The 115,343-nt window shown below is 30.0% G+C and carries 95 protein-coding genes, 1 pseudogene and 1 riboswitch (1 of these 97 running past the window's edge); of the genes and pseudogenes, 71 read left to right on the top strand and 25 right to left on the bottom strand.

What is annotated here, in order from left to right; genetic code table 11:
• The 8 genes from H9661_RS05390 to H9661_RS19540 form a co-directional block, all read left to right on the top strand.
• Positions 1 to 1,000, top strand: partial view of an aminopeptidase gene (locus H9661_RS05390; RefSeq protein ID WP_191767890.1) — the 3' portion only. The gene continues 122 nt to the left of window position 1, outside the view; 1,000 of the gene's 1,122 nt are visible here — the last part of the coding sequence; its start codon lies beyond the left edge, outside the window; its stop codon occupies positions 998 to 1,000.
• A gap of 18 nt (positions 1,001 to 1,018) precedes the next feature.
• Positions 1,019 to 1,870 (top strand): DegV family protein, encoded by an 852-nt coding sequence (locus H9661_RS05385; RefSeq protein ID WP_191767889.1) that lies wholly within the window; start codon positions 1,019 to 1,021, stop codon positions 1,868 to 1,870.
• Positions 1,871 to 2,102: 232 nt separating this feature from the next.
• Positions 2,103 to 2,528, top strand: coding sequence for a MarR family transcriptional regulator (locus H9661_RS05380; RefSeq protein ID WP_143316731.1), 426 nt, complete (start codon positions 2,103 to 2,105; stop codon positions 2,526 to 2,528).
• A gap of 33 nt (positions 2,529 to 2,561) precedes the next feature.
• Positions 2,562 to 3,374: a RelA/SpoT domain-containing protein gene (locus H9661_RS05375; RefSeq protein ID WP_143316732.1), complete on the top strand. Its 813-nt coding sequence runs from the start codon at positions 2,562 to 2,564 to the stop codon at positions 3,372 to 3,374.
• A 14-nt stretch (positions 3,375 to 3,388) separates the two neighbouring features.
• Positions 3,389 to 4,066, top strand: coding sequence for a tetratricopeptide repeat protein (locus H9661_RS05370; protein ID WP_185966799.1), 678 nt, complete (start codon positions 3,389 to 3,391; stop codon positions 4,064 to 4,066).
• Positions 4,067 to 4,076: 10 nt separating this feature from the next.
• On the top strand, positions 4,077 to 4,496 hold the full coding sequence (locus tag H9661_RS05365) for a PPC domain-containing DNA-binding protein (protein WP_143316734.1): 420 nt from the start codon (positions 4,077 to 4,079) through the stop codon (positions 4,494 to 4,496).
• A gap of 114 nt (positions 4,497 to 4,610) precedes the next feature.
• Complete coding sequence (gene hisS, locus H9661_RS05360) at positions 4,611 to 5,906, top strand: histidine--tRNA ligase (RefSeq protein ID WP_143316735.1); 1,296 nt, start codon at positions 4,611 to 4,613, stop codon at positions 5,904 to 5,906.
• 297 nt (positions 5,907 to 6,203) lie between these two features.
• The gene (locus H9661_RS19540) at positions 6,204 to 7,229 is read left to right on the top strand and encodes a CAP domain-containing protein (protein WP_243129601.1); all 1,026 of its coding nucleotides are present in this window, start codon (positions 6,204 to 6,206) and stop codon (positions 7,227 to 7,229) included.
• 66 nt (positions 7,230 to 7,295) lie between these two features.
• Here H9661_RS19540 and H9661_RS05350 read toward each other — a convergent pair whose 3' ends face one another.
• The gene (locus tag H9661_RS05350) at positions 7,296 to 8,531 is read right to left on the bottom strand and encodes an NAD(P)-dependent oxidoreductase (RefSeq protein ID WP_143316736.1); all 1,236 of its coding nucleotides are present in this window, start codon (positions 8,529 to 8,531) and stop codon (positions 7,296 to 7,298) included.
• Positions 8,532 to 8,652: 121 nt separating this feature from the next.
• Between H9661_RS05350 and H9661_RS05345 the strand changes: the two genes are divergently transcribed.
• The 4 genes from H9661_RS05345 (at position 8,653) to H9661_RS05330 (ending at position 11,158) form a co-directional block, all read left to right on the top strand.
• Positions 8,653 to 9,405, top strand: coding sequence for an alpha/beta hydrolase (locus tag H9661_RS05345; RefSeq protein WP_243240342.1), 753 nt, complete (start codon positions 8,653 to 8,655; stop codon positions 9,403 to 9,405).
• Between the two features lie 39 nt (positions 9,406 to 9,444).
• Complete coding sequence (gene gloA2, locus H9661_RS05340; RefSeq protein WP_143316737.1) at positions 9,445 to 9,825, top strand: SMU1112c/YaeR family gloxylase I-like metalloprotein; 381 nt, start codon at positions 9,445 to 9,447, stop codon at positions 9,823 to 9,825.
• Between the two features lie 131 nt (positions 9,826 to 9,956).
• On the top strand, positions 9,957 to 10,457 hold the full coding sequence (locus tag H9661_RS05335) for a GAF domain-containing protein (RefSeq protein ID WP_143316738.1): 501 nt from the start codon (positions 9,957 to 9,959) through the stop codon (positions 10,455 to 10,457).
• 83 nt (positions 10,458 to 10,540) lie between these two features.
• Entirely contained in the window at positions 10,541 to 11,158 is a 618-nt protein-coding gene (locus H9661_RS05330) for a superoxide dismutase (protein WP_143316739.1), read from the top strand.
• 112 nt (positions 11,159 to 11,270) lie between these two features.
• Here the strand turns inward: H9661_RS05330 and H9661_RS05325 are convergent, their stop codons facing one another.
• Positions 11,271 to 12,317: a hypothetical protein gene (locus tag H9661_RS05325; RefSeq protein WP_191767888.1), complete on the bottom strand. Its 1,047-nt coding sequence runs from the start codon at positions 12,315 to 12,317 to the stop codon at positions 11,271 to 11,273.
• Positions 12,318 to 12,564: 247 nt separating this feature from the next.
• Here H9661_RS05325 and brnQ point away from each other — a divergent pair, with 247 nt between their 5' ends.
• Entirely contained in the window at positions 12,565 to 13,926 is a 1,362-nt protein-coding gene (brnQ, locus tag H9661_RS05320) for a branched-chain amino acid transport system II carrier protein (protein ID WP_191767887.1), read from the top strand.
• A gap of 103 nt (positions 13,927 to 14,029) precedes the next feature.
• Here the strand turns inward: brnQ and H9661_RS05315 are convergent, their stop codons facing one another.
• Positions 14,030 to 15,151: a glycoside hydrolase family 88/105 protein gene (locus tag H9661_RS05315; RefSeq protein WP_191767886.1), complete on the bottom strand. Its 1,122-nt coding sequence runs from the start codon at positions 15,149 to 15,151 to the stop codon at positions 14,030 to 14,032.
• Between the two features lie 18 nt (positions 15,152 to 15,169).
• Positions 15,170 to 16,279: an ABC transporter ATP-binding protein gene (locus tag H9661_RS05310; RefSeq protein WP_143316743.1), complete on the bottom strand. Its 1,110-nt coding sequence runs from the start codon at positions 16,277 to 16,279 to the stop codon at positions 15,170 to 15,172.
• A 343-nt stretch (positions 16,280 to 16,622) separates the two neighbouring features.
• On the opposite strand from H9661_RS05310, the gene H9661_RS05305 reads away from it, so the two are divergent.
• The 23 genes from H9661_RS05305 to rhaD all read left to right on the top strand — a co-directional run bounded on the left by H9661_RS05305 (position 16,623) and on the right by rhaD (position 47,884).
• A complete protein-coding gene (locus tag H9661_RS05305) occupies positions 16,623 to 17,459 on the top strand; it encodes a sugar phosphate isomerase/epimerase family protein (RefSeq protein ID WP_191767885.1) in 837 nt (278 codons plus the stop codon).
• Between the two features lie 43 nt (positions 17,460 to 17,502).
• A complete protein-coding gene (locus H9661_RS05300; protein ID WP_191767884.1) occupies positions 17,503 to 18,192 on the top strand; it encodes a DUF1961 family protein in 690 nt (229 codons plus the stop codon).
• Between the two features lie 12 nt (positions 18,193 to 18,204).
• A complete protein-coding gene (locus H9661_RS05295) occupies positions 18,205 to 18,846 on the top strand; it encodes a YesL family protein (protein ID WP_191767883.1) in 642 nt (213 codons plus the stop codon).
• Between the two features lie 53 nt (positions 18,847 to 18,899).
• On the top strand, positions 18,900 to 21,446 hold the full coding sequence (locus tag H9661_RS05290; RefSeq protein WP_191767882.1) for an exo-rhamnogalacturonan lyase family protein: 2,547 nt from the start codon (positions 18,900 to 18,902) through the stop codon (positions 21,444 to 21,446).
• Between the two features lie 508 nt (positions 21,447 to 21,954).
• A complete protein-coding gene (locus H9661_RS05285) occupies positions 21,955 to 23,043 on the top strand; it encodes a glycoside hydrolase family 88/105 protein (protein WP_191767881.1) in 1,089 nt (362 codons plus the stop codon).
• A gap of 93 nt (positions 23,044 to 23,136) precedes the next feature.
• Positions 23,137 to 24,654: an MFS transporter gene (locus H9661_RS05280; protein WP_143316749.1), complete on the top strand. Its 1,518-nt coding sequence runs from the start codon at positions 23,137 to 23,139 to the stop codon at positions 24,652 to 24,654.
• A 204-nt stretch (positions 24,655 to 24,858) separates the two neighbouring features.
• On the top strand, positions 24,859 to 26,391 hold the full coding sequence (locus tag H9661_RS19990; RefSeq protein WP_191767880.1) for a glycosyl hydrolase family 28 protein: 1,533 nt from the start codon (positions 24,859 to 24,861) through the stop codon (positions 26,389 to 26,391).
• A gap of 121 nt (positions 26,392 to 26,512) precedes the next feature.
• Entirely contained in the window at positions 26,513 to 27,208 is a 696-nt protein-coding gene (locus tag H9661_RS05270; protein ID WP_143316751.1) for a GntR family transcriptional regulator, read from the top strand.
• 298 nt (positions 27,209 to 27,506) lie between these two features.
• Positions 27,507 to 28,118, top strand: coding sequence for a bifunctional 4-hydroxy-2-oxoglutarate aldolase/2-dehydro-3-deoxy-phosphogluconate aldolase (locus H9661_RS05265; protein ID WP_191767879.1), 612 nt, complete (start codon positions 27,507 to 27,509; stop codon positions 28,116 to 28,118).
• Entirely contained in the window at positions 28,099 to 29,130 is a 1,032-nt protein-coding gene (locus tag H9661_RS05260) for a sugar kinase (protein ID WP_143316753.1), read from the top strand. Before H9661_RS05265 ends, H9661_RS05260 begins: the two co-directional genes overlap by 20 nt.
• A gap of 29 nt (positions 29,131 to 29,159) precedes the next feature.
• Complete coding sequence (locus H9661_RS05255) at positions 29,160 to 29,987, top strand: polysaccharide deacetylase family protein (RefSeq protein WP_191767878.1); 828 nt, start codon at positions 29,160 to 29,162, stop codon at positions 29,985 to 29,987.
• Positions 29,988 to 30,044: 57 nt separating this feature from the next.
• Positions 30,045 to 31,514, top strand: a complete 1,470-nt coding sequence (locus H9661_RS05250) for a tagaturonate reductase (RefSeq protein ID WP_191767877.1) — start codon at positions 30,045 to 30,047, stop codon at positions 31,512 to 31,514.
• Positions 31,507 to 32,988 (top strand): UxaA family hydrolase, encoded by a 1,482-nt coding sequence (locus H9661_RS05245; protein ID WP_143316756.1) that lies wholly within the window; start codon positions 31,507 to 31,509, stop codon positions 32,986 to 32,988. The genes H9661_RS05250 and H9661_RS05245 overlap by 8 nt, the downstream gene beginning before the upstream one ends.
• A 12-nt stretch (positions 32,989 to 33,000) precedes the next feature.
• Positions 33,001 to 34,401, top strand: coding sequence for a glucuronate isomerase (gene uxaC, locus H9661_RS05240; protein ID WP_191767876.1), 1,401 nt, complete (start codon positions 33,001 to 33,003; stop codon positions 34,399 to 34,401).
• A gap of 427 nt (positions 34,402 to 34,828) precedes the next feature.
• Positions 34,829 to 36,346: an extracellular solute-binding protein gene (locus H9661_RS05235; RefSeq protein ID WP_191767875.1), complete on the top strand. Its 1,518-nt coding sequence runs from the start codon at positions 34,829 to 34,831 to the stop codon at positions 36,344 to 36,346.
• A 74-nt stretch (positions 36,347 to 36,420) separates the two neighbouring features.
• Positions 36,421 to 37,386, top strand: coding sequence for an ABC transporter permease (locus H9661_RS05230; protein WP_143316759.1), 966 nt, complete (start codon positions 36,421 to 36,423; stop codon positions 37,384 to 37,386).
• Positions 37,387 to 37,401: 15 nt separating this feature from the next.
• A complete protein-coding gene (locus H9661_RS05225; protein WP_243240341.1) occupies positions 37,402 to 38,298 on the top strand; it encodes a carbohydrate ABC transporter permease in 897 nt (298 codons plus the stop codon).
• Between the two features lie 120 nt (positions 38,299 to 38,418).
• Positions 38,419 to 39,921 (top strand): extracellular solute-binding protein, encoded by a 1,503-nt coding sequence (locus H9661_RS05220; protein WP_191767874.1) that lies wholly within the window; start codon positions 38,419 to 38,421, stop codon positions 39,919 to 39,921.
• A 22-nt stretch (positions 39,922 to 39,943) separates the two neighbouring features.
• The gene (locus tag H9661_RS05215; RefSeq protein ID WP_191767873.1) at positions 39,944 to 42,208 is read left to right on the top strand and encodes a GDSL-type esterase/lipase family protein; all 2,265 of its coding nucleotides are present in this window, start codon (positions 39,944 to 39,946) and stop codon (positions 42,206 to 42,208) included.
• A gap of 11 nt (positions 42,209 to 42,219) precedes the next feature.
• The gene (locus H9661_RS05210; RefSeq protein ID WP_191767872.1) at positions 42,220 to 44,103 is read left to right on the top strand and encodes a polysaccharide lyase family protein; all 1,884 of its coding nucleotides are present in this window, start codon (positions 42,220 to 42,222) and stop codon (positions 44,101 to 44,103) included.
• Positions 44,104 to 44,122: 19 nt separating this feature from the next.
• On the top strand, positions 44,123 to 44,950 hold the full coding sequence (locus H9661_RS05205) for a polysaccharide deacetylase family protein (RefSeq protein ID WP_143316762.1): 828 nt from the start codon (positions 44,123 to 44,125) through the stop codon (positions 44,948 to 44,950).
• Positions 44,951 to 44,968: 18 nt separating this feature from the next.
• Positions 44,969 to 46,978, top strand: coding sequence for a beta-galactosidase (locus H9661_RS05200; RefSeq protein ID WP_191767871.1), 2,010 nt, complete (start codon positions 44,969 to 44,971; stop codon positions 46,976 to 46,978).
• Positions 46,979 to 47,065: 87 nt separating this feature from the next.
• Positions 47,066 to 47,884: a rhamnulose-1-phosphate aldolase gene (gene rhaD / locus H9661_RS05195; protein WP_191767870.1), complete on the top strand. Its 819-nt coding sequence runs from the start codon at positions 47,066 to 47,068 to the stop codon at positions 47,882 to 47,884.
• 22 nt (positions 47,885 to 47,906) lie between these two features.
• On the opposite strand, the gene rhaM is transcribed toward rhaD, so the two are convergent.
• Entirely contained in the window at positions 47,907 to 48,221 is a 315-nt protein-coding gene (rhaM, locus tag H9661_RS05190) for an L-rhamnose mutarotase (protein WP_143316765.1), read from the bottom strand.
• Positions 48,222 to 48,391: 170 nt separating this feature from the next.
• Here rhaM and H9661_RS05185 point away from each other — a divergent pair, with 170 nt between their 5' ends.
• The 8 genes from H9661_RS05185 (at position 48,392) to H9661_RS05150 (ending at position 56,609) form a co-directional block, all read left to right on the top strand.
• Entirely contained in the window at positions 48,392 to 49,153 is a 762-nt protein-coding gene (locus H9661_RS05185) for a DeoR/GlpR family DNA-binding transcription regulator (protein ID WP_143316766.1), read from the top strand.
• 36 nt (positions 49,154 to 49,189) lie between these two features.
• Positions 49,190 to 50,191 carry an L-glyceraldehyde 3-phosphate reductase gene (gene mgrA, locus H9661_RS05180; RefSeq protein ID WP_191767869.1) on the top strand — a complete coding sequence of 334 codons (1,002 nt, stop codon included), beginning with the start codon at positions 49,190 to 49,192 and terminating at the stop codon, positions 50,189 to 50,191.
• A 17-nt stretch (positions 50,192 to 50,208) separates the two neighbouring features.
• The gene (locus H9661_RS05175) at positions 50,209 to 51,597 is read left to right on the top strand and encodes a family 4 glycosyl hydrolase (protein WP_279290140.1); all 1,389 of its coding nucleotides are present in this window, start codon (positions 50,209 to 50,211) and stop codon (positions 51,595 to 51,597) included.
• An 82-nt stretch (positions 51,598 to 51,679) separates the two neighbouring features.
• Positions 51,680 to 52,669 carry a LacI family DNA-binding transcriptional regulator gene (locus H9661_RS05170; RefSeq protein WP_143316768.1) on the top strand — a complete coding sequence of 330 codons (990 nt, stop codon included), beginning with the start codon at positions 51,680 to 51,682 and terminating at the stop codon, positions 52,667 to 52,669.
• 114 nt (positions 52,670 to 52,783) lie between these two features.
• Positions 52,784 to 53,620, top strand: coding sequence for a 5-dehydro-4-deoxy-D-glucuronate isomerase (gene kduI, locus H9661_RS05165; RefSeq protein ID WP_143316769.1), 837 nt, complete (start codon positions 52,784 to 52,786; stop codon positions 53,618 to 53,620).
• Between the two features lie 31 nt (positions 53,621 to 53,651).
• The gene (gene kduD, locus H9661_RS05160) at positions 53,652 to 54,434 is read left to right on the top strand and encodes a 2-dehydro-3-deoxy-D-gluconate 5-dehydrogenase KduD (protein ID WP_143316770.1); all 783 of its coding nucleotides are present in this window, start codon (positions 53,652 to 53,654) and stop codon (positions 54,432 to 54,434) included.
• Positions 54,435 to 54,588: 154 nt separating this feature from the next.
• Positions 54,589 to 55,692, top strand: coding sequence for an SGNH/GDSL hydrolase family protein (locus H9661_RS05155; protein WP_191767867.1), 1,104 nt, complete (start codon positions 54,589 to 54,591; stop codon positions 55,690 to 55,692).
• Between the two features lie 158 nt (positions 55,693 to 55,850).
• Positions 55,851 to 56,609, top strand: coding sequence for a DeoR/GlpR family DNA-binding transcription regulator (locus tag H9661_RS05150; RefSeq protein ID WP_143316772.1), 759 nt, complete (start codon positions 55,851 to 55,853; stop codon positions 56,607 to 56,609).
• A gap of 42 nt (positions 56,610 to 56,651) precedes the next feature.
• Here the strand turns inward: H9661_RS05150 and H9661_RS05145 are convergent, their stop codons facing one another.
• Together H9661_RS05145 and H9661_RS05140 are read right to left on the bottom strand one after the other, a co-directional pair.
• A complete protein-coding gene (locus H9661_RS05145) occupies positions 56,652 to 58,391 on the bottom strand; it encodes an ABC transporter ATP-binding protein (RefSeq protein ID WP_191767866.1) in 1,740 nt (579 codons plus the stop codon).
• Entirely contained in the window at positions 58,391 to 60,124 is a 1,734-nt protein-coding gene (locus H9661_RS05140) for an ABC transporter ATP-binding protein (protein ID WP_191767865.1), read from the bottom strand. Before H9661_RS05140 ends, H9661_RS05145 begins: the two co-directional genes overlap by 1 nt.
• 140 nt (positions 60,125 to 60,264) lie before the next feature.
• Between H9661_RS05140 and H9661_RS05135 the strand changes: the two genes are divergently transcribed.
• Positions 60,265 to 61,146, top strand: coding sequence for a LysR substrate-binding domain-containing protein (locus tag H9661_RS05135; RefSeq protein ID WP_191767910.1), 882 nt, complete (start codon positions 60,265 to 60,267; stop codon positions 61,144 to 61,146).
• Between the two features lies 1 nt (position 61,147).
• Positions 61,148 to 61,816, top strand: coding sequence for a pseudouridine synthase (locus tag H9661_RS05130; protein ID WP_143316775.1), 669 nt, complete (start codon positions 61,148 to 61,150; stop codon positions 61,814 to 61,816).
• A 59-nt stretch (positions 61,817 to 61,875) separates the two neighbouring features.
• Here the strand turns inward: H9661_RS05130 and H9661_RS05125 are convergent, their stop codons facing one another.
• Positions 61,876 to 64,011 carry a sodium-translocating pyrophosphatase gene (locus tag H9661_RS05125; protein ID WP_191767864.1) on the bottom strand — a complete coding sequence of 712 codons (2,136 nt, stop codon included), beginning with the start codon at positions 64,009 to 64,011 and terminating at the stop codon, positions 61,876 to 61,878.
• 196 nt (positions 64,012 to 64,207) lie between these two features.
• Here H9661_RS05125 and H9661_RS05120 point away from each other — a divergent pair, with 196 nt between their 5' ends.
• The 8 genes from H9661_RS05120 (at position 64,208) to H9661_RS05085 (ending at position 71,547) form a co-directional block, all read left to right on the top strand.
• Positions 64,208 to 64,912 (top strand): ferric reductase-like transmembrane domain-containing protein, encoded by a 705-nt coding sequence (locus tag H9661_RS05120; protein WP_143316777.1) that lies wholly within the window; start codon positions 64,208 to 64,210, stop codon positions 64,910 to 64,912.
• 419 nt (positions 64,913 to 65,331) lie between these two features.
• A complete protein-coding gene (locus H9661_RS05115; RefSeq protein ID WP_143316778.1) occupies positions 65,332 to 67,017 on the top strand; it encodes an acetolactate synthase large subunit in 1,686 nt (561 codons plus the stop codon).
• Positions 67,018 to 67,054: 37 nt separating this feature from the next.
• On the top strand, positions 67,055 to 67,777 hold the full coding sequence (locus H9661_RS05110; RefSeq protein ID WP_143316779.1) for an amino acid ABC transporter ATP-binding protein: 723 nt from the start codon (positions 67,055 to 67,057) through the stop codon (positions 67,775 to 67,777).
• Between the two features lie 25 nt (positions 67,778 to 67,802).
• Positions 67,803 to 68,609 (top strand): transporter substrate-binding domain-containing protein, encoded by an 807-nt coding sequence (locus H9661_RS05105; protein ID WP_191767863.1) that lies wholly within the window; start codon positions 67,803 to 67,805, stop codon positions 68,607 to 68,609.
• Positions 68,609 to 69,334 carry an amino acid ABC transporter permease gene (locus H9661_RS05100; protein WP_143316781.1) on the top strand — a complete coding sequence of 242 codons (726 nt, stop codon included), beginning with the start codon at positions 68,609 to 68,611 and terminating at the stop codon, positions 69,332 to 69,334. The genes H9661_RS05105 and H9661_RS05100 overlap by 1 nt, the downstream gene beginning before the upstream one ends.
• Positions 69,334 to 69,963 (top strand): amino acid ABC transporter permease, encoded by a 630-nt coding sequence (locus tag H9661_RS05095; RefSeq protein WP_207729634.1) that lies wholly within the window; start codon positions 69,334 to 69,336, stop codon positions 69,961 to 69,963. The genes H9661_RS05100 and H9661_RS05095 overlap by 1 nt, the downstream gene beginning before the upstream one ends.
• 145 nt (positions 69,964 to 70,108) lie before the next feature.
• Positions 70,109 to 70,468, top strand: coding sequence for a zinc-ribbon domain-containing protein (locus tag H9661_RS05090; RefSeq protein WP_143316782.1), 360 nt, complete (start codon positions 70,109 to 70,111; stop codon positions 70,466 to 70,468).
• A 224-nt stretch (positions 70,469 to 70,692) separates the two neighbouring features.
• Positions 70,693 to 71,547, top strand: a complete 855-nt coding sequence (locus tag H9661_RS05085; protein WP_143316783.1) for a YitT family protein — start codon at positions 70,693 to 70,695, stop codon at positions 71,545 to 71,547.
• A 55-nt stretch (positions 71,548 to 71,602) separates the two neighbouring features.
• On the opposite strand, the gene H9661_RS05080 is transcribed toward H9661_RS05085, so the two are convergent.
• The 6 genes from H9661_RS05080 to H9661_RS05055 all read right to left on the bottom strand — a co-directional run bounded on the left by H9661_RS05080 (position 71,603) and on the right by H9661_RS05055 (position 79,398).
• The gene (locus tag H9661_RS05080; protein ID WP_143316784.1) at positions 71,603 to 71,914 is read right to left on the bottom strand and encodes an ArsR/SmtB family transcription factor; all 312 of its coding nucleotides are present in this window, start codon (positions 71,912 to 71,914) and stop codon (positions 71,603 to 71,605) included.
• A gap of 176 nt (positions 71,915 to 72,090) precedes the next feature.
• Positions 72,091 to 73,674 (bottom strand): FMN-binding protein, encoded by a 1,584-nt coding sequence (locus tag H9661_RS05075; protein ID WP_191767862.1) that lies wholly within the window; start codon positions 73,672 to 73,674, stop codon positions 72,091 to 72,093.
• Between the two features lie 20 nt (positions 73,675 to 73,694).
• The gene (locus H9661_RS05070; protein WP_423738977.1) at positions 73,695 to 74,726 is read right to left on the bottom strand and encodes an FAD:protein FMN transferase; all 1,032 of its coding nucleotides are present in this window, start codon (positions 74,724 to 74,726) and stop codon (positions 73,695 to 73,697) included.
• Positions 74,727 to 74,943: 217 nt separating this feature from the next.
• Positions 74,944 to 76,473, bottom strand: a complete 1,530-nt coding sequence (locus H9661_RS05065) for a sensor histidine kinase (protein ID WP_191767861.1) — start codon at positions 76,471 to 76,473, stop codon at positions 74,944 to 74,946.
• A complete protein-coding gene (locus H9661_RS05060; RefSeq protein ID WP_143316787.1) occupies positions 76,473 to 77,159 on the bottom strand; it encodes a response regulator transcription factor in 687 nt (228 codons plus the stop codon). Before H9661_RS05060 ends, H9661_RS05065 begins: the two co-directional genes overlap by 1 nt.
• 187 nt (positions 77,160 to 77,346) lie before the next feature.
• Positions 77,347 to 79,398, bottom strand: a complete 2,052-nt coding sequence (locus H9661_RS05055) for a methyl-accepting chemotaxis protein (RefSeq protein ID WP_143316788.1) — start codon at positions 79,396 to 79,398, stop codon at positions 77,347 to 77,349.
• A gap of 232 nt (positions 79,399 to 79,630) precedes the next feature.
• On the opposite strand from H9661_RS05055, the gene H9661_RS05050 reads away from it, so the two are divergent.
• Both H9661_RS05050 and H9661_RS05045 read left to right on the top strand, forming a co-directional pair.
• Positions 79,631 to 80,704 carry a hypothetical protein gene (locus H9661_RS05050; protein WP_191767860.1) on the top strand — a complete coding sequence of 358 codons (1,074 nt, stop codon included), beginning with the start codon at positions 79,631 to 79,633 and terminating at the stop codon, positions 80,702 to 80,704.
• A gap of 225 nt (positions 80,705 to 80,929) precedes the next feature.
• Positions 80,930 to 82,303, top strand: a complete 1,374-nt coding sequence (locus H9661_RS05045; RefSeq protein WP_143316790.1) for a citrate/2-methylcitrate synthase — start codon at positions 80,930 to 80,932, stop codon at positions 82,301 to 82,303.
• A 66-nt stretch (positions 82,304 to 82,369) separates the two neighbouring features.
• Here H9661_RS05045 and H9661_RS05040 read toward each other — a convergent pair.
• The 6 genes and pseudogenes from H9661_RS05040 to H9661_RS05015 form a co-directional block, all read right to left on the bottom strand.
• Positions 82,370 to 82,639 (bottom strand): annotated as a pseudogene (locus tag H9661_RS05040) (transposase); the annotation flags it as partial.
• A 253-nt stretch (positions 82,640 to 82,892) separates the two neighbouring features.
• Positions 82,893 to 84,215, bottom strand: a complete 1,323-nt coding sequence (gene ltrA / locus H9661_RS05035; protein WP_243240340.1) for a group II intron reverse transcriptase/maturase — start codon at positions 84,213 to 84,215, stop codon at positions 82,893 to 82,895.
• Between the two features lie 540 nt (positions 84,216 to 84,755).
• Positions 84,756 to 85,367 (bottom strand): IS3 family transposase, encoded by a 612-nt coding sequence (locus H9661_RS05030; RefSeq protein WP_341480410.1) that lies wholly within the window; start codon positions 85,365 to 85,367, stop codon positions 84,756 to 84,758.
• Between the two features lie 11 nt (positions 85,368 to 85,378).
• On the bottom strand, positions 85,379 to 85,693 hold the full coding sequence (locus tag H9661_RS05025; RefSeq protein WP_191767858.1) for a helix-turn-helix domain-containing protein: 315 nt from the start codon (positions 85,691 to 85,693) through the stop codon (positions 85,379 to 85,381).
• A 143-nt stretch (positions 85,694 to 85,836) separates the two neighbouring features.
• Positions 85,837 to 86,055, bottom strand: a complete 219-nt coding sequence (locus H9661_RS05020; protein WP_191767857.1) for a helix-turn-helix domain-containing protein — start codon at positions 86,053 to 86,055, stop codon at positions 85,837 to 85,839.
• A gap of 90 nt (positions 86,056 to 86,145) precedes the next feature.
• A complete protein-coding gene (locus H9661_RS05015) occupies positions 86,146 to 87,750 on the bottom strand; it encodes an oleate hydratase (protein WP_191767856.1) in 1,605 nt (534 codons plus the stop codon).
• Positions 87,751 to 88,103: 353 nt separating this feature from the next.
• Here H9661_RS05015 and H9661_RS05010 point away from each other — a divergent pair, with 353 nt between their 5' ends.
• Complete coding sequence (locus H9661_RS05010) at positions 88,104 to 88,838, top strand: TIM44-like domain-containing protein (protein ID WP_191767855.1); 735 nt, start codon at positions 88,104 to 88,106, stop codon at positions 88,836 to 88,838.
• Between the two features lie 42 nt (positions 88,839 to 88,880).
• Here the strand turns inward: H9661_RS05010 and H9661_RS05005 are convergent, their stop codons facing one another.
• Positions 88,881 to 89,435: a hypothetical protein gene (locus H9661_RS05005; protein WP_143318425.1), complete on the bottom strand. Its 555-nt coding sequence runs from the start codon at positions 89,433 to 89,435 to the stop codon at positions 88,881 to 88,883.
• 213 nt (positions 89,436 to 89,648) lie between these two features.
• On the opposite strand from H9661_RS05005, the gene H9661_RS05000 reads away from it, so the two are divergent.
• The 4 genes from H9661_RS05000 to hisJ all read left to right on the top strand — a co-directional run bounded on the left by H9661_RS05000 (position 89,649) and on the right by hisJ (position 93,963).
• Positions 89,649 to 90,542: an SPL family radical SAM protein gene (locus H9661_RS05000; protein WP_143318424.1), complete on the top strand. Its 894-nt coding sequence runs from the start codon at positions 89,649 to 89,651 to the stop codon at positions 90,540 to 90,542.
• A 27-nt stretch (positions 90,543 to 90,569) separates the two neighbouring features.
• Positions 90,570 to 91,919, top strand: coding sequence for an alpha-amylase family glycosyl hydrolase (locus H9661_RS04995; protein WP_143318423.1), 1,350 nt, complete (start codon positions 90,570 to 90,572; stop codon positions 91,917 to 91,919).
• 68 nt (positions 91,920 to 91,987) lie between these two features.
• Complete coding sequence (locus H9661_RS04990) at positions 91,988 to 93,178, top strand: hypothetical protein (RefSeq protein ID WP_143318422.1); 1,191 nt, start codon at positions 91,988 to 91,990, stop codon at positions 93,176 to 93,178.
• A complete protein-coding gene (gene hisJ, locus H9661_RS04985) occupies positions 93,169 to 93,963 on the top strand; it encodes a histidinol-phosphatase HisJ (protein WP_143318421.1) in 795 nt (264 codons plus the stop codon). The genes H9661_RS04990 and hisJ overlap by 10 nt, the downstream gene beginning before the upstream one ends.
• Positions 93,964 to 94,030: 67 nt before the next feature.
• Here the strand turns inward: hisJ and H9661_RS04980 are convergent, their stop codons facing one another.
• On the bottom strand, positions 94,031 to 95,041 hold the full coding sequence (locus H9661_RS04980) for a PLP-dependent cysteine synthase family protein (protein ID WP_143318420.1): 1,011 nt from the start codon (positions 95,039 to 95,041) through the stop codon (positions 94,031 to 94,033).
• Between the two features lie 161 nt (positions 95,042 to 95,202).
• Between H9661_RS04980 and H9661_RS04975 the strand changes: the two genes are divergently transcribed.
• From H9661_RS04975 to H9661_RS04945, 7 genes are all read left to right on the top strand, one after another.
• Complete coding sequence (locus tag H9661_RS04975) at positions 95,203 to 95,913, top strand: GntR family transcriptional regulator (RefSeq protein ID WP_143318419.1); 711 nt, start codon at positions 95,203 to 95,205, stop codon at positions 95,911 to 95,913.
• Positions 95,914 to 96,152: 239 nt separating this feature from the next.
• On the top strand, positions 96,153 to 96,719 hold the full coding sequence (locus H9661_RS04970) for a GNAT family N-acetyltransferase (protein WP_191767854.1): 567 nt from the start codon (positions 96,153 to 96,155) through the stop codon (positions 96,717 to 96,719).
• Positions 96,706 to 97,857 carry an AI-2E family transporter gene (locus tag H9661_RS04965; protein ID WP_191767853.1) on the top strand — a complete coding sequence of 384 codons (1,152 nt, stop codon included), beginning with the start codon at positions 96,706 to 96,708 and terminating at the stop codon, positions 97,855 to 97,857. Before H9661_RS04970 ends, H9661_RS04965 begins: the two co-directional genes overlap by 14 nt.
• Before the next feature lie 268 nt (positions 97,858 to 98,125).
• Positions 98,126 to 98,887 carry a transporter substrate-binding domain-containing protein gene (locus H9661_RS04960; RefSeq protein WP_191767852.1) on the top strand — a complete coding sequence of 254 codons (762 nt, stop codon included), beginning with the start codon at positions 98,126 to 98,128 and terminating at the stop codon, positions 98,885 to 98,887.
• A 13-nt stretch (positions 98,888 to 98,900) separates the two neighbouring features.
• Positions 98,901 to 99,563, top strand: coding sequence for an amino acid ABC transporter permease (locus H9661_RS04955; RefSeq protein ID WP_143318415.1), 663 nt, complete (start codon positions 98,901 to 98,903; stop codon positions 99,561 to 99,563).
• Positions 99,547 to 100,275 carry an amino acid ABC transporter ATP-binding protein gene (locus H9661_RS04950; protein ID WP_143318414.1) on the top strand — a complete coding sequence of 243 codons (729 nt, stop codon included), beginning with the start codon at positions 99,547 to 99,549 and terminating at the stop codon, positions 100,273 to 100,275. Before H9661_RS04955 ends, H9661_RS04950 begins: the two co-directional genes overlap by 17 nt.
• Before the next feature lie 76 nt (positions 100,276 to 100,351).
• Positions 100,352 to 101,113, top strand: a complete 762-nt coding sequence (locus tag H9661_RS04945) for a transporter substrate-binding domain-containing protein (protein ID WP_143318413.1) — start codon at positions 100,352 to 100,354, stop codon at positions 101,111 to 101,113.
• A 45-nt stretch (positions 101,114 to 101,158) separates the two neighbouring features.
• On the opposite strand, the gene H9661_RS04940 is transcribed toward H9661_RS04945, so the two are convergent.
• A complete protein-coding gene (locus H9661_RS04940) occupies positions 101,159 to 101,998 on the bottom strand; it encodes a patatin-like phospholipase family protein (protein ID WP_143318412.1) in 840 nt (279 codons plus the stop codon).
• A gap of 279 nt (positions 101,999 to 102,277) precedes the next feature.
• Here H9661_RS04940 and adhE point away from each other — a divergent pair, with 279 nt between their 5' ends.
• Positions 102,278 to 104,872: a bifunctional acetaldehyde-CoA/alcohol dehydrogenase gene (gene adhE / locus H9661_RS04935; protein WP_191767851.1), complete on the top strand. Its 2,595-nt coding sequence runs from the start codon at positions 102,278 to 102,280 to the stop codon at positions 104,870 to 104,872.
• Positions 104,873 to 104,988: 116 nt separating this feature from the next.
• Here the strand turns inward: adhE and H9661_RS04930 are convergent, their stop codons facing one another.
• Positions 104,989 to 106,329 (bottom strand): aminotransferase-like domain-containing protein, encoded by a 1,341-nt coding sequence (locus tag H9661_RS04930; protein ID WP_191767850.1) that lies wholly within the window; start codon positions 106,327 to 106,329, stop codon positions 104,989 to 104,991.
• A gap of 298 nt (positions 106,330 to 106,627) precedes the next feature.
• Positions 106,628 to 106,729: riboswitch (TPP riboswitch) on the top strand.
• A 78-nt stretch (positions 106,730 to 106,807) separates the two neighbouring features.
• On the opposite strand from H9661_RS04930, the gene thiC reads away from it, so the two are divergent.
• Positions 106,808 to 108,115: a phosphomethylpyrimidine synthase ThiC gene (gene thiC, locus H9661_RS04925; protein ID WP_143318409.1), complete on the top strand. Its 1,308-nt coding sequence runs from the start codon at positions 106,808 to 106,810 to the stop codon at positions 108,113 to 108,115.
• A 276-nt stretch (positions 108,116 to 108,391) separates the two neighbouring features.
• Positions 108,392 to 113,887 carry a S8 family serine peptidase gene (locus H9661_RS04920; protein WP_191767849.1) on the top strand — a complete coding sequence of 1,832 codons (5,496 nt, stop codon included), beginning with the start codon at positions 108,392 to 108,394 and terminating at the stop codon, positions 113,885 to 113,887.
• 65 nt (positions 113,888 to 113,952) lie between these two features.
• On the opposite strand, the gene H9661_RS04915 is transcribed toward H9661_RS04920, so the two are convergent.
• Entirely contained in the window at positions 113,953 to 114,837 is an 885-nt protein-coding gene (locus H9661_RS04915; protein ID WP_143318407.1) for a DUF1002 domain-containing protein, read from the bottom strand.
• Positions 114,838 to 115,343: the final 506 nt, after the last annotated feature.

The following is a 115,343-nucleotide window of genomic DNA, read 5'->3' as shown; positions in this document are numbered from 1 at the left end:
TATTAAAGAAGTTATTAAAGCTGGAGCAAATGTAGAGTACAAGTTAGAATCAGAAGAAGCAAGAAGAATGAAATTAAAATATTCTACAGATGAGCAACTTAAAGAGGAAGGCATTATATTTGAAACTGTATTAGAACAAGTAGATGTTTGGTTAAGTGCTTGGGGATCTAAGAATACTAGAAATAATACTAATATTCCAGCAGAAAAGTTAAAGGCATTTACAATAGGGTCTACAAAGTGGAGAAAAAGTTATTCAGAGAGAATGGGAAACGGTTCACTAAGATGGTGTGGAACTCAATATCCTACAAATGCAGATGCTCAGGAAGCATCTATGAGTCTGGAGGAATATGAGGATTTTGTATATGGAGCAGGGCTATTAGATAAGGATGATCCTGTAGCAGAATGGAAAAAAATCAGTGCTAAGCAAGAGTTATGGGTAAAATATTTAAATACAAAAAGTGAGTTACATATAATTTCCGAAGGAACAGATATAACAGTAGGAATAAAGGGAAGAAAGTGGATTAATTGTGATGGGAAGGTAAACTTTCCTGATGGAGAGATATTTACATCACCTATTGAAGATAGTATAAATGGGCATATTAAGTTTTCTTTTCCAGGAATATATGTAGGGAAAGAGATTGAAGGAATAGAGCTTGAAGTAAAGGATGGTAAAGTAATATCTGCTAAGGCAGAGAAGGGCCAGGATCTTTTACAAACTTTATTAGAAACTGATGAAGGGTCAAGTTTTTTTGGTGAGGTTGCAATAGGAACTAATTATGGAATTAAAAAGTTTACAAGAAATATGCTTTTTGATGAGAAGATAGGCGGAACTATTCATATGGCAATAGGAGATTCCATGCCAGAAGCAGGTGGAAAAAATAGGTCTCCATTACATTGGGATATGCTTTGTGATATGAGAAATGGTGGAGAAATATATGCAGATGGCGAATTATTCTATAAGAATGGTCATTTAATTGAAGAAGTATTAAAGAATAGATAAAAAGTTTGGGGTGGAGAGATGGCAGTAAAGTTAGTGACAGATAGCACAAGTTATATTCCAAAGGAATTAGTTGAAAAATATGATATTTCCGTGGTATCACTTAATGTGATTTTAAATGGGAAAAGCTATAAAGAAGTAGAATTGAATAATGAAGAATTTTATAAGGAAATGGATGTATCGGAAGATATACCAACATCATCTCAACCAGGAATAGATGATTTAGTAAAGGCTTTTAAAGAAAAGGTAAGTAAAGGGCATGATGTTGTTGGAATATTTTTATCTTCAAGGATGAGTGGAACATTTTCAAGTTCACATCTTGTAAAAGAGATGGTCCTTGAAGATTATCCAAATGCAAAAATAGAGATTATAGATTCTATGACCAATTGCATGCAAATGGGTTTTGAAGTTTTACAAGCAGCTAGGATTGCAAGTGAGGGAAGAGAAATAGGTGAAGTAGTATCAGCAGCCTTAAAAGTAAGAGAAAATAGCAGATTTTTATTTGTACCTGAAACACTAAAATATTTAAAAAAAGGTGGCAGAATAGGAGGGGCATCTGCATTGCTTGGAACAATACTTCAAATAAGGCCGATATTAACTGTAGAAAATGGGGAAACTACAGTTTTTGATAAGGTAAGAACTAAGAAAAAAGCTGTTGAGGTTATAGTTAATAAAGTTCTTTCGGATATTCAGAATAGAGAGCTTGGAGGAATTATTATTCACCATATTAACTGTGAAGATGAAGGTAAAGAACTCGCTAAAAGAATTAGTGAAAAATTAGATGTACCAGTTAGAGTTCAATATATTGGTCCTATTATTGGATTGCATGTTGGGCCAGGAAGCATTGGAGTTGCATATTATACTAAAAAATAGAGAAATATATTGGTCAGGATGAGTTAAAGAGGCAGGTAATCGAATTATATTTTTGATTACGTGCTTTTTTAATAAATAGTAGCTTTCATAGATAAGTAAATATAAGAAATTATAGGCTTAGTGAAGGTCAAGAAAATTGACAAAATAAATGTTAGTTTTATATTATAATAAGAGAAATATTATAGAATTATTTAAGGTACATTAGATGTTATGTTATAAAAGGAGTTAACTAATGAAAGATTATTTAAGTAACGTGAGTTTAATAGATTTAGTGAGTGAAAAACAACAAGAACTTCGTGTAAAGATTGTAAACATTGGGGAAGAAAGATGGGGGGAAAGCGTGACTCAGAGTGAATCTAATATGTTAGCTGTAATAGAAAAAGAGAATATGACAATAGCAGAAGCTGCTAGAAAGATTAATGTGTCGCGTCAGGCCGCTCATAAGTGTGTTCAAGGGTTAATAACTAGAGGGTATATTAATACTACTTCTATAGAAGGAAATCAAAGAAATAAGTTAATTGTCCTAACAGATAAGGGAAAAAAATATTGTAATGAGATGATTGTAATAAAAAGGGAAGTAGAAGAGGAAATTGAAGAAAGCATAGGGAAAGCTAATATAGAGCTTTTAAGACAATGTCTCAATTCAAAATGGTTTTAGTGTTGAACATAACATTTTTAGTGAGGTAAAAATATGAAGAAAGATTTAGATATAGAAGAGTTCATAAAAAAATATCCGTATATTGAACCGATAATTACCAAAAACAGCATAAATGTTGAGAGATTAAAGAAAATTTATAGTGATTACATAGGATATAAAATCTCTTATGAAAATCAAGCTGATTTTATAGCTAATATTTTACGTTCTCAAAGTATGGTACATTCAGTAAAGTCTAGAATTAAAGATCCAGATAGGTTAATAGAAAAAATTGTTAGAAAGACAGAGGATAGAAAAGAAAAGTATGATAATAACTTCCAATTTGATGTTAATAATTATAAAGAAGAAATAAATGATTTAATAGGAATAAGAGTTATCCACATATTTAAAGATCAATGGCAAGATATTCATGAGTTTATAATTAAAACATGGAAAGTTATTGAAGTAACAGCAAATGTAAGAGAAGGAGATAATACTGAAATATTTAAAGAACTAGGTATTGAAGTTAGATCAAGGGTATCTGGATATCGATCAGTTCATTATTTAGTAGAATTTTATCCTACTAGTAAAAAGGTAATTGCAGAAATTCAAGTGAGAACAATATTTGAAGAAGGTTATGGAGAAATAGATCATAGTTTACGATATTCTCATAATGAGATTCCAGAATTACTGCAAGCAAATTTGCTATTATTCAATAGAATTGTTGGAAGTGCAGATGAAATGGCTTCATTAATTAATGGACTCAGTAAAGAATGGTGTAATAAAGAAAAGTATTATAAAAATTTGGTTGAAGAACAAAGTTTAGAAATAGAAAGATTAAATAAGTTAATAAGTAAAGGGAGTAAATAACTGGGGGGAAGATATTGAATTTTAAAAATATTAATGAGTATAAAACAAGTTTAAAGAAAATCACAATAGAAAATAAAGTTATTAGAGAAATAAGAGAATATACAAAAATAATTGAATTAAATCCTGAAGATGAAGAGGCATATAACAGTAGAGGAATATGTTATGATGAAATAGGAGAGCATCATAAAGCTATTGAGGATTTTAATAAAGCAATTGAAATTCATTCAAGTTATTATGAGGCATATAATAACAGAGGTTTATGCTATGAAAATATGGGGGAATATCATAGAGCTATAGCTGATTATAGTAAGTCTTTGGAGATATCAGCAGAAGACGAAGAATCATACTATAATAGAGCTGTTTCGTATGAGAATATAGGCGAATATACGAAAGCAATAGAAGATTATTCTATAGTTTTAGAGTTAGATCCGGGAGATGAAGAATCTTACAACAATAGAGGGATATGCTATATTAATTTAAATGAGTATGAAAAAGCAATTGAAGATTTTACAAGTTTAATTAAGTTAAATCCTGATAATAAAGAGGCATATTATAACAGAGGCATAGCTTATGAAACTATAAATAAATATGAAGAAGCGGTAAATGATTATTCAAAAGTTTTAGAGTTTGATCCTTATGATAGAGATGCTAATGTTAATATAGAAGTATGCTATAAAAATATAAAAAGATAGTTGGTGTATTATGATTTATAAAATATTTGGTGATAAAATAGTTGTGCGTTTAGAAAAAGGAGAAGAGGTTGTTGCTTCTATTAAGGAATTATGTAAAAAAGAAAATATAAAAGCAGGATCGATTTCAGCTTTAGGAGCAACAAATCATGTTGTTATAGGTATTTATAAGGTTGATGAGCAAAAGTATTACTCAAATACGTTTGATGAAGATCTAGAAATTACTAGTTTAACAGGGAATATATCTGTAATGGATGATGAACCATATTTACATATACATGCTACATTGGGAAATATAAAAGGTCAATGTATAGGAGGGCACTTGAACGAAGCTAGAATTAGTGCTACTTGCGAAATAATTATACAAAAAATAGATGGACAGGTAGAAAGAAAGTTTGATGAAAGTATTGGACTTAATGTTATAGAATTTTAAGTATATTATGTTGTATAATATTTTTTATGAAAACCAATTTTCATAGATATGTGGTGGATATATAGATTAAATAATAATTTAATTTATTATTTTGAATCAAAAGGAGAGAATAAAATGAACAATAATAAAGTGAAACCCAGTATATTACCAGGATTCATGGAATTACTACCAAAAGAGCAACAAAAATTTAATGATATAGTCAATAAGATTACAAAGGTGTATGAGGAAAATGGATGTCTTCCAATGGATACACCAATAATAGAAAAATCAGAAGTTTTACTTGCAAAGTCAGCAGGTGAAACAGAAAAGCAAGTATATAGATTTAATAAAGGAAGCAATGATTTATCTTTAAGATTTGATTTAACTGTACCTTTAGCTAGATATGTAGCTCAATATTTTAATGATTTAAATTTCCCATTTAAGAGATATCAAGTTGGAAAGGTATATAGAGGAGAGAGAAATCAAAGAGGTAGGTATAGAGAATTCTATCAATGCGATTTGGATATTATAGGAAATGAAAAACTTAGCATTAGTAATGATGCATTAGTAATAAGTATGGTTTCAAAGGGATTTAAAGCTATCGGATTAAAGGATTATAAGTTTCAAATAAGTAATAGAAAAATTTTATCATCAATATTAACGGAGATAGGCGTTAATGAAATAACTGAGGTTATGATCTTGATAGATAAGTATGATAAAATTGGCAAAGAAGAATTTGAAAAAAATCTTAATGATTTAATTGGTGAAGAGAAGAGTAGTTATATAACAAATGTTATGAATATAGCTGGTAGTAATGAGAAGATTTTAGAAGAGCTTAAAAGCTTAAATTTAGAAAGCGAAAAATTTAGATCTGGGATAGAAGAGCTAGAAAACGTAATTAATATGTTAAGTATTCTAGGAGTAGAAGAAGATGAATATTTAATAAATTTAAAAATAATTAGAGGATTAGATTATTATACAGGAACAGTTTTTGAAACTTTCTTGATAGGAAATGAAGGATATGGTTCAATATGTTCAGGAGGAAGATATGATAATTTAGCTCAAAACTATACTGATAGATTATTACCTGGAGTAGGAATATCTATAGGACTAACTAGGTTATTTTTTGTTCTTGGAGAAATTGGATTCTTAGATAATTATGTGGTGAAAAATCCAGTTGAATATTTGATTCTTCCAATAGGAGATACTTTGAATTATTGTGGAGAAATTTTTAGAAAATTAGAAGCTGAAGGAAAAACTTCTCAAATATATTTAGAAGATGGAAAGTTAAAGAAAAAGATGAATTATGCTGATAAATTAGGTATTAACAAAGTTATACTAGTAGGTGAGGATGAGGCTGCTAGCAAGCTAGTTAAGATTAAAGATATGGTTAGTGGAGAAGAAAGTATTAAGGGATTTAGTGAAATATAATTAAAGAAAAAGAGCCTATTAAAATTTCATTTTATGGATTTTAGTAGGTTCTTTTTTTTAGAATGTGAACTTACATAAAATATTATACTGGAATTATAAAGAATAGTTTACGCTTATGATTAGTTTCCATAAGAGTTATATATGTTACCACTAGGATTATTTATCAATATATAGAAAGTATCTACTAAAAGGAAATCGAAAAAATTGCATATAATTATAATGATAGAACTATAGAAAAAAAATTGTTTAATGAAATAAATAGAATTAATTTTCTAGATATAAAAAGGAGTGGTACATATGAAAAAAAAGTTAATTGCTATAGCAATAGCAACTTTATTATTAGAGCAAATAGGAATTACTACTTATGCAACAGTCCGTAATGATAACACAGGTTACTCTTATTCGAATTATGATAATGCTAATACTTCAACTAGCAGGAGAAATATATTAAGAAAAAAGGGATTGATAAGATTTCTTTTTGAAGGTAATTATGACAATATTGTTGGTGGTATTAGAGAATTTTTTACTCAGGCATATGCAAATAATAATGTACAAGGCAACAATACTGCAGAAGGAAATCAAAACAATAATGTTTTACAAGATGATTTTAATCAAGATATAGGTAATAGTATAAAAGAAAATCAAAATACAACAGATAATACAGAAAATGCACCAACTGTTCCACAAGTAACAGAGACAGATGAAAATAAGCAAAACACACAATTGGTACCACAAACACCAACTGAGCAACCAGCTCCAACACAGCCAGCAGAACCTAAACAGCCAGCAGCACAAACACCAATACCTAAGCAGGTGACACCAAATCAACCTTCACAGAAGGCAGTAACACCAAGTACACCTACACCAGCACCTAGTCAGACACAACCTAAGGCGCCTGCAAATCAAAATACTAGCGATAAGTTTATGGCTCAAGTTGAGCAAATGATATTTACTAGAGTAAATCAGGAAAGAGCAAAGGCTGGAGTAGCAACGCTATCATATAGTACAACAATGGAAAAGTATGCTAGAATTAAGTCACAGGATATGGGGGATAGAGCATATTTTAGACATGAGGATCCAGAAGGAAATCTTATGACAACTAGAATGCAAAAAGATGGTGTTAGATATAGTGCTTGGGGAGAAAATATTGCCTATATTGGAGGGGTATCTGATGCTAATGCTTTAGCAAACCAATTTATGAACAACTGGATGAATTCTCCAGGACATAGAGCTAACATTTTGTCTGATAAGTTTACAGGTATAGGAGTAGGTATTTATAAAGTTGGAAATAAAGTTTATGCAACACAAGAATTTGTTAGATAAATAGTAAGACACGGTATTATCTTTTATATAGAAAATGCCGTGTCAATATATTTTTAATCTAATTTATTAAATTAATTTTTGTAAAAAATTATCCATAGATTCAGAAATTTTCTTTGCAGCTACTACAGCCTCAATAACAGTACTAGCACCATGAGCTACATCACCACAAGCAAATACTCCATCACGAGTTGTTTGTCCATATTCATCAGTAAGAAGTAATCCACCCTTCTTGATTTCTAGACCTTCATTATTTTTGATTATAGTATTTCTTGGAACTTGGCCAACTGCAATTAAAACAGTATCACACTTGTATAGTTTTTCAGTTCCTTTAACAGATACAATGGAAGTACTTCCATCATCATTTTGAATTTTTTCAGTATCAATTAGAATAATGCCTTCATCAACTATTTTTACAGGAGCTTTAAAGGTGTTAAAGATTACATCTTCATCTTTTGCTTCCTGAATTTCATGCTTTGTGGCAGGCATATCTTCAAAATCACGTCTATAAGCTATGCTTACATTTTTTGCCCCATAATATTTAGCTGTTCTTGCAGCATCCATAGCAACATTACCAGCTCCTAATACGATAATATTATCACCAATATCGTATAATTTTGGACTTCTTAAATAATCGATAGCATAGTGTACGTGTCCAAGACTTTCACCACTAATTCCTAAAGTTTTTGGATTCCAAACTCCTGTACCTATAAATATAGATTTATAGCCATCTTCAAATAATTTATCTAATGTTGTTATTGGGCCTACTACAGAATTAATCTTAATTTTTACGCCTAATTGTTTTAAGTGTTTTTCAAGAAGTGTTATATAAGTTTTTGGTAACCTAAAGGCAGGAATACCATAAGTTAAAATACCACCAATTTTTTCATTTTTTTCAAAGATAGTAACTTCATACCCTTTAAGAGCTAATTCAAAAGCTGCTGTTATACCAGCAGGACCTGATCCGACTACGGCAACTTTTATTCCATTACTTTTAGGTTTTTCAAAATTAACATTTTCTAAGTAACTAGTAGAAATATCTTTTTCAATATCATGAAAACGTACAGGTTCTCCTTTTATCCCTTTAATACAATTACCTCTACATTGATCTTCATGAGGACATACTATTGCACATAGAGCAGATAATGGATTGTTCTCGAAAAGTATCTTTCCAGCTTCTTTGATTTTATCTTCTTTGTAAAGAGTTATGATTTCAGGGATTGGAGTATTAATTGGACAATTTTTTTGACATCTAGGGTTCTTACATATAAGGCATTTATTTGCCTCATTTAAAATATTATTCATTTGCTCACCTACCTATCTGTTATGATATCATTTGTTTTGAATAAATATCACCTTTTGTATATAATAAAATATACAAGAAATTAAATCAACCAATAAAAAATATTTGTTAGGAGGATATTAGTTGAAAAGGGCACAAATTAAGGGAATAAAGTCTAAAAGGTTAAGAAAACTATTATTTCTAATAACTTGTATACTAGTTGTGGCTGTTGGAGGAATTATATTTTGGATGAGTAGATCCTATGATTATAAAAGTATTGCAGCTATGGCACTAAAAAGTAATGATTCTATAAAAGTTACAGATGATAATTTTATAGTTTTTACTCCAGAGAATAAAACTCCTACAAAAGGATTTGTTTTTTATCCAGGAGCAAAGGTAGAAGCAGAGGCATATTCCCCGCTATGTAAAAAGATAGCAGAGGCTGGCTATAAAGTGGTAATAGTTAAAATGCCGTTAAATTTTGCTATATTTTCACCAGATAAAGCGGATGAAGTTATCAATTTATATTCAGATATAGATGAATGGGCTATTGGTGGACATTCTCTTGGTGGAGTAATGGCAAGCAAATATGCATCAAATCAAGAAAAGATAAAGGGAATAGTGTTATATGCTTCTTATCCAGAAGGTGATGAACTAGAAGGAGTAGATAAAAAAGTATTAAGTATATGGGGAAATAATGATGGTGTTGCAGATTTAAATAAAGTAAAAGGAGCAAAACTTCCAAAAGATGCTGAATTTGTTGAAATAGAAGGAGGAAACCATGCACAATTTGGTGATTATGGAGTTCAATCTGGTGATAGTAAAGCAACAATAGGTAATGAAGAGCAAATGGATATAGCAGCTAAAAAAACAATAGAAATGTTAAATAGACTTTAAAGAATATTAAAATTTTCAAGTTAGATGAAGGAGGAACTTATGATACTAAAGAAAATACATCATGTGGCAATAATTTGTTCGGATTATAAGAAATCAAAGGAATTTTATACAAAAATATTAGGATTAGAAGTGATTAGAGAAGTATATAGGAAAGAAAGAGATTCTTATAAGTTGGATTTAAAACTTGGAGATAACCAAATTGAACTATTTTCTTTTCCTGATAGCCCTAGTAGACCAAGTTATCCTGAGGCATGTGGATTAAGGCACTTAGCTTTTCAAGTTGATAATGTGGAAGAAGTAGCTAAGGAATTGGAGAGTAATGGAATCGAGGTAGAACCAATAAGGATTGATGAATTTACTGAAAAGAAATTTACATTTTTTAGCGATCCAGATGGATTACCTTTGGAATTATATGAATAATTTTTTGAAGATTATATATAAGTTATATAACTGAAATGGAGTATTTTAAATAAAGATATGATCATAAAAAGAAAAGAGGTGAATTTTTAGTAAGAGTTTTATAATTACTTATAGCTCTTATTAAATATAAAATGTTTGATATAAAAATGTTTGAAAATATGACATTAGAAAGTAAACTCGAAACTATGCTTGTTATGTTAGAAGGATTAGTAGAAGGTGAAGATTTAGATATAACAAAGGCTTGTAACGCTACAGCTCTTATTAGCGCCTTAATAGGTAGGATAAACTGGTGTGGTTTCTATTTTGTTAAGGGGGAGAATTTGTTACTTGGACCTTTTCAAGGTATGCCAGCTTGCACAAAAATAGAAATAGGAAAAGGGGTTTGTGGTACAGCTGCTTTAGATAGAGAGACATTATTAATAAAAAATGTTCATGACTTTGAAGGGCATATAGCTTGTGATGCAGCATCTAATTCAGAAATTGTTGTACCAATAGTAAAGGATAATACCTTGTATGGAGTGTTAGATTTAGATAGTGATGAATTTGAAAGATTTACAGAAGCAGAACAAATATACTTAGAAAGAGCTGTAGCTGTAATGAATAAACATATAAAATGGGAGAAAATATTCTAGCATCAAGCTTAATTTGAATAAGAATATTTATATTAGGATAAAACAATTATTGAATAAATATTTTTTTCAATAGGAGTGATATTATGTTTGACAAAATTAAGTTACCTTATGAGTATAATGATTTAGAACCATATATAGACGCAGAAACAGTAGAGACGCACTATAGTAAACATCTTCAAAAATATTTAGATACATTAAATACTACTTTAATAGGACATGAAGAGTTTGCAAAAGGAAAAACATTAAGCCATATACTGTCTAATGTAAATGAGATACCAGAAGATATTAGGCAAGTTGTAGTGAATAATGGTGGAGGAGTAGCAAATCATAATTTGTATTTCTCAAATCTTTCGCCAAATCCAAAGAAAACCCCTGAAGGGAAGTTCTTGGAAGAGATAAATAAAACATTTGGTGATTTAGAAACATTAAAAACAAAAATAGGTGAGGCCGCTATGGGACAATTTGGATCAGGTTATGGTTTTTTAGTTAAAGATAGGTCGGGTAATTTATCAGTAAGAAATACATTGAATCAAAATTCTCCACTTAGCGATGGATTTATTCCTTTATTGACTATAGATGTTTGGGAGCATGCATATTATTTAAAATATAAAAATTTAAGAATGAATTATGTGGAAAATATATGGAATGTAATTGATTGGGAAAAAGTTCAAGGCCTTTATGAAAATTGTGATGGAAATTAGAATTTTTTAAGTCGTGTGAGAAATCTGTTCTGACTTTTAATTTGTAAAAGATAAACTCTTAATAATATTTTCGAATATTATTAAGAGTTTACTGTTTTATGGGAAATTTACTTTAGTAATAATAAATATTATTATAATAAGGCTTCCAGTCACTTTGAATTATTTCTTTTCTTATAGAACAAGTTATATCATAATTACTTCTAGATGAGTTTAGAATATTGAATTTAGAATTAAATGAAGTTGTAAATGTATTAAGTAAATTAGGAATTAGGGAAACTGAAGAATTAAATGTTTCTAAAGGGGTAGATGAATCGGCAGTATTTCTAGTTGATGAAATAATTTTATGAAGTTCTGTACTTGCTTCTTCACATAAATTATTTATTTCCTTTTTTAAACTAGAATCGTAATTGCTTGGATAAGTTACTTCCAGGTTGATTCTATATCCAATGTTACGTATTTTGGTACATGGAACTTCAGTTTGGATATTATTATTATCAATGTAACCAATAGTTTGAGTAATTAAGTCTTCTGTAACTTCAGGAATATCTATGGAAGCTAAAGTTTCAGTGAAAACATTTCTGCTTCCGTTTAAATAGTAATCTTTTTTATAAATTGATGGAGTATTATTTTCTTCGGAGTTAATACAATTTTCGCAAGCGTTGCTAGTATCTGATCTATAACATACGAAAGAATCAATTCTTCTTAGTGATAATCCAAAATAAACCCAATTACGTCCTCTCCATTTGAAGCCAGATATGGAAACTCTGCTGACATTGATTAAAAAAGCCCAGTAGCTTCTACCATTAGTCTCCCAAATATATGTGTATTTGAAAAGACAAAATCTTATTGACATTGGGTCAACAGCCTTTGTTTGTATATTATCGCTAGCACCATAAAAACTTTGAACTCCCTTATCTTTTTTACTAGGAATGTAGTTTGGTGGTGGTGAATGAGGTGCTACAGGTGCTTCAAAATCAGTACCTGGTGGGTAAAAGTTTCCTTTAGGATAATTGTCATAATTGTCTATTGGTGGAAACATATCATTAGGCATTGGAATAAATGGTGGTTCCCTTTGTAGAGGTTCATAAGGCATAGGAGATATTTCAAAATCTACAAACTCCATATCATCTTCGTAAGTATTATCTTTGTCTCTCATCATTTTTATTTACTCCTAAATAATTTAGTCGTTAATATTATATTCATGAATAATAAATATGCTACTTTGAAGTTGTTTTAATTTTAAGACTCTCCAGTTCTAGAAAAAAGAATAAGTTTTACTAATGTGTATAAGTGTATTATAATAGAAAAAATGATTCACTACATTATTAAATTGTTGGGGAAAAAGAAACTTGACAAAAAAACAAAATAACTTTTAATAATTAACAGGCATTTTAGGAGGGCTATTTATGAAAGAAAAACTAAGTTTTAAACAGAACTTATTGATAGGATCATTATTATTTGGATTATTTTTTGGTGCTGGTAATTTGATTTTTCCAGTGCATATGGGACAAGAAGCTGGAAGTAATACTTTTATTGCTACTATTGGTTTCCTAATTACAGGTGTAGGATTACCTATGATTGGAATAGTTGCATCAGCACTATCCAAAAGTGAAAGTTTAATAGATATGGCTAAGCCTATTAGTTCAAGGTATGCTAAGATATTCACATTCGTATTATACCTAACAATTGGACCTCTTTTTGCAATTCCACGTACTGCTACAGTTGCTTTTGAAGTTGGAATTCATCCTTTTATTTCAGACGAATATTTGAAATTAGGATTAATTATTTTTACATTTATATTTTTTGCTTTTACTCTTTATTTTTCATTACGACCAGGAAGAATTTTAGATTGGGTAGGTAAATATCTGACTCCTATTTTTTTAGTACTTTTATCTATTTTATTAATAGCTACATTTGTAAGTCCAATGGGACAGGGAAGTCAGTATACTCCTCAAGGGAATTATGCTACTCAGCCATTATTTACTGGTTTGCTAGATGGATATAATACAATGGATGCTTTAGCATCTTTAGCCTTTGCTATTATTATTATTTCAAATATACAAAAGTTAGGTGTTAAAGATTCTAATTCTATAGCTATTGAGACGTGCAAGTCAGGGTTAGTTAGTGTTATTGGTATGACTATTATTTATGGGTCGCTAGCATATATGGGAGCTACAAGTTTAGGTAGCGTAAGTCGTGCTGATAACGGAGGAAGTATTTTATCTGGAGTTAGTAATCATTATTTTGGATTTATAGGTACAGTGTTATTAGCAGCGATTGTAGGAATAGCATGTGCAAAGACAGCTATTGGTCTAATTACTTCTTGTTCAGAAGTGTTCAATGAAATGTTTCCAAAATCAATTTCATATAGAAGCTATGCTATCATATTAACAATTTTTTCTTTTACAATTGCTAATTTTGGATTAAATAACATTATCCAATTATCTATACCAGTACTAATGTTTCTTTATCCTTTAGCTATTACATTAATAATATTATCATTATTAACACCTGTTATTAAAAAGCAAAGTGACATATATAAATGGACAACAGGGTTTACAGGTATTGCAGCATTTTTTGATTTCTGTAAGGCTCTTCCACAACCTTTGCAAGAAAATAATGTAGTTGGACAGATTATTAAATTTGCTCATCTATATTTACCAGGTTTTGATTATGGATTTGGATGGATTTTACCAGCATTTTGTGGATTTATTATAGGAATAGTAATTTGGATGGTTAGAAGGAAAAGAAAAGTGTTTAATACATAATATTTTTAGTAATTACTTTTTTAGTCAATTGCTGGACTGTTATCATAAAATAAGAGGCTGTATCAAAATAACTTTTGATATAGCCTCTTAAAAATGGGGAACTTTATAAATGATTAAGTGCTTCAGTTAAAGCACAAATAGTAAGCGATTGACCATATGCCATTGGGGCAATGATAATGTTTTTATAATGATCTTTATTATATCCCATGCCAGTTCCACCAGAAACATTTAGCACGGTACCATCTTTTGCTATGTTTTTACATATAGCTATAATTGCTTTTTCAGCTGGGGCTCTATATTTATCATCTAATATACCAAGTTTTATGCCCCTAAGAATACCGGTTACAATTGCAGCTGAACCGGATACTTCTTCATAGCTTGTACTATCATCTATTACTGTAGTCCATAATCCAGATTTTGATTGATATTTAACTAAAGCTTTAACTTGAGCAATAAATGTATCAACCAAGAACTTTTTTATACCTGGATTTAAAGTTCCATCAAACATTTCAATATAATCTAATATTCCAAAGGCAAACCAAGAGTTTCCTCTGCACCAGAATACTTCACCAAAGTTAGAATTCTCGTTAAAGCTCCAGCCATGATAAAATAGACCAGATTTTTTATCGTATAGATATTTTATATGAACTAATACTTGATTGATTGATTCATCTATCCAATCTTGCCTTTGGTATTTTTGCCCTATCCTATTTAAGAATAAAACAGTCATAAAGAGAGTATCAATCCACATTTCACTTTCATTTAATCTAACACCTTGTCTATCTCCATTTGCACTAGTAACATGTTGGAAAGCTCCTTCTTTTGTGCGAGGAAGACAATTCATAAGCCAGTCAGCCCATGTTAAGCAAAGCTTCTCATATTCAGGATTATCTACTAGGTCGCATAAATCCACTAATGTTAGTAATGGAGCGGTCGTGTTAATATTTTTTGAAGGTAACCCAACCTTTAAGTTATTTTTATACCAATTATTTAAGAAATCTAGATATTTATTGTTTTTATAGTATTTACTTAATCTTAACAAACCATATAGGCCTACTCCCTGAGGCCAGTCCCATTCTTGAATTCCAAAATCCCTAGGAAACATTCCTATGGCTTCACCACCTTCTTCAGTTAGCTTTTTTTCATCAGAAGGCCTGTCTAAATTTAATAATTTATCAACAACTAAATCAAGTTTTGATAATATCTCTTTTTCTGTAATTTTCATAGTATCACCTCATAAGTCCTATACAATTGTAAGTTCTGTTTCTATATCAAAGAAATGCATTTTTTTAGTGTCCATAGCCATTTTTATCTTTGAAGCTAATTCAAGAGTTGAGCTTCCGTTAACTCTTACAACTAATGATTTTCCTTCTTTATCTATATATAAATAAGTTTCAGCACCCATAAGTTCTTTAACTTCTAATGTGCAATTAAACACAGAATCACTATGTTTAGCTATAAATTCTTCATCATAATCTAAGTCTTCTGGTCTTACGCCTACAATAATTTCTTTACCAATATATCCCTTGTCCTCTAATATTTTAGCCTTTTCAGGGTCAATTGCTATTTTATCGTCTTTGAACGAGAAATATAATTTGTTTCCTTCTTTTCCGATTTCAGAATGGATAAAGTTCATTTGAGGACTTCCGATAAATCCAGCAACGAATAGATTTGCTGGATGATCATGTACAACTTGAGGAGAATCAACTTGTTGAACAATACCATCTTTCATAACAACTATTCTTGAGCCCATAGTCATTGCTTCTGTTTGATCGTGAGTAACATATATGAATGTAGATTGCAGTCTTTTATGTAATTTGGATATTTCGGTTCTCATTTGAACTCTAAGTTTTGCATCTAAGTTCGACAAAGGTTCATCCATTAAGAATACTTTTGGTTCTCTAACGATAGCTCTACCAAGGGCAACTCTTTGTCTTTGACCACCAGACAATGCTTTAGGTTTTCTATCTAGTAGGTATTCTATATCAAGGATTTTAGCAGCTTCAGTAACCTTTTTTTGAATTTCATCTTTAGGAACTTTTCTTAATTTTAATGCAAAAGCCATATTATCGAAGACTGTCATGTGAGGATATAGGGCGTAGCTTTGGAAAACCATAGATATATCTCTATCTTTTGGCGCTACATCGTTTACAAGAACGTTATCGATGTATAATTCCCCTTCAGATATTTCTTCAAGTCCTGCAACCATTCTAAGAGTTGTAGATTTACCACAACCAGAAGGTCCTACAAAAACTATAAATTCTTTATCTGCAATTTCTAAGTTAAAATCTTTTACAGCTGTAACATCTCCTGGATATATTTTGTAAATGTGTTTTAATGATAATGTTGACATAATAAATTCCTCCCCTTTGTTGTGAATATGTTTACATTATACACCTTTATGTATAAAATATCTATATACAAAATAAACAAAAGTAAAGAAAATATAATAAAATAAAAGGAAAACAATCATAAAACAATGGGTAAGTAAGGGGGTGTAGATAGTTTTATGCTAATATATCATTAAAATTACTATGTTTTTTGTAAGGTTAAACAAAATTAAGAGAAAAATTGTTTTTAGTTGATTTATGTTAAATTTTTTATAAAAACAAGGAATTATGTTGTTGAGTTTTTTCAATATTAGGTATAATATTTATATAAAGTAATTAAATATTAGAACAAAAGGAGAGTTACTGATGAGAATAGGAGTAAGAGGTCATGATATAGGAAAATATTCATTAGATGAATTAGCTAGACGTATTGAAGAAAAGGATTTAAAAAGTATACAGCTTGTAATGAAGAAAGCTATAACAGAATTTGAAATAACTAAAGGGTGTATGACACCAGGACTTGCTAGATATATAAAGGAAACTTTCGATAGACATAATGTAAACGTCAGCATTTTAGGGTGTTATATAAATATGTCGCATCCAGATGATGATGAGTTAAAAGAATTATTAGATTTATTCAAAGATCATATACGTTTTGCAAGAGATTTAGGATGTAGTATAGTTGGAACTGAAACAGGAGCTTTAAATAAAGACTATGTTTATGGACCAGAAAACCATACAGAAGAAGCTTTTAGAAGATGTTTAAATTCTTTGAAAGTAATGGTTAGTGAAGCGGAAAAGTTTGGAGTAATGGTTGCAATTGAAGGAGTTGCAAGACATGTAATAAATACACCTAAAAAAATGAGAAGAGCTTTAGATGAAATAAATTCTAACAATTTGCAGGCTATATTTGATCCATTTAATTTTTTAACAAATGATAATTATATGAATCAAGATGAGATGATTAAGGAAGCTTTTGAATTGTATGGAGATAGAATCGTTTTGATTCATGCAAAAGATTTTGTGGTTGAAGATGGACAAGTAAAGCAGGTAGCAATAGGTACAGGCCAATTCAATTATCCTTTATTATTATCGTTAATCAAGGAAAGAAAACCACATATAGATGTTATTCTTGAAGGAACAACACCAGAAGATTTGGATAGCAGTATTAAATATATAAAAGATATTTACGATAGAGTTTAAATTAATGGATAATTTTAAAATTTAATGAAAAGGGGGATAGGGTATGAAAGAATTTAGTAGGGGTAAGTGTATTTATAAAAACTTGTTTGAATCAGAACAATCCATAAAAGACTGGTATGCAGAAGGAGAAGTGGATATTAAGCTAAATGAAGGTGAACTAGTATTGAAAAATAAGCTAGACGCTGAATTATGTGGAGATAGTGCTCATTTTGTATTTTGGTGTCCTAAAGATTTTGAAGATAGGATAATAATAGAATGGGAGTTTCAGCCATTAAGTGATCATGGATTATGTATGATTTTCTTCTCGGCGAAAGGAAAAAATGGTGAAGATATATTTTCTGATACACTACCTAAAAGGCATGGAATTTATCCAGAATATCATTCAGGTGCTATAAATGCATTGCATCTGTCTTATTACAGAAGAAAGTATATAAGTGAGAGAAAATTTAATACTTGCAATTTAAGAAAAAGTTGTGGATTTAATTTGGTTAAGTTACAGGCAGACCCTATTCCCTCATTGCCTAATGTAATAGAACCTTATCATATGAGGCTAGTAAAGTATGATGAATTTGTTCAATTTTATATCGATGATTTGTTAGTTTTGAGTTGGGAAGATGATGGTAAATCATTTGGAGATATTCTTAGAGGCGGAAAGATAGGGTTTAGGCAAATGGCGCCAATGAAGGCTACTTATTCAAATTTATATGTATATGAAGCAAAAGTTATGGAATAAGAGGTGTAGTATATGGGGAATTTTTCATTTGATAAAATATTTAGAGTTTTTGAAGAAGTTACTGATTTCATATTGCTTAATTTCATATGGATTGGCTGTACTCTTTTAGGTGTAGTAATTTTTGGAGTAGCTCCTAGCACCGTAGCTTTACTATCTGTAATGAGAGATAAAATAATGAAAAAAGAGAAGTATGGAGTTGTTAAGTCTTTTTGGAGTACATATAAGAGAGAATTTAAGAAATCCAATATAATTGGAATAATTCTAATGATATTAATGCTAATGGTTACTATAAATATTATGAATTTTGAGGCCCAAAATGGAACTTTTTTCACTGTACTTTACGGGGTATCAACACTTGCAAAATTATTGATTATAGGCATGTCTCTCTATATATTTCCTTTATATGTTCACTATGATATGAGTTTTAAAGAATATTTCATGAAGGGATTACAGCTTCTAATAATGAGACCATTTGTAACTGTATGTATTGCAATATGGACTTTTATAATGTATTTAGGAGTTATGTTAATTCCAGGACTAATACCATTTCTCACAATAAGTGTATACCTTTATGGGATTATGGCTATAAATTATCAATTTTTTATGAAGAATGAAGATAGACTAAAATCAACAAGTGCAAATTCTGATATTTGATATTGGAGTTTGAACTTATTTTATAATATATATGATTTTGGGGAGGAATTAGTATGACAAAAGTAAAATGGTTGGATGAATTACCAAGGAGTAAAAGTGGTATAACTTGGGGAGTTCCGTGGAAAAAAGGTGAACTTGGGAAGAAAGAAAAATTGGCTCTAAAAAATTCAAAAGGTGAAGAGTGCTATGTTCAAAGTTGGCCTTTAGCATATTGGCCAGATGGCAGTGTTAAATGGACAGCACAGTCTGCAGTGTTTGATTCAGATAGTGATAGAGCCTATGAAATAATTAAAACGGATAGAAAACTTAAGCCAGGTAAAGCTATAGAAATTTATGAGAGTAAAGAACAAATAATAATAGACAATGATGTAATGAAATGCTATATAAATAAAACTGGACAAGACATAATAGAAAAGGTTTTAATGAAAAATAAAGTAGTCAATGAAGGGGGGAAATTAGTAGTTATAAATGAAGTGCGAAAAGATAACATTCATCAATTCGAGAAATATTACAGTAAAATAGAGAATGTATCAATTGAAAATAAAGGGCCATTAAGAGTTGTAATCAAATTTGAAGGTGTACATTCAGATGAAAAAAGAGAATGGATTCCATTTATATTTAGAATGAATTTTTCTCTTGGAATAGAATATTTTAGAGTTACGCATACTTTTTTCTTTGATGGAGATCCAAACAAAGATTTTATCAAAGGGATAGGAATACAATTTTCTTTATCATTAAATGAAAATGATTTCAATAGACATGTTAGATACGCATTAGAAGAAGGTATGTATTCAGAACCAGCAAAATTATTGCTAACTAGATTTTGTGCAGTTGATAATAAAGCTTATGAAAAACAAATTAATGGAGAATTTGTGGATATTGAAAAAGCAGACACAAGGACAATTGAATTAGCAGAGAAGAATGCTATATGGAATAACTTTAAACTTACTCAAGATTCAGCAAATCATTATAAAATAATTAAGAAAAGTGAAGAAAACTTAACATATGTTGATGTATTACATGGAAGTAGGGCTAATGGGCTTATGTATGTTGGATCTGAAAGTGCAGGAATTTCATTAGGATTGAAGAACTTTTGGCAAAGGTATCCTTCATCTCTTGAAGTTAAAGGATTAGCTAAGAAAAAAACAACTGCAATATTATGGCTATGGGATCCAGCAGTAGAAGCAATGGATTTGAGACATTACTCTAATAGTCCACATATGGTTGCTTATGAAGGTTTTGAAGAAATAAGGTCAACACCTTTAGGTATAGCAAATACAAGTGATGTTTATATTGGGTTCTATAATAAAATGCAAAATAATGAAGAAATCTATGAAATGTCAAAGGAATGGCAAAATAATTCTTTGCTAGTATGCGATCCAGAACACTATTATAAGACTAAAACAACTGGAAAGTGGGGCTTGCCAGATAAAAGTGATGATAAAAAGAAGTTTTTTGAGGATATATTAGAAGAAAACTTTGAATTTTATAGAAAAGAAATAGAACAAAGAAACTGGTATGGATATTGGAACTACGGAGATGTTATGCATACTTATGATGGGGTAAGACATCAATGGAGATATGATTTGGGCGGCTATGCATGGCAAAACACGGAACTTATGCCTAATATATGGCTATGGTATCAATTTCTAAGAACAGGAAATGCTCTTGTATACAAAATAGCAGAAGCTATGACAAGGCATACTAGTGAAGTTGATGCATATCATTTTGGAGAATATAAAGGGTTGGGTTCTAGACATAATGTAGTCCATTGGGGTTGTTCGTGTAAAGAAGCGAGAATCAGTATGGCCATTCTTCACAAGTTTTACTATTATTTAACTGGTGATGAACGGGTAGGAGAAATACTTACGGAAATAAAGGATGGAGATCAAGCAGTAGAAAGATTGGAACCATTGAGAGGATTTTTTCCAGAAAGTGATATAAAGACACATATAAGAACAGGTCCAGATTGGTCAGCTTTTTGCTCAGATTGGGAAACTGAATGGGAAAGAACTGAAAATGAGGAATATAAAAATAAGATAATTAAAGGTATGGATATAATAAAGTCATTGCCAAATAAGTTGTTGTCAACTCCGGCTTGTGGATATGATTCAAAAACATCAATACTTAAGCATATAGAAGATGAAAGAATGACTGGCGAGTTTCATATGATGATTTCTTTTGGAGCACCACAGATTTGGATTGAAATAGGAGAACTATTAGAAGATGAAGAATGGAAGGATATGATAGCTGATTTTGGAGCTTTTTATATGCTATCTGATGAGGAAAAGAAAAAGAGGACAAATGGAAAGTTAAGCAACAAGTGTTTTAGTTGGCCGATGTTTGCAACAGGCATGTCGGCCTATTGTGCAAAAAGAAATGGGGATAGAAAATTAGGTAAAAAAGCATGGAATTTATTATTTAAGGAATTAAATGCTAAAAGTAAAAATATGATTACACCAAGTGTAATAAAATCTTGGAGAAGTATATATGAAGATCCGAATGTAACTACTAATTGCGTTTCACAATGGAGCATTAATACAATTATGTGCTTAGAATTAATAGGAGATATGATTCCGGAAGAATTTACAAGTAAATAATAGAATTTTATAAAGAAAACTGTCTTAAATTTAGAGAATATCTTTTTAAGACAGTTTTTCATTTTGTTTTGATGAAGTTTGTATACTTTTAAAAAGTTCAGGGTAGAACACCAATATATTTCTAGAAATAATAGTTAAATGAAAGTTATACACTGTCTAAAATATAAAAAAAGTTGTATACTAGTAAAAATAAAAATGTAAAAGAAAATAAAAAAAATGAATAAAATTATGGGAAATAAAAAGGGCGGGAAGTATGCTAAAATAAGTTATACATTCTTTATTAGTGGTTATTAAAGTGGGATTTAGGATAACATATAAATTCGATTTAGGAAAAGGAAATACTATTACTACATAAAAAAATGGGAAATATTTTTTTGGAAAGATAAAATAAGTTGAAACTAATATACTAATTGCTATTGACTTTGTAATTTTAAGGTAATATAATAGATTCATGGAAGGAATACGTTTCCAAAGAACTAATAATCGTAAGAAGAGAGGGATTGTTATAATGAAAGATTATGCAAAGTGGATGGCTGATTCAATAATAGCTAGAAACACAGATTTGACTAGTTATTGGGCTTATGAATTTGGTTTAACACTGGATGGAATCGCTGAAGTTTGGAAACAAACTAATGATGAAAAGTATTTCAATTATGTTAAAGATGCTATGGACACTTTCATTGGTGAAGATGGAAGTATTAGAGGATACAGAGTAGATGAATATAATATTGATCATTTAAACAATGGCAAAATAGTCCTAACCTTATATCAAGCAACTAAAGAAGAAAAATATAGAAAAGCTTTAGAATTGCTAAGAACACAAATAAATAACCATCCAAGAACTAGAGAAGGAGTTTTCTGGCATAAAGAGATATATCCAGAACAAATATGGTTAGATGGTTTATATATGGGAGCGACTTTTTATGCAAAGTATGTAAACGAATTCGGGGACATCAAAGAATTTGATGATATAGCTAAACAATTTATTATTGCCAAGAGTCATTTAATAGATGAAAAAACTGGATTATTATATCATGCATATGATGATGCTAGAGTACAACCTTGGGCTAATAAGGAAACAGGGTTATCAAGACATTTTTGGAGCAGATCGATGGGTTGGTATGTTATGGCTTTAGTAGATACTTTAGAAGTATTACCAGAAGATAATAAACATAGAGCTGAAATGTTAAAAATACTTCAAGATACAGTAGATGCTTTAGTAAAAGTGGCAGATAAGGATAGTCATGTATGGTATCAAGTACTAGATCAAGGAGATAGAAAAGGAAATTACTTAGAAGCTTCAGGATCTTCAATGATTGCTTATGGAATTTTAAAGGGAGCAAGACTTGGATATTTAAGAGAAGAATTGAAAGAATTCGGACAAGCTTCATTTAAAGGATTAGTAGATGAATTCATCCTTGAAACTGATGAAGGTAACATTAATTTAAATAAAATATGCTTTGTTGCTGGACTTGGTGGAAAAGATAACAGAGATGGATCATTTACATATTACATAAGTGAACCAGTAGTTGCCAATGAACCAAAGGGGTTAGGACCTTTCGTATTAGCAGCTGCAGAAAACAATTTATTACAATAGGGATGTAGTCCGAGATGATTGTAAGGATTTTAATTCTTACAATCATCTAAAAATAATTAAAAGGTATTATTTATCAAAATTGGAGGGGAAAAAATGAAAAGGAAAGTTACTGTTAAGAATATGATAGGTTATGCATCTATTAATTTCTTAGGGAGTGGAGCACAGAAAATAGTTCAGCTATATTTAATGGTATTTTATACAACACTTTGTGATATTAGTGTGGTACAAGCGGGAACTATATTTACAGTTACTAGATTTCTTGATGCTATTTTAAATCCTGTAATGGGATTCGTTAGTGATAACTTTGGAAGGACTAAATTAGGTAAACGTTTTGGTAGAAGAAAATTCTTCATCTTAATCGGTGTGCCATTGTCTATGATTGTGTTTCCGTTGATGTGGACAGTTGGTCATTCTTTTGCATTTTATTTCGCAGTTAATATGGTTTGGGAAATGTTATTTACTGTAATCATTGTTTCTGCAATTGCATTACCTGCAGAGATGGCACAAACTGCAGCTGATAAGACAAAACTTGTTGCTGCTAAATCATATTTTGGAACAGTAGCTAATATTGTAGCTGCAGCTATTCCAGCAGAGTTATTCCGTAGATTTGGTGAAAATGAACCAAAATCATTTGCTTTAGTAGGTATTGTTTATGCTGCTATAATTGCAGTTTCGTTAATTGTTGTTTATGCATTTACATTTGAGCGTGATCCAAAGGAAGTTGTTTATGACGATCAAGCACATGGTATAGGAGAAATATTAAAGAAGTTAGTATTAGATATATCTTCAACATTGAGAGTAAAATCATTCAGAATTCATACAATTATGATGCTTTTAATTGGAATTTATAAAAATTTAGCTGGTAGTATATTAACTTATTATGTAATTTGTTGTATGGCAATAGCTAATGCAAAGTCAGCAACAGGATATGTTTCAGCTATATCAACATTTGTTTCTTTAGGAACTTTAACAGTGTTTGTAGCTCTTGCTTATAAGTATGGTGGACCAAAGACTTTCAGAGTTTCTGCAAGTATAGTTATTTTGGGATGTATTGGATATATTGGCGTAATGTTTATGAAAGGTACAGATTGGTTAATTCCTGTTTTTGTTGTAGCACAGTTAATTAATGAAATTGGTAAAGGCGGTTGTGATTACATACCAGTATTCCAATTACCATTTATGGCTGATATAGATGAGGCTGTAACAGGTACTAGAAGAGAAGGTATATTCTCAGGGGTTAATGGAGCTATGTCTAAGATTTCATACGGAATAGAATCATTAATAATGACTGGAGGATTGGCAGCTTTCGGGTATGTTTCTGGAAAGGATGTTGTACAACCACAATCAGCTGTAATAGGAGTAGCAATTTTAGCAACTGCACTTCCAATGGTTATACTTCTTGTTACTTTTATTGTTTCTACTAGACTTAAATTAACTAAAGAAAATCATAAGCTTTTAGTTGATGAAGTTAACAGAGTAAAAGCTGGTGGAGATAAATCACAAGTTACACCAGAAGCTAGAAAAGCAATTGAAGATCTAACAGGATTTGCTTACGAAAATTGTTTCGGAAACAATAATGTAGGTTATCATTCAAAGACTGCTAATGCATAAAAGATAAACATTTAGTACAGGTAAAATCATTAATATTAATATAGTAGATAAATGTAATCTTATGTTTATCTACTATATTTTTTTGATATTATATAAATTAATAAACAATAGTTTTTGTTTAGAGTAGTTGGAAATTTATTAATGTAGTTATTTGGCATTTTAGGGCCTGAAATACGATATAAGATTTTTTAGGGGGAGTTATTTGTGGAATTAGAAAAATTTGAGTGGAATGAAGATTTATACAATAAAATAGAGAAAAAAGTCAATGAAAATATGCCTAATATAGAAAATCTGAAAAAATATGATATTACAGATTTAGAATATGGTGGGTTTATTCGAGTAGTTGAAGAAGAATATTTAACCCATCCTGATGGGCCTTATAAAGGGACAAAGTCAGAGCTTAAAAAAGATAGGGATTATCTTGGAAAAACTTTAATTAAAAATACTCAAAAAGTTAAATATTATGGAGAAGTAATACAAAAAGCTATTGATGAAGCTAGTGAAAATGTAAGCGGTGGTAAAGTTATAATACCAGGAAGTCATAACTCAAATAAGCCTAATGTTTATTATACAGGTGCTATAACGTTAAAGAGCAATGTAGTGCTGGAAATAGAAGAAAATGCTATTTTAAGATTTGTTAGAAATAAAACTAATGAATTTTATCCTTTAGTTTATACAAGATGGGAAGGCATTGAGATGATAAATTTCTCTCCGTTTATATATTCTTATGAGGCTGAAAATATCGCTATAATAGGTAAAGGTGTATTAGATGGAAATGCAGATGAATTTAACTGGATGCCATGGAAATTTGGATACTTTGGAGAAGAAAATCAACAAATTCAAAGAGATAGATTATTTGAATTAGGTGAAATTAATGCGGATGTAAGGACTAAAAGAATATTTGGTGATGATATTTCTACAATAAGACCACCATTTATTCAACCATATAAATCTAAAAATATACTTATAAAAGATATAAAAATTATTAACTCTCCATTTTGGGAGATGAATCCAGTACTTTGTGAAAATATTAAGGTTGATAAAGTAAAAGTCGATACCAATTTATATAATAATGATGGGTTTGATCCAGAATCATGTAAAGACATGATTGTAGAAAATTGCTATTTCCTAACAGGAGATGACTGCATAGCTATAAAATCAGGAAGAAATAATGAAGGGAGAAATATTGGAGTGCCATGTGAGAATATAATTATTAGAAATAATGAATTTAAAGATGGTCATGGAGGAATTACCATTGGTAGTGAAATATCAGGTGGGGTAAATGATGTGTTTGCTCATGATAATTATTTTGATAGCAAAGAGCTAGATTACCCAATAAGATTCAAAACTAACGCGGAACGTGGAGGAAAATTGGAAAACATCTATGTTAAAAATAGCATAGTAAACAAATCAAAAGTAGCTGTTATACATGCAGACTTTTTCTATGAAGAAGGAGAAGTTGGAAAGCATAAGCCTATTTTGAGAAATGTTACATTGTCTAATATAAAAACAGTAGAAGGTGGAAGTATAGATGCCAAAAATGCTTTATATATTAAAGGGTTTGAAAATGCACCTATAGAAAATATTGTAATAGAGGATGCTGTTTTAAATGGTGTTCAGGGAGAGGCTATATTACAAAATGTTAAGAATATAACTTTTAAAAATGTTTTTATAAATGGAAAACAGTTAGATAATAGAACTTTTAGTGTGAATAATAAATTTGAAGTAATTTATTGAAAATGAATTAGAAAATATATTATTAATTTTAAAACTCATGTATTGAATAATTTAGCATATTTAGTATACTTGAATATGTGAAAGCAATATAAAGGAAGTACATATCCGGAGGTGAAAATATTTGGTATTATACGATAAATTTGAAAAGGAAAGTGGAAAAGACTATGCATACAGGGTGTTAAGAGAAAATATAATGTCTTTAGAGCTTAATCCTGGAGAATTATTAAGCGAAATTGAACTATCAGAAAAATTAGGTATATCAAGAACTCCTATTAGAGAAGTTTTGATGAAACTAAAAAGTGAACATTTAATAGAAGTAAAACCTCAATCAGGAACATATGTCTCTTTAATAGATTTAGATTTAGTTCAGGAAGCTAGGTTTATGAGATTTACATTAGAAGAAAAAGTGTTGAAATTGGCATGTGAAAACTTTAGCGAAGAATTATTTGTTGAATTAGAGAAAAACTTATATGCTCAACAGATAATTGCTGATATGGATGGTGGAGAAAAAGAATTTCATAAGTTAGATAACCATTTTCATGAGTTATTTTTCTTAGGAGTGAATAAAGAAAATGTTTGGAAAAGCATATTGAATATAAGTACTCACTATAATAGAATGAGAATTTTATCTCAAGCAGAAGATTCAAAAAGAGATGTTGTAGAACAACATAGAGAATTTATAGAAGTTATCAAGAATAAAAATATAGACAGAGTTGAGTCTTTAATTAGTGAGCATATGAGATATACAAAGAACAGTTGGGAACATCTTCTGAAGGAAGATAATGAATCACATAATTTTTTCAAGATAAATAAATAGTTAAATTAAGAATTTAGAAAAGTGCTTATTTTTATAATAAAGCACTTTTTTATATGTAAAAATTTGAAAAGGGTTGCAAAATCATATGGAGAGTGTATAATAGAATTATAACTAGTATACAAGAAGAGGCGAGATGAAGAGAATTATCACTTATTAAAATAAGCTGAATTTGAAACCACTTAGAAAAAAACCGTATATTACATAGAATCTGTCTTCATTTTTCATATGAGGTTTATGGAAACTTAACAATGAAAGCGCCTCGCTTAGTATACAAGAATATAATTTAGGGGGAAGACATATGTTAAATAAATTAAAGGAACAAGGAATAGTAGCTGTAATAAGAGCTAAAGATCATGAAGAAGCTATGGGAATCATAGAAGCGTGTCTTAATGGAGGCGTAAAAGCTTTAGAATTAACTTATACAATCCCTAATGTTGTAGAAGTAATAAGAGAAGTAAATGAAAAATATAGTGATGCATTAGTAGGTGTTGGTAGTGTGTTAAATGGAAAGATGGCTTTAGATGCGATAGAAGCAGGAGCTAAATATGTTGTAAGTCCAGGATACTCAGAAGAAGCTAACACAGTTTGTCATTCAAAAGGAGTAGTTTATTTACCAGGTTGTATGACAGTGACAGAAGTAATGCATGCAATGGATAAAGGAAATACAATGGTTAAGATTTTCCCTGGAGAATTATTTGGACCTAAATATATAAAAGCATTGAAAGCGCCAATTCCACACGTTGATATAATGCCAACAGGTGGTGTTAATATAGATAATATTGATGAATGGTTTAAAATGGGGGTTTCTTGTGTTGGTGTAGGTAGTGCGTTAACTAATGCTGGAAGCTTGAAGGATATAGAAAATTTAGCTAAGGAGTTTGTAAAGAAAATTGAAAAGATTAGATCTTAAACAAGAAGGTAAAATACTGGGATTTGGAGAGATAATGCTTAGATTGACTCCAGAGGAATCAGAAATGATAATACAGGCAAATAAGTTTAATGCTACATATGCTGGCGGGGAAGCTAATGTAATATGTAGTCTTAGTATGTTCGGACATGATACTAAAATGTTGACAAAACTTCCTAGTAATCCTCTAGGTGAAAAAGTTATAAGAGATTTGAAGTCTTTTGGGGTAGACACCAGAGAAATCCTTAGAGGTGATGGAAGACTTGGAATATATTTTTTAGAACAAGGTGCGGGGCTAAAAAATTCAGAAGTGGTGTATGACAGAAAATATTCAGCAATTTCTTTGGCGAAAAAAGAGGAGTTTAACATTGAGGAAATATTAAAAGATGTTAAAGTTCTTCATGTATCAGGAATTACACCAGCATTAAGTGATGAATTATTTAATTTCACATTACAATTGGTAAAGGCTGCAAAAGAAAGAAACATAGTTGTATCATATGATTCCAATTATAGAGCAAAACTTTGGAGTTTAAAAGATGCCAGAAGATTTATGGAAAATGTATTACCTTATGTCGATATAGCATTTCTTGGAATACTTGATTTTAAGAATATCTTAAAATATGAGTTAGAGCAGGAGAAAAATTTTGAAAAAGATTTAGAAACTCTTTATAATCAGTTGTTTAAGAAATATCCTAATTTAAAATTTGCTGCATCAACTAAGAGATGGGTAAATTCTGTAAACAATAACTCTCTTCAAGGATTTTTATATAATGGAGAAACTTTGGAAAAGAGCAATAAATACACATTTGATATCATTGACAGAGTAGGTGGCGGGGATTCATTTACTGCTGGAGTATTACATGGTGTTTTAACAGGAATGGAAGAGAAAAGAATAATAAACTTTGCTACTTGTGCAAGTGTTTTAAAACATAGTATAAAAGGTGACATCAATATGGTCGGGATAGATCATGTTACCACACTTATGGATTCAGGAGTAGAGAATATTAAAAGATAATGTAAAACATATTTAGGAGATGGAGAGGTATGGATAAGATATACAAGTGTTTTCCACAAGGAAAATTTAAAGTATTAACTATGAGTTATGACGATGGAAAGATCCCAGATAAAAGATTAATTAAAATCTTCAATGAAAATGGAATTAAGGGGACATTTCATCTTAACTCAGGTTATATGGAAAAGAATGATCCGGCAATAACCTATTCTTATGGAAAGAGAATTCCTAAGGAAGAAATAAAGGATTTGTATGAAGGTCATGAGGTATCTTGTCATACTCTAACCCATCCTACTATAGCAAGATGTCCTATGACACAAGTTATTGAACAAGTCTTGGAAGATAGAAAGGCTTTAGAAGCAATTGTAGGGTACCCAGTTAGAGGATTATCTTATCCAAATGGATCTTACAATAATGAAATTGAAAACATGCTACACCATGTTGGAATTGAATATTCAAGAATAGTTGGCAATAGTGATAATTTTGAATTGCCAAGAAATTATTATGAATGGAAAGCTACATGTCATCACAATCACAATTTGTTAAAGTTAGCAGATGAATTTATTGCTTTAGACAAAAAACAATATATGTATATGTTTTATGTTTGGGGACATAGTTATGAATTTGAAAGAGATAATAATTGGGAGCTTATTGAGAAATTTGCTAAGAAGATTGGTAAAAGAGAGGATGTCTGGTATGCAACTAATATAGAAATCGTTGATTACTTAAAGGTATGTGATAGTTTATTATTTGCAGCAGATGGAAGTTTTGTATACAATCCTTCAGCAGCATCAGCATGGATTAGTGTAGGTGATGTTGTTTTTGAGATTCCAGGCGGAACTCAAGTTGCTCTTAAATAGGAATGTGATGATAGTAGTACGTTAGAATTTAAAAATATTTTATGAGGTGAATTACTTATGCAAAAAAAATTAAGTGTTGAATGTTTAAATTCAAAACAAAAAGCTATATATGATAAAGTTATAAAAAGTCCGATTAAGATCATGCAAATAGGAGAAGGAAATTTTTTAACTTCTTTCTTTGATTGGATGGTATATAAGGCAATAGTAGCAGGAAAATATGAAGGATCAATTGCATTGACTTGTCCTTTAAATTTTGATCAAAAAATAAACACATTAAAAGAGCAAGATATGCTTTATACAGTAACACAAAGAGGATTTAGAGATAATGTTGAAGTAGATGAAAGTGATATAATTTCTGTATTTTCAAAAGTATTTAACTACAATGTTGACTGGAATTTATTTATGGAAATTGCTGAACTGGAAAGCTTAGAAGTAATTATATCTAACACTACAGAAGCAGGACTAGCTTATAAGGAAGTAGAACTTAACAAAGTATCAGTTGATGGGTTATATCCAGGAAAATTAACAGCATTTTTAATGCATAGATTTGAAAACTTAAAAGACAAATCTAAGAAATTACTTATCTTCCCATGTGAATTAGTAGATGATAACGGTAAAGTTCTTGAAGAAATGGTTAAGAAACATGCAGAAAGTTTTGGAGCTAGTGCTGAATTTAAGGCTTGGCTTAATGCTTCATGTGTATTCCTAAGCAACTTAGTTGATAGAATAGTTCCAGGATTCCCAAGAGAAAACACTGAAGAATACTTTGAAAAATTAGGATATATTGATAATGCAGCTTCAGTATGTGAACCATTCTTTTTATGGGGAATTGAAGGAAGCGAAGAGTATGACAAGATATTACCACTAAAATCAGCTGGATTAAATGTTAAATGGGCAGATTCACTATACGATATTCATTTATTAAAAGTTAGTATATTAAATGGATCACATACTTTAATAACTCCACTTGGAATCTTAAAGGGATTTGAAAGAGTAGATGAGCTAATTGAAGATTTAGAAGAAAAGGCATTTTTAAATGAAGCTTTAGAAAATGAAATAATACCATCATTAAAGAATGATGATGCAGAAGAATATGCGAAGACAATTCTTCAAAGATTTAGAAATCCACATTTAAAACATAAACTTGAATCTATATCTATGAATTCTGTATCAAAATTTGTTAACAGAGACTTACCAACTGTTAAAGCTTATATCGAAGATAATAACGCTTTACCAAAGAATATGGTAATTGGTCTTGCAGGGCTTCTTAGATTCTATCAAATAGAAAAGAAAGAAGATAAGTATGTAGGACATAGCTTTAAAGGTCAAGAATATCCTGTTTTTGACGTACCAAATGTTTTAGAATTCATGAGTAGTGTAAATAAAGAATATTCAGTTAAAAATGAAGATTATGTAAAAGTTGTACTTAGTAATACAGAACTTTGGGGTGAAGATTTAACTTTAATCAAAGGTTTAACTGTAGCGGTAAGTGAAGCATTAGAAAGTTTGGAGAAGAAGTATGCATAAAGTAATTAAGATAAATCATGATGATGATGTTGCTGTGCTGTTAGAAGACGGTAAAGCTGGAGAAGGCATCAATATTGGAGAAATAAAATTAGTAAATGATATACCAAAAGGACATAAGGTTGCTATAAAGAATATTAAAAAAGGACAAGACATTCTTAAATATGGTTATAGCATAGGAAAGGCAAAAGAAGATATCAAAGTTGGAGATTGGGTGCATTCTCACAATCTTGGTACAGGACTTGGAGAAATATTAGAATATAACTTCAAGGGAGATATAAAAGAAGTTCACAAAGAAAAAAGTGATCTTACTTTTAAAGGATATGTTCGTGATAATGGAGAAGTTGGAATAAGAAATGAAATATGGATCATTAATACAGTTGGTTGTATTAATAAAACTTGTGCAATTTTAGCAAGAGAAGGAAATAAGCTTATAAATGATAAGGTAGATGGTGTATATCATTTTGAACATCCATTTGGATGTTCTCAACTTGGTAGTGATTTAGAGAATACTAGAAAGATTTTAGCTGATATGGTAAATCACCCAAATGCAGCAGGAGTACTTGTAGTTTCTCTTGGATGCGAAAATAATACATTAGAAAGCTTTAAAGAAATACTTGAGCCTATAAATCATGATAGAATCAAGTTCTTAAGAGTTCAAGATGTTGAAGATGAAGTTGAAGAAGGCAAGAAGCTTATAGGAGAATTGGTTGAATATGCTTCAAAATTCGAACGTGAAGATGTAAATATATCTAAACTGAAAATTGGGTTGAAATGCGGTGGATCTGATGCATTCTCAGGTGTTACAGCTAATCCATTACTAGGAAGAATATCAAATACTTTGACCACTTTAGGTGGAACAGCTATACAAACAGAAGTGCCAGAAATGTTTGGGGCTGAAACAATCCTATTTGATAGAGCTATAAATAAAGATATTTTTGATAAAAGTGTGGATCTTATAAATAACTTTAAAGAATATTTCATGAGGTATAATCAAGTTATTTATGAAAATCCTTCACCTGGGAATAAAAAAGGTGGAATAACAACATTAGAAGAAAAATCATTAGGTTGTGTACAAAAGAGTGGTAAGGCTGTAGTAACTGATGTATTAGAATATGGAGATAGAGCAACAAAGACAGGTTTAAACCTAATTTCTGGTCCGGGAAATGATCAATGTGCAGTTACAGTTCTCGCAGCAGCTGGTGCACATATAGTATTGTTTACTACTGGAAGAGGAACACCATTTGGTGGAAATGTTCCGACATTAAAGATTTCAACCAATACGGATCTTTACAATAGAAAGAAAAATTGGATAGATTTTAATGCGGGAGAACTTATTGGATCAAGCAATCCAGAAAAAATTGATGAAGAGTTTTTAGATTTAATTATAAAAACTGCATCAGGCGAGTATAAGGCTAAAAATGAAGTTAATGATTATAGAGAAATATCTATATTAAAGGATGGAGTTACATTATAGGAGGGATTTAACATGAAAGAGTTCATGGGAGAAGATTTTTTATTATCAAATGAAACTGCAAATACATTATATAACAAGTATGCTAAGGACATGCCAATTTTTGATTATCACTGTCATTTAATACCAGAACAAATTGCTAAGGATATTAAGTATAACAATATTACTGAAATATGGTTATATGGAGATCATTATAAATGGAGAGCAATGAGAAGTTATGGTGTAGATGAAAAATATATAACAGGAGATTCAACTGACTTCGAAAAGTTTAAAGCATTTGCTTCTGTAATGCCTTATTTAATAGGTAACCCAATTTATCATTGGTCTCACTTAGAGCTTAGAAGATACTTTGGTGTAACTGAAGTCCTAAGCGAAAAGAATGCTGAAGAGATATGGAATAAATGTAATGAAGTAATAAAGAGTGCTGGATTTACTGCAAAATCAATTATTATGAAGTCAAATGTTAAATACATTGGAACTACTGATGATCCAGCTGATAGTTTAGAATTTCATCAAGAAATAGCTAAGGATAGGGATTTTACATGTGAGGTAAGACCAGCATGGCGACCAGATAAAGTTGTAAAGATAGGTAGTGAAGGCTTTGCTGAATATATAAAAGTATTAGGTAGTACTGAAAATACAACAATTGCATCGTATAGTGAACTTTTAGAAGTACTTAAAAAGAGATTACAATTCTTCGTAGACAATGGTTGTACAATTACAGATCATGCTATGGATAGAGTTTACTTTAGAGAAACAACTGAAGAAGAGGTTGATGCAATCTTAAAGAAAGCTTTAGGTGGACAAACTTTAACTCAAGATGAAATAGAAAAATATAACACATTAACTATGATTAAATTAACTGAAATGTATCATAGTCATGGAATGGTTTTACAATTACACATCGGAGCTATGAGAAACAATAATAGCAGAATGTTTAAGAAATTAGGACCAGATGTAGGTTTTGATAGTATTGATGATGGGGAAGTAGCGAAGCCTTTATCAAGATTTTTAGATGCATTAGAATCTGAAGATAAGTTACCTAAAACAATATTATATTGTTTAAATCCTAAGGATAATGAAGTTCTTGCAACTATGCTTGGAAACTTCCAAGGTGGAGGAATAGCTGGTAAGATTCAATTTGGATCTGGATGGTGGTTCCTTGACCAAAAAGATGGAATGGTAAAACAAATGACAGCTTTATCCCAATTAGGGCTTATAAGTAAATTTGTTGGAATGCTTACAGATTCACGTAGTTTCTTATCATATACAAGACATGAGTATTTTAGAAGAATACTTTGTAACTACCTAGGCGGATTAGTTGAAAATGGAGAATATCCAGCTGATATGGAGATGCTAGGAAAAGTAGTGCAAGATATTTGTTATAACAATGCAGCAGTATATTTTAAAAAATAAAAATACAGTTTCGGTGACTGTCTAAGGTAGATTAAACCTTAGGCGGTCTTTTTGTTTTAAAGATTAATCTAACAAATTTAGAGAAAGTGCAGAAAAAAAGCAAAGATTACAGCATAATATTGAATTAAAAACTATAGAAATTCGCAATTGTGTTGATTTTATTTTGTTTTTAAACATGAATGAAAGGAAAAACAAGAAAAAATAACAAAAATATGTTGACTATTACAATGTAAAGGTTTATAATCAAGTTGTAAGTAAAGGTATACATTAATTAAACATTATATAATTATGAGAGGAGTTATAATATAACAAAACTTTGCTATTATTTGTTGGAAAACTTACACACGTTTGCATATATTCAAATAATATGCATTATAGAATGTTTTAAATTTTATTAGTTTAAATATATTAAAGGGGAGATATGGTTATGAAGAGTAAGAAAATTTCATTGATTTTAGTTGGATTGATGTCTTTAACAATGTTGGCTGGTTGTGGTTCGAAGGATGCAAAAGATTCTTCAGGGGATAAACATATATCAATTATGGCGCCTTTAGTAGGAACAGATGCACCTGCGGGAGATAATGAGATTCAAAAACAATTAGAAGAAAAAACAGGATATAAAGTTGATATTACATGGGTTCCTGATAGTTCCTATAATGATAAGTTATCAATTACATTAGCATCAGATGAAGTCCCTGATATATTGGTTGTGAAAGATAAAGATGCAACAACAATTAGCAATGTTAATAAAGGTGCTTTTTGGAAGTTAGATGATTTCATTGAAGATTATGATAACTTATCAAAAGCAGATGAATCAATAAAAGAAAATGCCTCATTTAACGGAAGTACATATGGTATTTATAGAACTAGAGATGTTATTCGTTCTTGTGTAGCTATAAGGAAAGATTGGTTAAATAATTTAGGGTTAAAAGAACCAAAAACCCTAGAAGAATTTACAGATATGCTTAAAAAGTTTACTAACAATGATCCTGATAAAAACGGGAAAAAGGATACATATGGAATGGTTATTCCAAAATGGCCTGGAAGCTTAAATACAAACAGTCCTTTTGATCAAATGTCAATTTGGTTTGGAGCACCAAATGCAACAAAAGTTGATGATGGAAAAGTTACTCCAGACTTTATGACAGATGAATATATGAATGCATTAGATTATTTCAAAAAATTATATGATGAAGGTTTAATGAATAAAGATTTTGCAGTAATGGATTCAAAGAATTGGGATGATCCATTTGTAAATGGACAAGCTGGAGTTATAGTTGATGTTCAATCAAGAGCATTGGATAAGCTACAAAAGAAAATTTTGGAGAAGTATGGGGATGATGGTAAAAATGGTGACTCGTATGTAACAATGGTTGGCAATATTACAACTAGTGCAGCAGATAAAATTTTACCAACTACAGGATATTCAGGAATGTTAGTACTACCAAAACAAAGTGTTAAGAGCGAAAAAGATGTTAAGAAAGTATTAGACTTCATAAATAAGACTAATACAGAAGAAGTTAATACTATACTAAATAATGGTGTAGAAGGTGTTCATTATAAGATGGAAAATGGGAAGTATGTTCCAACTACTGATAAAACATTAAAAGCACAATTAGACGCATATTCTCAGTTATCAACTAATACACCAAATTACAAAATAATGAAACCTTTAAAAGGTAATAATCTTGAAGCACAAAGAAACGACATTATGGAAAAAGGTAAGGATAAAGCAGTGTTTAATCCAACAGCATCATTAATTTCTGATGTGTATTCTAAGAAGGGTGCTCAATTACAAAATATTATGGCTGATGCCAGAATCAAATATATTGCTGGACAAATAGATAAAAAAGGTTATCAAGATGCAATTAATTTATGGTTAAGCACAGGTGGACAAGAGTATATGGATGAATTAGGAAAGTTATATAAAGAGAATATTAAATAGATCAGTTGGAGGATGTCTTGAAATTTTGACATCCTCTAAAGCAAAATATATAAATAAGAAAGGAATGAGAGCGTATGGAAAATAGTGTAATAAGTGCAGAACCAAATAAAGCAAAAATTACACCTAAAAAGAAAATATCGCTTTTAGATCATATAAAGCATAATAAGTGGCTTTACATTATGTTAATACCAGGAATAATATATTTTATTGTATTTAGATTTGCACCAATGTGGGGACTATCTATAGCTTTCAAAGATTATTCACCGTACTTAGGATTTTCAGGTAGTAAGTGGGTTGGTTTTGAATATTTTAAAGATTTCTTTTCTAGTCCTGACTTTGGAAGATTAATGTCAAATACATTAATTCTTGGAGCTTTAAATGTTACTGTGGGATTTGCCTTTCCTATTATATTAGCTTTATTGCTAAATGAATTAAGAGTAGAAATATATAAAAAATGTATACAAACAGCAATATATGTGCCTCACTTTGTTTCTTGGACTATAGTTGCAAGTATATCAGTAATATTATTAACTGCAGATACTGGAGCCCTTTCTAACTTGTTAGAAACGATAACTGGGCATCAAATTAATGCACTTACTGAACCAGGATTGTTTAAACCCATGATAGTATTTCAAGGAATATGGAAAGAAAGTGGATATGGAACAATAATATATCTTGCAGCATTAGCATCTGTAGATCCAGAACAGTATGAAGCAGCTGTAATGGATGGAGCAGGAAGATTTAAAAGAGTTATACATATTACTTTACCAGCTATAAAAAATACAATTGTTGTTATGTTGATTCTTAAGTGCGGACAATTCTTATCTACAGGATTTGATCAAATCTTCTTGATGACAAATTCATTAAATCGTGTAGCAGCAGATGTATTTGATACTTATGTATATCAATTAGGTATAACACAAGGTGCATATAGTTATGCAACAGCAGTTGGATTATTTAAATCTTTAGTTGGAGTTATTTTAGTACTTGGTTCAAACTTTATTGCAAAAAAAGTTGATCCAGATAGTGGAATATTCTAGTGAGGAGGAGATGTTATGATTATGAGTAAAAAGAGAAAAAAAGATATATTTAACACTCCTGCTGGAAGAGTATTTGATGTCTTTAATATAATTATTTTAGGTGTTTTTGGGTTTATAACAATAGTTCCTTTCTTATTTGTTATAGCAGGATCATTCTCTTCAGAGTTAGAGTTGTCAACAAGACATTTTTTCATAATACCACATGGTTTTACATTAGAAGCTTATAAATACATTTTTGATGCAGGAAATATTTTTAGAAGTTTATTAACAACAATAGGTGTAACTGTTGTCGGTACAATTGTACAATTATTTTGTACATTTTCAATGGCTTACCCTCTTTCAAGAAAAGGGTTAAGAGGTAGATCTTTTTTAATGAAATGTGTAGTTATAACAATGGTATTTAGTGGTGGAATGATTCCTACATTCTTAGTAGTTAAATCATTAGGATTATTAGATTCATATTGGGCATTAATTTTACCAGTTGCAATTAATCCATTTAACTTAATAATAATTAAGAATACATTCCAGGAGTTTCCAGAAGAATTAATAGAAGCTGCTAAGATAGATGGTTGTTCAGAAATAAGAACATTTATTAAGATAGTATTACCATTATCAATGCCTACAATAGCAACATTCACATTATTCTATGCTGTTGGAACATGGAATGATTTCTTTAACGCATTCCTATATATAAATGATAGTAGCAAATGGACATTACAAATTATTTTACGTCAGATAACATTAATGTCAGATATTGCTGCTAATGGAGATGCAGTAGCAACGCTAGAAATTCCTAAAGAAGCAGTTAAATTAGGTACAATAGCAGTAGCGACAATTCCTATTTTGTGCATATATCCATTCTTACAAAAACATTTTGCAAAGGGAATGATGTTAGGATCTGTAAAAGGATAAAATTTCAATAATAGAGAAGCTGTCTTATATTTCTAAGTATTATACTAAGATAATTTTAAGACAGCCTTTTATAGTATATTAACTTTTGCTAAATAAATTTATAGAAAGGGGCTGCCTCTTATGAAAAAGATGCTTAAACCAATAACAGCAATGATTACATTATGTACTTTACTAGGAACTTTTGTAGGTTGCTCGGCAAAGGATAAAGAGGAAAGTTTAGATAGTATTTCAATTGTTGCGCCCTTAAATAGCATTGATGAACCAGAGAAAAACAGTGAGATATTAAGTAAATTAGAAGAGCTAACTGAAATGAAAGTTGATATAAAATGGATACCAAAAGGAAATTATAAAGCTAAAAGTACAGCTATGATAGCTTCAGGAGAATGTCCTGATATTCTTGTGGTAGAAGATATAACTGAAGATATCGTAAAAGGTGTAGATCAAGGAGGCTTTTGGCAAGTGGATGATTATATCACAGGTTATGAAAATTTATCAAATGGAGATAAGGCAATTCAAAATAATGCATCTTTTAAAGGAAAAACTTATGGCATTTATAGATATAAAGATATGGTAGATAATTCAATGATTTTTAGGAAAGATTGGTTAGATAAGTTAGGTCTTAAAGAACCACAAAATATTGATGAATTTACAGAAATACTTAGAAGATTTAGAGATAGTGATCCTGATGAAAATGGCATAAAAGATACATATGGATTGGGAATTGCTGGAGCAGATGAAGGTAAATTTAATGATATTTTTAATCAAATTGCTGCGTGGTTTGGGGCACCAAATGGTTGGAAAGTTAAAGATGATAAATTAGTCCCTGCATTTACTACAGAAGAGTATAAAAAGGCCTTAGATTATATGAGAAAAATATATGATGAAGGATATATAGATCCAAAGTGCTATTTAAAGAATAATTCAGATGTTGAAGATAACTTTTTTAATAATAAGTATGGAGTTATATTTGAAAAATTATCAAAAGCAGTGGATTTAGAAAAATCAATTAAAGAAAAAAATCCAAATTCAGAAACTGATAAACTTATAACAACAATAAGTAGTATTAAGGTAAATGAAAATAGTAAGGTATTTGGAGGTAAAGGTTATTCTGGTATGCTTATGTTTCCTAAAAAGGGAATAAAGAGTGAGGAAAAATTAAGAAAGGTCTTAGGATTTGTTGATAAACTAAATAGTAAAGAGTGTTATACTTTGCTTAACTACGGTATACTGGGGGAAAATTACACAATTGAAAATGGAGAATATAAATCATTGCAGAATAGTACAACTTATGATTTACTTTCTTTTTCAGAATTAAGTATCAATTGGAATAAAGAAAGTTTATCAACAAACGAAAAGAGTAATTTCAGAAAAAACTTGAGTAAAGTGCAAGATTTAAAAGAAGATAATATTATCGAAAATCCAGTTTTAAATTTAAAGACAGAAGGATATATAAATAATGAACAAAGTGTTTTATCGGATTTAGAGTCAATAAATGCAAAATATATTTTTGGAGAGCTAGATAAAAGCCAGTACGAATCAGCACTAAGAGAATGGCTTGAAAATGAAGGAGATAGTTATATTGAAAAAGTAAATAAGTTATATGAGGAATATTTGTATAAATAGTCATAGCTTTTAGGAGGAAGAGATGAGTAGAAGAATAGAAAAAGAGCCAAAGCCAGTACTGATAGGAGAAATAAATACTGAGAAGGCAGGAAAAAATGCAAAAGCACTTATAGGTGATGTTGATGGTGATGGAAGAATGGAATTAGTGATGGTTCAAGCTAATGGTGGTATTGATGATAGATACGAACCTCACCAAGTTCAGGCTATTACAACATTTGATCTTGAAGGGAATCTACTTTGGCAGGTAGGAATTCCAAGTGACATACCTGGAGAGTTTGGTTCAGATTTTCCAGCTCAAATAGCAGATATAGATGGCGATGGAATTAATGAAGTATTATGTGTTATGAATAAGAAGTTTAAAATTTTAGATGGTAAAACAGGAAAAGTAAAAAAGGAATATGATTTGCCTAATGAAGAAGCACATGATTGTATAATAGTTGCTAATCTTTCTGGCAATGAATTTCCTCAGGATATAATACTTAAAAATAGATATACAAAGATGTGGGCAATGGACAAAAACTTTAATTTATTATGGGAGCATGAAGGAAATATAGGACATTATCCATGGATTTGCGATATTAATGGTGATGATAAGGATGAAGTTTTAGCTGGATATGACATGCTAGATAGTAAAGGAAATGTTTTGTGGTCTTGCAAAGATTTAAAGGATCATGCAGATTGTATAACTATTGGAGATGTTCTTCGTAATCCAGCTAGAGGTGGACAAATAGTTATAGGTGGTAGTGGTAATTCAACTGTTATGTATTCTTGGGATGGAAAAGAAATGTGGAGATATGAAAATTCTGTAGAGGCACAACATATTGCAGTAGGTCAATTTAGAGAAGATTTAGAAGGGTTACAAATAGCAGGACTTGATCGCATAGTAAGAGGAGAATTAGATGGAACTGTAAATCCTGAGACAGGAAGAGACGGGATATTCATTCTTGATTGTAATGGAAAAGAATTAATAAAGGAAAACCGTGAGACAAAGGGATGGCTTACAATTATAGAAACATTTCACAATTGGAGTGGAAATAAGAAAGATTATATTTTAGCTTACAGAAGAGGGGGAGGAGTCCTACCAACTCTTTATAATGGTTTTTTGGAACCAGTTGCAACATTCCCAGTAGATGGATATGTAATCCATGCTGATTTGTTAAATAATAATATAGAATGTGTAATTATATATAGTGATGGAAAAGCGAGTATTTTTGCTGCGAAATTTATGGATATTAGTAGATATGAAAATATCCCAATAGAACAAAGTAAAAGGCTTTCACATTCCACATTGTATCCAGGAGCAGATGTGAAAATTGTAGCAGATAAATATTATAAAGGTACTCTTCCAATAGAAAGTAAAATAAAAGAGCTTAGATATAAATTCCCTCTTGAAAATGATATATATGATGTTTCTATAACTTTTGGAGGATCTGAAACAACTTCATATACTGAGAGCGTTAAAGTAGGAAATCGTAGGTTATATTTGAAGTCAATAATTACTGCAAAAGGAGAATTAGTAAAAAAGACTTTTTCGGTTAATGTGTTTGATAATGAATTAAGAATTGCTATAGATGGGGAAAATCCCGTTGTTAATGATATTGAAATATATAAGGCAGATGCTAAAACAATATTTTTAGCAGGTGACTCTATTGTGTGTGATCATTTTGAAGAGCCATATACAGGATGGGGACAAGTATTGCCTTCGTTTTTTGATGAAGGAGTTGCAGTGAGTAACCATGCATTTGGAGGGAGAACTGCAGTAAGCTTTATTAAAGAAAGTAGATTAGATGACATTTTACAATTAATAAAGCCTAATGACTATTTATTTATACAATTCGGGCACAATGATCAAAAACCAGGAATGTTTTATTCAGATGCTAATGGAAAATATAAAAGGGTATTAAGAGAATATATTAATGTTGCCCGAAAGAAAGGGGCTATACCTGTGCTTATTACATCTATGCCTAGAAGAGAGTTTGGTGAAGATGAGAAGATAGTAAATACTCATGGTTATTATCCGGAAGCTGTTAGAGAACTAGCTAAAGAAGAAGGAGTTGTCTTAATAGATTTAAATTATAAAGGTGAAAGATTGGTAAATAGCATGGGAGTTGAGGAAAGTAAGAAATTATTTTTGCATTATGCTCCAGGTGAATTTCCAGGATATCCGGATGGAATAAAAGATAACAGTCACTTCTGTGAAGATGGAGCGATTAAAATAGCTGAACTTATTGTAGAAGGAATAAAAGAAAATAAATTAGAGTTAGTAAAGTATTTTAGAAAAAAATGAGGTATGAAAAAATGAGAAGTGTTAATTTAGTAGTCAATAATATGGAAGCTACTTTAGATAATGGGCTTATAAGAGTTAAATTCAATAATCAAGGTTCTGTTGACTCTTTAATAAAGAACGGAAAAGAACTTTTAAAAGGATTAACCGGTGATGATAGAGATGTCAATAGAAAAAGAACATTCTATTTGGATTATCACGCAAATGGCAAATTCAGAAATTTCCAACCTCGTCAGATTAAGGTATTACAGCAAGAAGAAGATTTGGTTCATATAGCATATATAGATACTACAAGTTTGCTATATGCAGAATATCACATAATAATGAAAAAAGGTATAAGTGGAATATACTCATATGTTATTACAGCTAATAATAGTGATGAAAAATTAGAAATAGCAGAGCTTAGAACAGTATATAGGATGGGAACTTCAAATTTTAATATTTCATATAATTCTGAGAGAATAGGTAAACAACCAAGCCATAGTGAACTTGAAACAAAGGAAAAGCTTCAAGATGAGACATATAGATATGAAGATGAAGAAGTTTATTCAAAATATGATTATGCTGGATATTTTAAAGACAACCATCTATGGGGAGAATATGGAGATGAATTTGGAGCTTGGTTTATTCCAGCTAGTACTGAATATTATCCTAGTGGTCCTATGAAGCAGGAATTGTTAGTTCATTATGATGGAATAATTTTAAATTATATGACAGGAGCTCATTTTGGAACTGGAGCATTTGATGTTCCTAGAGATTGGAAAAAGTTCTATGGACCATGGTTATTTTATATAAATGATGGAACCCATGAAGAGATGATTCAGGATGCAAAGAACATAGCAAAAGAACAAGGAGAAGAATGGCCTTATACTTGGGTTAATGAAGAACTATATCCTTTAGAAAGAGGTACTGTTAAGGGAAAATTAATTTCAAAAGATGGAAGAGATGTAGGCAATGCTATGGTTGTGCTTGCAAAAGATGGGGGAGAATTCTTAAGACAAAAAGGTGATTATATTTTTTATAATAAAGCAGATTCAGATGGTAACTTTGAAATTGAAAAAGTAAGACCAGGTGAATATACCCTTTATGCCTATGCTACCCATGGAACTATAACAAGACAATTAGAAAAGAAGGATATAGAAGTATTGGCGGGAGAGTTGAATTTAGGAAATTTAGTTTGGGAAGCTCCTAGATTTACAAATTTACTTTGGCAAATAGGAAAATCAGATAGAAAAGCATCTGAATTTAAATATGGTAGTGAATTTAGAAATTATAAATGGATGACATTATTACCTAAAAATTTAAATTATAAAATTGGTGAAAGTAATGAAAAAGAAGATTGGTATTATGCTGAGCCAAAAGATGCAACATGGAATATAAATTTTCAGTTAGATAAGAAGCTACAAAAAAATGCTCATTTAACAATAGCATTAGCAGGAGCTACAACTTACGAAATAGGAGTTAAATTATCACCTAAGCTGATAGTTAAGGTTAATGGTGAAATAATTAAAAAACTTTATTATGAAAATGATACAACATTTTATAGAAGTGCAGTTAAAAGTGGAAGATATCATTTAGAAGAGATAGAAGTTAACAAGGATTTGTTAAATATTGGATATAACAATATAAGTCTAGAAAGTGTAGATGGAGCTTTTATGTATGACATTATACTTTTAGAAACAGAAGAAAAAGGAACAGAATTCACAAATAAAATGCTAGTAGACTGTTATAAAGCCTCTGGGTATATAGATGATGAAGTATCTTTAAAATTAAAAGGAGCTATAGAAAAAATTTATAATGAAAATTTTGAAGATAAAAATGAGATTTTAGCAGATATTTCTTCTATGAAATTTGATTTTGATATTAAGAATAACATTATAAATAATTTAAATAAATAACAGCTAGGAGTGATAAAAAATGAGTACAATTTATAACTGCTTTCCAGGAGGAAAGCATAAAGTTTTGACAATGAGCTATGATGATGGAAGAAATGGAGATAGAAAGCTAATAGAAATTTTCAATAAATATAACATAAAAGGAACTTTTCATTTGAATTCTGGTCTTATTGAAAAATATGAGCCATTAATAAGTGATGCTTTTGGGAAAAGGATACCTAGAAAAGAGATAAAAGAGCTTTATAAAGGTCATGAAGTTTCCTGTCATACATTGACACATCCAACTATAGAAAGATGTCCAATGACAAATGTTATAAATGAGGTTCTAGAAGATAGGAAAGAACTAGAGTCATTAGTTGGATATACTGTTAGAGGATTATCATATCCTAATGGATCGTATACTGATGAAATAAAGAATATGTTACACCATGTTGGAATAGAATATTCAAGAATTGTAGGAAATAGTGAAAATTTTGCTATGCCAAAAGACTTCTATGAATGGAAGGCAACATGTCATCATAATCATGATTTGCTAAAATATGCAGACGAATTTATATCATTAAATAAAACTCAATATTTATATATGTTCTATGTTTGGGGACATAGTTATGAATTTGATAGAGATAATAATTGGAATCTTATGGAGGAGTTTTGTAAGAAGGTAGGAAATAGGGAAGATACATGGTATGCGACTAATATTGAAATAGTTGATTATTTAAATGTATGTAGAAACTTAAAGTATTCAGCTGATGGAAGTTTTGTATACAATCCTTCTATTCAAACAGCTTGGATTAGTGTAGACAAGGTTATTTACCAGATTAAAGGTGGAGAACAAGTTAATTTTAAATAATATAAAAGGGAGATTTTTATGAAGAAGTTATATCACGGAGCTGCTTTTTATCCAGAACTATGGGATGAGAAAACAATAAAAGAAGATATAAGGCTTATGAAGAAAACAGGAATAAATATAGTGAGAGTAGGAGAATTCATATGGAGCAAGCTTGAACGAAATGAAGGTGAAGTAGATATCTCATATTTAAAGTACATATTAGATTTATTATATAGAAATGATATTGAAGTTATAATGTGTACACCGACTCCGACTCCTCCTATTTGGTTTACACATAATCATGAGGAAAGATTACATGTTGATTCTAAAGGAAGAAAAATGGTGCATGGTTCAAGGCAACATGTATGTACAAATAATGAAAAGTTTAGAAAAGCAAGTAGAAATATAGTTGAAAATATAGCTAAAGAAGTGGGGAAACATCCAGCTATAGCTTTGTGGCAATTAGATAATGAATTTAAATGTCATATAAGCGAGTGCTTTTGTGAGACTTGTAAAGAAGAATGGCATAAGTGGTTGGAAAAGAGATATGTAACTATAGATAACTTGAATAAAAAATGGGGAACATTAATTTGGAGTGAATTATATCAAAGTTTTAATCAAGTTCCCCAGCCTTTTGAATCTACTCCATTTATTCATAATTCTTCACTTTCAACTATGTATCGTATATTTCATAGGGAAAAGATAGCAGAATTTGCATCTGAACAAGCAGATATAATTAGAAAGTATTCAAAAACAACAATTACTACAAATGCAGGATTAGAGTTCACCACGGACAATGAATTGCTATTTGAAAATCTTGATGTGGCAGGGTATGATACGTATGCATCTCATGAAACGCCACATGCATTTACTTTAAATTGCGATATATGGAGAAATATTAAGAAAGGTAAAAATTATTGGCTTCTAGAAACAAGTACATCTCATACAGGAGCACTAGATAGACATGCAGAAGTACATCCAAATGGCTATTTAGCTAGTGAAGCTGTAGCAACTTATGCTTTAGGCGGAGAAGGTTTTATATATTGGTTATGGAGACAACAACCATATGGATGTGAACAAAGTCATTCGGCAGTAATTAGTGCTTGGGGAAAGCCATCAGTTGGTTATAAAAATGTTTTAGAGGTTGAAAGAGCAAGAAAAAGAGTAGAAGAATTTATGATAAATACTGAATATACTCAAGCTGAACTTGCAGTAGCATATTCTGATATGGCTAAGACTTTCTTATTAACAGAAAGCCATAAAAAGGATCAGTATAGAGGACTAATTACAGATTTCTATAATAATGTTTTGAAGACTGGAATTCATAGAGATATGATACCAGAAGGATTTTCATTAGATGGATATAAGTTATTAATTACTCCATTTATGTATTATTTATCACCTGAATATTTTGAGAGGGCAAAAAAGTTTGTAGAAGAAGGTGGAGTTTGGATTGTAGGACCATTAACAGGTGGTAGAACAAAAGAACATACAGTGAATATAGATGCAGCTTTGGGTAAAAATTTAGAGGAGTTGGCTGGCGTAGAAACATTATATACTTATCCCATGGAGAATTCAGGTGCGACTGGGGAAGCCTTTGGAGAGAAAGCACCGTTAAAATTATGGTCTGCTGTGTTTAAGCTTAATGGAGCTAAAGCTATTGGGATTCTAAAGGGTGGCATAACAGATGGTGAGGCGTTTATAACAGAAAATAAAGTTGGTAAAGGAAAAGTTATAATGCTCGGTTCACTTCCTTATGGTGAAGATGGAGATAGAATGTTGCAAAAAATGATTGATTATTATGCTAAAGAAGTAAATATATATGTAAGGGCAGAAGTTTCGGAGGGGACGATTAGTATTCCAAGACATGATGATGAAAATATTTATGAAGTAGTGGTTAATATGGATGGAAAAGGTGGAAATGTATTAATTCCAATAGAAGTTTTTGATGTTTTAGAAAAGGTTAATATACCCAAAGGAGAATTGAGGCTAGGAAGATATGAATATAAAATATTGAAACTAAATAAAAACAACAGAAAATCAAAATAAAAACAACTAAAAACTAAAATAAAATGTTGATTTTCTTTACGGAGCTATGTATAATTAGGGTATAAAAGAATTAGGAGATGAGATATAATGGATAGTAACAAAATTTTAGAAGCTTCTTTTATAAAAGAAATGATGTCAACTACATATAATATGTGGAGAATGGGCTGGGATGAAAGAAATGGCGGTAATATAAGTTACTTATTAAAAGAGGAAGAAATAGCTAAGTTTCTAGATATATCAAAAGTGATAAGAACTATGAAATTACCTTTTCCAATTAAAGAATTAGCAAATAGATATTTTGTTGTGACAGGTTCTGGAAAATATTTCAAGAATGTTATAGATAATCCGGAGGAGAATATCGGAATCATAAGAGTGTCAGAGGATGGTTCATATATTGATATTCTTTGGGGATATGCAGATGGAGGAAGACCTACAAGTGAGTTAGTTGCACATTTTATGTCACATGTAAAGAGATTAGAAGTAGACAAGAACCATAGAATAGTTATGCATACTCATGCTACAAATCTTTTGGCTATGACTTTTGTTCATGAATTAGAGGAGCAAAAGATTACTAAAACATTATGGAAGATGTGTACAGAATGTTTAGTTGTATTTCCAGATGGTGTTGGATTGATACCTTGGATGATACCAGGAAGTGATGAAATAGGAATAGAAACTGCTAAGAAAATGATTGATCACAGGTTAGTAATATGGCCTCAGCATGGTATATTTGGAACTGGTACAAGCATGGACGAAACTTTTGGGCTTATTGAAACAGCAGAAAAAGCAGCAGAAATATACATGTTAATTGGGGGAAAAATCAAAAATTCAATGACTGATAAAGAGTTGAATGATTTAGCTAGAGCTTTTGGTGTATCACCAGCAGAAGGAATACTTAATAAATAAAAAAAGCCCTTTGGGGCTTTTTTTATTTAAGATTAAAAACTTTAGATAATTCGATTGAAATTGGACTATTGTCAGGATTTGTTTCCATTATATCTTTCATATGATCCCACCATTTTTTGCAGATTTCTGTTTTTGCAACCTTGTCCCACATTTCAACACCTTCCATTTCGATGTAAGCAAATAAATAGTTACTTTCCTTATCATGAAAAATTAGATAAGTGTGTGCCCCATGTTCTTTTAAAGTTTGTGCAAGTTCTGGCCATATGGAATCATGTCTTCTTTTATATTCTTCTTCTTGGCCAGCAAATAATTTCATTTTAAAAGCTTTTTGTATCATAATCAGTCTCCTTAATAATTTTATTGTTTCTTTGAATTAATTATACTATTTGTAAATGATATCAGTCAATTATAAATGTTGGTTTTTATTGTATTTGTTGAGTTTGTTTGATATAATGCAAGTATAAACAAAAAAGAATTAATGCCTAAAAAGATAGGGGATGTTAAGTTGTGTTACCGAGAGAAAGATTAGAAATTATAAAGCAAATTGTTTTAAAAGAAAAAAAAGTTTATGTTTCTAAACTAAGTGAGAAATTTGAAGTAACAGAAGAAACTATAAGAAGAGATTTAGAGAAACTTGAGTTAGAAGGTATGGTCACTCGAAGTTATGGTGGGGCCATACTAAATCGAGAAAAAACAAATGAAGATGTACCTTTTCATAAAAGATCTAAAACAAATTTAGAATCAAAACAAAATATAGCGGGTAAGGTTATAAGTTTTATAAAGGATAGAAGTACAACGATAGTGGCTGATTCAAGTTCAACAGTATTTGAAGTTCTAAAGATTATAAAGGATAGAAGTGATGTTACTGTAATAACAAATTCTGTTGAAGCTTTAGAAGTTTTAAATCAGGCAGATTTAAATATCCTTTCAACTGGAGGTTCACTAAATAAAAGGTCGCTATCTTTGCAAGGATCAATAGCTAAAACTGCTATTCAAAATTATAATGTTGATATTGCATTAATAAGTTGTAAAGGTATAGATATAAATAAAGGTATTTTAGATTCAAATGAGGCAGAAGCAGAACTTAAAAGAGTTATGATAAAACAAGCCAATAAAGTAATATTACTAATTGATCACACGAAGTTTGATAGAACATCATTTGTAAAGCTATTTGACTATAAGGAAATTGATTACTTAATTACAGATGAGGAACCAACAAAAGAGTGGGTAGACCTTTTCCATAGTTATAACATAGAAGTAGTATATTAAAAAATATAATTTTAGGAGAAGTGAGGAGGAAATTTAATGAAATATGTTGCTAATAGTGGTAAGTATAGTAATTGTAAATACAGGAGGTGTGGTGAAAGTGGGCTATATCTTCCAGTCATCTCATTAGGATTATGGCATAATTTCGGATCAATTAATGTATATGAAAACAGTAAAAATATGATACTTAAAGCATTTGATCTAGGAATAACACACTTTGATTTAGCTAATAACTATGGGCCTGAACCAGGAAGTGCTGAAGAAACTTTTGGAAAAGTATTAAATGATAATTTAAAAGATTACAGAGATGAAATAGTAATATCAACTAAGGCAGGATATAGAATGTGGAAAGGTCCTTATGGAGATGGGGGAGGAAAAAAATATTTAGTGTCAAGTCTAGATCAAAGTTTAAAGAGAATGGGAGTAGATTATGTAGATATATTTTATTCACATAGATACGATAAGAATACACCAATTGAGGAAACAATGTATACGTTATCTCGATTGGTTAAGCAAGGAAAAGCATTATATGTTGGAATATCATCTTATCCTCCTGAAGAAACACAAAAAGCAATTGATATATTAAAGGAATTAAAAACCCCGTTACTAATACATCAACCAAGATATTCAATGTTTGATAGGACAAATGAAGAAAGTGGATTATTTAATTTATTAAAAGAGCATGGGGTAGGAAGTATAGTATTTTGCCCATTAGCTCAAGGATTATTAACCAATAAGTATATAAATGGTATACCACAGGATTCAAGGGCAAACAGCAATTCAGTTTTTTTAGACAAATCAGCGATAACAGAGGAAAAAATAGAAAAAGTAAAAAAATTAAATGAGTTAGCTAAAATGAGAAATCAAACATTAGCACAAATGGCATTAGCTTGGATTTTAAAAGGTGATACGGTTACATCGGCGATAATAGGAGCATCTAAAATGGAACAAATAGTAGATTGTCATAAAGCTATGTTTAATATGGAGTTTACTAAAGGTGAGTTAGAAGAGATAGATGAAATATTGGCTGAAAAAGGTTAAGAATGAGTATGGAGAAAATGAGTAATATCACTATAGCTTATATCGGAGGAGGATCAAGAGGTTGGGCTTTAGGGCTAATGAGTGATTTAGCTGCGGAAGAAGCATTATGTGGGACTGTAAAATTATATGATATAGATAAAGATGCAGCAATATGTAATGAGATAATAGGAAATAAGTTATATGATAGGATAGATACTAAAGGAAAGTGGAGATACAAGGCAGTTGACTCATTAAAGGAATCATTAACAGGAGCGGATTTTGTGATAATTTCTATTTTGCCAGGAACATTTAATGAAATGAAATCAGATGTTCATGCACCAGAGAAATATGGAATTTATCAATCTGTAGGAGATACAGTAGGGCCAGGTGGATTTATGAGAGCTATTAGGACAATTCCAATGTATGTTGAGATTGCAACAGCTATTAAGAATTTTGCGCCTGAGGCGTGGGTTATTAATTATACAAACCCTATGTCCTTGTGTGTAAAAACTTTATATGAAGTATTTCCAGAGATAAAAGCATTTGGATGCTGTCATGAAGTTTTTGGAACACAAAAGGTTTTGGCATGTGCATTAAAAGATATAAGAGGAATAGAGAACATAAAACGAGAAGATATAAAAATAAATGTTTTAGGAATTAATCATTTTACTTGGATTGATAGAGCTAGCTATAAGAATATAGATTTAATACCTGTATATGAAGAATTTGTTCAAAAGTATTATGAGGTTGGTTTTGATGGAGTAGATGATGGACATTGGATGAATGATACCTTTGCTTGTGCAAATAGGGTTAAATTTGATCTATATAAAAAGTTTGGTTTAATTGCAGCAGCAGGGGATAGGCATTTAGCAGAATTTATGCCTGGAAATTGGTATTTAAAAGACAAAAAAACTGTTAAAAGATGGATGTTTGGACTAACAACTGTTGATTCTAGGATAGAGGATTTGAAGAAAAGATTAGAAAAGAGTAGAAGATTAGTGAGTGGTCAGGATGAGTTTATTATCAATCAGACTGGCGAAGAAGGTGTTAGGCAGATAAAAGCACTTCTTGGATTAGAAGATTTAGTAACTAACGTTAATCTTCCTAATAAAGGACAAGTTAAGAATATTAAAGATGGAGCAATTGTAGAAACTAATGCTTTATTTAGAAAAGATAGCATAGCACCGATAATGGCAGGGGAGTTGCCAGATCATATTTTAAGTATTGTAAATAGACATATAAGTAATCAAGAAACTGTATTAAAATCAACTCTATCAGAAAATGTAAAAATGGCTTATACAGCATTTATAAATGATCCATTAGCTAATTTGGAAAGAAAGGCTTCTCTAGAGTTATTCAAAAAGATGATAGAAAATACTAAAGAATATCTTCCAGAATTTTGGCTAAGTGATTTATGTGTTAAATAAAGGTATTTATTGTATAAGGAAAGGTAAAGTAATATAATATTCTTAAATTACAAATAGGAAGATTTTAAAGTTGGAGGATATTATGACTGTAACAATAAAAGATATAGCAAGATATGTAGGAGTATCGCATTCTACTGTATCAAGAGCTTTAAATGGATGTAAAGAAGTTAATGTAGAAACTAGAGAGAAAATAGTTAAGGCTGCAGAAGAATTAAATTATATTCCTAATATAAATGCTAGAAGCTTAAAATTGGCTAAACCTTATACTATAGGAGTTTTCTTTTCAACAATAGATAAAGGGACATCAGCGTTTGTGTTTCAAAGTGTCATAAATAGTGTTTACGATAGCATTGATAAAAAATATAATGTTATAGTTAAAGGAATTGATACATATGAAAAAAATTCAATAAATCCTAAAAACTATGATGGAATAGTTGTAGTTAGTCAAAAAGAGGCGGACGATGTATTTATTGAAGAAATTTTAGAGAAAAAAATACCTATGGTAGTTATAAATAGGGAAGTTAATTATAATGTTGTTAATGTTTTTTCAGATGAGGTTACAGCAACAGAAAATGGAATTGAAGAGCTAATTATTAATGGACATAGGGAGATTGGAATAATAGAAGGAAAAGAAGAATTTTTATCAACTAAAATGAGAAGAGAAGGATATTTATCAGCTTTTAAAAAGTTTAAAATTCAAATAAATAATGATTTTATAGCAAATGGAGATTTTACCGTAAAAGGAGGATACTTTGCAGCAAAGAAAATAATAGATAAGAATATCACTGCAATTTTTGCATTTAATGATGAAATGGCAGTAGGGGCAATAAAAGCTATTAGAGAAAATGGCTTGAAGGTTCCAGAAGATATATCGGTGCTTGGTTTTGATGGAACTGAAATAGGAGAATTTTTAACCCCTAGTATTACTACTATAAAAAGACCTGTGGGTAAAATAGCAAAAGTAGCAACAGAATTGTTAATTAGGTTAATTAATAACGAAGAAATAGAGAAGAAAAAGATATATTTAGATTCAGAATTACTTATTGGAAATTCCATAAAAAAAATAATTTAGGAATTTTCATCGCTATTATTGCAATCGTGTGCAAAAGAATATATAATGATAGTATAAAAGTTATGAACACGTGTGCAAAACAAAAAATATTAATTTAACAAGGAGAGATTAATTATGGAAATGGAAATTCGTTATTCAAATCACCCATCAGATTCAATGCATTATACTACAGAAGAATTAAGAGAGCATTACTTAGTTGAAAAGGTATTTATAGAAGACAAAATTAATTTAGTATATAGTCACAATGATAGAATAATATTTGGTGGAGTTACACCAGTTAAAGAAACATTAAAACTTGGAGTTTGCAAGGAACTTGGAACTGATTATTTCTTAGAAAGAAGAGAACTTGGAGTTATAAACGTAGGTGGAGATGGTACTATTATAGTTGATGGTACTGAATATAGCATAAACTATAGAGATGGTTTATATGTTGGACAAGGAGTTAAGGATGTAGAGTTTAAATCAACTAATCCAGAAAATCCTGCTAAGTTCTATATTAATTCAGCTCCAGCACTTGTAGCATATCCAACAGTAAAAATTGGTTTAGATAAAGCTAGAAAAGTAAAATGCGGAGATGCAGAAAATGTAAATAAGAGAACAATAAACCAATATGTTCATCCAGAAGTTTGCCAAAGTTGTCAATTAGTAATGGGATTAACTATATTAGAATCAGGTAGTGTATGGAACACAATGCCTGCTCATACACATGAAAGACGTATGGAAGTATACTTATATCTTGATATTCCAGAAGATCAATGCGTAATGCACTTCATGGGAACAGAAAAAGAAACAAGACATATTATCATGCATAAAGAACAAGCTGTAATTTCACCAAGTTGGTCAATACATTCAGGTTGTGGAACTAAGAACTATTCATTTATTTGGGGAATGTGTGGAGAAAATCAAACATTCGATGATATGGATACAATTAAAATAGAAGACTTAAGATAAAAATATTTTAGATAAATGGGGGAATAAGCTTATGTCGAATGCATTAGAGCAATTTTCTATGAACTTCTTTTCATTAAAGGGAAGGGTTGCTATAGTTACTGGTGGTAGTACTGGACTAGGGCAAGCATATGCAGTAGCACTGGCAAAAGCAGGAGCTGATTTAGTTATTTCAGCTTATAGCAGTAGTTGGGATGAAACCAAAGAATTGATAGAAAGAGAAGGAAGAAAAGTTGTATTTGTACAAGGTAATTTAACTAACGAGGCTGATAGAAAAAAATTGGTAGAAACTGCTATGAAGGAATTTGGCAGGATTGATATATTAGTTAATAATGCTGGTACAATTAGAAGAGCGCCACTTCTTGAATACAAAGAAGAAGATTGGACATCAGTTATGGACATAAACTTAAATTCTGTTTATTTCTTAAGCCAAGATGTAGCGAGAATAATGGTAAAACAAAAGTCAGGGAAAATTGTAAATGTAGCATCAATGTTAGCATTCCAAGGCGGTAAGTTTGTACCACCTTATACAGCAAGCAAACATGGTGTTGCTGGTATTACAAAGGCATTTGCTAATGAACTAGCTTGTCATAATATTCAAGTAAATGCCATTGCTCCTGGTTATATTAAAACTGCAAATACTGAAGCAATTAGAGCTGATGAAGCTAGAAATAAGGAAATCCAAGATAGAATCCCGGCTGATAGATGGGCAGAACCATTTGATTTAATGGGAGCTATGGTATTCTTATGTAGTAGAGCATCTGATTATGTTAATGGACATATATTAGCAGTTGATGGTGGTTGGTTAGTAAGATAATTCACCAAAAAACAAATAGCGAAACATACAAAAAATATATAAACAATTTTATAAATATGCTGAAACAATAACTATTTCCGATATAAATCCACTTCTAATCTTAAAATAAAAAAGTTAGAGGTGGATTATTTTTGTTATCAATGGAGTGATAAATGTGAATAAGTTAAATAGGGAGAAATTTGATGCTAGTAAAGTAGACGTAAATATGAAAATCTCTGATTATGTAAAGGAAGATTTAAAGTGGTATTTGCCATTTAATAAACCTTTTAGAATATTAGGATTTCAATGGATTAATGAAGAACATATATATAGACGACTTCCAACTACACCTAAATATAAAATTTCAGAGGGAGTAGATGCTGGAGCGAATTGTACAGCAGGAGGACAAATAAGATTTAAAACAGATAGTACCAGTATATCGATAAAAGTTAAATTAAGCGGAGCTGCTAATATGTATCATATGGCGGCAACAGGACAATGTGGTTTTGATTGCTATATAGGTTATGGAGAGATGCCAATTTTTTGTAGCTCAACAAAATACGATCATACAAAAGAGGAATACCAGTATGAGTTTTATAACAATCCAGAAGATAAAAGAATTAAGGATATTATTCTTAATTTTCCTTTATATCAAGGGGTTAGAGAAGTATTGGTAGGTCTTGATAGTGAAGCTTATTTGTATAACCCTAAAGAATTGAATAATGAAAATAAAATAGTGTTTTATGGAACATCAATAACACAAGGAGGATGTGCTTCTAGACCAGGAATGTGTTATACAAATATTTTAAGCAGAAAATTAAATATGGAGTGTATTAATCTTGGTTTTTCAGGGAATGGCAAGGGTGAAGTAGAAATCGCTGAAATAATAAACACTATAAATAATGTTTCTTGTATTGTAATTGACTATGAAGCTAACTGTATAACAACTGAATTGTATAGGGCTACATTGCCTAAATTTATAGAAAAACTTAGAGAAAAGGATAAAGATGTAAAAATATTATTATTACCTATGGTATATAGTTCAAAAGATTTATTTTATAAGCAGAATAAAATAAATAAAGAAGAAAGATTGATATTCATGAAAGAAGTATATGAAGATTTTAGAAACAAAGGTGATAAAAATATTCATTTTTATGATATAAGGAAAGCAATAGGAGAAGACTTTTATGAAGCTACGGTCGATGGAGTACATCCTACCGACTATGGTTTTTATATTATGGCAAAAGTGTTGTATAAAGAAATTATTAAAATAATATAAGTTGGAAAAGTGCTAGAATGCTTAATTACAGTTATTTTACTCTTTTAAAATATATTAGTTAATCAATAGATTGATATTTAATATATGGTTATTGTACAATAAAGATTAATTATTGTACAATTGTTAATAGAGATATTAAAAATTAGGGAGGAGAAATAATGTTACCAAGAGAGAGATTGGAAATTATTAAGCAGATAGTTAAGCGTGATAAGAAACTTTATGTTTCAAAATTAAGTGCTAAATTTGATGTTACAGAAGAAACAATAAGAAGAGATTTAGAGAAACTAGAAACTGAAGGGTTAGTTACTAGAACCTATGGTGGAGCTATTTTAAATAGCCAACATACAAATGAGGAAATACCTTTTATGAAAAGGTCATCAACTAACTTGGAATTTAAGGAAGCTATAGCTCTTAAGGCAGTTAATTTAATTGAACAAGGTTCTACTATTGTAGCAGATTCAAGTTCTACAGTATTAGAAACTATGAGGTTATTAAAAGATAGAACAGATATTACAATAATAACAAATTCTGTAGAGGCCTTGATTTTGCTTAGTGATTCTTCTGTAAATGTATTATCTACTGGTGGTAACTTAAAACATAGATCAAAGTCGTTGCAAGGTTCCATATCTAAAAATACTATATCAAATTACAATGTTGATGTTGCATTAGTTAGCTGTAAAGCTATAGACATGAATAAAGGAATTTTAGAATCAAATGAAGCAGAAGCTGAATTGAAGAAAGTAATGATAGAGCAAGCATCTACAATTATTCTTTTAGTTGATAGCAGTAAATTTGATAGGACATCTTTTGTTAAGATGTTTGAATATAAAGATATAGATTATATAATCACAGATGAAGAGCCAAGTGAAGAGTGGAAAGAATTTTTCGAGTTAAATAATATAGAAGTAATTTTTTAAAGAAAATGGTAATAATCTAAAGATTATTACCATTTTACTTTTTTAATTCATATAAGAAAATTGACTGTTATATAGGTGAGCGTAGAACCCATCTTTAGAAAGTAATTCTTCATGATTACCTTGTTCAATTATCTTACCATTTTTCATTACAAGAATTAAGTCAGCTTCACGGATGGTTGAAAGCCTATGAGCTACAATAAAGCTTGTACGACCTTCCATCATTTTACTAAAGGCTTTTTGTATATATATTTCAGTACGAGTATCAATGCTACTAGTTGCTTCATCTAGAATAAGCATTGATGGCTTGGCCAACATAATTCTTGCAATACATAATAATTGTTTTTGTCCTTGTGATATGTTACTACCATCATCAGAAAGTATGGTATCATATCCATTAGGAAGTTTTTTTATAAAGCTATGTGCATGGGCAGCTTTAGCAGCTTCTATTACTTCAGCTAATGTAGCCTGTGGCTTTCCATAAGCTATATTATCTCTAATACTGCCTGAATATAACCAAGTATCTTGCAAAACCATACCATACAATCCTCTAGAACTCTTTCGTGTAATATTATTTATATTAATATTATCAATTTTTATTTCGCCAGAATTAATATCATAAAATCTCATAAGTAGATTGATAAGTGTAGTTTTTCCACAACCAGTAGGACCTACAATAGCAATATTTTGTCCTGGTTTTACTGAAAGATTGAAGTTTTCAATAAGTTTTTTATTATTATCATAGGAGAAAGAAACATTATTAATTTCAATATTTCCTGAGCATTCTTTTAAGTTTATTGAATCAATTGGGTCTGGCTTTTCTTCTTCTTCATCTATAACTTGAAATACTCTAGAAGCAGATGCAAGGGCAGCTTGAAATTCAGTAATAACACCAGATATCTCATTAAAAGGCTTAGTATATTGGTTTGCATAAGCTAGAAACGATGATATTTGGCCAATAGATAATTTACCATTAATCGCACTTATGGCACCTATCACGCCAACAGCAGCATAGACTATTCCATTAACAAATCTAGTAGAAGGGTTAGTTAATGCTGAATAAAATTGAGCTTTTACTCCATAGTTATATAATCTTTCATTAATTTCTTGAAATTCAGATTGGGCTCTATCTTCATAAGTAAAAGCTTTGACGATCTTTTGGTTTCCTATCATTTCTTCAATATAACCAGTTAATTCACCACGAATTTCAGATTGAGCTTTAAACATAGCATGAGAATGCTTGGCGATAAATGAAGCAACAAATAATGATAAAGGTGTAATTAAAATAACTACTAAGGTTATAGAAATATTAATTGAAAACATAAACAAAATAGTTCCTAAAATAGTAATAATGCCTGTGAATAATTGAGAAAAGCCTTGTATAAGACCATCGGATATTTGATCTATATCATTTATAACTCTGCTGATAATATCTCCATGAGCATTGCTATCTATATATTTAAGAGGAACTGAATTCAATTTGTTAAATGCTTGAACCCTAATATCTTTAACTGTTTTATAAGTAATTGTATTTGTACATCTAGTCATTACCCACTGGAATAAAGAACCTAATAAAATGCTTAATCCTAATATTATGAGAGTACTGAGTACTTTTCCAAAATTGACTTGGTCAGGACCTACAATATAATCTATAGTTTTACCTATCAAAATAGGGCTCAATAATGTAACAAAAACACTTATGATTGCACTTATGAAAGCCATTATTAGATATTTTCTGTAAGGCTTTATATAGCTTAATAGCCTTCTTAATACTGATGATTTCATTAATTAGCCACCTCCTTACTACTTAATTGAGATAGGCAAATCTCTTTATATACTTGACAATTCTCTATAAGTTCTTCGTGTGAGCCTATACCTTGTACATTACCGCCATCTAGAACGATAATTTTATCGGCGTTTCTAATGGTGCTAGCCCTTTGAGAAACTAATATAACTGTCATATTTTTAGTTTTTTCATTAATTGCCTTACGAAGTTTAGCATCAGTTGCAAAATCTAAAGCACTGGCACTATCATCTAAGATAAGTATTTCAGGATTCTTCATAAGGGCCCTAGCTATAGTAAGTCTTTGTTTTTGTCCTCCAGATAAATTTTTACCACCTTGTGATATAAATGTTTCATATTTTTCAGGAAGTTTATTTACAAATTCAGTTGATTGAGAAATATCAAGTGATATTTCAATATCTTCATCTGTAATATTCTCAAGTCCCCAGCTCATATTTTTTCGTATTGTTCCAGAGAATAAAACAGCTTTTTGAGGCACTAAGCCTATTTTACTTCTCAAGTTTTTAAGATTACAATATTTAACATTTATGCCATCAATTAAAATTGATCCATCAGATATATCATAAAATCTTGGAATTAAATTAACTAAAGTTGATTTACCAGATCCAGTACCACCAATAATTCCAATTGTTTCTCCCTTGAAAATTTTTATTGATAAATCATTTAAAGCTTTTTCATTTGAATCATTATAATAAAAAGAAACATTTTTAAATTCTATTTTAGGTGCAGTAAGAATTTTAGTGTTATTGTGTTCCTTCTTTTCAATAATTGTTGATTTAATTTCAAATATTTCATTAATCCTTTTTATAGATGCAAAAGCCTTTGTGAATATTACTACTAAATTAGCTACTACAACTAGTACCAGTAGTATATTGTTCATATAATTAACAAATGCTATGATTTGACCTTGTGTAATATTACCGTAATTTACACTAATGCCACCAAACCAAAGAATTGCAACTATAGAAAAATTCATAATAGCAGAAGTTAAAGGATTAAGAAGTGCAGAAATTTTTCCTACCCTAATGGAAAGATTGCTAAGATTATTACTAGCATCATAAAATCTTTTCTTTTCATTTTCTTCTTTAGAAAAAGCTCTAACAACTCTAACGCCTTCTAAGTTTTCACGAGTTATTAAAGAAATTCCATCAAGTTTTTTTTGAATTAATGTAAAGAATGGGATAGAATTACTCATTACTAGATAAAGGACTAAAGCTATAAGAGGTATAGATATAAGGAAAACAATTGATAATTTTATATTTATGGTCATTGCCATTATAGTTGAGCCAATTAATAAAAAAGGAGCTCTAATAGCTAATCTTATAAGCATTGCCACAGCAGCTTGTATTTGGTTAACATCATTAGTGATACGAGTTATTAATGATGGAGTACCAATTTTGTCTATCTCAGAATGAGATAAGCTGTTTATATGCTTAAATAAATCATTTCTGAGGTGAGTTCCAACACCTTGAGACGCTAAAGAAGCGAAGTACTGACAAGTAATGGCAGAGGCTAATCCAATAACTCCTAATAAAATAAGAAGCCCTCCCATTTTTAAGATATAATTAAAGTCTTTATTAGCTATGCCGATATCTATGATTTTAGCCATAACTAGAGGAATGATTAGCTCGAAAACAGCTTCCAAAAGTTTAAATAATGGGCCAAGAATTACTTCTTTTTTAAAGAGTTTTAAATAATGTATTAAGTTAATCATATATTATCATATCCTTTATTGTTTAATTTTCTTATGTCGGATATTATTATAACATAGGGAATTGTATATTAATAATATCTAGTTTGTATATAAACTATACTGAAAAGATATATGTTTTAATGATGTAAGAGGTGATTTTTATAGATATAAAAAGATTAGTTTATTTTGTTACTATAGTTGAAGAAGGGAATATTAGTGCTGCTTCTAAGAAATTGCACATATCACAACCCCCATTAAGTAATCAGTTAAAAGTCCTAGAAGAAAAACTTGGTATTAAGCTTATGGAAAGAGGTTCTAGAAATATAACATTAACTGAAGGTGGTAAACTATTATATAGGAGAGCAAAAAATATCATAAATCTTGCAGAAGCTACAAAAAAAGAATTGGAGGATTTTGAAAATGGGGTACAAGGAACACTTTCATTAGGAACAGTGTCGTCATCAGGAGCGATTTTATTAAGTAGAAGAGTTATTGAATTTCATGAGAAATATCCCAAAATATCATTTCATATACATGAAGGAAATACATATGAGCTATTAGAATTATTAACAGCAGGAATAATTGAGATGGCAATAGTAAGAACTCCATTTAATATGGATAATTTTAATGGTATTTTTTTAGAAGAAGAACCTATGATTGCAGTTATGAAAAAGGAATTTGATTGGAACGAAGATGCAAGAAGTATTGTTTTAAAGGAATTAGAGGATAAGCCGATTATATTGTATAGAAGAATGAAAAGCCTAATTGTTTCTTCTTGCAATAAGGAAGGATTTGATCCTGTTATATTTTGTGAAAATGATGATTCTAGAACCACATTAATGTGGGCACAGGCAGGCCTTGGGATTGCTATAATCCCAATGTCAGCTTTTAAGATTATAAAAAGTGAAGATTTAATATATAAAATTATTGATAATAAAGAACTTAAAACAAATATAGGTGCTATATGGATGAAAAATAGATATCTGTCATCTATAGCAAAGAGTTTTATAGAGATTTTTAGTAAGAATGAAAGGCTAGATTAAAATGAGGATAAATAAACTTCTTAGTAATTATGGGATTTGTTCAAGAAAAGAAGCAAATAGAATTATTGAAGAGGGAAGGATAATAGTAAATGGAGTTAAGTGTATAACAGGACAGTGGGTAGAAGAGACTGATGATATACTTCTTGATAATGTTCCTATAAAGAGAAAGGAAAAGGTATATATTCTTTTAAATAAACCGGTTGGTGTTACTTGTACTGCTAAAGAAGATGTTGAAAATAATATAATAAGTTATCTAAATTATCCTGAATATATTTTTCCAGTAGGAAGATTAGATAAAGAATCTCAAGGTTTAATTTTACTTACAAATGATGGAGACTTAGCAAATAAGATTTTAGAATCAGATAATTATCATGAAAAGGAGTATATAGTTACATTAGATAAACCTTATGATGATTCTTTTATTGATAGGATGTCTTCAGGTGTTGAGATTGGAGATATAAAAACTAGGCCATGTGTATTGAAGAAAATTGATGATATCACTTATTCTATTATTTTAACCCAAGGATTAAATAAGCAGATTAGAAAAATGAGTAGAACTTTTGGATACAAAGTAATAAAGCTTGAAAGAATTAGAATAATGAATATAAAAATAGATGGATTAGAGTATGGAAAATGGCGATATGTAAATAATGAAGAGTTTAAATTTTAAATAATAAGCTACCTTAAAAATTAGATTTATATCTTTAAGGTAGCCTAGAACTTTGCTTTTTATTTAAATAATGTAACAAATACTAAAGTTAAAGTGCTTACAAGTTTTATGAGAACATGAAGTGATGGACCAGCTGTATCTTTAAATGGGTCACCGACTGTATCACCAACTACGCTGGCCTTATGGGCTTCAGAATTTTTTCCGCCATGTTCACCTAATTCTATAAGTTTTTTTGCATTATCCCATGCTCCACCACCATTATTTAAGAATAGGGCCATAATAACTCCAGCAATAGTAGTAATCATAAGGAAAGCACCAGCAGATTCTTTTCCTAAAAGTATACCAACTATAACAGGAGTGAAAACTACTAAGATTCCTGGAAGTATCATTTCTTTTAAAGCTCCTTTAGTAACTATATCAACACAACTAGCATAATCAGGTTTTGTTGAGCCATCCATTATTCCTTTAATCTCATTAAATTGTCTTCTAACTTCTAGAATTACATATTGTGCAGCTCTGCCAACTGCTCTTATGGCAGTAGAACTAAATAGAAATACTACCATGGCACCGATAAATCCTCCTATAAATACTTCGGGTTTTCCTATATCAATTGCAAACCAAGAATCTAAAGGCTTATCCAAAATTCTCTTAACTTCATCTAAGTAAGCAGAGAATAAAAGGAATGTTGCAAGTGCTGCAGAACCTACAGCATAACCTTTTGTTAATGCTTTTGTAGTATTTCCGCAAGCATCCAATCTATCTGTTACCACTCTAATTTCTTCAGGTGCACCAGACATTTCTGTAATACCGCCAGCATTATCAGTTATTGGACCAAAGGTATCCATAGCAAGGATGTATGTGCAAGTGGATAACATTCCCATTGTAGCTATAGCTGTGCCGTAAAGACCAGAATTAGCTACACCAGGCATAGCTAAATCACCTAATTTGTAGGCTACAAATATGCATATAGAAATAAATATAACAGGCAAAGCAGTAGATTCCATACCTACGGAAAGACCAGTTATTATATTAGTTGCTGCTCCAGTTTGAGAAGAATTAGCAATATCTTTTACTGGTTTACGATTTATAGAAGTATAATAATCTGTAATAAGAACGAAGACATAACTAAGGAATATGCCTGCAAATACACATCCATACAGATATAAATAATTTACAGTGCTTCCGTTAGATAGTGTTCCGCTTAGCATGTTTTTAACTACAAAAAATAATAATATAAGGTTTAGTAATGATGTAATGAAAAAGCCTTTCTTAAGAGCTTTCATAGGATCATCTTTATCATCTTTTACTTTAACAGTAAATATTCCAACAATTGAAGCTATAATACCAAAAGCACGAGCTACAAGAGGAAATAATATGCCTTTCCAGCCAAAGATAGGATAAAGAGCAACTCCAAGTATCATAGCACCTATATTTTCAGCAGCTGTTGATTCAAAAAGGTCAGCTCCTCTACCTGCACAGTCACCAACATTGTCACCAACAAGATCAGCTATAACAGCTGGATTTCTTGGATCGTCTTCAGGGATACCAGCTTCAACTTTTCCCACAAGATCAGCTCCAACATCAGCTGCTTTTGTATATATACCACCACCAAGTTGTGCAAAAAGAGCTACAAAGGAAGCACCAAAACCAAATCCAACTATAAGGGATGGAGCTTCTTTAATTAATGTATCATTACCTGATATTCCCCCATATACTAAAAATAATGAAGCAACACCAAAGAGAGATAAAGCTGTAACAGCAAGTCCAGTTACAGCGCCACCTTTAAGTGCTATTTGAAGAGCATGGTTTAGTCCTTTTTTTGCACCAGCAGCAGCTCTAATGTTAGAATTTACAGCCATGTACATACCTATATAGCCGGATAAAGCAGAACAAAAAGCTCCAGTTATAAAAGCTATCCCAGTATGAATAGAGATAGATATAGCTGAGCTAGAACCTTTAGATAAATTACCTAAGTAATTACAAAAGACAATTAAAAATAAAGCTAAGATAGATAAGATAGCTATGGTTTTGTACTGCCTTTTTATAAATGCCATAGCACCTTCTTTGATAAAGTTTGAAATTTCTTGCATTTTATCTGTACCCTTATCTTGAGAAAAGGTGTATTTAGCCAGATAGATAATGACAAGAATTGAAATAAGTATAACTCCGTAAATTAAGCATAAATAAGATAGCATAAAAAACATCTCCTTTTAAACATAATATGGTTATAATTATATTATACACCTTAAATGTAAAAATATCACAAAAATAAGTCGTAATTTTGGATTATGTAAATAAGAAAAAAGGATAATTATTAGATTATGTATTGACTTCCAAAGTATAGCAAACTATAATGATAATTAATATCAATAAAAAAGAGGTGAGATTCATATGAATTTAATTATGTCATTAATTATTGTAACAACTTTAGCTTTGTTTTTAACGGCAAGCATAAAAAAGAATAGCTATATTTATTATTCTATAGCAACAGTAATTGCAATAATTACTGCTACTTATGAAATCCTTAGAATTGCTTCAGGGGCAAATTTAGGTGGATTTATTCTTTCTTTAGAAAAAGTTTCTATTAGGGGATTAATTTCAATAGCATTTTTTATCTTAGTAATGTTTGCAGGTGCATTGAATCCAAAATGGAAAATAACAAGAAAACTATTAGGAATTAGAGCAGAACTAGCAATAATAGGATCTATCCTTATGTTGCCTCACGGTATTATATATTTTACTCGTTTTATCTTACTTAAGCTTCCTAAAATGTTTAGTGAAGGAACATTCTCGGTGTTGTATTTAGAATACATAGTAGTTGGAATTATCGGGTTTATTATTATGATACCTTTATTCATTACGTCAATAAAAAAAATAAGAAGAAGAATGAAGGCAGTCAAGTGGAAAAGACTTCAAAGATGGGCATATGCATTTTATTTTTTAGCATATCTTCATATAGTACTTATATTATTTAATGATAAAGAGTTAGATTACTTAAGATTAATTACTTACACAGCTATATTTGGTTCATATACAGTTTTAAGATTATTTAAATATGAAAAAATGAGACAAGCTAAATTATTAGCAATGAATTAAAAACAAGCCAATGATACTAATAAGGTATTATTGGCTTGTTTTATCAATAAATTTAATCAGGATATTTATAAATACACTACCTATTGGGAAAAATATAATGAAAAGAATTCAGTTATCTGTCTTTGTACTTGTTTTGTAACGAAAAAAGAGGTAGCTTATGATTTCTTAAAAAATTTAAGTTTATATAATAAATAATGAAAGAAATATTGAAAGTATTTTTTAAATATATAAACTAAATCAACTAAAAAACTATTAAAAAAACAGAATTGTAAAATAGATTGACTTTAGTAGTGAGGATAGTTATAATTTATTACAAGATTTAACATTTAGCGATGGAGCTTTGGTATTTATGCCAAGGCTCCTTTTTTATTAAAATTTATGTTTTTTATTAAAAAGTACTTGAAATGGGGATTAAAACAATGGAGATTAAGACAATAGAGAAAAAGGGATCTAAAAAGACACAACTAAATACGGCAGAGTTATTAGTGCAGTGCTTAGAAGAAGAAGGAGTAGAATATATTTTTGGTATTCCAGGAGAAGAAAATCTTGAAGTTATGAATGCAATATATCATTCTTCTATTAAATTTATAACAACTAGACATGAACAAGGTGCAGCTTTTATGGCAGATGTCTATGGTAGATTAACCGGAAAGGCAGGGGTATGTTTATCTACACTTGGTCCAGGTGCTACAAATTTGGTAACTGGTGTAGCAGATGCGCATAGTGATGGAGCACCGTTAGTAGCTATAACTGGACAAGTGGGAACAGAAAGAATGCACTTAACATCTCATCAGTTTTTAGATTTATGCAAGATGTTTGAACCAATTACAAAGAGGAGTAAGATGATTGTTCGTCCTAGTACAGTAAATGAAATTGTACGTATTGCATTTAAATATGCTGAAAGTGAAAAACCTGGGGCATGCCATATTGATTTGCCTGTTAATATATCAAAAATGAAAGTAGATTATGGTGAGAAACCATTAAGAAAGAAGTTACCACCTAAGGAAGTAGCAGAGATAGAAACTATTGAAGAAGCAGCAGCGGAGATATTCAAAGCAAAAAATCCAATAATATTGGCAGGAAGTAGTGCTGTAAGAGGAAATGCAAGTGAGGCTTTAACAAAGTTTGCAACAGATTTAAAGATTCCTGTTATTATGACCATGATGTCAAAGGGGATAATTCCTTGTGATAATTTTTATTCAATAGCTACCATTGGAATTCCGCAAAAAGACTATGCAAATAAATTAATTGAGAATTCAGATTTAGTTATTGCTGTTGGATATGACATTGTAGAATATGGACCGTCAAAATGGAATCCAGATGGACATGTTGAAATTATACACATTGACACAAGACCAGCTCATATTAATAAGCTATATCAGCCCAAAGTAGAGGTTATAGGTGATATTTCAGAATCTCTATTAAATATAAAAAGAAGGACAACAAGAAAAGATGAGCCAGAATATGCATTAGAAATTAGGAAAAAAATTCAGGATGAATATGAAAGTTATGCTGATGATATGTCGTTTCCTATGAAGCCACAAAAGATTTTGTCTGATGTTAGAAAAGTTATGGGGCCAGACGATATTCTTGTTTCTGATGTTGGGGCACATAAGATGTGGATTGCAAGGTATTATAATTGCTATAAGCCAAATACTTGTATAATTTCAAATGGTTTTGCAACTATGGGGATAGGGGTGCCGGGAGCAATTGCAGCAAAATTAATTAATCCAGATAAAAAGGTTTTAACTATAACTGGTGATGGTGGATTTATGATGAATTGCCAAGAAATTGAGACAGCTATTCGCATAGGGGTGCCGTTTGTAACACTAATATTTAACGATAGCAATTATGGACTTATTAAATGGAAACAGCTTGATCAATATGGAAAGAGTTGTTATGTTGATTTTACTAATCCAGACTTTGTAAAATTAGCAGAAAGTATGAATGCTAAAGGATATGTTATTGAGAAGGCTGAAGATTTAATTCCAACACTAGAAGAAGCTTTTAAGCAAACAGTACCAGCAATTGTAGATTGTAAAGTTGACTATAACGAAAATGTAAAATTAACTAGGTATCTAAAAGAAATATGTGAAAATTCATAAAAGCATATATTGGCTTAAATTAAAGGGGGGGACTTAGATGATAAATTTAGAAAATGTAGTTAAGAATTTTGGGAATGTGCATGTTCTAAAAAATATAAATTTAAAGGTTAATGAAGGTGAAAAATTAGTTGTGATAGGACCTAGTGGCTCTGGAAAATCAACTCTTATAAGGTGTATGAATTATTTGGAAGAGCCTACAGAAGGTAAAGTAATAGTAGAGGGAAATGATCTAAGCTCAAAAAAGAATTTAGTTAATGTTAGACAATATACATCCATGGTTTTTCAGCAATTTAATTTATATCCACATATGACTGTACTAGAAAATCTTACTTTGGCACCTATAAAACTTCAAAATGTAAGTAAGAAAGTTGCAGAGGAATCAGGATTAAAATACTTGGAGAAGGTAGGGCTTGCTGATAAAGCTAATGCTTATCCAAATGAATTGTCAGGCGGACAGCAGCAAAGAGTTGCAATTGCAAGAGCACTAAATATGCATCCGAAAATAATGTTATTTGATGAGCCAACTTCAGCATTAGATCCTGAAATGATTCAAGAGGTATTAGATGTAATAGTTGGATTGTCAAAAGAGAACATTACTATGGTTGTAGTTACTCATGAAATGGGCTTTGCTAAACAAGTAGCAGATAGGATTATTTTTATGGATAATGGACAGATAATCGAAGAAGGAAAGCCAGAGGAGTTTTTTAATAATCCTAGAAACGAAAGAGCAAAAAGTTTTTTGAGCAAAGTTATAAGATAACATTTTATTAAAAGGGGGCAAAAATATGAAATTTAAAAAATTAATATTAGCAATAGGAATAGGCTTATCTATGATGATGGCTGGATGTGGAACAGATTCAAAAGATTCGGGAAATAGTTCCGAGTCAAGAGAAATTCAGGTAATAAAAGATAGAGGAGTATTAAAAGTTGGAGTGAAAGTAGATGTGCCTAAGTTTGGTTACAAAAATGCATCTACAGGGGAAATAGAAGGATTTGAGGTAGATTTATCAAAACAAGTAGCAAAGAAAATCTTTGGAGAAGAAAATAAAATTGAATTACAAGGGGTTACAGCTAAGACAAGGGGACCACTACTTGATAATGGGGAAGTAGATATGGTTGCAGCAACATTTACAATAACAGAAGAGAGAAAGAAGAGTTATAATTTTTCAGACACATATTTGAAAGATGGAGTAGGGCTACTAGTTAAGAAGAGTTTAGGGGCATCATCATTAAAGGACTTAGATGGAAAGACCGTGGGAGTAGCACAAAGTTCTACAACTAAGGTTGCATTAGAGGATGAAGCAAATAAGCAAGGAGTGAAATTGAAATTTTCGGAATTTGGTAGTTATCCTGAAATCAAAGCAGCATTAGATTCAAGCAGAGTTGACTGTTTTGCAGTTGATGCTTCCATTTTAAATGGATATGTAGATGATTCAACAGTGATATTAGATGATAGATATAACCCACAAGAGTATGGAATTGCAAGTAAAAAGGAGAATACAGAATTGGCTAAACTTATTAATGAAGTAGTAAATGATATGAAGATTTCAGGGGAAATGGATAAGTTAATCCAAAAGTGGGAGATAAAATAATGAATGGGCCATTTGCTTTATTTAAATGGAAAGCGCTTTTTAGTCAATTTGATGTATTCTTAAATGGTTTTTTTATAACTCTTGCAGTTGGAGTTTTAGGTTTAATATTAGCTTTAATTTTAGGTGTTGTCTTTGGAATGTTTTCTACTAGCAAAATTAGAATTTTAAAGATTATTAGCAGAACATATGTAGAATTAATACAAAATACACCGCTTGTAATACAGATATTTTTTTTGTTTAATGGACTTCCATATATAAAAGTAGTTTTGCCTGTATTTGTCATAGGAGTTATAGGAGTTGGTATATACCATGGTGCATATATATCTGAAGTTGTGAGAACAGGAATAACATCTATATCTAAAGGGCAATTTGAAGCAGCCAAGTCTCAGGGATTTACTCATACTCAGACCATGAGATATATTATTTTACCGCAGACTATAAAGATTATAATACCACCACTTACTAATCAACTTGTAAATCTAATAAAAAATACTTCTGTACTAGCAATGATTGCTGGGGGAGATTTAATGTATAGAGCAGACTCGTGGTCATCTGGAAATATGTATTACGGACCAGCTTATGTGGTAACAGGTATTTTATACTTTATACTATGTTATCCTCTTTCAAGATTTGCAAGAAGACTAGAGCTAAAGAAGAAAGAAAGAAAAAATACATGCAAATCCTCTATAAATTCTAGAATAACTTTTGTTGAAGGGGGAATATAATGATATCACAAGTTTTCAATAGTACAAATGCGTTATTTTTATTGGAAGGAATAAAATTAACGTTGATAATAGCTTTTTCAACAATTGTGTTAAGTTTAATATTTGGAACTATTCTTGCAATACTAAGAAATTATTCAAAAGGGATTATTGAAAGATTATCTATATTATATATAGAGGTATTTAGAAATACCCCTTTATTATTATGGATATTGTCTATAAGATTTTTAGTACCCATAAAGCCTGTATATTCAGGAATATTATCATTTACTTTATTTACTTCAGCTGTAATGGCAGAAATCTTAAGAGGAGGAATAAATTCTGTTAATAATGGTCAGTATGAGGCAGCTTATTCACAAGGATTTTCTAAGTTACAAACTTTAAGATATATAGTATTACCTCAAAGTTTTAGACGATGTATTCCAACACTTTTGTCTCAAGTGGTAACAGTAATTAAAGATACATCATTTTTATGGGCAGTAGGAATAGAAGAGTTTACAGGGAAAGGAATGATACTAATGGGTAGTTTTGTAAGTTCAACTCAAGTATTTTTACTTTTTGGGGCTTTGGCAGGAATATATTTCATGGTGAATTTTTTCATATCTTGTAGTGTAAGAAGAATAAAAGTTTAAAATTATAGCTAATTTGTTTTTTTATTAATATTGTATTCAGATTTCTAATCTATTTTGATATTATTTTTGGATTTAAAGTTTTAAGTTGTATGGTATGTAGTTAAATGGTACAATTGGATGGAAAACTTTAGATGAGGTGATAATAATGTTAATTTGGGGATGGGGAAGAGTTACTAAAAGATCAATTGGACCAGTATTCCAACAGACTTGTAGTTATTGTAATACAACAAGTATTTGGAAGTTATATGTCATAAGAACGTGGTTTACTTTGTTTTTTATTCCTATAATACCATATAGCAAAAGATATTGCGTTGCTTGTCCAAGTTGTGGGAGTTACATAAAGCTTAACAAGCAACAATTTCAAGAAATGAAACTTGCTATAGATACTGCAACTAATAGTAGAAATATTGAAGATAATTTAAAGTATCAGGGAAAGACAGAAACTCAAATTAGTTATTTGAAGGAAATGGAAAAGTTGAACGATAAGAAGGATAGAGAATGTTAATAATATCTATTTGTTAAAAAAAGATATGTCAAAAATATTTTGACATATCCTTTTTTTAGACCAAATTTCTAATAAAATTAATTGTTGAAATACATTGGAAATTTGGAGAAATTAAAGAATTATGGTAAAATACAAAACATACAATTATTCTTGATATTAATATAATTTAATTATAATTAGAAAAAGAATGCAATATATTAAAGATAGAGAGGAGATAAAAAGTAATGAAAAAAAGTAATAGTATATATACTAAGATTAGTAAAATTGTATTTATGATATTAGGTTCAATTCTTGCAGCGGTTGGATTAGAAATATTCTTAATACCTAATAATGTAATTGATGGCGGGATTGTAGGAATATCAATTATGGCAAGTTATTTAACACAGTTACCTCTTGGATTATTTACCTTCGTATTAAATATTCCATTTTTTATTGTCGGATATAAACAGATAGGAAAGACTTTTACACTATGTACTTTATTTTCTGTAGTTTGTTTTTCTATTGCAGTATCGATTTTTCATCCTATACCAGGTATAACTCAAGATGTTTTATTAGCATCAGTATTTGGTGGAATAATACTAGGAGTTGGAGTCGGAATAATAATAAGGAATGGTGGAGCATTAGACGGTACAGAGATAGTAGCTATAATATTTGATAAAAAACTTAGTTTTTCTGTTGGGGAAATAGTGATGTTTTTTAATTTATTTATATTAGGTGGAGCAGGATTTGTTTTTGGATGGGATAGAGCAATGTATTCACTAATAGCATATTTTATTGCTTTCAAGGTCATAGATATAGTAGTTGAGGGAGTAGATGAATCAAAAGCAGTAATGATTATTTCAGATGATTATATGGAAATATCAGAGGCTTTAACTGCAAGGCTTGGAAGAGGAGTAACTCTTCTAGATGGAAAAGGAGCATATAAGGGTTCTGCAACAAATGTTATATATGTGGTAGTATCTCGTTTAGAAATATCTAAGTTAAAATCTATTGTAAATGGATTTGACGATAATGCGTTAATAACAGTTGGAAGTGTTGAAGTATCAGGGAAGAAATATAAAAAGAAAGCTATACATTAATATAAAAATAATGTAAATAAAAAGATTTAGAATATAAACTAAATCTTTTTACATTTTATAACTCCTTTCCAATCCAGTTAGATAGTTGCTTTATGAATTCTTCATTCCTTTTAAAATATGTCCATTGACCTATACGTTTTGATTCAAGAAAACCAGCATCTTGAAGTATTGATAGGTATTCAGATGTTGTGGATTGAGATAAACCAGATTTATCCTTAATTGATCCAACACAAACACCATTAACAAAGTCATCTTCATCCAAAGAATGATTTTGTGGTGGGAAATAGAGGTCAGGAGACTTAAGCCACTTTAAAATATTTAAACGTGCCTCATTTGATAATGCTTTAAAAATTTTTACGTATTTCATATTTATATTGTATCCTTTTTTAAAAACAAGTCAATGATGTAAAAATTATAAATTTATTAATAAGTTTTGGTTATCAATAAATAATGGGGAAATTGGCATGGAAGTTATAACGAATTAATAAATCTATATATTAAAAACAGCAGAGTAAAAAGTTACTCTGCTATTGTTATGGAGTTTTATGCTTTACTTAGTGCATCTTTTACAGCTGTCATAATTCCTTTAGAGCTAAAAGTAGCCCCTGAAACAGTATCTACTGAAGTTGATTGAGTAGAAATTATTTTGCTTGTTATTGTATTTTCAACTCTCTGATAAAATTTTGGTGTATCTTCCGTAGATATTGTTTTAATTGCACTGATTTTGCCTGAAGAAACAGTTACTGAAAGTTTTGTTGTTCCACCTTTGAAACCAGTACCAGTACCAGTATAAGTTCCATCTTTATAACTTTGATTAGTATTAGCGGTTGTAGTATTTCCGTTGGTAGTTTTACTGCTAGAGTTAGTATTGGTTTGTGTTGATGACTTAGCAGTATTGTTATTGTTAGTATTAGAGTTAGAGGACGTATTAGCATTACTTGTTGAAGAACTTCCAGAAGCTTTATTTAATGCAGCTTCTACCGCTTCAATGATTCCCTTAGAGCTAAAAGTAGCCCCTGAAATCGTATCTACTGAAGTTGATTGAGTAGAAATTATTTTTTTTGATATAGTTCCTATTGCTTTTTGATAAAAACTAGGAGTATCACCTTGTGAAATTGTATCAATACTAGTGATTTTACCGTCACTTATTATAACAGAAATTTTAGTTGTAGCACCTTTAAAACCAGTACCAGTACCAGTATAGGTTCCATCACCATAATTTGGTGTAGAACTAGTTGCACTATCTGAAACTATACCAGTAGATGAAGCTAAACCGCTAGCTGTTAAAACTGAGCTTGTACCATTGCTTAAAGCATAAACACCAGCAAATGTAGCAATTGCTACAGAACTAGCTAATGCTGGATTAATATCTTGATTAACTATATTTCCATGGGTATTTTTTCTAGGACATACTTCTAAACATTTCAAACAATTTATACATTCTCCACCGCGAACATAATTCATTTTATATAGAGGCAATCCCATTGAACAATTGCTTGTACAAATTCTACATTTGCCACATTTATCATTTGGTTTGTTAATTTTAAAGATACTTATTTTAGAAACTATAGAGAATATTGCACCTAGGGGGCATAAGTATCTGCAGAAAAATCTTTCAACAAAAAAAGCACCAATTGTTATTAAAATTAAAAGTATAAATCCAATAGTAAGATTTGTAATAACATATGAGAAATCAGTTATTTGAGCAAAAGCATCCCAAGGGCTTGTATTATTAAATATATTACTTGTAATTGTCCAAGATACTATTATAAGCATTAATAGAACTACATATTTCATATACTTTAAAATTGAATCAACTTTTTTGTTAACTTTAAAATTAATTTTAAAAACATTTTTAGATAGTAAATGAATCCAATCATTAAATGTACCAAAGGCACAGAACCATCCGCAGAAAAACCTACCTAACAACATGGTTGCTATAATAGCACTTACGAATTCAAGTAATCCAGGAAAAGCCTGAATAAAGTGAAAATTACCATCAATAATCATTTGATATATTTTTTTGAATTCACTAAAGGCTAGAATATATAGCCCTGGAGAAAGAAAAAATAATATTAATTGTATTACATGTCTAACTACTTGCATTTTCTTAATCTTTTTTAACATTTTAATAACTCCTTTTAATTTCAATTATTATTATAAATAAATTCAGTATTAGATAACTTAAAGTTATGCCTAATTCCAGATGTGACGAAAACATTTTTGTCGTTTGTTATAAATATTGCATCTACACCTTTAATAGATTCAATAAGATCTAGAGCTTTATCTAACCCCATAATATAAACACCAGTTGAAAGACCATCACCATCTATTGAATTATCAGAAATTATTGTAGCGCTGATTACATTGCTACTAGATGGATAACCAGTTTTAGGATCAATTATATGATGAAATGCTTTATTATCTTTAATGAAAAATCTTTCATAATTACCAGAGGTAACTATAGATTTGTCTTTTAAACTAAGTATTCCTATATGTTCTCCTCGTGGCATAAATGGATTTTGAATACCAACATTCCAGAATGATTCATTGTTTTTATTGCCTAAGACGAAAATATTTCCACCAAGGTCTATTATGGCACTTTTTATACCGTGTTTTAGAAAGATATTTACAACTTCATCTGCGGCATAACCTTTAGCTATACCTCCAAGATCAATAGATTGATTTTGTTTTTTTAAGCCTATAGAGTTATCGTCTTTGTTTAAAATTATATCTCTATAGTTAACTAGTTTTAAGTTATCATTTATTTCAATTTCAGTTGGTACTCGTTCAGATTTAGTACCTATTCCCCAAAGAGAAACTAAAGGCCTTATGGTAGGGTCGAAGGCTCCTTCTGATAATTCACTATAACTAATAGATTTATCAATTAATGAAAAGGTTTCATTACTTACAGTTTGAAGTGCTATTCCAGCATTTTTGTTTATTTTTGATATCTCACTAGATTCTTTAAAGGCTGACATTTTATTATCTATATCGATAAGACGTTCAATCGCTTCATCGATAGCTTTTTCAGATTCTTTACCAAATACTTTTAAATTTATTAATGTTCCAAGAATATAGTAACTTTTTTCTGATACAATATTTGGTTTGTTTTTAGTGAAGAATATTAAAAACAATATAGAAATTATCAATATTAAGAAGAGAAGTTCCATTGTAATTAAAGTCAAATATATCACCACACATTTAAAATTGTTTTTTTATTATAATCAGAGTATATATAATGAACCTTAATAATACTTTAGAGTTTCCTTAGAATTAGCTGAGAAAATACTTTTGGAAACTTATGTATGTAGATGTTTTTAAGGTGAGAATAAAAAAGTTATCTAAAATAGGAATTTGCAATCCTAATTTAGATAACTTTTAGTTTAAGGTGTGTTATTCTGCTAAGTATATATAGAGAGAGAAAGTAGTTCCTTTTCCTAATTCACTAGAAACTGTGATTTTGCCATTATGAGCATTTACTATAGATTTTACTATTGAAAGTCCTAGACCATAACCACCTTGCTCACGTGCCCTATGAGATTCACTTCTAAAAAATCTATCAAAAATTTTATTAAGATGTTTTTCGGATATTCCTGAACCATTATCGCTAATTTTAAGTACCAAGAATTTATTAGATTCTATATTTTCTGTACTTGTAGAGAGGGTTATTATACCATTATTTTCGTTAGTGTGTCTTATCGAATTTTGAACAAGATTAAATATTACTTGCTTAATTTGATCCTTATTTATATTAACAAATATGTTGTTTTCTAGTTCTATTTCAACTTTTCTTTTACCAGCTAAAATTTTAAGTTGAGGAGATATTTCATCAATAACTATATTGATATTTTCTTTTTCAAATTTAACTTCGGTATTTTGGTCAAGTCTATTTAGTACAAGAAGGTCATTAACTAATTTTGTAAGACGTTCACTTTCTAATAATATGCTATTTAGCGCTAAGTCTAGCTGCTTTTCATTTTTTGCAGCGCCACGTAGTAAAACTTCTACAAATCCATGGATTGAAGTAAGTGGAGTTCTAAGTTCATGAGAAGCATCAGAAACAAATTGTCGCATTTTTTCTTTAATAGATTGTTCTTTTTCAAAGGAAGTTTCTATCCTTTGAAGCATTTTGTTAAAAGAAGCTGATAGAGTATCTATTTCCAGTTGCTCATTGTTTTCAGGAAGTCTAGTATTTAATTGAGCTACAGTAATATTTTCAAGAGTTTTATTCATATTCGATAAAGGTGTTAAAGTCCTTTTAAAAATTGCTGCACCTAGTATAGTTCCTAAAATCAATATAAGAATAGATATTCCTGAATATATTGATATTTCTTTACTAAGGATTTCTTCGATGTCATCTACAGGTGTGCTTAATTGAATTAATCCAGTTGGAGAATTTATAGGACCTAGTTTACGCCATACAACTAAATGCAAGTTATTATTTTCATCCTGTACTAATTTAAAATACTTCTCTAGATTACCGTATTGATTTAATATTTCCGTATAGTCGTTATTGGGCAGCTTGGGAATAGAGAATGTTTTCTTTTCTTTATCTTTATCTTCTTCATCTTTGTGATGATTTTCTTCTAGTTGGCTATGGGATAAATCCTTTGATGTTAGAATTGTGTTACCACTCTTATCTATAATTGATGCTTCTGTATTAATAGAAACTAATTTATCCATAATTATGAATCCATATTTATTAAGAGCTTCAGTTGAGGATAATTGGGTTAAGAATTTCATATCTATATTGTGAAATTGTGCTGAAAGAGTTTTGACCTTACTTTTAGATAAATAGTTTTTTGTAGTTATATATTGAGATAATCCCATTACAAATAATAGAACCAATAATATTAAGAAGAAACGGGAAAATAATTGCCATTGTAAGCTTTTAAATTTTATTCTTTTGTTTAAAATTTTCATTATACAACCACCTTATATCCAATACCGCGAATAGTTTTTATAATAGTATGATCCTTATCTCCGATCTTATCTCTTAGATATCGTATATAAACTTCAACAATATTTTCTTCACCATTAAAATCATAGCCCCAAACTTTCTGAAGAATTGTTGATTTACTAAGAACTAACCCATTGTTTAATAGTAAATATTTAAGCAAATTATATTGAGTAGGTGGTAAATCTAAAACCTTGTCACAATAAGTAATTTCATGAGCTCTATCATCAATATAGAAATCTCCTATACGATTTACATCATTGAGTTCAGGAAAACTATTTCTAAGACGAGCGTTGATGCGTGCAATTAATTCTTTAAAGCTAAAAGGCTTTAGCATATAATCATCAGCACCTAGATTTAAGCCTTTTACACGGTCATCTATGTCATCTCTTGCTGTCAACATTATAATAGGTGAATTTATTATCTTTTTTATTTGAGAGCAAACTTCAAAACCATCCATTCCAGGAAGCATAATATCTAAGATAATCAAGTGTGGTTTTATTTTTTTAGATAATGAAACGGCTTGGATACCATCAAAAGCTACATAAGCATTAAAGCCTTCATATTCTAAACCCATTTTAATAAATTCTACTATACTTTCTTCATCATCAACTATGAGAATGTTGATTTGTTCTTTAATTAGTGATGCCATAAATTGTTTCTCCTTTTACAATTAAGTTGAATTTCTATTATTCATTTTTTATCATTTCTTAAATAATAATTTAAAAAGTTCTTAATTGCAATGAAATTGGTGATAAATTGAAATAATAATAAAACACAAATTTAAAAATGCCCATATACTTAAAATTTAAGTATATAGACATTTTTAAAAGTTTTATTTACTGTAATTTAAATTTGCTAATTTCAGCAGTTAATTCGTCAGATAAGGATTTAAGTTTATTAGCATAACTTACAAATTCTTGTGAAGAAGCTGAGACTTCTTCTGTAGATGCAGTAACTTCTTCAGTGCCAGCAGCAGTTTCTTCACCAATTGAAGATATATTTTCAACTTCTGCAACAATCTTATCCTTATTTATACTAACTTCATCTATTCCAGTAATAATTTCGTCAAGCTTAGTTGTTAAGTCAGATAATGAAATTATAATGTCAGTAAATATTTTTTCAGCTTGATTTACTGATTCTTCTTGACTAAGTACTATGAAATTTGTATCTTGAACTTGTTTTACAGCTAGATTAACTTTGCTTACAACTTCAGTAATTATATTATCAATATCCTTTGCTGAAACAGCAGTTTCTTCTGCAAGTGTTCGTATTTCATCTGCGACAACAGCGAATCCTTTACCAGCTTCTCCAGCTCTAGCAGCTTCTATGGCAGCATTTAAAGCAAGAAGATTGGTTTGCTCAGTAATTTGAGATATTGATTCATTGATAGCTGCAATATTTTTCACACTCTCAGCAACGCTAGAAACTACGTTAGTTACATCTGCTGTGCTATTTTTAGTTTCAACAGATTTGTCCATAACAGTTTTTATTATTGTTACGCCTTCTTTACTTAAACTATTTGTGTTTTTAGCAACAGAACTAATTGTGTTACTTGCTGAATTTATATTATTAATTTGATCGGAAACATTTTCTAGATTAGTAGATAATGTTTCAAGATTTTGAGCAGATTCCATGCTACCTCTAGATATTTCAGTTATTGTATTAGCTATTTCATTCATTGAATTAGCTACTTCTTCACTCATAAGTGATAAGCTATTAGAAGAATTATTTACTTCTGTAACAGAGTTATCTACGTGATGAATAAGGTTAGAAACTGAAACTTGCATTTCGTTAAAATTTTCTGCAAGTTGCCCAAGTTCATCTTTGGATGAAATTATAATATTTGTACTAAAATCGCCAGCCTTACTTCTGTTAATACCTTCCTTGATCAGAGTTATGCCTTTATCAAGTTTTCTTGCAAAGAGCGTTCCTATAACTGTTGCTATGACTAAAAGAATAATTGTTATAAGTAGCATCTGAATACTAAAAGAATTTATTGATTTATTATATTCAGATTTAGGAGTTTCTAAGATAATTTTCCATCCAGTGATATCTGATGTTGTGTATTTTAATTTATATAAATCATTTCTAACTTTTAGCTCAGATTCCCCATAAGAATTGCTTCTTAATTTAGTCCAGTCACTATCTGAAAATTCAGATTCACCTATTAAATCTTTTTGTGAATGTGCAATTATAAGTCCAGCAGTGTCAACAAGGCATATTGCTCCTTTTTCACCATAAGTGATATTTGAAATAGAATCAGAAAGATTTTTTAAATCATAGTCTACGCAAATAATACCTAAAAGTTTTTGATTATCCATAACTGCTTTGCATAAAGTTACTACATTACTATTGCTTATGGAATCCTTATAAATATTTGTTACAGCAAATTTTCCATTTAATTCTTTAGCTTTTTTATACCAATCTCTTGTTTCAAAATTTACAGATGAAGTATCTGCATATGGATATATTTGAAGATTTCTTGAGTTATTATTATAGAAATAAGCAAGAATTATACTAGAATCACTTTCGTTAAGTGTTTTAAGCATATTATTTATATTTGTATTTGATTCAGGACTATTATCAAATTTACTTTCTTTAATAATATAGTCCATAGATTCTTCTATAGCAGTAAATTTTGAATTAATGTTTTGATTTACGGACATGTTTAAACTATTTGAACTTTTATCAAACTCATTATTAATACTGGAATTAAATTGAAAAATAGCAGAAACACTTAGTAATGTTACTGTAATAACTATTAGTGAAAATAACATTATAATTATTTTGTTTTTGATCGTGTTAAAAAATTTTAATTTTTGAGTGTTTTTACTTTTAGAGTTACTTCTAGAAATTTTTTTAGTTTTACTTTTTGCTTCGTTTTTCATAAATATAGCCCCCTAATTTATCGTATATTATAATTTTTCGGAAATGGGAGGGAAAACTTTAATAATTATGAAGTAAATTAACAAAGAATAATTTTAATTGATAAAAATACAAGATGATTAAGTATGATATGAAAAAAATGACGAAAATTCAGAGAATATAAATATTCAACATATGGTAAAAATTGGTTATAATTATAATAAAATCATTAAGTTTTTTGAAAGGAATAGAGTTATGAATAGTGATAATTTTAACGACAAAATTGAAAATAATGAAAATATTGTGTTTGGTGATAAAAATTATATAAATATTATAAAACAAAATAAGGAAATATTAGGGTTTGCTGGGGTGATAATCGTTATGATTCTAGGAATAATTATTATTGTGAGATTATTATCTGTACAAGTTATTAGTTCCAATGAGATAAGGCAAACTCTTATAGGTAAGAGTATAGAGTTAGATGATAGGAAAATAGAAATTAGTGATTCTAATTTAAATGAAGTAACAATAATTAATCGAGTTACAGAAAAGTATAAAATTGACGTTGTTAATGTTCAGTTTAAGATTAATTTAGAGGATAATTTAGCAGTTGAAACGGCAACTTTGAAATTTAATTATGATAGCGATAAGTGGGTTTATTCGTCTATGGATATTGAAAATACTAAAAATATAGAAGTAAGTTCAACTGCTGAAAGTTTTGTTAAAGAATTATTGCAAAAAGAGGGCTTATCAACTGTTACAGGGGAAAAATTTTATGGAAGTTATGTTAAGGATGTTAGTGGAATAAAGTTTGAAGAATACGGGAGAGATAATGGAAAAGTATTCAAAGCAAATTTGATATTAAGTAATGGTGCATGCTATGAAAGTTTTAATATTAGAGGTCAAATACTATTTGATGAGAGTAGGGGAATGTGGAAGATTAAATCTGTAGATATGAATGTAAAAGATAATCTTCATAAGGAAGAAAAAATAGATGAAGATATTATTAGAAGAATATTAATAGATGAGATTACAGATGGTAGTACTTATGAGTTGAAAAAGGAAAGTGGCAGTGAGTATATTAATATATTTAAAGATGATATAACAGAATTTAATATAGGAGATTATATAGTGAGAAAGGATAATACAATTAGAGTAGAGGTGGAAGGAAAAGTAAAATCAGATAAGATTATGGACATGAGTTTCAATGGATTTATAAGTATTAATGGAAAACTTTCTTGTGGTGTGATTAGAAATAGCAAAGACATAAAGATATATGGTACTAGTAAAGAGATTTCAAAAAGTGAGGAAGAAGTGAAAGAAAATTAACTTTATTACTATATTAATTTGCTGGGGAAGTTTCCTATAATTAAAACTCATAAAAGGAAATAAATGGTTATTTTTAAATTATCAACATAAAAGTTTAAAAAAAGTGAATTTAAAAATAACTAGACTATATCTTTTACAATATGTTAAAATATAACTTAAATAAGTAAAATGTTAGAAAAAGGAAAAGTGTACCCTTGGGGAAATAAAGTGAAAGGAGATGTGAATATGCAGAATATACTTCAAATTAATTACTCGGATGTTACTCCAGAGATTATAGACTTAAAGGAATTGTGTATAAGAAATAGTTCAATTGATTCAAGTTTATATACCAAGTATGAAGTTAATCAAGGCCTTAGAGATTTAAACGGAAATGGGGTTTTGACTGGATTAACAGAAATATCAGAAATACAATCTAAGGTGGATAGAGATGGACAAAGTATTCCTTGTGAGGGAAAGTTATTCTATAGAGGAATAGATATAGAAAAAATAGTTCGTGGATTTGTAAGTGAAAATCGTTTTGGATTTGAGGAAGTAACTTATCTTCTAATTTTAGGTGAACTTCCTAGAGGAGAAAAATTGAATGATTTTAAAAAACTAATTTCTAAATATAGAACGCTTCCAACATCATTTGTTAGAGATATTATAATGAAAGCTCCAAGTTTTGATATGATGAACACTTTAGCGAGAAGTGTTCTTACACTATATTCATATGATGAAAATGCAAATGATACAAGTGTATCTAATGTTTTAAGGCAATGTTTGCAGTTAATAGCTCTTTTTCCGCTTTTATCTGTTTATGGATATCAGGCATATGTTCATTATTATAATGATAAGAGTCTTATAATTCATACTCCTAAAGAGGAATTATCTACAGCTGAAAATATATTATATATGTTACGTCCAAATAGTAAATATACAGAACTTGAAGCAAGAATTTTAGATATAGCATTAGTACTTCATGCAGAACATGGAGGAGGGAATAATTCAACATTTACCACTCATGTAGTATCATCTTCTGGAACTGATACTTACTCTACTATTGCAGCAGCACTTGGATCACTGAAAGGACCAAAGCATGGTGGAGCGAATATTAAAGTTGTACAAATGTTTAAGGATATGAAAGAGAAGATATCGAATTGGGAAGATGAAGATGAAGTTTCCGATTACTTAAAGGCATTATTAAATAAAAAAGCCTTTGATAAGGCAGGATTAATATATGGCATGGGACATGCTATATATTCAGTGTCTGATCCTCGTGCAAATATATTTAAGAAGTATGTTGAAAGTTTATCTAAAGAAAAAGGCTTAAAAAAGGAATACAACCTATATTCTCTTGTGGAAAGACTAGCACCTAAAATTATTGAGGCTGAAAGGAAGACATATAAAGGGGTAAGTGCTAATATAGATTTTTATAGTGGATTTGTATATAGCATGTTGGATTTACCATTAGAATTATATACACCTATATTTGCTATTGCACGTATTTCTGGTTGGAGTGCTCATAGGATCGAAGAACTTATTAATACAAACAAGATAATTCGTCCTGCTTATATGAATGTTGCTGAAAGACGAGAATATATAGATTTAGAAAAAAGATAGTATTTTAAAAAGACCAGTGATTATGAACTGCCCCCTGTCAAGGAGACAGGGTAAATAATAAAAAAATTATGATGCTAAAGTGTGGCTCCTATATTCAATTGGAGCCATGCCTTTTAATTTCTTCTGTAATCTTTTCGTATTATAGAACTCTATATAGTTTTTTATAGATTGCTCAAGATCCTCATAAGTACTGAATTTTCTAAGGTAATACATTTCTGATTTAAGAATACCCCAAAACCCTTCCATTGGCCCATTATCGATGCAACGACCAACCCTAGACATACTTTGGACTGCATTTATTGAATTAAGCTTGTCTTTAAATATTCTACTAGTATAATCGATTAAGAAAAAGGGATTGCTCCCTTTCCCTCATCTAAGAACCGTACGTGAGAGTTTCCCGCTCATACGGCTCAAGCATTTCTTCACCTTTTCAGGCGGCAACAAGTGTATGTAGTCTTGTCTTTCTTTTGTCAAAATAGTCTTTGTTTAAGAACGGTGTTTTTGTAATCTGCAATTTGGGATGTCTGACGATTTTAATCCGCCTCAAATTAATTAGACTGTACTCATCCGTCTTGAAAAGCCATCTTTTCTAGCCTTTTTCATGCCAGTATTTATTTAACCTCCACCATTTATTCTTGGTGGGGTGTCTATGTTTTGCCCATTGCTGTAATAAGTGATAAAGGGTGTTGTTAATATATGAAAAGACTTTGCTAGCAACCACGTGTTTGTGATAATTCGTCCAACCTCTTATGACTTGATTAAGCCTTCTTATTAAGTCCGATTGAGTACTAGCTTTTCCTTCCTTAAGGATTATTGTGGAACATCTCTTAATCATGTTTTTAATAGAGTTTTTAGATGGTTTCACTATTAATTTCCCATTGTATTTCTTAAATGTCCAGCCAAGAAAGTCAAATCCTTTATCGATATGCGTAATCACAGTCTTTTCTTCTGATAGTGTAAGTCCTCTTGATTGAAGAAATTGACTAACAGTAGTTTTTAGTTCTTCAGCAACTTCTTTTGAGTTTGCGGTGATAATGAAGTCATCGGCATAACGAATCAAATTAACTTTAGTTTTGGCTCTATAGTGATTTTCTATTTTACCTTTTGAATTTCTATGGTATTTGTCTTGAATCACTTTTTCGAGTCCATCTAATGTCATATTTGCATATATACTAGAGATTGCTCCGCCTTGTGGCGAACCCGTTTCTGTTGGAAATAGTTTTTCTTCATATATATATCCTGATTTTAGGAACTGTTTCATAATACTTTTATCCATTGGTATATTGTTTTGCAACCATTCATGGTTAATGTTATCAAAGCAAACTTTAATGTCACCTTCAAGTATCCATGTTGGAGAACATTTTCTAGCTAATACACAGAATATCTGCTCACAGGCGTCTTTTGAACTTCTTCCTCGACGGAATCCAAAGGAAATAGAATCACCTTTTGTTTCTGAGATTGGCTCAAGTGCTAACGCATATAAGGTTTGCATTGCTCTATCATACATCGTTGGTATCCCTAATGGACGTTTCTGCTTTTTACCTTTCTTTTCGATATATACTCGTCTTAAAGGCTTTGCTTTATAGTTTTTATCGGTGAGCGAAAGCACTGCTTTCATCTTCGAAGCAGAGGTAGACCATAATTTCTTATCTACTCCTGGTGTGTTTTTCCCTTTATTTGTTTTTACTTTTTTTACAGCATAGGCTTTAGCTGAAAAAGAGTGGGTTAATAGGTATTGTAATCTTTTGACTTTATTTTTGTCTCCTTTTACTGTTGCCTTAGCGATTCGGGTTTGTAGTCTATTAACATCATATTCAACTTGTTTCCAGTCAATCGTTTCCCATTGAAAGGCAAGTGATTTTGTGTCTTTTAGTCTCTCGGTTTTATCCGTCGTTGAATTACTAAAATTCATAAATATATAATCCTTTCCTGCTAAGAAATACCATAGGATAAGTCTGCACCCTTTCAGGTTAGAGCAAAGTTTGAACTCCTATCTGTTTTCATTACAAAATCAGCCTTCGCTTTTTATCCTTTTCTTCTGCCCTCTATGTCGTTTCGCCCTTTACAGTTAGATACCTCTCGGTAGAGGAACATATAGGGTTTACCAAGTTCCACGTAATACATAATTATAAATGCCTTAGGAGTCATCTTTAAACCGGGAGTTCTTTATCCATTCGCATTGGTTTAACAGTTGGCCTTTGCTCGACTCCTTACCATTTTGGTCAAAGCGTTTCAGCCTATTTCGCTTTCTCCAGCGTAACGATTCCTACAATAATTCACTTTACGTTCTCCATAGCATTCTTACTCTAGCAGTTGCCCCAGTTTAGGCTACTCGGACTTCCACATTGTCTCGTGAGCTTTCTAACCCGAACGTTACCATTCACGCTAGTCACGATAGAGTTACCCCGAATGGATGGGGTAGTCTAACGACAATGTATCACGCAACTTCTTGTCACACTTGAAAACCGCGATCACTATGAAATAGTGGCTCAGCAGCTGGATTATTAGCAATAGCTTTGTCGAGGGTATCAAATACCAATTTATTATTATTTGAATAACCCAGTACATAAGAAACAATACTATTATCACCTAAATCTAATATTGCACTTAAGTAAGCTTTTTTTCCATTAGTTAATTTAAATTCCGTAACGTCAGTTAACCATTTTTCATTAGGTTTGTTTGCCATAAAATCTCTATTCAATACATTTTTAGCTGTAATTTGCGGAGTACTATAAATATATTTTCTTCTTTTCTTACGAATTACGGATGTAAGTTTTATAGATCTCATAAGTCTATAAATACGCTTGTGATTAAAACTCGAATTCAATCTCCTATTAACATTTAACATTATACGTCTATATCCATAAATACCGTTGACTTCTGAATAGATTTTTAGAATTTCATCTAAAATAACAGCATTTTCTTTATCTCTTGAAGTTAGTTTGTGATTTAACCACTTATAATAAGCAGAACGTGTAACTTTTGCACACTTACATAAATCACATATTGAATATCCAAGTTCATGTAATTCTTTTATTGCAATGTACCTATTCTTTTGAGGAATATTTGATTTATCTACCGCCTTTCTATCTCCTGTAATTTTTTTAAGAAATCATTCTCCATTTTTAAACGTCTATTTTCTGCTTCTAGAATCTTAAATTGTGCAGAAATTTTTTGAGATTCACTTAATTCTTCAAATGATTTATGCTTACTGCGTCTATCGACTAGCGCGTCAACGCCATTCGCAATATACTTCCTTACCCAAGTATAAACTTGATTATATGAAATTTTATATTCATTAGCAGTTAATTTATAATCATTGTTGTTAGAAATGCAAAATGCAACAATTTCTATTCTTTCTTCATAAGTGGTTTTTCTTCCATTGGTCATAATAGTAGCTCCTTGTGTATTATGAGTTTTAAATGTCTTATGACCATTATAATTCTTTATCCAACGTATGAGAACTGAATGAGATGATATATTATAGAGAATATAAATATCATGCAAAGATCCTTTCCTGTTAATGTAATCAGTTACGGCTTTAACTTTAACTTCGGAGGATAACAAGTATTTTTGTTCTTAGTTATTAGTGCTTCTGAACCAAAAGATTTATACTTGCGTATCCAGTCTTCCACTGAATGACAATTAACTTGTAATTCACAAGCTATTTGTTTTACACTTTTTTCTCCTGCTAGATACTCCTTAACAACTTTTATCTTAATTTCAGGTGATGCCTTGACTTTTCTTCCCATGATATAATGCTCCCTTCATAGCAACAGTTTTTTATTTTAACTGTCTACTATAAAGGAAGCATATCATTATTTTATCACTGGTCTTTAAAATTAACTCATCATTGCGGCTGCTGCACCAAGAAGAACTTTTAAATCTGTTTCTCCTTTGTAAAAAGGTGGAATAATCTTTGTATCATGTAAGTCATAGAATGTGTAAACAGCTTCTTGTGCTGTACGGACAGACATTTCTATTGTGAATGATACAACATCAGGTAATTCCACATATTGTCCTAAAAATGCTAAATTAGTTGAGCATTTTGGAATAACTAATGGACGATCTGTTTTATTACGAGTCATAAAGTGAGCTGTAATATAAGGCATTATACATGGCAAACAAATTGTTGTTTTAAGGAATTCAGATGCTTCATCAATCCATCCAAGTTGATAGCAAAGTTCCATAAATATTTCTTCACCAGTACATTCAAGCATTGGTTTTTTAATATAGTCACCTGGTTTTTCAGGGTGAAGTGCATATCCCCAGAATACTTCAACATCCTCTGGTTGATTAATGTAGTGGGGTTGCTTTGGAACTACTATACTCATAAACCATCCTGAATCTTTAAATGTCATTAAAGCACCTGTTCCAGGTTTGTTGCTTGAGTATTCAACATATTTTTTTAAGAACTTCTTATCCTTTAAAGTTACTGTGAATGATTGCCATACTGATTCTGGAATGTTATTGCAGAAAGGAGTTGGATTACCGAATTCAGGAGTTTTCTTAGCTAAATTTTCCCATAGGGCCCAACAACCATTTCCTTCTTTTGTAGGAGCAGGAGCTGGCTTGTCCATAGTTCCTATAGTTGCATTTTCAGTCATAGAACCGTTTGTAACAAATACAAGATCATTGTCATTAACAGAAATAATTTCTTCCTTATTATTTCTAATTAGATGAATTGCTTTTGTAGTCATTTCTCCATTTTCTTCCTTGAAATCGATATCAACTACTTTACTTGCGTTTTGGAACTTAACACCTAGTTTCTCAAGATGTTTTTGTATTGGTAATATTATTGAATCGTATTGATTATAAGGGGTTCTATGTACACCTGCCAATGTATTAATTCTAGGCATTTCGTTTATAAAAGCATGTGCATATCTTTTAAATTCAAAAGCACTATGCCAAGGTTGAAAGGCAAATGTTGTAGCCCACATATACCAAAAATTAGTTTCAAAGAAATGAGGTGAAAATAATTGATCAATTCTAACAGGTGCAAGTTTATCTTCGTCGGCAAGAAGTAATTTCACCATAGATACTCTATCATCGTTATTTAGTCCTAATGAGCTAACATCTAGTATATTATGATCTTCACCAATTAAACGTGCATGAGAACAAGTTTTTGTTTCATTACTAAATTTATATATTTCATCCCTAACTGTTGTTTGAGAATCGGTTAAAGATGGAATTGAATTTAGCATATCTAAGATAGCTGTATAATGTTCATAGTTGATCATTCTTCCGCCTCTAATCATATATCCATCTTCAGCATTTCCAGACCCATCACAACTACCACCATCAATGTTAAGTTCTTCAAAAATTGTGATATCTTCGCCCTTTACTCTAGCATCTCGAGTAAGGAATATTGCTCCTGCCATAGATGCAAGTCCACCACCTACGAAATATACTTTAGTATTTTCATTAACTTTGTATTTTTTAGTCATTATAAGTCCTCCTTAATATAAATGTTATTTCAACGTATATCCAATTAATATATAATTTGGATAATATAAATATAACATTAGAGATAAGAATATGTGTAGATAAACTATTAATAAATCGTTAATAATAGTAAAAAAAGTTAAAATATATAGTAAGTGGGGAATATAAATTATTCTAAAAATTATATTTTATGGTATAATATAGGATATGATTAAATTGATAAGATGAAAATTTAATAGTAGAGGCCAATAATGAAGCAAAGATTCTTATTAGAAGTATTAAAATATTCAGTTTTAATAAACTATTTTTCATACAATAGACGTATTAAAGGTTTAAGCAAAGGAGAGAAAAAGTTTTGAAAGTAAAGAAGAAATTAAAATTCTTATTTCCGTTATTATTTTGTATATTATTACAATTATCAATTATATATTTTTTTAGGATAGACAACAGTATATTATCTAGATCTTTTCAAAAAGTAGATGAGGAACAAAATAATTGGAGTGAAGATTCAAATATAGGAAATTTAATTTCATGGACAATTATAATTTTTTTAGCTGGTGGCGAATTAGTTATATATAAAGCGTGCATTGATAATGATATTGAAGAAAAGGTAAAACTTATTGAAGATTCTGAAGAATATTTTTGTGATTGGAACTATGTAGATATTGAAGATAGAACTGAGGAAATATTTTATAAGATTCAAGAGGCGTGGACTAAGCGTAATATAGATATTGCAAAAGATTACATAAGTGAAAGTATTTATAATGAATATAAAAAAGAAATAGACTATATGAAAAAAGAGCATAGTATTAACATACTAAGCAAGATTAGATTAATTACAACTAGATCTGTAGGAATGATTAAATATAATTATAAAAAAGATTATATGTGGTTCTATATTGAGGCTTCAATGATTGATTATAAAATAAGTGATATAACAGGAGAAATTGTTGAAGGTGATACTAATCGAAAAAGGATATTTGAATATTGGAAAGTTGCCCTAGTTGGTGAAGAATGGGTTTTAGATGAGAGATTGTTAAAAGAAGAAGTAGATCAAAGAAAATTTTTAAGCATGGTTTCCCAAAATTAAATAAGGATACTAGTCTTAAAAGATTAGTATCCTTATTTAATGTTAGTGCTTTAACAAATTAAGTTGAGATTCTGTAACACCCCATATTACTTTATTGAAATCATCATCACTGGTGTTCAGTATCCATTTGTTATTTTCTTTTGATAAGTTTAATGTTCCCTTACGATCTTCTGGTTCTGAATTTTTAATTCCCTCGATTAGAATTTCAGTAATCCTATTTTTTAAATCAGCTTTATTTAAAGAACGTAATTCAGGAGTAGACTCAATTTTATCTAACAAGTATTTCATTGATGAAGATAAAGAAATACCTTTAACACTTACAGAAACTGTGGCAGAGTTTGAGTCAATAGACTCATCTGTTGTTTCTACTTCAAGTTTAGATAAGGCGTCAGATAAAATATCTGTTGTTTCTTTAGTCAATGAGTCGTTACTACTGTCTGCAATTAATGGAACAATTTCTTTGCTTAATTCAGAATTTGTTGCTGATTTAATGTTATTAAAATAATCATTTACAACAGAAGTTGGTTTATCAATTTTCCCGCATCCACATAATAGAAAAATTGAAAAAGCTAATAGTAATGATAAGGTTTTTTTCATAACAAATTCCCCCTAATTTTATATAACTTCCCAAGCAAAAGTATACACTATTATTACAGTTATGTAAATAAAGTGTAAAGAAATATACTAAACATAATTTATATGTATTTATTAGTCAAAATACATAATTAAATAGAAAAATAAGAAATATATTGAGACTGTATAAATTGAAGTAGGCAAAAAGGTTGTGTCAATATAGGATTAGGAGTAGAAATGGAATATATAGCTGCAAAAAATATAATATCAAATTATAGTCAGAATAACATATGGTTTGGAGTAAATTACAATATGGATATTTATAAGGGATGTTGTCATGGATGTATATATTGTGATTCCAGAAGTGATTGTTATAAGATTAGTAATTTTGAAAAGGTTAGAGTTAAAAAGGATTCTATAAATATAATAAGAAGGGAATTAAGAGGAGAAAAAAGAAAAGGCGTAGTAGGAACAGGAGCAATGAGTGATCCTTATAACCCATATGAGAAAAAGTTAAAGTTAACTAGATCGGCATTAGAGGAAATAAATACATTAAATTTTGGGGTGTCAATTGCGACAAAGAGTTCATTAATTATAAGAGATATAGATATATTAAAAAAGATACAAGAACATTCTCCTGTAATAGTAAAAATAACAATAACAACATATGATGATGAACTATGTAAAAAAATTGAACCTAATGTATGCTCATCTTCAGAGAGATTTGATGCTATAAAAGTGTTAGCTGAAAGTGGAATTTATACTGGAGTATTATTTATGCCAGTATTACCTTTTATTAATGATGATGCAGAGAATATAGAGAATATAGTGAAAAAAGCTTATGAGTCTGGAGCAAAATTTATTTATTCTACAGGAATTGGGGTAACATTGAGAAACTATCAAAGACAATATTATTACGAAAAATTAGCTGAAATTTTTCATGATGAAAAACTTGTAAAAAAATATATTGATACATATGGAAATGACTATGAGTGTAGATCAAAATGGGCTGATTCTTTATGGAAAGTTTTTGTTAATGAATGTAATAAATATGGAATATGTTATAAAATGAAAGATATAATAAAGGGTTATAAAAAATATTATGAAGAAGAACAATTAAGTTGGTTTTAAAAAGTGTTTAGATAAGGGAGGAAAAAAATGAATGAATGGATTAATGAAAGTATATTTTATCATATTTACCCATTAGGTTTTTGTGGAGCACCAAAGATTAATAATGAAAAGAAATCAGTAAATAGAATTAATAAAGTATTGGAATGGATACCACATTTAAAAAAGCTTTCTATTAATGCTATTTATTTTGGTCCTATATTTGAATCAAGTGAACACGGATATGATACAAAGGATTATTTTATGATAGATAAAAGACTGGGAACTAATATAGATTTTAAAAAAGTTTGTAAAGAACTTCATAAGGAAGATATAAAGATAGTTTTAGATGGGGTTTTTAATCATGTTGGAAGAGAATTTTGGGCCTTTGAAGATCTTAAAAAGAATAGAGAAAAATCTTTATATATCAATTGGTTTAAGAATGTAAATTTCAATGAAAAAAGCCCTATGGGAGATGATTTTACCTACGAAGGGTGGAATGGTCATTATAATTTAGTTAAATTAAATATTATGAATAAAGAAGTTATGGATTATATATTTGAGGTTATTAAGTTTTGGATAGAAGAATTTGAAATTGATGGCTTAAGATTAGATGCAGCGGATTATATGGATAGAAACTTTTTTGAATGTTTGAATACTTTTTGTAAAAGTAAGAAAAATGATTTTTGGTTAATGGGGGAAGTTATACATGGAGATTATAAATTATGGGCAAATGAGAAAATGCTAGATTCTGTGACAAATTACGAATGTTACAAAGGAATTTACTCTTCACATAATGAAAAGAATTATTTTGAAATAGCATATTCAATGAATAGACAGCATGGGAATTTTGGAATATATAAAGACTTACATCTTTATAATTTTGTCGACAATCATGATGTTAATAGAATAGCTAGCACTTTAAAAGATAAGAAGCATTTGTACAATGTATATACTTTATTATACTGTATGCCAGGAATTCCTTCGATTTACTATGGAAGTGAATGGGGATTAGAAGGCATAAAGCATGATGGCTTGGATGATGATTTGAGACCTAGTCTTGATATCAATAATATATTAAATAAAAATGAAAAACTATATTTGCATATAAAGAAGTTAGGCAAATTGAGAAGAGAGTTAGAAGTTATAAGAAATGGAGATTTTTCTGAGATAGTTACAAAAAATTTTCAACTTATCTTTAAGAGGTCATATAATGGAAAAAATATATATGTAGTATTAAATCTTTCAGATAAGGAGGAGAAGTTGGAATTTAGGATAGGTGATAATAAGAAGTTAGTAAATAGGCTTAATGAAGATGAAATAATAAAAGTATTAGAAGGAAAAGTTAGTATAATGGCAAAACCTTATGATAGCAAAATATTGGAAGAGCAAGAAACTTAGTTAGTTTCTTGTTTTTACATAAGAATAATATAATAATTGATTAAAAAAGAGATATTAGAGGAATTGATATGAATTATGATTTATTACGAGAAAAGTGGTGGAGTTCATCAAGTTTGCCCAATTTTAATATAGAAAAAATAAGTTTATCAGATAAAGTGAAAAAAGAGAAACAGTTTGATGTTATTTGGGAAAAGGTTAGTAGCTATATTGATTCTAAACCAATGGGAAAAGAAAATTTTGAAGAATGGAGTAAGGAAGGCGAGAAGTTACTTAAAAAGTATATAAAAAATGACCCGATTTTTAAACTGCAGTATATGGATGAGCATGTAAGGGATGGCATGATAGAAAGTACAAAAAAATTTATAAATATGGCAAAAGAATTTGACAATGATATAAGTATATATTGCATTGGACAAGCGACGAGAAATGTATGGATTGCTAATATTCTTCAAGCTATTTTCTTTAATAAAGTGGAGTTTAATAAAGCAGTATATGGGTATAGTATGTTATATCCATATACTGATAATTATTTAGATGATGTAAATGTTAGTATGATAGATAAGATAAAATTTAATGATAGACTGCTTAATAGATTAAAGGGAGGGAAACGGCTGGATATTACAGATAATGAGATAAAGATAGATAAAATGATTGAATGTATAGAGATGATTTTTGATAGAAAAACGTATACTAAGGTTTATTATAGTCTAATAAATATACAAGAGGGACAAATAAATAGTTTAGAGCAGCAAGAAAATGTAACAATTCCTTATGAAAATGATATACTTGGAATTTCTATCAAGAAAGGAAGTGCATCAGTTTTAGTAGATGGATATTTAATAAATGGAGAACTATCAAAAGAACAAGAGGACTTCTGCCTAGGTTATGGATTCTTACTTCAAATAGGGGATGATCTTCAAGATATTGAGAATGATCTAAAAAATAATCATATGACTATAATGTCGCAGCTAGCTAATAAATATTGCTTAGATAGATTAGCAAATAAACTGTTGAATTTTACCATTGATTTTATAGATGGACATAGTGTTTTAAATAATAAAACAAACTTGAAGAAATTAATAAAAAACAATTGTGTAATGTTAATATTATTTTCAATAGTAATGAGTAAAAATTTTTTTTCTGAAGAATATGTTAATAAAATTGAGGAATACCTGCCTTTTAGTATAAAATATATAGAGAATATAAGGATAAGGCTAGAAGAAAAGTTTAAAGGAAAGGATTTGAGTGTATGGAAGTAAATAAGATAGTGAGAGATGGTCATATACATTCGCCTTATTGTCCACATGGTACAAATGATGGTTTTGATAAATATGTGGAAAAAGCTTTAGAAAAAGGGTTGAAAGAAATTTCTTTTACAGAACATATGCCTTTACCAAAAGGATTTATAGATGAAAAAATAATATTAGAAAGTTCTCCAAAGGAAGAGGAATTTATTAAATACTTAGTAGAATTAGAGCAGGTTAAAAAAAAATATGGAGGAAAGATTAAAATAAATATTGGCACAGAGATAGATTATATTGAAGGACTTGAAAAACAGACTAGAGAAATTTTATATAAGTATGGAATGAACATAGAAGATAGTATACTTTCAGTACATTTTTTGAAAATTGATAGTAAATATTATTGTATAGACTATAATAAAGCAGTTTTTAATGAAGTTATAGAGGCTATTGGAAGTTTAGAAAAGTTATATGATAAATATTTTCAGACCTTATTAAAATCTATAAAATCAGACATGGGTATATTTAAACCGAAAAGGATAGGACATTCTACCTTAGTAAGAATATTTAATAAAGAATTTCCATTTGAATATAAAAATAGAGAACTTCTTGAGGAAATAGTAAAAGAGATAAAGGATAGAAATTATGAAATAGATCATAATACAGCAGGAATAAGAAAAGAATATTGCAGAGAAGAGTATCCTTCAGGAATATTGATGGAACTAATAAAAAAATATAATATTACAGAAGTATATGGTTCTGATGCACATAGAGCAGAAGATGTAGCATATGAATTTAATTAATAAGTTATTATAATAAAAAAGCTCCATTGGCGGTTAAGAAACCTTCAATGGAGTTCTTTTATTTATATTAAATAAGAGTTTTAATTCCTATAAGTTCAATGGAAGGTGACAAAAAATTATTTTGGGGAGGCTCTGTTTTTTCTAAATAGGACCTAAGATACTTTCTATTATCATCAGGGAAAATAGTAGCTATTTCAGCATCAGATCCTAATATATCTAAAGCTTTTACACATCCTAAAAAATTAGCACCAGAAGATATGCCTACTCCTAAACCTAGCTTAGATGCCAGCATTTGTGCCATTATTATTGCATCTCCATCATCAATTGAGATAATTTTATGGAGTTTATCAAGTTTTAATAATGGCGGAATAAATTCATCTGCAATTCCTTGAATTCTATGTTTACAAAATTCTTTTTTAGCTGAAAGAATAGGAGAATTTAATGGTTCAATGGGGTAGAGTTTTATTGAATTATTATATTCATTTAAGTATTTTCCAACTCCCATTAAAGTTCCGCCAGTACCAACACCAGCAACAAAGGCAGAAGGAGATATATTATTTTTTAGAAGGATATTTAGTATTTCTGGACCAGTTGATAAATAATGAGCAGAAATATTATCTTCATTAGAAAATTGTGATGGTAGGAATATATTGTTATTTGTATTAGCTCTTTCTATTATTTGAACTATACATTCTAAGAAACCACCATCACTTTGAGAAATTAAATGAAGTTTCGCTCCAAAACTTTTTAATATCAGTTTACTTTCTTCACTGATCCAATCTGGCGTGTATATTTCAACTTTATTTCCAAGATAAGTACCAATGGCAGAAAAAGAAATTCCTGCATTTCCACTAGTTGCTTCGATGATAGTATAATTATTTTTTATATGAGCTTTGTTATAGGCTTTTTTTAATATGTACAAAGCCATTCTATCTTTAATGCTTCCAGTATAATTATAGTATTCAAGTTTTGAATAGATTTTACATTCCTTATGCTTATAATTAAAATCGATTTCAATAAGTGGAGTTTTACCAATAAGTTTTTCTAGTTCGGCAATTTTATCAGGAACCGTATCCATATAGTCTCCTTAATTTTAATGCTAGTTAATATATGTATATGTTGAGTTTATAAATATTGACAATAATATTTAATTATCCAAATATAATGATATAATGTTATTTAAGAAAAAGTATATTATATGTAAGTAGTAAAAGCCATTTTATATAAGGAGGAATTGAGATGTTAAAATATGAAGAAATTGCGTTGGATATACAACATAAGATAAATAGTGGTGAATATTTGCCAAATGATCAATTACCTTTAGAAAAAGAAATGTGTGTACAATATGGTGTGAGTAGAATAACGATAAAAAAGGCTATGGATAAACTTGTAATGAGTGGCTCAGTAGTAAAAAGAAGAGGATCAGGAACATTTGTTAAAGATGTGGATTATAACGAAGTTTCAGATGTAAGTGCATCAAGTCAATTCACAGGTTTTTCTGGAAATTTTAAAAATAAAGAAATAGTTTCAAAGATTATTGAATTTCAAGTAATTAATCCAACAGAAGAGATTGCAAATAAATTAAAGATGGAAACAGATGAATTTGTTTACTATATATGTCGTGTTAGATATGCTGATAATGATCCATATGTAATTGAATATACCTATATGCCAATCGATATAATTCCAGGTCTTAAAAAAGATGTGTTAAGAAATTCAATTTATAAATACATAGAAGAAACATTAAAACTTAAAATAAAAAGTGCTCACAGAACTGTGAGAGCATTATTACCTAATGAATTAGAACAAGAAAATTTAGAAATTGCAGAGAATTTTCCAATATTAGAGGTTGAGCAAATTGCATTTTTAGATAATGGACAGCCATATGAATATTCAAAATCACATCATAGAAGTGATAGATTTGAATTTAAAAGTATAAGTGTAAGGTAATAAATGTAATGGATTCCAAGATGAATAAAATCACTATAATGGTAGTATCTGTAGTTTGATTTCTATTTATAAAAGCTATGTATATGAGTGGATTTAAGTTAGAGAAAAAGGGTCAAACAGAAGAACAATTTCAATCATAAAATATATATTTAAAAGGAGAGTCAATTTAAATTTACTCTTCTTTTTTTTTGCCTATTTATGATAGTATATAAGTATTATTTAAATAAGTGAGGGATTTTATGAGTTTTGAGTTGGAAATTAGAGAAAAGGATGGAAGTATGATTAGTGTAAAGTTTAAGATCCTTGATGAGAGTTATCTAGATAAAATAATGGACCTGCAAGATGAAATAATGGAAGGACTTAAGGAAAAAGAATGGTATTCACCTTCAAGTAAAGAGGAATTTAAGAAGAGCATTAGGGAAAATGGAAAGATATTAGGGTGCTTTCTAGATGATGATTCGTTGATTGCTATGGGAGTATATTGTGAATATGGATACGATAATCATAATTATGGTTATGATTTAATGCTAGAAGGGGAAGAATTGTTAAGAGTTGGACAAATTGAATCAACTTTAGTAAGTGAAAAATATAGAGGTAATAGATTACAGAAAAAAATTTGTGAAGTATTAGAAAAAGAAGCTATAAAAAATAATATGAAAATTTTAAGTGCTACAGCATCTCCATATAATATTTATAGTGTAAATACATTTAAATCATTAAATTATACTATAGAAGCTGATAAGTTAAAATATGGTGGATTAAGAAGATATGTTTTTAAAAAGGAGATAAGAAATGAATTATTTTAAGGATCAGAAGTTTAAATCGAATTTAATATTGGCGACATGTATTATAATAGTAGCATATATTTTTATGAATCTAAATACTGTTGGAAATTTATTAAGTGTAGGCATAGGAATTATAAAACCGTTTCTAATAGGTATGGGGGTTGCTTTTGTGTTAAATTTACCTATGAAATTTTTTGAAGATAATGTTATAGGTAAGATTCTAGAAAAAGCTAAAATTAAAAATATGGATGGAATTAAAAGACCGTTAGCAATAATCATTACATTGTTTGTAATTATTGGCACAACGGTTGGTATAATATTATTTGTTATTCCACAGCTCATTGAAAGTGGTTCAACGCTAGTTAAAAATATTCCAAGCTATGTAAAATCTTTGCAAGACTTCGTTTCAACATATATGGGCTCCATGGGCTCAACGGAAATATTTAATGAGGTTTCAGAAAAGATATCATCAATGGGGGCCAACATTTTAAATATAATAGGACAAGTAACAGGTGGTTTAATTTCACAAATATTAAGTATAACTGTAGGGGTTACTTCAGCTATTTTTAATGTTTTTATGGGAATATTAATAGCTATATATATTCTAATTAGCAAAGAAAAGTTATCGATGCAAACTAAAAAATTGTTATATGCTTTTATGGAAAAGGATAAAGTTTCTAAGATACTTAAAGTAGCTGAAATATCAAATTATAAGTTTTCTAAGTTTGTTATTGGACAATGTGTAGAAGCAGTAATACTTGGTGGGTTATGCTTCATAGGTATGATAATATTTAAGATGCCTTATGCCATACTTGTAAGCACTATAATTGCAATCACTGCATTGATACCAATTTTTGGAGCTCTAATAGGAACAATACCAACCGCATTCATTATCTTAATAGTTAATCCTATGCAGGCGTTGTGGTTTATTGTACTTATTATAGTTATTCAACAAATAGAAGGTAATTTTATTTATCCTATGGTAGTAGGAAATTCAATTGGGCTTTCTGCTTTATGGGTATTACTTGCGATAACAGTAGGGGGAAGTACTTTTGGAATATTAGGAATATTAATCGGAACACCTCTTTTTGCAGTAATATATACGGTACTTGGTACAATAACTAATAATAGACTTAAAAATAAAGATATAAAATTATAGAAAAACATTTAAAATATTCATTGAGTAATATGTTAAAAAGAATAATAATATGTAATTATCATATTTGGAATTTAATAAAAAAAATATACTAGTTTTGTAAAAAAGTTTAATTTTATTATTAAAAAAAACAAATTTAATTAATAAATTTAAATAAATTGTTGACTAGTAAAATAATGTATAATAAAATATTATTAATATATTTTGAAAGAGCTTTTTATGATAATATAAAAAGCTTTTTACATTCTTACTAACTAAGGGGGACAAAAAAGTGAAAAAAAAGTCATGTATTGCGATGATAGTAGCTTCAGTAATGTCAGTAGCATTACTAGTGGGATGTGGGGCTAAGAATGAAAATAAAAAATATGTAATAGCAACAGATGCTAAGTTTGCTCCATTTTCGTTTGAAGAAAATGGAACATATAAAGGAATTGATGTAGAAATTCTAGATGCAATAGCTAAAGAAGAAGGATTTGAATATGAATTAAAGCCAATGGACTTTAATGGAATAATACCAGGTCTTACATCTAATCAATTAGATGGAGCAATATCTGCAATGAGTATTACAGATGAGAGAAAAAAAGCTCTAGATTTTTCAGATCCATATTTTGAATCAGGTTTATCAATAGTTACAAATAGAAATAATGTTGCTATCAATGGAGAGAGTGATATAAAAGGGAAAAGTGTTTCTGTAAAGAAAGGAACTGCAGGTGCTAAATTTGCAGAAGATAATAAGGATAAGTATGGATTGCAATTAAACTATTTTGAAGATTCTCCATCTATGTTCCAAGCAGTAGAAAATGGAAATACTGATTTTGCCTTAGAAGATTATCCTGTTATAGGGTACAAGATTAAGGTAGATGGAAATTCTAAGTTAAAGATGGTTGGTAATAAAGTTGACATATCAAACTATGGATTTGCTGTTAACAAAAATCAAAATAAAGATTTATTAAAGAAATTTAATGATGGACTTAAGAAGTTAAAAGATAGTGGAAAGTATGATGAGATAGTTAATCAATACATTTCAAAATAGTAAGGGGAGAAGTATGAATTTTTTAGAATTATTAAAAGATAGTATGCCAAGTTTATTAGATGGGTTGTTAGTAACTGTAAAAATATCTGTGGTATCACTAATATTTGCAGTAATAATTGGATTAGTATTTGGTATATTTACTATAAGTAAGTCAAAGATATTAAAAGCAATCGCTTCAGTATACATATTTATAATTAGAGGAACACCTCTAATCGTTCAAGCATTATTCTTATATTTTGGAGTTGGTCAACTTTTAGGAATAAGATTTGATCCAGAATTAGCAGGTATAATAGTATTAAGTTTAAATGCAGGAGCCTATATGGCAGAAATATTTAGAGGTGGTATAATGGCAGTTGATCCAGGTCAAATGGAGGCTGCAAGAAGTTTAGGGTTTAATTATTTTAAATCTATGAGAAAAATTATTTTACCTCAGGCAATTAAGGTAATGATACCATCTATAATAAATCAATTTATAGTAACAATAAAAGATACATCAATTTTAACAGTAATAAGTATAAGAGAGCTTACTCAAAGTGGGCAAATCATTATAGCCCAAAACTTTAAACCCTTCCAGATGTATGCAATAATAGCTGTAATGTATTTTATATTAATAACAGCATTAACTATTGTTTCTAAGTATATAGAAAGGAAGTTAAGTTATGGTAATAGAAGCTAAAAATCTTAAAAAACATTATGGAAATTTAGAAGTTCTTAAGGATATTTCTGTAGATGTAAAAGAAGGAGAAGTTGTCTGTATAATAGGACCATCAGGATCAGGAAAGAGTACATTCTTAAGATGTTTAAATGCTCTTGAAGTAATAGATGGTGGATCTATAAATATATTAGGGCAAAATATATCAGAACCAAGTTGTGATATAAATAAAGCGAGAGAAAATATAGGAATGGTTTTTCAATCATTTAATTTATTTCCGCACTTGACAGTAATGGAAAATATAACTTTAGCGCCAATTGATTTGAAGAAAATGCCTAAGGCCAAAGCACAAGAACTGGCATTATCTCTTTTAAAGAAGGTTGGGATAGATCATAAACAAGATGAATACCCTAATATGTTATCTGGAGGACAAAAGCAAAGGGTTGCTATAGCAAGAGCATTAGCAATGAATCCTAAGATAATGTTATTTGATGAACCTACTTCAGCATTAGATCCAGAAATGGTTGGGGAAGTATTAAAGGTAATGCAAGATTTAGCAAAGGAAGGAATGACAATGGTAGTTGTTACTCATGAAATGGGATTTGCTAAAGAAGTTGCTGATAGAGTAATATTTATGGACCAAGGATATATTATGGAAGAAGGTACGCCAAAAGATGTTTTTGAATCACCAAAAAATGATAGGTGTAAAGAATTCTTAAATAAAGTTATAGGCTAAATTAAAGAAATTTATAAGTTTTATAAAGAGCTTTTTATAATAAAAGCTCTTTAAATTAATTAAGGGGGACTAGAAAATGAGAAAAAAATTATTTATCGCAGCAATTTTAGCAGTAACAATGTCGGTGCCATTATTTGTTGGATGTGGGGCTAATAATGAAAATAAGAAATACGTAATAGCAACAGATGCTAAGTATGCACCTTTTTCTTTTGAAGAAGATGGAAAATATAAAGGTATTGATGTAGAAGTTTTAGATGCTGTAGCAAAAGAAGAAGGATTTGAGTATGAATTAAAACCAATGGATTTTGATGGAATAATACCAGGACTTACTTCTAATCAATTAGATGGAGCAATAGCAGGTATAAGTATGACTGATGAAAGAAAAAAGTCATTAGATTTTTCTGAACCATACTTTGAAGCAGGTTTATCTATAATTACAAATGCAAATAATACAGCAATTAATGGAGAAAGTGACTTACAAGGTAAGAAAGCTTCTTTAAAGAAGGGAACCGCAGGTGCCAAATTTGCAGAAGACAATAAAGATAAGTATGGATTACAATTAAATTATTTTTCAGATTCTCCATCTATGTTCCAAGCAGTGGAAAATGGAAATGCTGATTTTGCATTAGAAGATTATCCTGTTATAGCATATAAGATTAAAGTTGATACTAGTTCTAAATTAAAAATAGCTGGTAATAAGGTTACTAAAGCAGACTATGGTTTCGCTGTTAACAAGGGACAAAATGCAGATTTATTAAAGAAATTTAATGAAGGATTAAAAAAGATAAAAGATAATGGAAAGTATGATGAGATAGTTAAGCAGTATCTTTCAAAATAGTTATAGTAAAATAAGTTTTTGAATTAAAAAAAAGTTGTTCTTAATTTAGAACAACTTTTTTATTTCATCCATTACATTTACAGCAGCATCATATCCATTTTGCCATCCTTGTTTTAATTTTAGTATGTCTTTTTCAAAGCTTTCTATAGATTGTTCAATAGTAGGTCTTATTATTATTGCCTTTCCTTCAGCTTCGAGCTTTTCACAAAATCTTACAGTATCATTGTAAAGTTCATGTCTAGTCAGCAAAGGCTTAATTAAATTAGGATATTTTCTCCCTATAACCTTTGAGGCTATTTTGTAGCTCTTTCCAAGGGTTTTTCTATATTCCTTTGGTCTGGTTAGTATAATGAGATGTTTTTCATTACCGTCGGCGATTGCTTTTCTTATAGGAATGGGATCGCATAATCCACCATCATAGTAAAAACCATCTTTAACCTTGATTGCTGGAAAGAAAAGAGGAATGGCACAGGTAGCTCTAAGAATTGAACATTTGTCATCTAATTCTTTCGCATTAATATACTCAGTTTTTCCAGTTTCAGCATTAGTAACTCCAACAAGAGCAGTTCCTTCATATTTCATAAAAGTATCCATATCAAATGGATTAAGTTTATTTGGAATTTCATTAAAAACAAAATCAAGACCAAATATACTTCTGCACTTGAAGAAATTCCTAATTCCTAAATATCTCTTATCTAATCTATATTTTTCTAGAACTTCTAAGTTTCTTTTATGCTGCTTTGATAAATAAGAAATTCCATTTGTAATACCAGCAGAAACTCCTATACAATATGGAAACATTATATCATTATCTAATAATGCATCCATTACACCTGCACTAAATATAGGTCTAAATGTTCCGCCTTCTAATATTAAGCTTGGCATAATTCCTCCTTATTTTGTATTATTATAAATTTGTATGTACAAAATTATACGCTTTAATTTAATAAAGTACAATAATATTGGATAATTTTTGTTAATAGTTTATACATATTTAGTTAAAAGTATATTAATAAAAAAATAATTACTCATATTTTCTTGTTCAGTAGTAAATAATATGAATAATAGACACATAAGTTAAATACAAAATAATAATGCTAAAAATTAATGCTTATGTTAAGAAATATATATAATAATTAATTGGCTTATTTGGGAGGAAAAAATATGAAAGTTACCAATGCTCAAGAATTAACTGAAAGAATTAAAGAATTAAGAAAAGCACAAAGAATATTTGCATCATTTTCTCAAAAGCAGGTTGATGAGATATTTAGACAGGCGGCAATGGCAGCAAATAATCAAAGAATAGGCCTTGCGAAGCTTGCTGTAGAAGAAAGTGGAATGGGAATTGTAGAAGATAAAGTTATCAAAAATCACTTTGCAGCAGAATATATCTATAATCAATATAAGGATATGAAAACCTGTGGGGTTATTTATGAGGATAGAACCTTCGGAATAAGTAAGGTTGCTGAACCATTTGGAATAATAGCAGCAATAGTCCCAACTACAAATCCTACATCAACTGCGATATTTAAAACATTAATAGCATTAAAAACAAGAAATGGAATAATAATAAGTCCACATCCAAGAGCGAAGAGAGCTACAATTGAAGCTGCTAAGATAGTTTTAGAAGCTGCTGTTAATGCTGGAGCACCTGAAGGAATAATAGCATGGATCGATGAACCTTCTGTAGAATTATCACAAATGGTAATGAAGGAAGCAGATATTATACTAGCGACTGGTGGTCCAGCAATGGTTAAGTCGGCTTATTCATCAGGAAAGCCTGCTATAGGAGTTGGTGCAGGAAATACACCAGCAATTATAGATGATACTGCACATATAAAAATGGCAGTAAACTCTATATTACTTTCAAAGACTTTTGATAATGGAGTAATATGTGCATCAGAACAAAGTATAATAGCTATGAACTCAGTTTATGATAAAGTAAAGTCAGAGTTAGACGAAAGAGGGGCTTATATACTTAAAGGGGATGAAATTGATAAGGTAAGAAAGATAATATTAAATGAAAAAGGTGGGCTCAATTCAAATATAGTAGGTCAATCTGCATTTAAGATAGCTCAAATGGCAGGTGTAAGTGTTCCTGAAAATGCAAAAGTACTAGTTGGAGAAGTGGAATCAGTAGAACTTGATGAACCATTTTCCCATGAAAAATTATCACCGGTATTAGCTATGTATAAAGCTGAAACCTTTGATGAAGCTCTAAAGAAAGCCTCAAGGTTGATTGAATTAGGTGGTATGGGTCATACGTCCATACTTTATACTGATCAAATTAAATCGGTTGATAGAATAAATGCTTTTGGAGTAGCTATGAAAACTGCTAGAACTTTAATAAACATGCCAGCATCACAAGGTGCGATTGGGGATATATATAACTTTATGTTAGCACCATCATTAACACTTGGATGTGGTTCTTGGGGAGGAAACTCAGTTTCAGAAAATGTAGGACCTAAACATTTACTAAATGTTAAGAGTGTTGCTGAGAGGAGAGAAAATATGCTTTGGTTTAGAGTCCCTGAAAAAATTTACTTTAAATATGGTTGTTTACCAGTAGCCTTAAGAGAATTAGATGAAATAGGTAAGAAGAAGGTATTTATAGTTACAGATAGAGTTTTAGCTGATTTAGGTTATACTGATCATGTCACTAGGGTTTTAGAAGAACTGGGAATAGATTTTAGAATATTCTCAGATGTTGAACCAGATCCAACTTTAAAAGCAGCTAAAGCAGGAGCCGATGCTATGCTTTCCTATAAGCCGGATGTAGTATTAGCTTTGGGTGGAGGTTCACCTATGGATGCGGCGAAGATAATGTGGGTAATGTATGAACACCCAGATGTTGTATTTGAAGATTTAGCTATGAGATTTTTAGATATAAGAAAGAGAGTTTATAAATTCCCACCTATGGGTGAGAAAGCTATGATGGTTGCTATACCAACATCAGCAGGAACTGGATCAGAAGTAACTCCGTTTGCAGTAATAACTGATGAGAAAACAGGAGTTAAGTATCCATTAGCAGATTATGAATTGACTCCAGACATGGCTATAGTAGATGCAGAACTTATGATGAGTATGCCAAAAGGATTAACTGTATACTCTGGTATTGATGTATTAGTTCATGCAATAGAAGCATATGTTTCAGTTTTAGCATCTGAGTATACTAATGGGTTAGCACTTGAAGCAATAAGATTAGTATTTAAATACTTACCAGATTGCTATAATGAAGGGCAAACCAATGTTAAGGCAAGAGAAAAGATGGCTCATGCTTCATCAATAGCAGGGGTAGCTTTTGCTAATGCTTTTCTAGGAATATGCCACTCGATGGCTCATAAACTCGGTGCATTTCATCACTTGCCACATGGTATGGCAAATGCTTTGCTAATAAATGAGGTTATTAAATTTAATGCTACAGATGCTCCAACTAAACAAACAGCATTTTCACAATATAAATATCCAAATGCTGCATGGAGATATGCAAGGATAGCAGATCACTTACATTTAGGAGGAAGTTCTGATGAAGAAAAGGTAGATTTATTGATTGAGGCTATAGAAGGATTAAAAGACAGACTCAATGTTCCGAAGTCAATTAGGGCAGCAGGGGTAGGTGAAGATAAATTTTATGGTCAATTAGATGAAATGGTTGAGCAAGCATTTGATGATCAATGTACAGGAGCTAACCCAAGATACCCATTGATGAGTGAGTTAAAACAACTTTATATAAATGCATACGATACAAAAGAAAGTTAATATGATAATTAGGTAAAAAGCTACTTTTACAAGGTAGCTTTTTATTAATTTATAAACTCGGATGTATTTTTGTATTGTTAAATAGTAAAGAGTTTTTAGTTTATTTAAAGGCTTTTTCATATGAACATTTTTAGCTTTTCTTCAATTATGGAAATTCCTTTTATAATATCATTGTCACTGACACTTGCAATGCTAAGCCTAATGCCTTTCTTATAGAATTTATCGTCAAAATAAAATCTTTTCCCGTGGCCAACTATGACTTTAGATTTTTCTAATTCCTTTACTAATATATCTTCATTAACCAATTCAGGAAGCTTTAGATAGCAATAAAAACCAGAGTGTTCTTTAACTACTTCAACACCAAGAGATTCTAAAGATTTTAAGTTTTCATTTAAAACATTATATTTATTCTTTAAATCAGCGGTTATTAATGAAGTATGCTTATAAAGTAGCTTGCTTTGAAGATAGATTTCTAAAGTTGCTTGTGATAATAGAGATGCTGTAGGGTATGAAAAAAAATGAATTTTATGCATACATTCTCTAAGAGCTTCAATCAAAGAAGTTGGGCAAACTATAAATCCTATTCTCATCCAAGGCATAATTTTAGAGAAACTACTAATATAAAATACGTGTTTACGGTCAGAATATGAGAATATAGGGTCATAATTTTTATTTTCGTCTATACATGAAAAATAATCATCTTCAACTATATATACATCATATTTCTTAGCAAGTTTAGCTATTGATTTTCTTTGATTTTTGCTTAAAGTAGTTCCTAAAGGATTATGATGCTGTGGAATAACATAGAAAAATTTAATACTTTCTTCCTTAAATATCCTTTCTAATTCTTTGAGATCGATGCCATTTTCATCTCTTTCTATTCCTATTACATGTGTATCACTATTTTTTAGACCTTCCATATACATAGCATATGTAGGTTGTTCTATCAAAATAGTTGTCTTTTTATTTGGAAATTCTAAAGCATTTAGTGTACTTAAGGTTTGACAGACACCCATATTAATAAAAATATTATCTCTCGAGGTAAATATTTGATAATTAGAAAGATGGGTAACCAATTTATCTCTTAAAGAGTCAATACCATAAACGCCACTTTCTAAAGAATAATTTTTATATATGTCACTAGCCCATTTTAGGCAGTGTTTTAAATCTTCTGTATTCATATTGCCTATAACGGTATTTCCACTGTGAAAATTAATAGTATCTCTTTTGAATTGACCTCTATCTAAAGTTTCAGCTATAAAAAAGCCACTTTTAGGGGAAGAATAAATTACATGATTATTTTTTAATGTTTCATAGGCCTTTATAACTGAATTTTTTGAACAGTTATATTTATTGGTTAAAGTTCTGATAGATGGTAATTTTGCCCCAGGTTTTAATTCGCCTTTTTGTATAGATTCATTAATATCATCCGCAATTATCATATATATACTTTTCAAGTTTAATACCTCCTATCCATATAAATTCAGAATATCACAGTATAATTTAATTTTCTACAATATGTTCATGAACAAAAGAATGTTTTATCTCATAATAGTGAAGTAATCATTTGAATATTAAGTTTTTAATAAAGGTAAAAAATGAACATATTCTGAAGAATAAATATTCTTGTATGGTAATATTCTGAAGAATATGCTGGTAAAATGCGGACTTAAAGGGGGTTGGTAGTGAAATTGTATTGTTTTATGATGTATTGAAATGAAGAGGGAATAATAGTATAATCAGATTAATATAAAGAAAACTTGCTAGGGGTGCCAATTTGGCTGAGAGGGAGTAAAATCCTAACCCTTGTAACCTGATATGGATAATGCCATCGGAGGGAAGCAATATTAATTTAACTATATTATTTGTGTAGTAATTTTAAGCTTGCTTTGGCAAGCTTTTTTTTATAGAGAAAAAAATGAGGAGGATTCATTTATGAATTACACAACACAAATGGATGCAGCTAGAAAAGGCATCATTACAAGAGAAATGGAAATAGTAGCAAAAAAAGAAAATATGGATGCAGGAGAATTGAGAAATTTAGTTGCAGAAGGAAAGGTAGCAATTCCAGCAAATAAAAATCATAAAACGCTTAGTCCTGAAGGTGTAGGGCAGGGGCTTAAAACTAAAATTAATGTTAATCTTGGAATTTCAAAAGATTGCCCAGAATGTGATAAAGAATTAGAGAAAGTAAGAGTAGCTCTTGAAATGAAAGCAGAAGCTATAATGGATTTGTCTAATTATGGGAAAACTGAAGGCATGAGAAGAAAAATAGTAGAGATGTCTACAGCAATGCTTGGAACTGTACCAATATATGATGCCGTAGGTTTTTATGATAAAGAATTAAAAGATATAACTGCTGAAGAATTTTTAGATGTGGTAGATAAGCATGGTCAAGATGGGGTTGACTTTATAACAATACATGCAGGGCTTAACAGAGAAGCTGTTGAAACAGTAAAGAGAAATGATAGATTAACTAGTGTAGTGTCAAGAGGTGGTTCGTTATTATTTGCATGGATGGAGTTAAATAACAAAGAAAATCCGTTTTATGAGCATTTTGATAAACTTTTAGATATTTGTTCTAAATATGATATGACTATATCTTTGGGAGATGCATTAAGACCAGGGTCAATTAATGATTCCACTGATGCTAGTCAAATAAAGGAACTTATTACTTTAGGAGAACTTACAAAGAGAGCTTGGGAAAAAAATGTACAAATTATAATCGAAGGACCTGGACATATGGCACTTAATGAAATACAAGCTAATATGTTATTAGAAAAGAAGTTATGTCATGGAGCACCATTTTATGTTTTAGGACCATTAGTTACAGATATAGCACCAGGGTATGATCATATAACATCAGCAATTGGAGGAGCTATTGCTGCTACTTATGGAGCTGATTTTTTATGCTATGTTACTCCAGCGGAACATTTAAGATTACCAGATTTACAAGATATGAAGGAAGGTATTATAGCTTCAAAGATTGCAGCTCATGCAGCAGATATAGCTAAAGGAGTTAAAGGGGCAAGAGATTTAGATAATGCTATGAGTAAAGCAAGAGCTGATTTAGATTGGGAAGCTATGTTTAGCTTAGCTATTGACGGTGAAAAGGCAAGAAGATATAGAGCCGAATCACAACCACATGATGAAGAATCATGCACAATGTGTGGAAAAATGTGTTCTATGAGGACAATGAAGAAGATTCTTAGTGGAGAAGATTTAAATATACTTAGAGATTAATATAAAAATATACAAAATATAGAAAAAACAAGGATTGGTCTATTGTGAATTTTAGACTAATCCTTTATTTTTTAGAATAAAGTATTAAAAAAAATAAGTATAACTATGTAAATGAATAAAATATAAAGGAAAAAAATATAAAAAGTTCAGTTTTTGTATTTAAATATAATTTTTAAGAAGAATAGTTAAAATTATATTTACAAGGGAAAAAATTAGATGTAAAATAGACAACAATATGAAAATAATTACAATTAGAGAATAAAAAGGGGGATTATAATGAAGAGTAAAAGGTTTATTTCTCTTATGACTACTTTAGCACTAACTACTACAGTGATACTGAATAGTAGTGTATTAACAGCACTGGGAAAAGAAGTGCCTACAAATGTGTTAAAGGAAGCTGCAAAGAATCAACTTGAGGAAAAATTAACAAATCAAGCAAAGTACATTAAAGGTAATTCATTTAACGAAAATGGAACAACTTCTGGTTTAGAAGAGGACATTAGAGTTATAGTTCAATTAGAGGATTCACCAGCAATTAAGGATGATGGAACTGATTATACTGATTCAGTAAAAGAAAAAGAAGAAGGAGTCAAATCGTCTCAAAGCAATGTTATTAGTCAGGTTGAAGCTATAACTGGAACTACTGTTAAAAGAAGTTTTGGTTATTTAGTTAATGGTTTTTCAATTAATACAAAAAGAAAAAATATAGGTGCTATAAGTGCTATAGATGGGGTAAAAACAGTTACAGAAGTGAGATCATTTAAGCCGGATATGGAATTTGCAAAGAAAATAACTGGAGCAACAGATGTTTGGAAAGATCTTGGGTATAAAGGTGAAGGAATGGTAGTGTCAATTATAGATACAGGAATTGATTATAGACACAAAGACCTTCAAAAAATAGATACTAGCAAAATCAAGTTAAAAGGTGAAGATGTTAAAGTAAATATAGACAAGCTTCATTATGGTACGCATTTTACTGATAAAGTTCCGTTTGGATATAATTATGCAGATGGTAATGATAATGTAATTGATGATGGAAGTCAACATGGTATGCACGTTGCAGGTATAGTTGCAGCTAATGGAGATGATAATGATACAGGTACTTTTAAAGCAGTGAAAGGTGTTGCTCCAGAAGCACAGCTTTTAGCTATGAAGGTATTCACAAACAATCCAGCTACACCATCTGCTTATGATGATGATATCATAGCAGCCATGGAAGATTCGGTGAAATTAGGTGCAGATGTTATAAACATGAGTCTTGGTGGTGGACCAGGTTTTTCGGCAGAGGAGGATCCAGAAAATATGGCAGTTAAAAATGCCACAGATGCTGGTGTTATATGTGTTATTTCAGCAGGAAATTCGCAAACAACAACAACATCCAACACAAGTGGACAACCAACAGATGAGACAGGATTAAAAGATACAGCTACAGTTAGTTCACCTTCTACAGCAAAAGGAGCATTCTCAATAGCTTCTATGGAAAACTCTAGCACAGTTTTACCACAAGTTAGTTATGAATCAAATAAAGGGACAAAAGGAAAAGTATTTTTTAGTAATACTGAAGGAAGTAATTTAGCTGCTTTAGGAGATTACCATAAGGTAGTTGATTGTGGAAAAGGTATTATAAAAGATGGACAAGATGATTTTCATGGGCAAGATTTAAGTGGAAAGATTGCATTAATTGAAAGAGGAGTGACTACGTTCCAAAGTAAATATGATAATGCAATAGCTCATAAAGCTGCAGGGGTAATTATATATAACCATGAAGCAGGTGGAAATCTTCCTTTTGGAATGGGAATATCAAATATTACTTCTCCTGTATTTAGTTTAGGTAGAGCAGATGCATTAGTTATGAAGGATAATATAAAACTTGGAGATGATGAGTTTAAATTTAGCTCTGATGGTTCTGTTTCAGGAATTGAGAATACAGATAAGGATGATATGTCTCAGTTCTCATCATGGGGAGCAACTCCTGATTTAGAATTTAAGCCAGAGATAACAGCACCAGGTGGAGATATTTATTCTTTAGCAAATAATAACTCTTACCAAGTAATGAGTGGAACATCAATGGCGGCTCCTCATTCTTCAGGGTCAGAGGCGTTGATTCTTCAAGGAATAAAGGAGAAAAAGATTGGATTAAAGGGGAAAGATTTAGTTACATTCGCAAAAAATACCGCTATGAATACAGCTAAGATAATGATTGATAAGTATGATTCTAGTAAATCAATACCTTATTCAACAAGAAGACAAGGTGCTGGTTTAATGCAAATAGAGAATGCTATCAAAAATAATGTAACAGTAACTTATAAGGATGGGAAAGCTGCAGCAGCATTAAAACAAATTGGAAAGAAGACTATATTTAATCTAGAGTTAAAGAATTATGGATCAAAGGATATAACTTATAAACTAGAAAATGAAAAAGCTTATGGTGAAGTTATTGGAGATAATAATAAAATTCATGAAGTTGAACTTGAGGGATCAGGAGTAACTTTAGATAAAAATGAGGTTGTGGTTAAAGCAAATTCTACAGCTGAAGTTACGGCTACATTGAATTTAAGTGACAAAGTAGCTACAGAAAACTTTGTTGAGGGATATATTCACTTTACTTCAGAAGATTTGGCTGAACCTTCGCTATCAGTGCCATATATGGGGTTTTATGGTGATTGGGGAAAGGAAAGTATAGTAGATGCTCCGAAGTATGTTGGTAGCAGTGATTATAAGATTGGTACAACAGGATTAATGACTTATTCAAATGGGAAAAATAATTATTTAGGATCAACAATAAAGAATGATGAATTATTCATAGAAAAGGATAAAGTTGCTATTTCACCAAATGGAGATGGGATAAAGGATAATTTATTCCCCGCTTTATACATGTTAAGAAATTCTAAAGAGTTAAAAGCACAAGTGATAGATAAAGATGGAAATGTTATAAAGGATCTTTATGTATCTCCAAGAGTAGTTAAAACTATGTATAGTGATTATGCTTCAGGTAAGGAAGATGCCAAGTATTTAAATGGTGCTAAGTGGGATGGAACAGTATATAATTCTTCTACAGGAAAAGAAGAGAAAGCTAAAGATGGGGAGTATAAAATAAGAATAACTAATTCCATGGAACTTGAAGGAAGTAAAGAACAAGTATTAGATCTTCCTGTAAAATTAGATTCAGTTGCACCAGAAATTAAGATAGAAGGTGTAGAAAAATATAAAGATTCAAAAGGTGGCATCCACTATAAATTGAAGTGGAAGGAAGCAGATAATGATGGTGGATCAGGCCCTGACAATAGTTTTACAGCTGCAATAGATGGGAAAATTATTGCTATTAAAGAGAGTGATATAACAGAGGTTAATGGTATTTATTCCAGTGAAATACCATTTAATGAGGGAGAAATCAATACAGTTCAAATAGCTGGATATGATAATGCTGGAAATTATACAGAAGCTTCAGAAAAGCTTAAAGCTGATGATCTTAAAACTATTGCCATTTCTGGAATGGAAGATGGATTAGTTATTGGACAGGCAGAATTAGTTAATGGTAAATATGTTGTAGAAGGAACTGCAGGTAATGATTTAGGAAAGCTAATTGTTAATGGAAAAGAAGTTGCAATAACTAGTAACTATTTTGAAGCTCCAGTAGATGTTAAAGAAGGAATAAATACAATTAAAATTCAGGCTGAAGACAAGGGTGGAAAAAATATTTTAGATAAAGAATATAAAGTTATCTTAGATACAAAAAATCCAGAAGTTACTGTGGATCCAAATATAGGAGACGCAAGTCCTTATTTTACTACTGAAGATAATAGTATTAAGTTTAATGTTTCAGTAAAAGATGATACAGGCGTGACAGGATATTTGAAAAATGGTACTTCCAGCACTACATTAGATCTAAAAAGTGGACAGGCAACTGGGGAAGTAAGCTTAAAAGATGGATTAAATTCAATTAAGCTTTTAGTTTCAGATAAGGCTGGGAACAGTACAGTGAAGAATATGACAGTTGTAAAAGGCAATTCTTTAAGTAAATTAAATGTTACTATAGATAATTTGAGTTTTGCTCAATTTATAAAAGCTAGCCAAGTTAAAAATGGTATTTACAAAGTTTTGGGACATGTAAATAAGAATGCAAAAGTTCTAAAGATTAATGGACAAGATGTAAATATAAATAGTGATTTAACATTTACTTACGATTTTTCGGTAAAGAATGGAAATAACTTGTTGAAGGTATATGCAGAAGATAATGATGGAAAAATAGTAGCCAATTATGCATATAAAGCATACTATGATGAAACTTTACCTAAGATTTCTATGAGTTTGCCATTAATAAGAGAAGATGGGAATATATATACCAATAATTCTAAATTTAATGTAAGTGGTAAAGTGACAGATAACATGTTTGGATATTCATTCTATTTAAATGGAGATTGTTTAATACATTTTGACAGCCAACCAGTATCAGATGAAAGGTTATTAGAGAAAGAATTTTCAAAAGATATAAATTTAAATGATGGATTAAATCATGTTAGCTTATTAGCTGAAGATGAATTTGGGAATAAGGTTTCAGATGATATTAAAGTAATTTTAGATAAAGTTGCACCGAATGCACCAAGCATTGATGTGCTAAGAGAAACAAACAAACCTGTAGAAGTAGAAATAAAAACAGATGAAAATCAAGTGGATAGAATAGAGTATAGTTTCGATGGCACAAACTATGTTAAATATACAGGCAAAATTGAAGTAGATAATGATACTGCTGTTTATGCAAGGGTAGTGGATTATGCAGGTAATGTTAGTGTGCATAGTAAAACCTTTGTTCAAGTTGATACTACTGCTCCAGTAGTTGATATTAATGGAGTTAAAGATGGACAAACTTATTACACTCCTATTACTCCAATTGCTACTGTAGATGACAAGGATGCTAAGTTAACATTACTATTAAATGGTAAAGAATATAATGGTGAGAAGTTGGATGTTGAAGGTGATTATGTTTTAGAAGCTTATGCTGTAGATAAATCAGGAAATAAATCTAATGTTACTAAGAAGTCATTTAGAATATCACAAAGTTCATTTGAAAGAATTGAAGGAAATAGACACATAATAACACATAGCAAAAATATTAAACCTGCTGGAGATAATGCATTTGTATATGAAAGTACAAGCGGAGAAAATTTAAGAGCTATAATTGAAGATGTATCAAGAGATTCAATTGTTACTTCACCAAATACAAAGATCGTTCTTCCAAGCAAGTTGTTAGAACTAGCTTCAACTGGAACAGTAAGTTTTGATCAAAAGATTTATGAAGATAGAGACTTGTTATCAACATTGAAGTCAATAGGAGAAATAATTGATTTATCATTAACAAATTCACACGGAAAGGTTATAAGTGATTTTAATGGTAATAAGGTAAAAGTATCAATTAAAATTACAGATGATCAACTTAAGAATTTGGATAAAGGGAAACTAGCAGCATATTATTATGATGAAAGTACAAATACTTGGAAAGAGATAGGAGGAGAATTCCTAAATGAATCTTCAGAATTTGTATTTGAAACATCTCATTTCACTAAATTTACAATAGCTGAAAAATTAGTTGATAATAAAGATGGTAATCCAGATAATGGAGCAATGAATACAAATTCAACAGGAAATAAGAGCGGCTTGTCTGAAAAAACTGGAGATAAAAATTCATTATCTATGATTTTAGGCGTCACTTTAATAGCTTTAGTATCAGGTGCTGGATTGTTTATATCAGGGAAAAGAAGAAAGAAGAATAGTTAATTTAGAAAATAAGCTATCTAAACTTTGATTTAGATAGCTTACTTTTTTATTTTGAATTATTACTTTTATGAAAATAAACTAGTTATTGAATCCCAAATTCCAGAAAAGAAATCCCCAACCTTTGAGAAGAACCCCTTAGCTTCAGTGCTAGTTAATTTATCTTTCAATTGTTTTGTTACATCATTAAGTTGATCTTTTATTGAGCTATAGTCTAAATGTAGATCATTAATTTTTGACATTAATGTTTTGATATTATTTATGTCATCATCTGATAGTTTGTCCTTAAATTCTTTAACTTCTTTATCTACTATTTTATTTAACTCTTCATCAGTTTTTGGTTTTTCCTTAATTACATCTTTTTTAACATTATTTATAAGATTTGTGGCATCATCTTGGCCAAGCTTGTCGCCTAAGGCTCCTGTAACTACAATTTCGTTATTAGCAGCTTCTTTTTTGCTATCATCAATTTTTTCTCCGCTAGAACTATTTTCAAATCCTTTAAGTATGCCTGTAAGAGCAGCAGTTCCAGATACTTTAAATGGAGCAGAGGCTTTTACAGTTGCATTTTTAATCCCAGCAGTTATAAGAGAATTTTTTATCATATTGTCAGTAACCCATGTTAGATTGTTAGTGCTTATATCTAAGCCACCACTATTGGTTGGTTCAACATAAGAGCAAGATATTGATTTGTTTCCTAATTGTGTTGCTGTAGCTACTTTTCCTAAAGCAGCATATTCCTCTTTTGAAGTTATTTCTATTACATTTGCATCATTTTTAGTAACATTAAAGTATTTTAGCATTTCATTTTTTTGTTCTTGATTTAAATCAGCTCCTAAAGTTACAACTTTATAAGAATCAGCAGAAACCTTAGTGCTGCTAAAAGGTGAAGTAATAATAGTTAATGATAATAATGATAACATTAATTTGTTTATAAATGATTTTGATTTCATAATTAATCTCCTTACATTATTTAGTTTTGTATAATTATAGCATAAAATATCTTATTACTTTCTTTAGAGTTTATTACTTTTAGTTTAAAATAATATAAATTTATGATGTAGATATATAAATTATTTTAAATATAGTAGTATAAATATTATAAAGATGCACAAACTATGCCTAGTGTATCAATATATATATTGATTTGAAAAAGTGAGAAATATGGCGAAATAATAATCTAATGCTAACTCGGTGTATATGCTTATTATTAAAATAAAAGTATATGTGATAACATTATGTACATCGGCTAAACAAATCAAGTCACTTTTTAAAAATTAATGTTTAAAAAAGGTGTTGACAAGAGTTTGTATAGGTGATAAGATAAGAAAGTCGCTTGAGGGCGACAAACAAAATGGTCTTTGAAAATTGAACAGATATAAATAAGTTAAAAACCAGCAATTCTTTTAGAGTAAGTTTTTTGAGTAGATTAAACTTTTTATTGAGAGTTTGATCCTGG

Origin of the sequence: Clostridium cibarium, from assembly GCF_014836335.1 — a bacterium.
Taxonomy (GTDB): Bacteria; Bacillota; Clostridia; order Clostridiales; family Clostridiaceae; genus Clostridium; species Clostridium cibarium.
Note: the sequence above shows the minus strand (reverse complement) of the source record. Positions and strands in the feature narration are given on the sequence as shown.

Bases quoted from the DNA above. Each gene is read 5' to 3' on its own strand.
- H9661_RS05385 (WP_191767889.1), top strand. From the start codon at position 1,019: ATGGCAGTAAAGTTAGTGACAGATAGCACAAGTTATATTCCAAAGGAA.
- H9661_RS05380 (WP_143316731.1), top strand. From the start codon at position 2,103: ATGAAAGATTATTTAAGTAACGTGAGTTTAATAGATTTAGTGAGTGAA.
- H9661_RS05375 (WP_143316732.1), top strand. From the start codon at position 2,562: ATGAAGAAAGATTTAGATATAGAAGAGTTCATAAAAAAATATCCGTAT.
- H9661_RS05365 (WP_143316734.1), top strand. From the start codon at position 4,077: ATGATTTATAAAATATTTGGTGATAAAATAGTTGTGCGTTTAGAAAAA.
- hisS (WP_143316735.1), top strand. From the start codon at position 4,611: ATGAACAATAATAAAGTGAAACCCAGTATATTACCAGGATTCATGGAA.
- H9661_RS19540 (WP_243129601.1), top strand. From the start codon at position 6,204: ATGAAAAAAAAGTTAATTGCTATAGCAATAGCAACTTTATTATTAGAG.
- H9661_RS05350 (WP_143316736.1), bottom strand. From the start codon at position 8,531: ATGAATAATATTTTAAATGAGGCAAATAAATGCCTTATATGTAAGAAC.
- gloA2 (WP_143316737.1), top strand. From the start codon at position 9,445: ATGATACTAAAGAAAATACATCATGTGGCAATAATTTGTTCGGATTAT.
- H9661_RS05335 (WP_143316738.1), top strand. From the start codon at position 9,957: ATGTTTGATATAAAAATGTTTGAAAATATGACATTAGAAAGTAAACTC.
- H9661_RS05330 (WP_143316739.1), top strand. From the start codon at position 10,541: ATGTTTGACAAAATTAAGTTACCTTATGAGTATAATGATTTAGAACCA.
- H9661_RS05325 (WP_191767888.1), bottom strand. From the start codon at position 12,317: ATGATGAGAGACAAAGATAATACTTACGAAGATGATATGGAGTTTGTA.
- brnQ (WP_191767887.1), top strand. From the start codon at position 12,565: ATGAAAGAAAAACTAAGTTTTAAACAGAACTTATTGATAGGATCATTA.
- H9661_RS05315 (WP_191767886.1), bottom strand. From the start codon at position 15,151: ATGAAAATTACAGAAAAAGAGATATTATCAAAACTTGATTTAGTTGTT.
- H9661_RS05310 (WP_143316743.1), bottom strand. From the start codon at position 16,279: ATGTCAACATTATCATTAAAACACATTTACAAAATATATCCAGGAGAT.
- H9661_RS05305 (WP_191767885.1), top strand. From the start codon at position 16,623: ATGAGAATAGGAGTAAGAGGTCATGATATAGGAAAATATTCATTAGAT.
- H9661_RS05300 (WP_191767884.1), top strand. From the start codon at position 17,503: ATGAAAGAATTTAGTAGGGGTAAGTGTATTTATAAAAACTTGTTTGAA.
- H9661_RS05295 (WP_191767883.1), top strand. From the start codon at position 18,205: ATGGGGAATTTTTCATTTGATAAAATATTTAGAGTTTTTGAAGAAGTT.
- H9661_RS05290 (WP_191767882.1), top strand. From the start codon at position 18,900: ATGACAAAAGTAAAATGGTTGGATGAATTACCAAGGAGTAAAAGTGGT.
- H9661_RS05285 (WP_191767881.1), top strand. From the start codon at position 21,955: ATGAAAGATTATGCAAAGTGGATGGCTGATTCAATAATAGCTAGAAAC.
- H9661_RS05280 (WP_143316749.1), top strand. From the start codon at position 23,137: ATGAAAAGGAAAGTTACTGTTAAGAATATGATAGGTTATGCATCTATT.
- H9661_RS05265 (WP_191767879.1), top strand. From the start codon at position 27,507: ATGTTAAATAAATTAAAGGAACAAGGAATAGTAGCTGTAATAAGAGCT.
- H9661_RS05255 (WP_191767878.1), top strand. From the start codon at position 29,160: ATGGATAAGATATACAAGTGTTTTCCACAAGGAAAATTTAAAGTATTA.
- H9661_RS05250 (WP_191767877.1), top strand. From the start codon at position 30,045: ATGCAAAAAAAATTAAGTGTTGAATGTTTAAATTCAAAACAAAAAGCT.
- H9661_RS05245 (WP_143316756.1), top strand. From the start codon at position 31,507: ATGCATAAAGTAATTAAGATAAATCATGATGATGATGTTGCTGTGCTG.
- uxaC (WP_191767876.1), top strand. From the start codon at position 33,001: ATGAAAGAGTTCATGGGAGAAGATTTTTTATTATCAAATGAAACTGCA.
- H9661_RS05235 (WP_191767875.1), top strand. From the start codon at position 34,829: ATGAAGAGTAAGAAAATTTCATTGATTTTAGTTGGATTGATGTCTTTA.
- H9661_RS05230 (WP_143316759.1), top strand. From the start codon at position 36,421: ATGGAAAATAGTGTAATAAGTGCAGAACCAAATAAAGCAAAAATTACA.
- H9661_RS05225 (WP_243240341.1), top strand. From the start codon at position 37,402: ATGATTATGAGTAAAAAGAGAAAAAAAGATATATTTAACACTCCTGCT.
- H9661_RS05220 (WP_191767874.1), top strand. From the start codon at position 38,419: ATGAAAAAGATGCTTAAACCAATAACAGCAATGATTACATTATGTACT.
- H9661_RS05215 (WP_191767873.1), top strand. From the start codon at position 39,944: ATGAGTAGAAGAATAGAAAAAGAGCCAAAGCCAGTACTGATAGGAGAA.
- H9661_RS05210 (WP_191767872.1), top strand. From the start codon at position 42,220: ATGAGAAGTGTTAATTTAGTAGTCAATAATATGGAAGCTACTTTAGAT.
- H9661_RS05205 (WP_143316762.1), top strand. From the start codon at position 44,123: ATGAGTACAATTTATAACTGCTTTCCAGGAGGAAAGCATAAAGTTTTG.
- H9661_RS05200 (WP_191767871.1), top strand. From the start codon at position 44,969: ATGAAGAAGTTATATCACGGAGCTGCTTTTTATCCAGAACTATGGGAT.
- rhaD (WP_191767870.1), top strand. From the start codon at position 47,066: ATGGATAGTAACAAAATTTTAGAAGCTTCTTTTATAAAAGAAATGATG.
- rhaM (WP_143316765.1), bottom strand. From the start codon at position 48,221: ATGATACAAAAAGCTTTTAAAATGAAATTATTTGCTGGCCAAGAAGAA.
- mgrA (WP_191767869.1), top strand. From the start codon at position 49,190: ATGAAATATGTTGCTAATAGTGGTAAGTATAGTAATTGTAAATACAGG.
- H9661_RS05175 (WP_279290140.1), top strand. From the start codon at position 50,209: ATGAGTAATATCACTATAGCTTATATCGGAGGAGGATCAAGAGGTTGG.
- H9661_RS05170 (WP_143316768.1), top strand. From the start codon at position 51,680: ATGACTGTAACAATAAAAGATATAGCAAGATATGTAGGAGTATCGCAT.
- kduI (WP_143316769.1), top strand. From the start codon at position 52,784: ATGGAAATGGAAATTCGTTATTCAAATCACCCATCAGATTCAATGCAT.
- kduD (WP_143316770.1), top strand. From the start codon at position 53,652: ATGTCGAATGCATTAGAGCAATTTTCTATGAACTTCTTTTCATTAAAG.
- H9661_RS05150 (WP_143316772.1), top strand. From the start codon at position 55,851: ATGTTACCAAGAGAGAGATTGGAAATTATTAAGCAGATAGTTAAGCGT.
- H9661_RS05145 (WP_191767866.1), bottom strand. From the start codon at position 58,391: ATGAAATCATCAGTATTAAGAAGGCTATTAAGCTATATAAAGCCTTAC.
- H9661_RS05140 (WP_191767865.1), bottom strand. From the start codon at position 60,124: ATGATTAACTTAATACATTATTTAAAACTCTTTAAAAAAGAAGTAATT.
- H9661_RS05130 (WP_143316775.1), top strand. From the start codon at position 61,148: ATGAGGATAAATAAACTTCTTAGTAATTATGGGATTTGTTCAAGAAAA.
- H9661_RS05125 (WP_191767864.1), bottom strand. From the start codon at position 64,011: ATGCTATCTTATTTATGCTTAATTTACGGAGTTATACTTATTTCAATT.
- H9661_RS05120 (WP_143316777.1), top strand. From the start codon at position 64,208: ATGAATTTAATTATGTCATTAATTATTGTAACAACTTTAGCTTTGTTT.
- H9661_RS05115 (WP_143316778.1), top strand. From the start codon at position 65,332: ATGGAGATTAAGACAATAGAGAAAAAGGGATCTAAAAAGACACAACTA.
- H9661_RS05110 (WP_143316779.1), top strand. From the start codon at position 67,055: ATGATAAATTTAGAAAATGTAGTTAAGAATTTTGGGAATGTGCATGTT.
- H9661_RS05105 (WP_191767863.1), top strand. From the start codon at position 67,803: ATGAAATTTAAAAAATTAATATTAGCAATAGGAATAGGCTTATCTATG.
- H9661_RS05100 (WP_143316781.1), top strand. From the start codon at position 68,609: ATGAATGGGCCATTTGCTTTATTTAAATGGAAAGCGCTTTTTAGTCAA.
- H9661_RS05095 (WP_207729634.1), top strand. From the start codon at position 69,334: ATGATATCACAAGTTTTCAATAGTACAAATGCGTTATTTTTATTGGAA.
- H9661_RS05090 (WP_143316782.1), top strand. From the start codon at position 70,109: ATGTTAATTTGGGGATGGGGAAGAGTTACTAAAAGATCAATTGGACCA.
- H9661_RS05085 (WP_143316783.1), top strand. From the start codon at position 70,693: ATGAAAAAAAGTAATAGTATATATACTAAGATTAGTAAAATTGTATTT.
- H9661_RS05080 (WP_143316784.1), bottom strand. From the start codon at position 71,914: ATGAAATACGTAAAAATTTTTAAAGCATTATCAAATGAGGCACGTTTA.
- H9661_RS05075 (WP_191767862.1), bottom strand. From the start codon at position 73,674: ATGTTAAAAAAGATTAAGAAAATGCAAGTAGTTAGACATGTAATACAA.
- H9661_RS05065 (WP_191767861.1), bottom strand. From the start codon at position 76,473: ATGAAAATTTTAAACAAAAGAATAAAATTTAAAAGCTTACAATGGCAA.
- H9661_RS05060 (WP_143316787.1), bottom strand. From the start codon at position 77,159: ATGGCATCACTAATTAAAGAACAAATCAACATTCTCATAGTTGATGAT.
- H9661_RS05055 (WP_143316788.1), bottom strand. From the start codon at position 79,398: ATGAAAAACGAAGCAAAAAGTAAAACTAAAAAAATTTCTAGAAGTAAC.
- H9661_RS05050 (WP_191767860.1), top strand. From the start codon at position 79,631: ATGAATAGTGATAATTTTAACGACAAAATTGAAAATAATGAAAATATT.
- H9661_RS05045 (WP_143316790.1), top strand. From the start codon at position 80,930: ATGCAGAATATACTTCAAATTAATTACTCGGATGTTACTCCAGAGATT.
- ltrA (WP_243240340.1), bottom strand. From the start codon at position 84,215: ATGAATTTTAGTAATTCAACGACGGATAAAACCGAGAGACTAAAAGAC.
- H9661_RS05025 (WP_191767858.1), bottom strand. From the start codon at position 85,693: ATGACCAATGGAAGAAAAACCACTTATGAAGAAAGAATAGAAATTGTT.
- H9661_RS05020 (WP_191767857.1), bottom strand. From the start codon at position 86,055: ATGGGAAGAAAAGTCAAGGCATCACCTGAAATTAAGATAAAAGTTGTT.
- H9661_RS05015 (WP_191767856.1), bottom strand. From the start codon at position 87,750: ATGACTAAAAAATACAAAGTTAATGAAAATACTAAAGTATATTTCGTA.
- H9661_RS05005 (WP_143318425.1), bottom strand. From the start codon at position 89,435: ATGAAAAAAACCTTATCATTACTATTAGCTTTTTCAATTTTTCTATTA.
- H9661_RS05000 (WP_143318424.1), top strand. From the start codon at position 89,649: ATGGAATATATAGCTGCAAAAAATATAATATCAAATTATAGTCAGAAT.
- H9661_RS04995 (WP_143318423.1), top strand. From the start codon at position 90,570: ATGAATGAATGGATTAATGAAAGTATATTTTATCATATTTACCCATTA.
- H9661_RS04990 (WP_143318422.1), top strand. From the start codon at position 91,988: ATGAATTATGATTTATTACGAGAAAAGTGGTGGAGTTCATCAAGTTTG.
- hisJ (WP_143318421.1), top strand. From the start codon at position 93,169: ATGGAAGTAAATAAGATAGTGAGAGATGGTCATATACATTCGCCTTAT.
- H9661_RS04980 (WP_143318420.1), bottom strand. From the start codon at position 95,041: ATGGATACGGTTCCTGATAAAATTGCCGAACTAGAAAAACTTATTGGT.
- H9661_RS04975 (WP_143318419.1), top strand. From the start codon at position 95,203: ATGTTAAAATATGAAGAAATTGCGTTGGATATACAACATAAGATAAAT.
- H9661_RS04970 (WP_191767854.1), top strand. From the start codon at position 96,153: ATGAGTTTTGAGTTGGAAATTAGAGAAAAGGATGGAAGTATGATTAGT.
- H9661_RS04965 (WP_191767853.1), top strand. From the start codon at position 96,706: ATGAATTATTTTAAGGATCAGAAGTTTAAATCGAATTTAATATTGGCG.
- H9661_RS04955 (WP_143318415.1), top strand. From the start codon at position 98,901: ATGAATTTTTTAGAATTATTAAAAGATAGTATGCCAAGTTTATTAGAT.
- H9661_RS04950 (WP_143318414.1), top strand. From the start codon at position 99,547: ATGGTAATAGAAGCTAAAAATCTTAAAAAACATTATGGAAATTTAGAA.
- H9661_RS04945 (WP_143318413.1), top strand. From the start codon at position 100,352: ATGAGAAAAAAATTATTTATCGCAGCAATTTTAGCAGTAACAATGTCG.
- H9661_RS04940 (WP_143318412.1), bottom strand. From the start codon at position 101,998: ATGCCAAGCTTAATATTAGAAGGCGGAACATTTAGACCTATATTTAGT.
- adhE (WP_191767851.1), top strand. From the start codon at position 102,278: ATGAAAGTTACCAATGCTCAAGAATTAACTGAAAGAATTAAAGAATTA.
- thiC (WP_143318409.1), top strand. From the start codon at position 106,808: ATGAATTACACAACACAAATGGATGCAGCTAGAAAAGGCATCATTACA.
- H9661_RS04920 (WP_191767849.1), top strand. From the start codon at position 108,392: ATGAAGAGTAAAAGGTTTATTTCTCTTATGACTACTTTAGCACTAACT.
- H9661_RS04915 (WP_143318407.1), bottom strand. From the start codon at position 114,837: ATGAAATCAAAATCATTTATAAACAAATTAATGTTATCATTATTATCA.